Annotated in this window: 112 protein-coding genes, 3 tRNA genes and 1 riboswitch (2 of these 116 only partly in view); of the genes, 53 read left to right on the top strand and 62 right to left on the bottom strand. The window is 65.2% G+C overall.

Annotation, left to right across the window (positions count from 1 at the left end; translation table 11 throughout):
• The 4 genes in view from G391_RS15945 to kdsA are tightly spaced (at most 8 nt apart) and all read right to left on the bottom strand, a layout consistent with a single transcriptional unit that may run on beyond the window.
• A protein-coding gene (locus G391_RS15945) for an LpxL/LpxP family acyltransferase (RefSeq protein ID WP_342663496.1) crosses the window boundary here: on the bottom strand, positions 1-141 show its start. Its footprint begins 1914 nt before the window's first position; 141 of the gene's 2055 nt are visible here — the first part of the coding sequence; its start codon is at positions 139-141; its stop codon lies off the left edge, out of view.
• A gap of 1 nt (position 142) precedes the next feature.
• Entirely contained in the window at positions 143-871 is a 729-nt protein-coding gene (locus G391_RS14270; protein WP_051257229.1) for a glycosyltransferase family 2 protein, read from the bottom strand.
• Complete coding sequence (locus tag G391_RS0108090) at positions 868-1638, bottom strand: glycosyltransferase family 2 protein (RefSeq protein WP_029087075.1); 771 nt, start codon at positions 1636-1638, stop codon at positions 868-870. Before G391_RS0108090 ends, G391_RS14270 begins: the two co-directional genes overlap by 4 nt.
• An 8-nt stretch (positions 1639-1646) precedes the next feature.
• Complete coding sequence (gene kdsA / locus G391_RS0108085; RefSeq protein WP_156893904.1) at positions 1647-2501, bottom strand: 3-deoxy-8-phosphooctulonate synthase; 855 nt, start codon at positions 2499-2501, stop codon at positions 1647-1649.
• 82 nt (positions 2502-2583) lie between these two features.
• Here kdsA and G391_RS0108080 point away from each other — a divergent pair, with 82 nt between their 5' ends.
• Complete coding sequence (locus G391_RS0108080) at positions 2584-4017, top strand: cryptochrome/photolyase family protein (protein WP_029087073.1); 1434 nt, start codon at positions 2584-2586, stop codon at positions 4015-4017.
• Position 4018: 1 nt separating this feature from the next.
• Here G391_RS0108080 and G391_RS0108075 read toward each other — a convergent pair whose 3' ends face one another.
• Entirely contained in the window at positions 4019-4651 is a 633-nt protein-coding gene (locus tag G391_RS0108075; protein WP_029087072.1) for a hypothetical protein, read from the bottom strand.
• A 65-nt stretch (positions 4652-4716) separates the two neighbouring features.
• Here G391_RS0108075 and G391_RS0108070 point away from each other — a divergent pair, with 65 nt between their 5' ends.
• Together G391_RS0108070 and G391_RS0108065 are read left to right on the top strand one after the other, a co-directional pair.
• On the top strand, positions 4717-5295 hold the full coding sequence (locus G391_RS0108070; RefSeq protein WP_029087071.1) for a DNA-3-methyladenine glycosylase I: 579 nt from the start codon (positions 4717-4719) through the stop codon (positions 5293-5295).
• Positions 5296-5485: 190 nt separating this feature from the next.
• Entirely contained in the window at positions 5486-6100 is a 615-nt protein-coding gene (locus G391_RS0108065; protein ID WP_029087070.1) for a ribonuclease HII, read from the top strand.
• A 199-nt stretch (positions 6101-6299) separates the two neighbouring features.
• Here the strand turns inward: G391_RS0108065 and G391_RS0108060 are convergent, their stop codons facing one another.
• The 3 genes from G391_RS0108060 to G391_RS0108050 are packed head-to-tail and all read right to left on the bottom strand — an operon-like array spanning position 6300 to position 8997.
• Positions 6300-7253: a DMT family transporter gene (locus G391_RS0108060; protein WP_029087069.1), complete on the bottom strand. Its 954-nt coding sequence runs from the start codon at positions 7251-7253 to the stop codon at positions 6300-6302.
• Positions 7253-8455 (bottom strand): exo-beta-N-acetylmuramidase NamZ family protein, encoded by a 1203-nt coding sequence (locus G391_RS0108055; protein ID WP_029087068.1) that lies wholly within the window; start codon positions 8453-8455, stop codon positions 7253-7255. Before G391_RS0108055 ends, G391_RS0108060 begins: the two co-directional genes overlap by 1 nt.
• Complete coding sequence (locus G391_RS0108050) at positions 8452-8997, bottom strand: DOMON-like domain-containing protein (RefSeq protein ID WP_029087067.1); 546 nt, start codon at positions 8995-8997, stop codon at positions 8452-8454. The genes G391_RS0108055 and G391_RS0108050 overlap by 4 nt, the downstream gene beginning before the upstream one ends.
• Positions 8998-9189: 192 nt before the next feature.
• On the opposite strand from G391_RS0108050, the gene tyrS reads away from it, so the two are divergent.
• The 4 genes from tyrS to G391_RS0108030 all read left to right on the top strand — a co-directional run bounded on the left by tyrS (position 9190) and on the right by G391_RS0108030 (position 12894).
• The gene (gene tyrS / locus G391_RS0108045; RefSeq protein WP_029087066.1) at positions 9190-10458 is read left to right on the top strand and encodes a tyrosine--tRNA ligase; all 1269 of its coding nucleotides are present in this window, start codon (positions 9190-9192) and stop codon (positions 10456-10458) included.
• Complete coding sequence (locus G391_RS0108040) at positions 10458-10922, top strand: peroxiredoxin (RefSeq protein WP_029087065.1); 465 nt, start codon at positions 10458-10460, stop codon at positions 10920-10922. The genes tyrS and G391_RS0108040 overlap by 1 nt, the downstream gene beginning before the upstream one ends.
• Before the next feature lie 249 nt (positions 10923-11171).
• Positions 11172-12329, top strand: a complete 1158-nt coding sequence (locus tag G391_RS0108035) for a peptidoglycan DD-metalloendopeptidase family protein (RefSeq protein ID WP_029087064.1) — start codon at positions 11172-11174, stop codon at positions 12327-12329.
• Positions 12307-12894 (top strand): bactofilin family protein, encoded by a 588-nt coding sequence (locus G391_RS0108030; RefSeq protein WP_029087063.1) that lies wholly within the window; start codon positions 12307-12309, stop codon positions 12892-12894. Before G391_RS0108035 ends, G391_RS0108030 begins: the two co-directional genes overlap by 23 nt.
• 53 nt (positions 12895-12947) lie before the next feature.
• On the opposite strand, the gene prfB is transcribed toward G391_RS0108030, so the two are convergent.
• From prfB to G391_RS0108015, 3 genes are all read right to left on the bottom strand, one after another.
• A protein-coding gene (prfB, locus tag G391_RS0108025) for a peptide chain release factor 2 (RefSeq protein ID WP_156893887.1) occupies positions 12948-14073 on the bottom strand; the annotation gives its coding sequence in 2 pieces (ribosomal slippage) (positions 12948-14003 and positions 14005-14073; 1125 coding nt in all).
• A gap of 96 nt (positions 14074-14169) precedes the next feature.
• Positions 14170-16587, bottom strand: a complete 2418-nt coding sequence (locus G391_RS0108020) for a penicillin-binding protein 1A (protein ID WP_035304163.1) — start codon at positions 16585-16587, stop codon at positions 14170-14172.
• A gap of 104 nt (positions 16588-16691) precedes the next feature.
• Entirely contained in the window at positions 16692-17888 is a 1197-nt protein-coding gene (locus G391_RS0108015) for an N-acetylmuramoyl-L-alanine amidase family protein (RefSeq protein WP_035304161.1), read from the bottom strand.
• A 420-nt stretch (positions 17889-18308) separates the two neighbouring features.
• Here G391_RS0108015 and G391_RS0108010 point away from each other — a divergent pair, with 420 nt between their 5' ends.
• The 4 genes from G391_RS0108010 (at position 18309) to G391_RS0107995 (ending at position 25206) form a co-directional block, all read left to right on the top strand.
• Positions 18309-20756, top strand: a complete 2448-nt coding sequence (locus G391_RS0108010) for an Rne/Rng family ribonuclease (protein WP_029087059.1) — start codon at positions 18309-18311, stop codon at positions 20754-20756.
• Between the two features lie 39 nt (positions 20757-20795).
• On the top strand, positions 20796-22166 hold the full coding sequence (locus G391_RS0108005) for a M48 family metalloprotease (protein ID WP_029087058.1): 1371 nt from the start codon (positions 20796-20798) through the stop codon (positions 22164-22166).
• A gap of 10 nt (positions 22167-22176) precedes the next feature.
• Entirely contained in the window at positions 22177-22953 is a 777-nt protein-coding gene (locus tag G391_RS0108000; RefSeq protein ID WP_029087057.1) for a DsbA family protein, read from the top strand.
• 105 nt (positions 22954-23058) lie between these two features.
• Positions 23059-25206: a TonB-dependent receptor gene (locus G391_RS0107995; RefSeq protein WP_051257228.1), complete on the top strand. Its 2148-nt coding sequence runs from the start codon at positions 23059-23061 to the stop codon at positions 25204-25206.
• A gap of 60 nt (positions 25207-25266) precedes the next feature.
• Here the strand turns inward: G391_RS0107995 and G391_RS0107990 are convergent, their stop codons facing one another.
• Genes G391_RS0107990 through G391_RS0107980 form a run of 3 tightly spaced genes read right to left on the bottom strand, consistent with a single transcriptional unit; the run spans position 25267 to position 27668 of the window.
• Entirely contained in the window at positions 25267-26049 is a 783-nt protein-coding gene (locus G391_RS0107990; protein ID WP_029087055.1) for a thiazole synthase, read from the bottom strand.
• Positions 26050-26079: 30 nt separating this feature from the next.
• A complete protein-coding gene (locus G391_RS0107985) occupies positions 26080-26391 on the bottom strand; it encodes a GNAT family N-acetyltransferase (RefSeq protein ID WP_029087054.1) in 312 nt (103 codons plus the stop codon).
• A gap of 20 nt (positions 26392-26411) precedes the next feature.
• Positions 26412-27668, bottom strand: coding sequence for a class I SAM-dependent RNA methyltransferase (locus tag G391_RS0107980; RefSeq protein WP_029087053.1), 1257 nt, complete (start codon positions 27666-27668; stop codon positions 26412-26414).
• A 211-nt stretch (positions 27669-27879) separates the two neighbouring features.
• Here G391_RS0107980 and G391_RS15175 point away from each other — a divergent pair, with 211 nt between their 5' ends.
• Positions 27880-28512: a glycine zipper 2TM domain-containing protein gene (locus tag G391_RS15175; RefSeq protein ID WP_029087052.1), complete on the top strand. Its 633-nt coding sequence runs from the start codon at positions 27880-27882 to the stop codon at positions 28510-28512.
• A 71-nt stretch (positions 28513-28583) separates the two neighbouring features.
• On the opposite strand, the gene G391_RS0107970 is transcribed toward G391_RS15175, so the two are convergent.
• From G391_RS0107970 to G391_RS0107945, 6 genes are all read right to left on the bottom strand, one after another.
• On the bottom strand, positions 28584-28862 hold the full coding sequence (locus G391_RS0107970) for a hypothetical protein (RefSeq protein ID WP_156893886.1): 279 nt from the start codon (positions 28860-28862) through the stop codon (positions 28584-28586).
• Positions 28863-28886: 24 nt separating this feature from the next.
• Positions 28887-29621: a TlyA family RNA methyltransferase gene (locus tag G391_RS0107965; protein WP_029087050.1), complete on the bottom strand. Its 735-nt coding sequence runs from the start codon at positions 29619-29621 to the stop codon at positions 28887-28889.
• Positions 29618-32362, bottom strand: coding sequence for a valine--tRNA ligase (locus G391_RS0107960; RefSeq protein WP_029087049.1), 2745 nt, complete (start codon positions 32360-32362; stop codon positions 29618-29620). The genes G391_RS0107965 and G391_RS0107960 overlap by 4 nt, the downstream gene beginning before the upstream one ends.
• 95 nt (positions 32363-32457) lie before the next feature.
• Positions 32458-32994, bottom strand: coding sequence for a DUF2497 domain-containing protein (locus tag G391_RS0107955; RefSeq protein WP_029087048.1), 537 nt, complete (start codon positions 32992-32994; stop codon positions 32458-32460).
• A 113-nt stretch (positions 32995-33107) separates the two neighbouring features.
• Entirely contained in the window at positions 33108-34577 is a 1470-nt protein-coding gene (locus tag G391_RS0107950) for a TolC family outer membrane protein (protein WP_035304003.1), read from the bottom strand.
• Positions 34578-34713: 136 nt separating this feature from the next.
• Positions 34714-35346, bottom strand: a complete 633-nt coding sequence (locus G391_RS0107945) for a protein-L-isoaspartate O-methyltransferase family protein (protein ID WP_029087046.1) — start codon at positions 35344-35346, stop codon at positions 34714-34716.
• A gap of 140 nt (positions 35347-35486) precedes the next feature.
• Between G391_RS0107945 and G391_RS0107940 the strand changes: the two genes are divergently transcribed.
• Positions 35487-35560, top strand: a tRNA-Cys gene (locus G391_RS0107940).
• Positions 35561-35594: 34 nt separating this feature from the next.
• Here G391_RS0107940 and G391_RS15940 read toward each other — a convergent pair.
• On the bottom strand, positions 35595-35882 hold the full coding sequence (locus G391_RS15940; protein ID WP_342663497.1) for an excalibur calcium-binding domain-containing protein: 288 nt from the start codon (positions 35880-35882) through the stop codon (positions 35595-35597).
• Between the two features lie 278 nt (positions 35883-36160).
• Between G391_RS15940 and G391_RS15595 the strand changes: the two genes are divergently transcribed.
• Genes G391_RS15595 through G391_RS0107925 form a run of 3 tightly spaced genes read left to right on the top strand, consistent with a single transcriptional unit; the run spans position 36161 to position 38195 of the window.
• The gene (locus G391_RS15595) at positions 36161-37237 is read left to right on the top strand and encodes a TadE/TadG family type IV pilus assembly protein (protein WP_156893885.1); all 1077 of its coding nucleotides are present in this window, start codon (positions 36161-36163) and stop codon (positions 37235-37237) included.
• Complete coding sequence (locus tag G391_RS0107930) at positions 37234-37671, top strand: TadE/TadG family type IV pilus assembly protein (RefSeq protein WP_029087044.1); 438 nt, start codon at positions 37234-37236, stop codon at positions 37669-37671. Before G391_RS15595 ends, G391_RS0107930 begins: the two co-directional genes overlap by 4 nt.
• Positions 37668-38195: a TadE/TadG family type IV pilus assembly protein gene (locus G391_RS0107925; RefSeq protein WP_029087043.1), complete on the top strand. Its 528-nt coding sequence runs from the start codon at positions 37668-37670 to the stop codon at positions 38193-38195. Before G391_RS0107930 ends, G391_RS0107925 begins: the two co-directional genes overlap by 4 nt.
• A gap of 28 nt (positions 38196-38223) precedes the next feature.
• Here G391_RS0107925 and G391_RS0107920 read toward each other — a convergent pair whose 3' ends face one another.
• The 3 genes from G391_RS0107920 to G391_RS14255 all read right to left on the bottom strand — a co-directional run bounded on the left by G391_RS0107920 (position 38224) and on the right by G391_RS14255 (position 41800).
• Positions 38224-39231, bottom strand: a complete 1008-nt coding sequence (locus tag G391_RS0107920; RefSeq protein WP_029087042.1) for a fumarylacetoacetate hydrolase family protein — start codon at positions 39229-39231, stop codon at positions 38224-38226.
• Positions 39228-40550 carry a homogentisate 1,2-dioxygenase gene (gene hmgA, locus G391_RS0107915; protein ID WP_029087041.1) on the bottom strand — a complete coding sequence of 441 codons (1323 nt, stop codon included), beginning with the start codon at positions 40548-40550 and terminating at the stop codon, positions 39228-39230. Before hmgA ends, G391_RS0107920 begins: the two co-directional genes overlap by 4 nt.
• 110 nt (positions 40551-40660) lie before the next feature.
• Positions 40661-41800, bottom strand: a complete 1140-nt coding sequence (locus G391_RS14255) for an acyltransferase family protein (RefSeq protein ID WP_051257225.1) — start codon at positions 41798-41800, stop codon at positions 40661-40663.
• 103 nt (positions 41801-41903) lie between these two features.
• On the opposite strand from G391_RS14255, the gene G391_RS0107905 reads away from it, so the two are divergent.
• Complete coding sequence (locus G391_RS0107905; RefSeq protein ID WP_029087040.1) at positions 41904-42701, top strand: WecB/TagA/CpsF family glycosyltransferase; 798 nt, start codon at positions 41904-41906, stop codon at positions 42699-42701.
• Entirely contained in the window at positions 42698-43777 is a 1080-nt protein-coding gene (locus tag G391_RS0107900) for an endo-1,4-beta-xylanase (RefSeq protein WP_029087039.1), read from the top strand. The genes G391_RS0107905 and G391_RS0107900 overlap by 4 nt, the downstream gene beginning before the upstream one ends.
• Here G391_RS0107900 and argC read toward each other — a convergent pair.
• From argC to rplM, 4 genes are all read right to left on the bottom strand, one after another.
• Complete coding sequence (argC, locus tag G391_RS0107895; protein ID WP_029087038.1) at positions 43774-44709, bottom strand: N-acetyl-gamma-glutamyl-phosphate reductase; 936 nt, start codon at positions 44707-44709, stop codon at positions 43774-43776. The genes G391_RS0107900 and argC overlap by 4 nt on opposite strands.
• A gap of 128 nt (positions 44710-44837) precedes the next feature.
• Positions 44838-45044 (bottom strand): hypothetical protein, encoded by a 207-nt coding sequence (locus G391_RS0107890; RefSeq protein WP_029087037.1) that lies wholly within the window; start codon positions 45042-45044, stop codon positions 44838-44840.
• Positions 45045-45326: 282 nt separating this feature from the next.
• Positions 45327-45833: a 30S ribosomal protein S9 gene (gene rpsI, locus G391_RS0107885; protein ID WP_084169177.1), complete on the bottom strand. Its 507-nt coding sequence runs from the start codon at positions 45831-45833 to the stop codon at positions 45327-45329.
• A 3-nt stretch (positions 45834-45836) separates the two neighbouring features.
• On the bottom strand, positions 45837-46313 hold the full coding sequence (gene rplM, locus G391_RS0107880) for a 50S ribosomal protein L13 (protein ID WP_029087035.1): 477 nt from the start codon (positions 46311-46313) through the stop codon (positions 45837-45839).
• A 354-nt stretch (positions 46314-46667) separates the two neighbouring features.
• Between rplM and G391_RS0107875 the strand changes: the two genes are divergently transcribed.
• Positions 46668-48041 carry an alkaline phosphatase PhoX gene (locus G391_RS0107875; RefSeq protein WP_029087034.1) on the top strand — a complete coding sequence of 458 codons (1374 nt, stop codon included), beginning with the start codon at positions 46668-46670 and terminating at the stop codon, positions 48039-48041.
• Here the strand turns inward: G391_RS0107875 and G391_RS0107870 are convergent.
• Positions 48016-49089 carry a COX15/CtaA family protein gene (locus tag G391_RS0107870; RefSeq protein WP_029087033.1) on the bottom strand — a complete coding sequence of 358 codons (1074 nt, stop codon included), beginning with the start codon at positions 49087-49089 and terminating at the stop codon, positions 48016-48018. The two genes, G391_RS0107875 and G391_RS0107870, sit on opposite strands and share 26 nt — an antisense overlap.
• 128 nt (positions 49090-49217) lie before the next feature.
• Between G391_RS0107870 and G391_RS0107865 the strand changes: the two genes are divergently transcribed.
• A complete protein-coding gene (locus tag G391_RS0107865; protein WP_029087032.1) occupies positions 49218-49478 on the top strand; it encodes a GlsB/YeaQ/YmgE family stress response membrane protein in 261 nt (86 codons plus the stop codon).
• A 70-nt stretch (positions 49479-49548) separates the two neighbouring features.
• Entirely contained in the window at positions 49549-49743 is a 195-nt protein-coding gene (locus tag G391_RS0107860; RefSeq protein WP_029087031.1) for a DUF2842 domain-containing protein, read from the top strand.
• A 24-nt stretch (positions 49744-49767) separates the two neighbouring features.
• On the opposite strand, the gene G391_RS0107855 is transcribed toward G391_RS0107860, so the two are convergent.
• The 7 genes from G391_RS0107855 to G391_RS0107825 all read right to left on the bottom strand — a co-directional run bounded on the left by G391_RS0107855 (position 49768) and on the right by G391_RS0107825 (position 53892).
• Positions 49768-49844 (bottom strand) — tRNA-Pro (locus G391_RS0107855).
• A gap of 49 nt (positions 49845-49893) precedes the next feature.
• Positions 49894-50304 (bottom strand): MerR family transcriptional regulator, encoded by a 411-nt coding sequence (locus tag G391_RS0107850; protein ID WP_029087030.1) that lies wholly within the window; start codon positions 50302-50304, stop codon positions 49894-49896.
• On the bottom strand, positions 50301-50600 hold the full coding sequence (locus G391_RS0107845; RefSeq protein ID WP_029087029.1) for an integration host factor subunit alpha: 300 nt from the start codon (positions 50598-50600) through the stop codon (positions 50301-50303). Before G391_RS0107845 ends, G391_RS0107850 begins: the two co-directional genes overlap by 4 nt.
• An 83-nt stretch (positions 50601-50683) precedes the next feature.
• Entirely contained in the window at positions 50684-51661 is a 978-nt protein-coding gene (locus tag G391_RS0107840; RefSeq protein ID WP_029087028.1) for a beta-ketoacyl-ACP synthase III, read from the bottom strand.
• Positions 51658-52728 (bottom strand): phosphate acyltransferase PlsX, encoded by a 1071-nt coding sequence (plsX, locus tag G391_RS0107835; protein ID WP_281168406.1) that lies wholly within the window; start codon positions 52726-52728, stop codon positions 51658-51660. The genes G391_RS0107840 and plsX overlap by 4 nt, the downstream gene beginning before the upstream one ends.
• Positions 52729-52849: 121 nt before the next feature.
• Positions 52850-53362 carry a YceD family protein gene (locus tag G391_RS0107830; RefSeq protein ID WP_029087026.1) on the bottom strand — a complete coding sequence of 171 codons (513 nt, stop codon included), beginning with the start codon at positions 53360-53362 and terminating at the stop codon, positions 52850-52852.
• On the bottom strand, positions 53359-53892 hold the full coding sequence (locus tag G391_RS0107825) for a ubiquinol-cytochrome C chaperone family protein (protein WP_029087025.1): 534 nt from the start codon (positions 53890-53892) through the stop codon (positions 53359-53361). The genes G391_RS0107830 and G391_RS0107825 overlap by 4 nt, the downstream gene beginning before the upstream one ends.
• 85 nt (positions 53893-53977) lie before the next feature.
• On the opposite strand from G391_RS0107825, the gene G391_RS0107820 reads away from it, so the two are divergent.
• Positions 53978-54463 carry an outer membrane protein assembly factor BamE gene (locus G391_RS0107820; RefSeq protein WP_029087024.1) on the top strand — a complete coding sequence of 162 codons (486 nt, stop codon included), beginning with the start codon at positions 53978-53980 and terminating at the stop codon, positions 54461-54463.
• 10 nt (positions 54464-54473) lie between these two features.
• On the opposite strand, the gene rnhA is transcribed toward G391_RS0107820, so the two are convergent.
• Together rnhA and ispH are read right to left on the bottom strand one after the other, a co-directional pair.
• On the bottom strand, positions 54474-54905 hold the full coding sequence (gene rnhA / locus G391_RS0107815; protein WP_156893883.1) for a ribonuclease HI: 432 nt from the start codon (positions 54903-54905) through the stop codon (positions 54474-54476).
• 2 nt (positions 54906-54907) lie between these two features.
• The gene (ispH, locus tag G391_RS0107810; RefSeq protein ID WP_035304151.1) at positions 54908-55870 is read right to left on the bottom strand and encodes a 4-hydroxy-3-methylbut-2-enyl diphosphate reductase; all 963 of its coding nucleotides are present in this window, start codon (positions 55868-55870) and stop codon (positions 54908-54910) included.
• A gap of 135 nt (positions 55871-56005) precedes the next feature.
• Here ispH and G391_RS0107805 point away from each other — a divergent pair, with 135 nt between their 5' ends.
• The 3 genes from G391_RS0107805 to G391_RS0107795 are packed head-to-tail and all read left to right on the top strand — an operon-like array spanning position 56006 to position 59228.
• On the top strand, positions 56006-56659 hold the full coding sequence (locus G391_RS0107805) for a hypothetical protein (protein ID WP_029087021.1): 654 nt from the start codon (positions 56006-56008) through the stop codon (positions 56657-56659).
• Positions 56656-58449, top strand: coding sequence for an arginine--tRNA ligase (argS, locus tag G391_RS0107800; protein WP_029087020.1), 1794 nt, complete (start codon positions 56656-56658; stop codon positions 58447-58449). The genes G391_RS0107805 and argS overlap by 4 nt, the downstream gene beginning before the upstream one ends.
• A gap of 59 nt (positions 58450-58508) precedes the next feature.
• Positions 58509-59228, top strand: a complete 720-nt coding sequence (locus G391_RS0107795; protein ID WP_029087019.1) for a hypothetical protein — start codon at positions 58509-58511, stop codon at positions 59226-59228.
• Positions 59229-59601: 373 nt separating this feature from the next.
• On the opposite strand, the gene G391_RS15700 is transcribed toward G391_RS0107795, so the two are convergent.
• A complete protein-coding gene (locus tag G391_RS15700; RefSeq protein ID WP_169719100.1) occupies positions 59602-59754 on the bottom strand; it encodes a hypothetical protein in 153 nt (50 codons plus the stop codon).
• Positions 59755-59826: 72 nt separating this feature from the next.
• Here G391_RS15700 and G391_RS0107785 point away from each other — a divergent pair, with 72 nt between their 5' ends.
• The gene (locus G391_RS0107785) at positions 59827-60849 is read left to right on the top strand and encodes an adenosine deaminase (protein WP_029087018.1); all 1023 of its coding nucleotides are present in this window, start codon (positions 59827-59829) and stop codon (positions 60847-60849) included.
• Here the strand turns inward: G391_RS0107785 and G391_RS0107780 are convergent.
• Positions 60831-61799 carry a class 1 fructose-bisphosphatase gene (locus tag G391_RS0107780; protein WP_029087017.1) on the bottom strand — a complete coding sequence of 323 codons (969 nt, stop codon included), beginning with the start codon at positions 61797-61799 and terminating at the stop codon, positions 60831-60833. The two genes, G391_RS0107785 and G391_RS0107780, sit on opposite strands and share 19 nt — an antisense overlap.
• An 86-nt stretch (positions 61800-61885) precedes the next feature.
• A riboswitch (glycine riboswitch) is annotated at positions 61886-61984 on the top strand.
• Positions 61985-62117: 133 nt separating this feature from the next.
• On the opposite strand from G391_RS0107780, the gene gcvT reads away from it, so the two are divergent.
• Genes gcvT through gcvPB form a run of 5 tightly spaced genes read left to right on the top strand, consistent with a single transcriptional unit; the run spans position 62118 to position 67009 of the window.
• Complete coding sequence (gene gcvT, locus G391_RS0107775; protein ID WP_029087016.1) at positions 62118-63233, top strand: glycine cleavage system aminomethyltransferase GcvT; 1116 nt, start codon at positions 62118-62120, stop codon at positions 63231-63233.
• Positions 63234-63243: 10 nt separating this feature from the next.
• Complete coding sequence (gene gcvH / locus G391_RS0107770; RefSeq protein ID WP_029087015.1) at positions 63244-63609, top strand: glycine cleavage system protein GcvH; 366 nt, start codon at positions 63244-63246, stop codon at positions 63607-63609.
• A gap of 4 nt (positions 63610-63613) precedes the next feature.
• The gene (locus G391_RS0107765) at positions 63614-64063 is read left to right on the top strand and encodes an OsmC family protein (RefSeq protein WP_029087014.1); all 450 of its coding nucleotides are present in this window, start codon (positions 63614-63616) and stop codon (positions 64061-64063) included.
• 7 nt (positions 64064-64070) lie between these two features.
• Entirely contained in the window at positions 64071-65414 is a 1344-nt protein-coding gene (gene gcvPA / locus G391_RS0107760; protein ID WP_029087013.1) for an aminomethyl-transferring glycine dehydrogenase subunit GcvPA, read from the top strand.
• An 11-nt stretch (positions 65415-65425) separates the two neighbouring features.
• On the top strand, positions 65426-67009 hold the full coding sequence (gcvPB, locus tag G391_RS0107755) for an aminomethyl-transferring glycine dehydrogenase subunit GcvPB (protein WP_029087012.1): 1584 nt from the start codon (positions 65426-65428) through the stop codon (positions 67007-67009).
• A gap of 23 nt (positions 67010-67032) precedes the next feature.
• Here the strand turns inward: gcvPB and G391_RS0107750 are convergent, their stop codons facing one another.
• On the bottom strand, positions 67033-67479 hold the full coding sequence (locus G391_RS0107750) for a hypothetical protein (protein WP_029087011.1): 447 nt from the start codon (positions 67477-67479) through the stop codon (positions 67033-67035).
• A gap of 436 nt (positions 67480-67915) precedes the next feature.
• Between G391_RS0107750 and G391_RS14250 the strand changes: the two genes are divergently transcribed.
• Positions 67916-68995 (top strand): cell wall hydrolase, encoded by a 1080-nt coding sequence (locus tag G391_RS14250; RefSeq protein WP_245572062.1) that lies wholly within the window; start codon positions 67916-67918, stop codon positions 68993-68995.
• A 130-nt stretch (positions 68996-69125) separates the two neighbouring features.
• Entirely contained in the window at positions 69126-70241 is a 1116-nt protein-coding gene (locus G391_RS14245; RefSeq protein WP_051257222.1) for an acyltransferase family protein, read from the top strand.
• On the opposite strand, the gene nadC is transcribed toward G391_RS14245, so the two are convergent.
• From nadC to nadA, 4 genes are read right to left on the bottom strand one after another with little or no spacing between them, the layout of a single operon-like run.
• On the bottom strand, positions 70238-71083 hold the full coding sequence (gene nadC, locus G391_RS0107735; protein WP_029087010.1) for a carboxylating nicotinate-nucleotide diphosphorylase: 846 nt from the start codon (positions 71081-71083) through the stop codon (positions 70238-70240). The genes G391_RS14245 and nadC overlap by 4 nt on opposite strands.
• Positions 71080-72615 (bottom strand): L-aspartate oxidase, encoded by a 1536-nt coding sequence (locus G391_RS14240; protein ID WP_035303998.1) that lies wholly within the window; start codon positions 72613-72615, stop codon positions 71080-71082. Before G391_RS14240 ends, nadC begins: the two co-directional genes overlap by 4 nt.
• Positions 72612-73454 carry a metalloprotease gene (locus tag G391_RS0107725; protein ID WP_035303996.1) on the bottom strand — a complete coding sequence of 281 codons (843 nt, stop codon included), beginning with the start codon at positions 73452-73454 and terminating at the stop codon, positions 72612-72614. The genes G391_RS14240 and G391_RS0107725 overlap by 4 nt, the downstream gene beginning before the upstream one ends.
• A gap of 42 nt (positions 73455-73496) precedes the next feature.
• Positions 73497-74579: a quinolinate synthase NadA gene (gene nadA / locus G391_RS0107720; protein ID WP_029087008.1), complete on the bottom strand. Its 1083-nt coding sequence runs from the start codon at positions 74577-74579 to the stop codon at positions 73497-73499.
• A 235-nt stretch (positions 74580-74814) separates the two neighbouring features.
• Between nadA and G391_RS14235 the strand changes: the two genes are divergently transcribed.
• Genes G391_RS14235 through G391_RS0107705 form a run of 3 tightly spaced genes read left to right on the top strand, consistent with a single transcriptional unit; the run spans position 74815 to position 78205 of the window.
• On the top strand, positions 74815-76074 hold the full coding sequence (locus tag G391_RS14235; protein ID WP_084169175.1) for a cell wall hydrolase: 1260 nt from the start codon (positions 74815-74817) through the stop codon (positions 76072-76074).
• Positions 76075-76127: 53 nt separating this feature from the next.
• A complete protein-coding gene (locus tag G391_RS0107710) occupies positions 76128-77753 on the top strand; it encodes a sensor histidine kinase (protein WP_245572061.1) in 1626 nt (541 codons plus the stop codon).
• 35 nt (positions 77754-77788) lie between these two features.
• Entirely contained in the window at positions 77789-78205 is a 417-nt protein-coding gene (locus G391_RS0107705; protein WP_245572060.1) for a response regulator, read from the top strand.
• Between the two features lies 1 nt (position 78206).
• Here the strand turns inward: G391_RS0107705 and G391_RS0107700 are convergent, their stop codons facing one another.
• Both G391_RS0107700 and G391_RS0107695 read right to left on the bottom strand, forming a co-directional pair.
• A complete protein-coding gene (locus tag G391_RS0107700; RefSeq protein WP_035303993.1) occupies positions 78207-78716 on the bottom strand; it encodes a methylated-DNA--[protein]-cysteine S-methyltransferase in 510 nt (169 codons plus the stop codon).
• Positions 78716-79666 (bottom strand): alpha/beta fold hydrolase, encoded by a 951-nt coding sequence (locus tag G391_RS0107695; protein ID WP_245572059.1) that lies wholly within the window; start codon positions 79664-79666, stop codon positions 78716-78718. The genes G391_RS0107700 and G391_RS0107695 overlap by 1 nt, the downstream gene beginning before the upstream one ends.
• A 46-nt stretch (positions 79667-79712) precedes the next feature.
• Here G391_RS0107695 and G391_RS0107690 point away from each other — a divergent pair, with 46 nt between their 5' ends.
• The gene (locus tag G391_RS0107690; protein ID WP_029087003.1) at positions 79713-80144 is read left to right on the top strand and encodes a DUF488 domain-containing protein; all 432 of its coding nucleotides are present in this window, start codon (positions 79713-79715) and stop codon (positions 80142-80144) included.
• Here the strand turns inward: G391_RS0107690 and G391_RS15750 are convergent.
• The 5 genes from G391_RS15750 to G391_RS0107665 all read right to left on the bottom strand — a co-directional run bounded on the left by G391_RS15750 (position 80141) and on the right by G391_RS0107665 (position 84923).
• A complete protein-coding gene (locus G391_RS15750) occupies positions 80141-80506 on the bottom strand; it encodes a DUF6768 family protein (RefSeq protein WP_029087002.1) in 366 nt (121 codons plus the stop codon). The two genes, G391_RS0107690 and G391_RS15750, sit on opposite strands and share 4 nt — an antisense overlap.
• Complete coding sequence (locus tag G391_RS0107680; RefSeq protein WP_245572058.1) at positions 80503-81042, bottom strand: RNA polymerase sigma factor; 540 nt, start codon at positions 81040-81042, stop codon at positions 80503-80505. Before G391_RS0107680 ends, G391_RS15750 begins: the two co-directional genes overlap by 4 nt.
• Positions 81043-81126: 84 nt before the next feature.
• Positions 81127-81498 (bottom strand): hypothetical protein, encoded by a 372-nt coding sequence (locus G391_RS0107675; RefSeq protein ID WP_029087000.1) that lies wholly within the window; start codon positions 81496-81498, stop codon positions 81127-81129.
• A gap of 27 nt (positions 81499-81525) precedes the next feature.
• Positions 81526-83700 (bottom strand): 3-hydroxyacyl-CoA dehydrogenase NAD-binding domain-containing protein, encoded by a 2175-nt coding sequence (locus G391_RS0107670; RefSeq protein WP_029086999.1) that lies wholly within the window; start codon positions 83698-83700, stop codon positions 81526-81528.
• Between the two features lie 17 nt (positions 83701-83717).
• Positions 83718-84923 (bottom strand): acetyl-CoA C-acetyltransferase, encoded by a 1206-nt coding sequence (locus tag G391_RS0107665; protein WP_029086998.1) that lies wholly within the window; start codon positions 84921-84923, stop codon positions 83718-83720.
• 177 nt (positions 84924-85100) lie between these two features.
• Between G391_RS0107665 and G391_RS0107660 the strand changes: the two genes are divergently transcribed.
• Complete coding sequence (locus G391_RS0107660; RefSeq protein ID WP_029086997.1) at positions 85101-85748, top strand: hypothetical protein; 648 nt, start codon at positions 85101-85103, stop codon at positions 85746-85748.
• A 235-nt stretch (positions 85749-85983) separates the two neighbouring features.
• Here the strand turns inward: G391_RS0107660 and G391_RS0107655 are convergent, their stop codons facing one another.
• Positions 85984-86520, bottom strand: a complete 537-nt coding sequence (locus G391_RS0107655) for a DUF305 domain-containing protein (RefSeq protein WP_425393391.1) — start codon at positions 86518-86520, stop codon at positions 85984-85986.
• 295 nt (positions 86521-86815) lie between these two features.
• Here G391_RS0107655 and G391_RS0107650 point away from each other — a divergent pair, with 295 nt between their 5' ends.
• The 3 genes from G391_RS0107650 to G391_RS0107640 are packed head-to-tail and all read left to right on the top strand — an operon-like array spanning position 86816 to position 90727.
• Positions 86816-87130, top strand: coding sequence for a ribonuclease E inhibitor RraB (locus G391_RS0107650; protein ID WP_029086995.1), 315 nt, complete (start codon positions 86816-86818; stop codon positions 87128-87130).
• 1 nt (position 87131) lies between these two features.
• Entirely contained in the window at positions 87132-90431 is a 3300-nt protein-coding gene (gene carB, locus G391_RS0107645) for a carbamoyl-phosphate synthase large subunit (RefSeq protein ID WP_029086994.1), read from the top strand.
• A complete protein-coding gene (locus G391_RS0107640; protein WP_211226484.1) occupies positions 90431-90727 on the top strand; it encodes a DUF1294 domain-containing protein in 297 nt (98 codons plus the stop codon). The genes carB and G391_RS0107640 overlap by 1 nt, the downstream gene beginning before the upstream one ends.
• Here the strand turns inward: G391_RS0107640 and mnmH are convergent.
• On the bottom strand, positions 90701-91714 hold the full coding sequence (gene mnmH / locus G391_RS14230) for a tRNA 2-selenouridine(34) synthase MnmH (protein WP_035303991.1): 1014 nt from the start codon (positions 91712-91714) through the stop codon (positions 90701-90703). The genes G391_RS0107640 and mnmH overlap by 27 nt on opposite strands.
• Positions 91711-92760, bottom strand: coding sequence for a selenide, water dikinase SelD (gene selD / locus G391_RS0107630; RefSeq protein ID WP_035303989.1), 1050 nt, complete (start codon positions 92758-92760; stop codon positions 91711-91713). The genes mnmH and selD overlap by 4 nt, the downstream gene beginning before the upstream one ends.
• Positions 92761-92860: 100 nt before the next feature.
• Here selD and G391_RS15170 point away from each other — a divergent pair, with 100 nt between their 5' ends.
• From G391_RS15170 to G391_RS0107590, 8 genes are all read left to right on the top strand, one after another.
• A complete protein-coding gene (locus G391_RS15170) occupies positions 92861-94180 on the top strand; it encodes an amidohydrolase (protein ID WP_051257219.1) in 1320 nt (439 codons plus the stop codon).
• Between the two features lie 103 nt (positions 94181-94283).
• Positions 94284-96164 (top strand): DEAD/DEAH box helicase, encoded by a 1881-nt coding sequence (locus G391_RS0107620; RefSeq protein WP_029086992.1) that lies wholly within the window; start codon positions 94284-94286, stop codon positions 96162-96164.
• 49 nt (positions 96165-96213) lie between these two features.
• Positions 96214-96876, top strand: coding sequence for a glutathione S-transferase (locus tag G391_RS0107615; protein WP_029086991.1), 663 nt, complete (start codon positions 96214-96216; stop codon positions 96874-96876).
• A 64-nt stretch (positions 96877-96940) separates the two neighbouring features.
• Complete coding sequence (locus G391_RS0107610) at positions 96941-97174, top strand: hypothetical protein (RefSeq protein WP_156893882.1); 234 nt, start codon at positions 96941-96943, stop codon at positions 97172-97174.
• Positions 97175-97276: 102 nt separating this feature from the next.
• Positions 97277-97750, top strand: a complete 474-nt coding sequence (gene greA / locus G391_RS0107605; protein ID WP_029086989.1) for a transcription elongation factor GreA — start codon at positions 97277-97279, stop codon at positions 97748-97750.
• The gene (locus tag G391_RS0107600; protein ID WP_029086988.1) at positions 97741-98715 is read left to right on the top strand and encodes a mitochondrial fission ELM1 family protein; all 975 of its coding nucleotides are present in this window, start codon (positions 97741-97743) and stop codon (positions 98713-98715) included. The genes greA and G391_RS0107600 overlap by 10 nt, the downstream gene beginning before the upstream one ends.
• A gap of 41 nt (positions 98716-98756) precedes the next feature.
• On the top strand, positions 98757-99953 hold the full coding sequence (locus G391_RS0107595) for a phosphoglycerate kinase (protein WP_035303987.1): 1197 nt from the start codon (positions 98757-98759) through the stop codon (positions 99951-99953).
• Between the two features lie 80 nt (positions 99954-100033).
• Positions 100034-101053, top strand: a complete 1020-nt coding sequence (locus G391_RS0107590; protein ID WP_029086986.1) for a class I fructose-bisphosphate aldolase — start codon at positions 100034-100036, stop codon at positions 101051-101053.
• A gap of 64 nt (positions 101054-101117) precedes the next feature.
• Here G391_RS0107590 and G391_RS0107585 read toward each other — a convergent pair.
• Positions 101118-101194: transfer RNA gene (locus G391_RS0107585), tRNA-Met, on the bottom strand.
• Between the two features lie 89 nt (positions 101195-101283).
• On the opposite strand from G391_RS0107585, the gene G391_RS0107580 reads away from it, so the two are divergent.
• The 4 genes from G391_RS0107580 (at position 101284) to G391_RS14225 (ending at position 107432) form a co-directional block, all read left to right on the top strand.
• Positions 101284-102315, top strand: a complete 1032-nt coding sequence (locus G391_RS0107580) for a glycosyltransferase (protein ID WP_029086985.1) — start codon at positions 101284-101286, stop codon at positions 102313-102315.
• Positions 102316-104151, top strand: coding sequence for an asparagine synthetase B family protein (locus G391_RS0107575; protein WP_029086984.1), 1836 nt, complete (start codon positions 102316-102318; stop codon positions 104149-104151).
• A 210-nt stretch (positions 104152-104361) separates the two neighbouring features.
• A complete protein-coding gene (locus tag G391_RS0107570) occupies positions 104362-105609 on the top strand; it encodes a PQQ-dependent sugar dehydrogenase (protein WP_029086983.1) in 1248 nt (415 codons plus the stop codon).
• 74 nt (positions 105610-105683) lie between these two features.
• Positions 105684-107432: an ATP-binding protein gene (locus G391_RS14225; protein ID WP_051257218.1), complete on the top strand. Its 1749-nt coding sequence runs from the start codon at positions 105684-105686 to the stop codon at positions 107430-107432.
• Between the two features lie 11 nt (positions 107433-107443).
• On the opposite strand, the gene G391_RS0107560 is transcribed toward G391_RS14225, so the two are convergent.
• The 6 genes from G391_RS0107560 to G391_RS0107535 form a co-directional block, all read right to left on the bottom strand.
• Positions 107444-107920 carry a PaaI family thioesterase gene (locus tag G391_RS0107560; protein ID WP_029086982.1) on the bottom strand — a complete coding sequence of 159 codons (477 nt, stop codon included), beginning with the start codon at positions 107918-107920 and terminating at the stop codon, positions 107444-107446.
• Positions 107921-108010: 90 nt separating this feature from the next.
• Positions 108011-109408 carry a dihydrolipoyl dehydrogenase gene (gene lpdA / locus G391_RS0107555; protein ID WP_029086981.1) on the bottom strand — a complete coding sequence of 466 codons (1398 nt, stop codon included), beginning with the start codon at positions 109406-109408 and terminating at the stop codon, positions 108011-108013.
• Entirely contained in the window at positions 109405-109899 is a 495-nt protein-coding gene (locus G391_RS0107550; RefSeq protein ID WP_156893881.1) for a hypothetical protein, read from the bottom strand. The genes lpdA and G391_RS0107550 overlap by 4 nt, the downstream gene beginning before the upstream one ends.
• Positions 109896-111638 carry a 2-oxo acid dehydrogenase subunit E2 gene (locus G391_RS0107545; RefSeq protein WP_084169174.1) on the bottom strand — a complete coding sequence of 581 codons (1743 nt, stop codon included), beginning with the start codon at positions 111636-111638 and terminating at the stop codon, positions 109896-109898. The genes G391_RS0107550 and G391_RS0107545 overlap by 4 nt, the downstream gene beginning before the upstream one ends.
• A 4-nt stretch (positions 111639-111642) precedes the next feature.
• Positions 111643-112665 (bottom strand): alpha-ketoacid dehydrogenase subunit beta, encoded by a 1023-nt coding sequence (locus G391_RS0107540; RefSeq protein ID WP_169719099.1) that lies wholly within the window; start codon positions 112663-112665, stop codon positions 111643-111645.
• A 2-nt stretch (positions 112666-112667) separates the two neighbouring features.
• Positions 112668-113297, bottom strand: partial view of a 3-methyl-2-oxobutanoate dehydrogenase (2-methylpropanoyl-transferring) subunit alpha gene (locus G391_RS0107535; protein ID WP_051257217.1) — the 3' portion only. 603 nt of this gene lie beyond the right edge of the window; only the last 630 of its 1233 coding nucleotides appear in the window; the start codon falls outside the window, past its right edge — the gene reads right to left on this strand; its stop codon occupies positions 112668-112670.

Raw genomic sequence — 113297 nt, 5'->3', positions numbered from 1 at the left:
GATGGTCCGAAACAGCCAGCCTCCGAAGGCCGAGGCCCAGTCCACCGGCAAGGCGCGCAACAACAGCACCACCAGATCGTAACCGATCGCCTCTATGCGCCAGCTGATCTTCTCGCCCAGGGTCGGGTTGTCACGCGACACTCTAGTCCGCCCCCAGACGCCGCTTCAGACGCGTCACACGCTTGTCGATGGACCGCTGCAGCTTGGGCCAGAACCCCTTGGCGCGGGCCTTTCGGAACGGGTCTTCGACATGGGCGTCGCCGCCGATATGTTCGGCCGAGCCGGGCGTCAGGAAGGCGACCGTGAAACCATCCTTCTTGAGCCGATAGGACAGAACCTCTTCCGAGCCGTGCTCCGCGAAGGGCCCGTAGGTCTGCCAGCTCTCCAGCCGGACCAGGCTGGGATTGAAGGAATAGCCGAACCATTCGGGGTGGGCGTCAGGCGGCATCACGACAACGCCGTCCGACAGCGGGGTCAGACGGGTCTGATATTTCGGGTGCAGTTCAGCCGGCTTGCGGACGCAGGCGACGCTGACCGTCGGATTGTTCTCCAGCACCTGGCGGCATGGGTCGAGAAACGGATCGGGCTCAAAACGCCAGTCGTCCTCGCAATGAAAAACATAGGGCGTTCGCACCGCCGCATAGGCACGGTCGATCGCACGCATCTGCCCGATGTTCGGCTGATTGAAGATCAGCTCATAGTCCGGGAACCGCTTGCTAATCCGCGCTGCCATCGCCGCATCGCCGGAATCCTCGATGATGATCCGGTGGGCAAAGCCGGTCGGCTCCGCCGCCTCGAGGCTTTCGAGCGTCTTCTCCAGCAGATCGAACCGCCCGCACGAGGTCAGGACCAGGGTAACGTCACCACTCATGTCCGCGCCGCCTCACCCTGGGCCTTGAGGATCCTTAGCAGGCGTCGGACCCGCATCTCGGCGGCGATATGGCTGGACTGCAGGCCGAACATCCCTCCGGTGAAATTCCGTCTCAGGATGTAGTACCGGAAAAAGACCAGCGGATACTCGAACGGCAGCCGAAGATAGATCGCCAGCGGCGATTTGCGCAGCTCCTTGGCCTGCAGCTGGGTATAGCGGTCCAGCTTCTGACGGACGTGTTCAATCGAGCGGTTCGAATAGTGCAGGGCAATGTGTTCGAGCTGGCCGACCGGCTCATGTTTGGTGTCGACGGTGTCGTGGACCAGGCTCTCGCGGAACCTCACCTTGCGACGATCATACAGGCGCACATAGTTGTGGCTCTCGGCCCAGAGCCGGGGCCGCGTGGCCCCCGGAAACACCGTCGGCATTCGAATTCGGTAGGCCGGCAAGGGCGGCTGAGCGATCGACAACAGGGTCTTGATCTCATTGGCCAGAGCGGGTGTCACCACCTCATCGGCGTCCAGGTTCAGGATCCAGTCGAAGCGCGCGCAATCCTCGGCAAACCGCTTCTGCGGACCATAGCCGTCCCAGGCCCGTTGAAAGACCTGAGCCCCCAGTGACTGGGCCAGATTGACCGTCCCGTCTGTCGAGCCGGAATCAACCACGACAATCTCGTCGGCGATGTCGCGCACGGCCTCTATGCACCGCTCCAGACGGTCCGCCTCATTGAAGGCGATGATGCAACAGGAGAGCCGGACGCGCGCCATGGCCGGGATCAGGCCGCCTGACGTCGCTTGGTCAGGGCGTCATATTCGAGCAGTTCGGCCGCCAGGGCCTCGAACTGATCCAGGGGCACCATGTTCGGCCCATCGGACGGGGCATGGTCAGGGTCGGGATGCGTCTCGATGAACACGGCATCGACGCCCACGGCGACGGCGGCCCGCGCCAGGATGGGCACAAACTCCCGCTGTCCACCGGAAGACGTTCCCTGCCCGCCGGGCTGCTGCACGGAATGGGTGGCATCGAACACCACCGGGCATCCGATCTCCTTCAGCACCGGCAAGGCTCGCATGTCGGACACCAGGGTGTTGTAACCGAACGAGACGCCGCGCTCACAGGCCATGACATTGGGGTTCCCTGCCCCGGTCACCTTGGCGATGACGTTCTTCATGTCCCAGGGGGCGAGAAACTGCCCCTTCTTGATATTGACCACGCGGCCGGTCTGGGCCGCCGCAATCAACAGATCCGTCTGGCGGCTCAGGAAGGCCGGGATCTGGATCACGTCGACGGCCTCGGCCACAGGCGCACAGTGCTCGACCTCGTGCACGTCGGTCAGGGTCGGCATTCCCGTCACCTCGCGGATTTCCGCAAAGATCGGCAAGGCATCCTTCAAGCCAATCCCGCGCGCAGCATTGGCCGAGGTGCGGTTCGCCTTGTCATAGCTGGTCTTGTAGATCAGCCCGACCCCGAGCCGGTCTGCGATCTCACGCAGGGCACCGGCCGTCTCCAGCGCGTGCTGGCGGCTTTCCATCTGGCAGGGGCCGGCGATGAAGGCCAGTTTCTCGCCACCGCCGATGACGACGGGTCGCGGAGCCTGGATATGGATCTGTGCGTTAGGGGCGGTCACGATGGCGTTCCTGAGCGTTCGGGTTTCAGTGGCCAAGAAGTGGCGGCGGCGCAAGCCAATCGCAAGGCAAAGAGGACTTTCTGACGTGGATCAACCGGTCATCCTGTGGTTTCGGCGGGATTTGCGCCTGGGCGACAACCCGGCGCTGGCGGCGGCGGTCGAGACAGGACGCCCGGTCGTCCCCGTCTATATCCATGATGAGGCACTCGATGGGCGCTCCCTCGGCGGTGCCTCGGCCTGGTGGCTCGACAAGAGTTTGCGCGCGCTTCAGGCCGATCTGGCGACGCGGGGATCACCGCTGGTCGTGCGCGCAGGCGATGCGGCCAGGACGCTGGATCAGCTAATCGCCGACACCGGGGCCGACGCCGTCTTTCTGAACCGGATGTTCGAGCCGGCCGCCTGGGCGCGGGACGCAGACATCGCCGAAACCGCCAAAGGCCGAGGCGTCGAGGTGCGCGGCTTCAACGCCACGCGGCTGGCGGCGCCCGGTTCGGTCCGCACCAAGGGGGGCGAGCCGTTCAAGGTCTTCACCCCCTTCGCACGCGCCCTGTGGGACGCCGCTCGCTCGAGGCCCGGTCGTCGCGCGCCGGAGACTTTGACGGCACCGACTTCGCCCATCGCGGGAATCAACATTGATTCACTCGCCCTGCACCCGAAAAACCCTGACTGGTCCACCGGCTTCGACGACTGGACGCCCGGTGAGGCCGGGGCGCTGGCAGCGCTGGTCCATCTGATCGACGGGTCGCTCAGTCACTACGCTACCGACCGCGACCGGCCCGACCGGGAGGGCACCAGCCGCCTGTCGCCGCATTTCCATTTCGGCGAGATCGACCCCTGGCGGGTCGTCACCACCGTCCGCACCGCCGCCGACCACGGCGACGTTCCGCACGGCCAGGCCGAGAAGTTTGCCGCCGAGGTGGCCTGGCGCGAGTTCTCGATCCAGCTGATGGAGAGCTTCCCCGACTTGGCCACGCGCAATTTCCGCGAGGGGTTCGACCGTCTGCAGTGGCGCGACGACCCGGCGGGCCTGGAGGCCTGGACGCGCGGCCAGACCGGCTATCCCATCGTCGACGCCGGGATGCGCCAGCTATGGGTCACGGGCTGGATGCACAATCGCGTGCGGATGATCGTCGCCTCGTTTCTGATCAAGGATCTGCTGATCGACTGGCGCGAAGGCGAGCGCTGGTTCTGGGACACCCTGGTCGATGCCGACGCCGCCGTGAACGCCCAGAACTGGCAGTGGGTCGCCGGCTCCGGTGCCGACGCCTCGCCCTTCTTCCGCATTTTCAATCCGACCGGCCAGGGCGAGACGTTCGACCCGAACGGCGACTACGTCAGCCGCTGGGTCCCGGAGCTAGCCCGGCTGCCCACCGACTGGATCCACAAGCCCTGGGCCGCCCCGCCTGGCGTGCTGGCCATGGCGGGGGTCAAGCTGGGCGACACCTATCCGAACCCCATTGTCGACCACGCCCGCGCTCGCGACCGCGCCCTGGGGGCGCTGAAGGCGACGAAGGGCTAGGTCAATCGCAGGTCATGGTTCCCGTGGTCGGGACCGTTCGAAACGATCCCATATTGATCACAGCGACCGGATGCGGCCAGTGTTCCAGAACCATGAGGCGCGGGATGAGTTCGCAGGTCGTCGTATACTGCAAGCCCCGCTGGCCCGGCACTTGCATCTGGGCGCGATAGTCGATCTGCCGGTCGTAGCCGTTCTCGACCAGCAGAACCGTGTCAACCGAGCCCGGGACCTGCATCAGCGACACGCGCAGCCGATCTAACGGACGACCATCCGGCACAGGATCAATCGTCCCCGGTGCCACGTCCTGGCCCGATGCCGCGATCGCTGCGTTCATTTCCTCGACGGCACGGGACAGTTTGGGCGGCGTGATGATCTCATTGGCCGGGCTGTGCGACTCGACGGTCAAGGCCCCGGCTTCAGAAACCTCCAGGACAACGGACTCGCCGAGGAAAAGCTGCAGACCGTCCTGCGTCACAAAGGGCAGATTGTCATTGATGTTGGCCGTCACCACCCGGTCGTCGAGCTGGATCGCGACCTGCCCGACATCCCGGCAGTTGCGTGCATCCGCGCACAGGTTCACGCTCGGTTGCGTCTGGGCTGTCATCAGGCTTGCAGCCAACAATAGCGAAATCATCGAACTCTCCGCTCTTGGTCGAGCGTCACTTCACCTCCGATGCCGCGATCTGGCAAGCTCCACCCATGACCGAATCGCGCTGTGGCTGGTGCGGGACCGACCCGCTCTACGTCGCCTATCACGACACCGACTGGGGTGTGCCCGAGTATGACGCCCGCGCCCTGTGGGAGAAGCTGGTGCTCGACGGTTTCCAGGCGGGCCTGGCCTGGATCACCATCCTGAGAAAGCGCGAGGCCTTTCGCGCCGCCTTCGACGGCTTCGATCCACGCAAGGTCGCCCTCTATGGCGAGGCCGACCGCGCCCGGCTGATGGGCGACGCCGGCATCGTCCGCTCCAACGCCAAGATCGACGCCGCCATTCGCGGGGCCCAGATCTGGTGCGAAATGGCCGACAACGGCGAGGACTTCTCCGCCTGGCTGTGGAGCTTCGTCGACGGCGCGCCGATCCAGAACCAGTGGGCCTCCCTGGCCGAGGTCCCGACCCAGACGCCCCAGTCCGTCGCCATGTCCAAGGCCCTCAAGGCCCGCGGCTTCAACTTCTGCGGCCCCGTGATCGTCTATGCCTTCATGCAGGCCGTCGGCATGGTCAACGACCACGTCACGCCGTGCCACCGGCACGAAGCGGTGAAGGCGCTGAGGCGATGATGGGTCGAGCTGCGACAGCCTTCTTCCCTTGCGAGAGAAGGTGGCAGTCCGAAGGACTGACGGATGAGGGGTCGCGCAAACCTGTCCGATTCCGTGGACGCTGCGGACAAGCTCAAACGGAACCAGTCGTCCACCCCTCATCCGACCTCGCTGCGCTCGGCCACCTTCTCCCTCAAGGGGAGAAGGACGCATGACCAAGCCCTCCCTCAGCTTCGAATCCCGCCACCCCGCGCCCGTCTGCGGCGTCGACGAGGCCGGGCGCGGACCGTGGGCAGGTCCCGTTTCCGCCGCCGCCGTCATCCTCGATCCGGCCGACGTCCCCGAGGGCCTGGACGATTCCAAAAAGCTCACCGAGGCCCGCCGCATCGCGCTGGAGGCCGAGATCAAGGCCCGCGCCGTCGCCTGGTCGGTCGCCTTCGCCTCTGTGGAGGAGATCGATCGGCTGAACATCCTCAAGGCCACCGGCCTGGCCATGCGCCGCGCGGTCGAGGGGCTGGCCACGCCCGCCGCCTTCGCCCTGGTCGACGGCAACTACCGGTTTGACCTGCCCTGCCCGACGGAGCCGCTGGTCAAGGGCGACAGCAAATCCGCCTCTATCGCCGCCGCCTCCATCCTCGCCAAACAGGCCCGCGACCGGCTGATGATCGAGGCCGATGCAGAGTTCCCCGGCTACGGCTTCGCCGGCCACAAGGGCTATCACGCTCCCATCCACGTCGCGGCGCTCAACCGCCTCGGCCCCTGCCCGATCCATCGGCGCAGCTTCGCCCCGATCCGGGCGCTGATTGAACAGCGCGCACTGATCTGAAAGGTCGTTTATCCCCGCACCCTCGAACGGACCTATCCTGTGACGGTCAGGAGGTCAGGCGATGATGCCGGAGGCTTTTGGTGTATGGGGTTGGAGCGGACTGCTCTTCTCGATCTGACGACCAGGACCGGCGCGAAATAGTGCACTTATTGCACTTAGTGCACTGTGTTTTCAGAGTGCAAATTCCCGCATTCTTCGCTCAGCGGTCGCCCTCGGCCACAAGCACTGCCGCGGGCCTGTGCGCCCGGACGCACCAGATGACCGAGACCACCATCATGACGATGGCCAGACCCTCGATCCCGCTCGGCCAGCGGCCCTCATAGACAAACCCATAGACCAGGGCGAACAGGGTCTCGAAGACGATCATCTGGCCCAGCATCGTCAGCGGCATCAACTGGCTGGCCCGGTTCCACAGGGCGTTGCCGAGGATCGAGGCCCCCAGCGCCACAGCCGCGCTGACCATCAGAAATCGCCGCCAGACCTCGCCGTCCCAGGCCTGCCCGGGCGCCAGCAGGGCCACCGGGACCAGCAGGATCGCCAGCGCACCGGTCACCACCCCGGTCAAGAGCGACCCGTCCTGGGCGCTGACCCGGTCGTTGCGGGCCAGCCAGCGGGCGTTGCCGATCGCATAGACCGACCAGGCGACCAGGGCACCGAGCGCGCAGGCCAGACCGATGATCGCCTCCCAGACCCCGACCGCGTGGGCGTCCGGCCTTTGCAAGGCGTCCCAGCCGATCAATCCGACCGCCCCGGCGGCCAGCAGCAGGGGCAGGATCAGCGTGCCGACCGGGACCGCTTGCGGGTCGCGCAGACCCCACAGGATCACCGCCACCGGCACCATTCCGACGATCAGGGCCGAGGCCGCGACGCCCGCCAGATGCACCCCGACCACCAGCAGGCAGAAATAGACGATGTTCCCCGCCAGGCTCAGCCAGACCAGCCCGCGCCATGCCGCCGCATCCAGAGCCGCCGTCGCCGCTTTCCACCTTGGCAGGACCAGCATGAGGGCCAGCAGGCCATAGGCCAGATACCGCCCCGCCGCCATGGCCATCGGCGAGGCTTCTGGAACCAGCTTGGGCGCCAGAAACACCAGCCCCCACAAGGCCCCCGACCCGACCCCACAGGCGACGCCGAGCAGCCGTGCCCGGGGCATCAGTAGATCAGATGGGGCCGCCGGGTCTCGACCCAGGCCGCCTCGTCCGGCCTGGCCACCGCGTCCAGATCACCCGCATCAGCCCCCGCATCATCCACCCATTCACGCAGGATCGGCGAGCCGTTGATCACATCGATCGGCAGCTTGCCGAAGGCGTACTCATACGGGAAGTCCCGCCACAGATCGTAGTCGGGATAGAGGCTGCGGATCGCCTTGAAACCCAGCGCCTGGACCCGCCAGGGCTGGAAGGCGAAATGGTCATAGGCCGGCCCCTCGGTGTGGATCTGGACGCTCGAACACAGCTGGCCCGCGTGCTTGTGGAAGGTCGGCAGGATCCAGCAATCCCGCAGCACACAGCTGTCCAGCCACTGCGGGGCCAGCCGCTGCATCTCGGTGATCACCGCCCGCGCATCGATGTCCGGCGCTCCGAACAGCTCCAGCGGCCGGGTCGAGCCGCGCCCTTCCGACAGCGTCGTGCCCTCCAGCATCACCGTTCCGGCGTAGTCGCGCGCCATGAACAGGTTCGGCGCATTGGGGCTGGGGTTGATCCAGACCCGCTCATTCAGCGGCCAGCCGAAACCCGGTCCGGCGTCAGGGTCATAGCCCTCGATCTCGATGACGCGATAGGCCACATCCAGCTTGAAGTGGTCGATGAACCAGCGGCCCATCTCGCCCAGGGTCATGCCGTGGCGCATCGGCATGGGCCCGGCCCCGACGAAGCTCTCCCAGCCGGGCCTGAGGATCGTGCCCTCGACCGGTCGCCCGGCCGGATTGGGCCGATCCAGCACCCAGACCTCCTTGCCGTGCTCGGCGGCGGCCTCCAGCACATAGAGCAGCGTCGTCACGAAGGTGTAGATGCGACAGCCCAGGTCCTGCAGGTCGATCAGGATGACGTCGAACGTCCCCATCGACTGGCCGGTCGGACGGCGCACCTCGCCATAGAGGCTGAAGATCGGAATGCCGTGGATCGGATCCGTCTCGTCCTCCGTCTCCATCATATTGTCCTGGAGATCGCCCTTCATCCCATGCTGCGGCCCGAAGGCGGCGGTCAGGTTTATGTCCGGGCAGGCCACCAGCGCATCCATCGAATGGGTCAGGTCCGCCGTGACCGAGGCCGGGTGCCCCAGCAGCGCGACCCGCTTGCCCTTGAGCGCCGCGCGCAGCTCGGGTTCGGCAAGCAGGCGATCGATGCCGAACTTCATTGGCTTTCCATGGGGGGCAGCTCCAGAACGAACGAGTCGGGATGGTGAAAGTCCGGCTTATCCGAAGGATGCGCTAAGGCCCAATAGGAGATCGCGCCATCGGCGGTTTCGATGACGGTGGACAGGGCGATCCGCCACGGCTGGTCGATGGGCAACCCCAGCCGATCCAGATCGAGCGTGACCGTGCGCGCGATCCAGGTCGCGTCATGCGCCCGCTCACTGTCGCGAACCTCGACCCCGTCCAGCGGCGTCATCCCCTCGCGGTAGCCGTCAAAGCCATAGACCGCCCAGAAGCCCGAGGGCGACAGGTTGATCTCGACATAGCCGCCGTCGGGCCGCGCCACGAAGGCCTCGAAACAGGTCGTCCGCCACAGCTCATCGGCCCGCGCCCGCTTGACGAAGCCGGGGACTTTCACCGCCGCAACGTCGCCGCCGACCTCGTAGTCCAGCTTCAGGCTCGACGGCCGGGGCCGCGACGCCATGACGGAAATCGTCAGATCCGGGGCGGTCGATCCTGGAAAGGGCGCAAGCGTGACAGTCATGGCCCCGTGGTGGCCTTCCGCTTGACGCCGGTCAACTGGGCGGCATAGGGATTCCTCATGTTCGCTCCCCGGTCCCAGACCCGCCTCTATTATCGCTCGCTGATCTAGCGAGCGGCCCGCGAACCCCTGCGCCGCATTTGCCGGCGCATTCCCCACCTGACGGACGCCGGCTTCCCTGCTAACGGAGCCGACATGACCTCCCCAAAGACCGACCCAGATTTCAAGTCCGATTTCCTGAAAACCCTTCAGGCCCGCGGTTACATCCATCAGATCACCCATCCTGCTGAGCTGGATGAGGCGGCGTCGGCCGGCATTGTCTCGGCCTATATCGGCTTCGACGCGACGGCCCCGTCGTTACATGTCGGCAGCCTGATCCAGATCATGATGCTGCGCCGCCTCCAGCAGGCCGGTCATCGCCCCGTCGTCATCATGGGCGGCGGTACCACCAAGGTCGGCGACCCGACCGGCAAAGACGCCTCGCGCCCGCACCTCAGCGACGAAACGATCCAAGCCAACATTGCCTCGATCAAGACGGTGTTCGAGAAATTCCTGACCTTCGGCGACGGGCCGACCGACGCGCTTCTGATCGACAACGACGAGTGGCTGTCGACCTACGGCTACGTTCAGTTCCTGCGCGACTACGGCACGCACTTCACGGTCAACCGGATGCTGGCGTTCGATTCCGTGCGTATCCGGCTGGAACGCGAGGAGCCGATGTCGTTCCTGGAATTCAACTACATGCTGATGCAGTCGGTCGACTTCCTCGAGCTGAACCGCCGCCACAATGTGACCCTGCAAATGGGCGGCTCGGACCAGTGGGGCAATATCACCTCCGGGGTCGATCTGGTGCGGCGGGTCGATCAGAAGTCGGCCTTCGGCCTGACCACGCCGCTGTTGACCACGGCCTCGGGCGGCAAGATGGGCAAGACGGCGCAAGGGGCCATCTGGCTGAATGCCGAACAGCTCAGCCCCTATGACTACTGGCAGTTCTGGCGCAATGCCGACGACGCCGACGTGGGCCGGTTCCTGCGCCTGTTCACCGACCTGCCGCTGGACGAGATCGCGGCGTTGGAAGCCCTCGAAGGTGCCGGAATCAACGACGCCAAGAAGGCCCTGGCCGACGCGGCCACAACGATGCTGCATGGGGCTGAGGCGGCGACAACGGCGCGGGCCGCCGCCGAAAGCGCCTTCGAAAAGGGGCAGCTTTCGGCTGACCTGCCGACCGTCGAACTGCCGCGTGACGAGGTCATCGGCGCCATGATCGCCGCCGTCACCACCAAGGCTGGGCTGACCCAATCCAACGGGGAGGCCCGGCGACTGGCCCAGGGCGGAGGTTTGCGCCTGAACGACGCACCGATCACCGACGGAGCTCAACTCCTGACTGAGGCCGACCTGACGGGCGACGGCGTGCTCAAGCTCGGGGCAGGCAAGAAAAAGATCGTGCTGGTGAGGCCCGTCTGATGACCGAATTGACCGAGGGCCTGAAGGCCCCTGCCCTTCACCTCCCGACCGACGATGGCGGCCAGTTCGATCTGGCCCGCGCCGGCGGCCCCGTCGTGGTCTTCTTCTACCCCAAGGCCGACACCCCCGGCTGTACGGTCGAGAGCCAGGATTTCTCCGCGCTCAAGCCTGACTTTGACAAGCTGGGTGTCCAGGTGATCGGCGTTTCGCGCGACCCGGTGAAGAAGTTAGCCCGGTTTCGAGCCAAACACGGCCTGACCGTCCTGCTCGGCTCTGATGAGGCCGGAACGGTGACAGAGGCCTGGGGCGTCTGGGTCCAGAAGCAGCTTTATGGCCGCACCTACATGGGCATTGAGCGGGCAACAGCCCTCGTCGGGCCAGATGGCCGGCTGGCCAGGGTGTGGCGAAAGGTCTCGGTCAAGGGCCATGCGACCGAGGTTTTGGTGGCCGCCACACGCCTGTAGAAAATCCAAATGAATGAACCTTTGATCTTGTATCGGAAGATCTGTTTCTCTTCGAATACACACTGAAATATCGGTTTCATGGATTCGATCTAGATTCGTTGCTCATTCCCCTATCGCGCGAGAAATCGGCCGTGAGCTAACCATTTCGCGTTGTCATCCGTTCATCGTGGTTAACGGAAGGTGAACACCCTTGCGCATTTGCGGCTACTTGCTGCATATGATTTCGACGGGTTGTGGGGTGGTAGAGTAATGGTCAAGCGTACCAAGGGCAGAATTCACCGGTTCTTTGAACGCCGGTTTCCTGAGCGGCACGTCTTCGTCCGCACCCCTGACGGTGAAATCACCGGTCGCGTCCTGACTCCTCGAAAACAGATCCTGATGACCTGCGGCGCGGTCGTTCTGGGGGCCTGGTGCCTTATGACCACTGCGGGGACCGTGTGGGGAGCTGTCACCACCTTCACCGCTGAACGCGACGTGCATCGTGCCCGCGCCTCGGCTGAGCGCATGAACGCTGACCTCCAGGCTCGTCTCGACAGCGCCGTGGCCCGAATGACGGCGACGTCCGGCTCGATCGATGATCTGGCGCATACGGTCGAGCGTCGCCACGCCGCCCTTACCCAGGTCATGACCCTGTTCCGGGGTGTTGACGGCGCTGAAGAGGCCCTGCGCCCCGCCGTGTCCCAGGATCCCGACCAAGCCCCGGTTGCCCGTCTCGTTTCGGTACAGATGGATCAGGAGCGTCTCATCTCGAGAGCCCAGACCTTCGCCGATAGCCGGGCCGAGCGTCTGCGCCTCGCCTTCCGTCTGGCCGGCCTGAACCCTGCCGCCTATGCTGGATCACCGGACTCGCTGGGTGGCCCCTTGGTCGAGGCCAACGACCCCGAGGCTTTGGCGACAATTCTCGATGTAGATGAAGCCTTTGCGGCCCGCATCCAGGCGGCGGCTGACGATCTCTCGGAGATGAGAACCCTTGCTGATACCGCCGAGCACCTGCCGTTTGGGCGGCCTGCAACGGGCGTGCGTCAGACCTCCAGCTTCGGTGTTCGGTTCGATCCGTTCAGTGGTCGCCCGGCCGTTCATCGTGGTCAGGATTTTGCAGGACCCTACATGACGCCGATCCGGGCAACCGCGCCCGGGGTGGTGTCCTTCGCAGGTGTCCGCAATGGCTACGGCAACACAGTCGAGATCGACCATGGCGGCGGGTTCAAAACCCGCTATGCGCACCTGCAAGGCTTCAACGTCGCCGTCGGCCAACGGGTCGGTATCGGTCAGCGCATCGGCGCGATGGGTTCGACCGGCCGCTCAACCGGCGTACATCTTCACTATGAGGTGTGGGTCGATGGCCGTCCCCAAAACCCCGCCCGTTTCATGAGAGCCGGAGACTATGTTCAACAAGCCGAAGAATAATCCGCCGCAGCCCAAGTCGCGTTCCGACGTTCCGGTCCCGCCGCTGCCTGATTTGCCGTCTCCGGGACAACAGAACGGTGCCGCGACCGCCCAGGTCGCCGCCGCGCCGGCTGTCGCGCCGGTCGCGCCGCCGACCCCGGCCCGTGGGGCGTCGGTTCTGGCTCGCGACTTGGTTTTTGAAGGCAACATCTCCGGCGAGGGCGAACTGACCATCGACGGTCAGGTCAAGGGTGATGTCCGCGTCAATCGTCTGATCGTCGGTGATACCGGCTCGGTCGAAGGCACCGTCCAGGCCGACAACGTCGACGTCAAAGGGCGTGTCGTCGGGGCCGTCAACGGCAAGGCCGTCAAGCTGATGTCGACCGCCTATGTTGATGGGGACATCAACCACGAACAACTGGCCATCGAAGTCGGTGCCTATTTCCAGGGACGCTGCCTCCAGAACCGTCCGGGTCAGGCCGCGGCTCCTGCCCGCCCGGCTGCCGCTCCGGCGGCGGCACCGGCAGCGGCCCCCGCCGCACCGGCAGTCCAGGGCGAGGTCGTCAACCTCAAGCCGACGGTCTAGATCCCTTTTTGGCTAACGACCGGGGCGGAGCCTGCAAAGGCTCCGCCCTTGTTCTATTCCTCGACCGTTTCCCCGCGCGTCGCACCGACACGCTGGGCCAAGGCCGCGCCCATGAAGGCATCCAGGTCGCCGTCGAGAACCCCTTGCGTATCCGACGTCTCGACCTCGGTACGCAGATCCTTGACCATCTGATAGGGCTGCAGGACGTAGGATCGGATCTGGTGGCCCCACCCGATGTCCGTCTTGGCGTCGGCCAGGGCCTGGGCGGCGGCCTCGCGCCTTTGCAGCTCCAGCTCGTACAGGCGCGCCCGCAGCATCTTCCAGGCCTGTTCGCGGTTCTGGTGTTGGGATCGCCCGGCCTGACAGGCCACCACCGTATTGGTCGGAATGTGCGTCAGCCGCACGGCCGAGTCCGTCTTGTTGACGTGCTGCCCGCCCGATCCTGACGCCCGATAGGTGTCGGTTCGTACATCCGCGGGGTTGATGTCGATTTCGATCGTGCCATCCACCACCGGCGACACACCGACCGAGGCGAACGACGTATGGCGCTTGGCTGCCGCGTCATAGGGACTGATCCGAACCAGCCGATGCACACCCGATTCCGACTTGAGCCAGCCATAGGCATTGGGGCCGGTCACCAGGATGGTCGCGGACTTGATACCAGCCTGGTCGCCGTCTTCCTCGGCCTCGATCTCGACCTCATAGCCATGCGCCTTGGCCCAGCGCGTGTACATGCGCAGAAGCATCCCGGCCCAGTCGCAGGACTCGGTTCCGCCCGCCCCGGCATTGACCTCGAGATAGGCATCGTTGCCGTCGGCCTCACCGGACAGCAGGGCTTCCAGCTCGGCCCGGGCGGCGCGCTCCTTGATCGACCGAAGCTGGGCCCGCGCGTCTTCAAGGGCCGCCTCATCGCCCTCTTCATCCGCCATCTCGGACAGCATCACCGCCTCTTCCAGACCGGTCTGCATCTGCTTCACGCCGTTGATCTGGCCTTCCAGGCGGGCGCGTTCGCGACTGACAGCCTGGGCCTCGTCGGGGTTGTCCCACAGCGTCGGGTCCTCGACCCGAGCGTTCAGCTCATCGAGTTTTCGAAGGGCCGGCTCCCAGTCAAAGTCGCCTCCTGAGCAGAGCAAGGCTCTGCTCGATGTCGGCCGACATGGCCTCGACATCCAGTCGCATGGTCAATCTCTCAGTGACACGTCATTCATGGCGATCCGCATCGCCGAAGGCCCGTCAGATAGGCCATCACAGCTAAAACGCAAAGGCCGGGTGCCGTCAGTACAACCCGCTCAGGTCTTCGGGCGGCGGGGTTCTGGGCGGCGGGGCCGCATCCGGCGGCGGCGTCGGCAGTTCATCGGGCGGCACGCGCGGTCCGGGACTGTAGGGAACACCGTCGACCGGGGCATAGGTCGGACGCTCGCCAGTCGCGGCAGGGCGGACCACCTCTTCCTCTTCGAGCTGCCGGCGCAGGGCTTCCGAGCCCGGACGGAAGGCTTCCTCGATCCCGTTCACGTTGCGCCAGATGGCATTTTGCGGACGGGCGAACTGAAGCACGGGGCGGCCGCGCATGGCTTCCTGCATGAAGTCGACAAAGATAGGCACCGCGGTCACACCGCCGGCTTCCCCCGAGCCCAGCGATCGGTTGTCGTCAAAGCCGATGAAGACCCCGACGATCAGGTCCGGCGTGTAGCCGACGAACCAGGCAGAGCGATAATTGTTGGTCGTCCCGGTCTTGCCGGCAACCGGTCGGCCCAGCACACGGGCCGAAGTGGCGGTCCCCCGCTGGACGACGCCTTCCAGCATCGAGGTGATCTGATAGGCCGTGATCGGATCCATGACCTGCTCGCCGCGTGCAGCCACGCGCGGGCTCTCTCGCCCATCAAAGTTGCGCTCGCAGGTCGGACAGGACCGGGTCGGGTCGATGTTGTTTTCGGCGCTCCAGATCGTCTGACCGTTGCGGTTCTGAACCAGCTCGATCAGGTGCGGGCGCACGCGCCGCCCCCCGTTGGCAAAGGCCGCATAGGCCCCCGTCAGACGTAAGGCCGTCGTTTCTCCGGCCCCCAGGGCCATGGACAGAACCGGCTCCATCTCGTCGACGACGCCGTAGCGGATGGCGTCGTCGCGCACCCGCTCCATGCCGATCCTTTGGGCCAAACGCACCGTCATCGCATTTCGCGACAGCTCCAGACCTCGACGCAAGGTGGTCGGACCATAGTAGCGACGGCTGTAGTTCTGCGGACTCCACGTCTGGCCGCCCGCTCCGACCAGGGTGATCGGACCGTCGACGATGATCGACGTCGGCGTAAAGTCTGTTTCAAGTGCCGTGGCATAGACGAACGGTTTGAAGGCTGATCCCGGCTGACGCATCGCCTGCGTGGCCCGGTTGAAGCTCGACAACGAATAGGAATAGCCGCCGACCATGGCCACGACCCGGCCCGACCAGGGCTCGATCGCCACCAGCGCGCCGTTCACCTCAGGTATCTGACGCAGGCCATAGGCTCCGCCGTCCAGCGGCTCGACGAAAATCAGATCCCCGCGCGACAGCCCCGCCCCAGCATTGGCCCAGGCTGCGTCTGAAGCCAGGAGCCCGGCCTCCGAGCCGTCTGACGCCAGCAGAATACGAACCGTGTTGCCCGAGACGGACTCGACAACCGCCGCCTGCCAGGCGCGGCGTTCCGACGGCGGGCTTTCAGCCGATGCACGCGCCTGCCAGCCCTCGCTGATCTCGGTTTGCCCCCAGGCCCCCCGCCAGCCATGGCGCCGGTCATAGGTTTCCAGCCCCCGCATGAGCGAATCGCGCGCCATTGACTGGAGCCGTGGGTCCAGGGTCGTCCGCATGTAGTAGCCACCGCGATTGACGTCCTGCCCCCACGTCCGCAGGGCAATCCGGCGGGCCTCTTCGACGAAATAGTCGGCGTCCTGGTACTCCGCCCGCACGGGTGCATCGCGAACCACCAGCGGCGCCGCTGCCGCCTCCTGGCGCTGAGCCTCGGTGAGCCAGCCCTGCTCGGTCATCTGACCCAGGATCCAGTTCCGACGGCCGATAGCCGCCTGGGTTTGTTCTCGCGGGTGATAGTTGTTCGGCCCCTTGGGCAGCGCCGCCAGGAAGGCCGCTTCCGCCGGAGTCAGTTCGTCCAGCGATTTGCCGAAATAGTTGTAGGCCGCCGCCGCCACGCCATAGGACCGGTAGCCCAGGAAGATCTCGTTCAGGTACAGTTCGAGGATCTGTTCCTTGGTCAGCACCGACTCCAGGCGCTGCGCCAGAATAGCCTCACGAACCTTCCGTCCGATCGTCGTGTCGCTGGTCAGCAGGACATTCTTGGCGACCTGCTGGGTGATGGTCGAGCCACCTTCCAGTCGGCGCCCCTGCGCCAGATTGATCACATTGTTGGCCATAGCCCGACCAAAGCCCGCGACATCAATCCCGCCGTGCTGGAAGAAGTGCTTGTCCTCCGCGGCCAGGAAGGCCTGAATCACGACGGGCGGAATTTCGCGATAGGGCACGAAGATGCGGCGCTCTTCCGAGAATTCACCGATCAGGGTTCCATCCCAGGCATAGACGCGCGTGGCCGTCGGTGGCCGATAGTCCGCCAGTTCGCCCGCATCGGGCAGATCATGGAACAGATAGGCCGTGTATAGCGCAACGACCATGCCGGCGAGCGCCACAAAGCCGAGAATCCCGATCCCGACCATGACAAACCAACGCTCGGCTGTCTGCACGACAAACTCCCTGGCCCGGCCGCTGCGCGGGCCGCTCAGGTGGATTTAGCCGGAGCCGCCGCCGGGGGGAAGGTGCCTTAGGGCAAAGCCGCGCCAATCGCGGTCGGACCGGGCTGGAAATAGGCGTCAATCGCCCGCACCACGGCCCCCATCAGTCGACGCCTGCCGTCCTGGTTTCCCATGAACTCAGCGTCTTCGCTGTTGGTGATGAACCCCATCTCCAGCAGCACCGCCGGAACATCCGGTGCCAGCAGGACCGCCAGATTCTCGTCGCGATGACTGCGCTGCAACAGCGGCGCTTCGGTGCCGAGCTGGTTGAGCAGGGATCCGGCGAACACCGACGACCGATTCATCGTCGCCCGCTGGGTCAGGTCCAGAAGGACGCGGCGCACAGCAGGATCACCCGCCGGCAGGTCGATGCCGCCGTAGGGCCCTCCGCCCAAGGCCTGACGGGCGGCCCGGTCGGCCCCTCGGTCAGACAAGGTATAGACACTGGCCCCCCGCGTTGCAGGGTTTTGGCTCGAATCAGCATGCAGAGAGATGAACAGGTCGGCTCCGGCATCGCGAGCAATCGCGACACGGCGCGCATGTGGGACCAGCACATCCGTCGAGCGCGTCATCACCACGCGGTAACGACCCGTTGCTTCCAGCTGGCGGCGCAGCTCCAGCGCCGCCGCCAGAGTAAGCTCGCGCTCGTGATGGTTGGCCCCCAGGGCCCCTGGGTCCGTTCCGCCGTGGCCGGCATCAATGACAATGATCTGCCGCGACGGCGGCTGCGGGCGTTGGCGCTCTGTGACCGGAGGCGGGGCGGCGCGCGCCTCATCACGCGGGGCCGCGCCCGGGGCTGCCAGATCAATGACGTAGCGATACACCCGCACTCCATCGCCCGGTGGCAAGAGGAAGCGACGGCTGACCTCGGCCGAGCGTGTCAGATTGAGCCGGAGACGCGCCCCGTTGCTGCGCGCTGACATTTCATAGCTACGGACCAGGCCGGCCCCCGGGCCGGACAGGCCCTCTCCCGCATTGACGCCGGGCAGAAGCACCGACAGTTCCGGCGGGGCCTCGCCCTGTTCGATTCTGGCGCTGGCGGAACGGGTCAGCTCGACGACCACCCGGGTCCGCTGGGCGTCCCCGCCAAAGCGAATCTGCACGACGTCATCCTGGCGCGGGCCATCGGCGAGGCCTTGTCCGGCGGCGAAGGCCGCGACGACAAATGCCACAAGCGCGGTCAGGCCTATGGCCAGCCGTCGCGAACTTCCGAAAACCTTACTCACAGACGCGCCCACGTCGGCTTCTCCAAACGCTTGGCGTCAATCATGCCAGAGCGACGCTGGAAAAGGGTTAAGGCCGTGGACAAATTCGTCTCACGCGACACCTTTCTTTTCGGGGCCGCCTCTTGCTAAAAGGGGCAAGCCGACCCAGCTACCTAACCCAAGGGAAGCGACTACAAGGGTTTGCCCCCCGGCGTGTCGCACAGATGGTCTTTTGGCCCTGACGATACGTCCCCCACCGCGCCTTGCAGCGCGACCGACTGAGACACGACCCCATGGGCCGCACCGCCGCCAACAGGCTGATTTCAGGGATCGCTTTCAGCGACCTGATCGCGTGTGCGCCATCCCCCCTGCCATTCAGGCGAGCCGCCCGCGTCCGTGATGGACGCCTGGCTTCGGCGCGCCCCGGAGACAACCACCACCATGTCCAAAATTATGCTGATCGATGCGGCGCACGCGGAAGAAACCCGCGTCGCCGTCGTCAACGACCGCCGGGTTGAGGATTTCGATTTCGAAAGCCGCGATCGCAAACAGCTTCGCGGCAACATCTATCTGGCCAAGGTCACGCGGGTAGAACCCAGCCTTCAGGCCGCCTTCGTCGAGTACGGCGGGAACCGTCACGGCTTCCTGGCCTTCAACGAAATCCACCCGGACTACTATCAGATCCCGGTCGCCGACCGCGAGGCCATCATGGCTGAGGCGGAAACCGAGGAAGAGAAGGCCGAAGCCGAGGCGGAGGCTGACAACGACGAAGGCCTGTCCGCCGACGAGGCCAAGCTGCGCCGTCGCCTGATGCGGCGCTACAAGATTCAGGAAGTGATCCGGCGGCGCCAGATCCTGCTGGTTCAGGTCGTCAAGGAAGAGCGCGGTGCCAAGGGCGCGGCCCTGACCACGCGCATGTCACTGGCCGGCCGCTACTGTGTGCTGATGCCCAACACCGGCAAGGGCGGCGGCATCTCGCGCAAGATCACCAGCGCCACGGACCGCAAACGTCTGAAGGCCGTCGCCCAGTCCCTGGATGTGCCGCACGGCATGGGTCTGATCATCCGCACGGCAGGGGCCAAGCGGACCAAGACCGAGATCAAGCGCGACTACGAGTATCTGCTGCGCCTCTGGGAAGACATTCGCGAAACGACGCTCAATTCCCACGCGCCAAGCCTGATCTATCAGGAAGAGGATCTGGTGCGTCGGGCCGTGCGCGACATGTTCGACAAGGACTTCGAGAGCCTGCAGGTCGAAGGCGAGGACGCCTGGCGCGAGGCGCGCGACTTCATGCGGGTTCTGTCACCGTCCCTGGCCAAGAAGGTTCAGCTTTACGAAGGCACCACACCGCTTTTCGTCAAGCACAAGGTCGAGGATGTCCTGGCCCAGCTCCAGACTCCGACGGTGCCGCTCAAGTCCGGCGGCTATCTGGTCATCAACCAGACCGAGGCCCTGGTCGCCATCGACGTGAACTCGGGCAAGGCCACCAAGGAACGCAACATCGAGGCAACCGCGCTCAAGACCAATCTGGAGGCCGCCGAAGAAGCGGCGCGTCAGATGCGGCTGCGCGATCTGGCCGGCCTGATCGTCATCGACTTCATCGACATGGATGAGTCGAAGAACAACCGGGCGGTCGAAAAGGCCCTGGCCTCGGCACTCGAAAGCGATCGCGCCCGGCTACAGATGGGCAAGATTTCCCAGTTCGGACTGATGGAGATCAGCCGCCAGCGCCGCCGTATGGGCCTGCTGGAAGGCGTGACCCACGTTTGCGAACACTGTGGTGGGTCGGGGCGCGTCCGCTCCACCGAATCGAGCGCGCTGCTGGCCATGCGGGCGGCCGAAGCCGAAGCCGGCAAGGGCGAAGGGGCCATTGTCCTGCGCGCGCCCGCCGCCGTGGCCCTCTATATCCTTAATCACAAGCGCGACACCCTGGCGCGCCTGCACGCAGTGGCCGGCCTCTTCGTGACCGTCCAGATCGATGATCACCTCGCCAATGGTGAGACGGCCATCCAGCGCCTCGACATCGAAGTGCCGCCGCCGCCGGTCGTTGCTGCTGTCACGCGTGAGCGCGTCTCCTACCGCCCCGAAGACGAGGCCGACGAATCCTTCCCCGACGATGAGCCGGAAGACGAGGACCTGGACGAAGACCAGGAAGATGCCGACGACGATCAGTCGCTGGCGGCACTCGAAGACGCCGAAGACCGCGAAGGCGGTCGCGGCGGACGCCGCCGTCGCCGCCGGCGCGGTGGCCGTCGCAACGAAGGTGACCCGGTCGCTGACAGCGAGGTCGTCACGGAAGGCCCCGCTGACGACGAAGACGAGGACGGCGGATCACGTCGTCGCCGTCGAGGTCGCCGTGGCGGTCGTCGCGGTCGTGACGGCGACGGCGGCCGTGACGGAACCTATGTTTGGGTGCGGGGTCGCACGCCGTCTCTCGAAGATCCCTATGTCTGGTTCGACCCCCTTGATCGAGCCCCTCGGGGGCGCCCCGAACCGGTGGTTTCGGCAGCCGATGATGCTACGATTCAGGCACCTGAAACGCCTGACAGTGAGCCGGTGGCGACCGCGCCCAGCGAAGGCCGTCGCCGTCGGGTCCGCCGCCGATCGCCGCGCAACGCCGAAACGCCTGCCTTCGTCGCCGAGGTGACCGAAGGTGAGGCCGTCGCCGAAGTGGAAACCGCCGAGGCATCGATCGAGGAGATCGTGGTGGCCGAAGCCGCGCCCGAACCCGTCCCCGTCCCTGTCGAAGAGCCAGTCACGGTCGTCGAGGTCGCCGAGGCGGTCCAGATTGAACCGAAACCGGTGGCCTCAGAATTGCCATTGCCTGAGGGCGAGATCACCGCCCCGCCTGAAAAACCCAAGCGGGGGTGGTGGCGGCTGGGTCGCTGACACCGTCGCGGCGCGAGCACGAGCCAAGGAGGAGACAATATGTCCCAACCCCGACGCGGATGGCTCGCGGCAATCACAGCGGCAACGCTCTGGGCGGCGACTCCTATCGTCGCCCAGGCCCAGTCCCTGATCCGAGACACAGAAATCGAGATGATTATCCGGGAGGGGGCCGACCCGATCCTGGAAGCCTCCGGACTTGATCCAGACGACGTCACCATCCTGCTGGTCAATGACCCGACCCTGAACGCGTTTGCCACACAGGGCCAGCGCATGGGGTTTCATACAGGCCTGATTCTGGAGGCGGATACGCCCAATCAGTTCCTGGGCGTCCTGGCTCACGAGGCGGGCCATTTGTCGGCCGGCCATACGATCCGCGGGGACATCGAGCGCGCGGGCATGCAACCGTTCCTGCTGACGATGGGCCTCGGAGTCCTGGCGGCCCTGGCCGGTGCCCCCGATGCGGGGGCCGCTCTGATTGGCAGCTCAAACTATTTTGGCACCCTGAGCGCCCTGACCTACTCGCGCAGCCAGGAAGCCGCCGCTGACCAGGCGGCCGCCACCGCCCTGGAAGCTGCCGGCGTTTCGGGGCAAGGCCTGGTCGAGTTCTTTGAGGAGTTCCGCTATCAGGAACTGTTCTCTGACGAACGGCGCTTTCCCTTTTTCCGTAGCCACCCCCTGTCCAGCGACCGGATCGCCGGCCTGCGCCGTCGCGTTCAAGGGCAGGCCCACTACGATGTGGTCGACACCGAAGAAGCCCTGTTCCAGCACCGTGTGATGCAGGCCAAGCTCTATGCGTTTCTGAACGCGCCGGCCTATACGCTGCTGCGCTACCCGGCGACCGATACGTCGTATGAGGCCCGCTATGCGCGTGCGATCGCGGCCTATCGTGCCTCGAATATCGATGATGCCCTGAACCAGATCGACGCCCTGCTTGAAGAGCATCCCGACAACCCCTTCCTGTGGGAGCTCAAGGGTCAGGTCCTTTTCGAGGGCGGCCGTCCCGCCGAAGCAGAGCCGGCGCATCGTCGTTCGGTGGAACTGCTTCCCGACGCCGGCCTCCTGCGCGTCAACCTGGCCCAGGCGATTATCGCTCAGGAGAACCCCGCTCGACTGGATGAAGCCATCTCAGAGCTGCATCGGTCCCTGACCTATGAGCGCGACAATCCCTTCGCCTACCTCCTGATGGCCCAGGCCTACGGCACGGCCGGCAATGATGGTGAGGCTCGCCTGGCCCAGGCCGAATACCATTTCTCGATCCGCGAGATGGAAGAGGCCCAGCGTACGGCTGTGTTTGCAAGGGCTCGGCTAACACCGGGAACCGCCTCCTATCGCCGAGCTGTCGACATTATTCTGGCCACCGGGGCCAGCCTTGAGGATATCGAGGAACTCGACCGGTCCCAGCAGAACTGAGAGAGACTGAATGACGGACACACCGCCGCCGGAACCCAAATCCGAAACCAGCCTGCTCGACCGTTTCAATCCGGGCTGGGCGGCTTTGGTGGTGTCTCTCTTGGCCTTGATCCTGGCGGCGAGTCCGTTCGTGCCGGGCGGGATGACGCAGCCCGTTCGATCGGCCCTGCTCAACAATCCTGAGATCCTCCGTGAGGCGTCCACCCGGCTCCAGCAACAGGAAAGCGCCGCCCTGCAACAGGCCGCTCGCGCGGCCATCTCACAGCACCTCACGACTCTCAATCAGGACCCGCGCGATCCGGCCATCGGACCGCACAACGCCCGGGTCACCGTGGTTCAGTTCTTCGACTACCGTTGCCCCTACTGCAAACAGGTCGCCGAGCCGTTCATGCAGCTGGTCGAAGCCAATCCCGACGTTCGCTTCGTCTTCAAGGAGTGGCCGATCCTCGATCGTGACGAGCCGTTGTCCGAATATGCGGCGCGGGCCGCCCTGGCCGCCTGGCACCAGGGTCGCTACCCCGCCGTCCACCAGGCCCTGATGTCGGCCCAGACCATCGACCAAGTCAGTGTGGATGCCATCTTGGCCGCCAACGGTGTGGACATGACGCGCGCCCGTGCCGACATCGCCAATGCTGAGACGGGTCAGCACCTGACCGACATCATGACCCTGGCCCGCAACATCGGCCTGTCGGGAACACCGACGTTCATCGTCAACGGTGAGTTGGTGAATGCCCGTTCCACGGATGACCTCCAGGCGGCCATCGACGCGGCCCAGAGTGGCGCATAGCCCACAACCAGGTCCAATTTTGCGACTGGATCGCAATTTGATTGCGAAGCATTCGCGTCTGATCTAGGGGAACGCCCGAAACCTCTGCCGTCTCGGGAATCCCCTATGTCTAGTCTCAACCGCGTCTCGTTCCTTGCCCTCGCCCTGGCAGCCACCGCCTTGCCTTCGGCTGTTCTGGCCCAACCCTACGATGCGGGGGCGGACAACCAGGGCCAGCCCGGCACAGAGATTGCCCCGGTTGAGGTCCGCGGCCAGCGCGCGCCCGTCTACAACGCCAACGCCACCACCTCGGCAACGCACACCGACACGGCGTTGATCGATACGCCCCAGGCTATCTCGGTCGTGACTCGTGACCAGATCGACGACCTGGCTCTGCAAAGCATGGCCGATGTGGTTCGCTATGTTCCGGGCGTCGGCTACGCTCAGGGCGAGGGCAACCGTGATGCGTTGGTTTTCCGCGGCAACACCTCGACGGCCGACTATTTCACCGACGGCCTGCGTGACGACACCCAGTACTATCGCGACCTCTACAATATCGACCGTGTTGAGATCCTGCGTGGCCCCAACGCCATGGCCTTCGGTCGTGGCGGTCTGGGAGGCCTGCTTAACCGTGTGACCCGTCAGGCGGGCTGGGGTCACGAAAACGAACTTCACCTCGAGGCCGGCTCGGACGACCACTTCCGAGGCACGATCGACTACAGCCTGGAACTCAGCCCGTCAGCAGCACTTCGGATCGTCGGCCTGTATCAGGACTCCGGCAGCTATCGCGACGGCGTGACCTATGAGCGGTTCGGCATCAATCCGACGGCGACCTTCCGCACCAGCACCGGCACATTGATCGAGCTGGGCTACGAACACTTCGAGGACCGCCGCATCGCCGACCGCGGCGTACCGGCCAACCCGGGCGGGACACGCGCCAATCCAGCCGCGCCACTGGAAGGCTATCAGAGCGTCTTCTTCGGCGACCCGGCCCTCAGCCCGACCGACACCGATGTCGATGCCTTCAGCGCCCACGTCATGCACGAGTTTGGCAATGGCCTGACGCTGCGCAACCGCACGCGGGTCGCGGATTATGACAAGTTCTACCAGAACGTTTTCCCGGGCGCGGTAAACGGCGCAGGCACGCTGGTTTCCATCTCGGCATACAACAATGCCACCCAGCGCACGAACCTGCTGAGCCAGACTGACCTGATCTATGAAACCCGCCTGGGCGGCGTAGAGCATACCCTGCTGGCCGGCTTCGAGTTCGGTCATCAGGACACCGAGAACCTCCGGCAGACTGGCTATTTCGGCGGGGTCGCCACGCAGATCACTGCGCCGGTCACCAATCCGACGATCAATCTGCCGATCACCTTCACGCCCAGCGCCACGGATGCCAGCAATGACGGCCAGGCGCAGGTCATGGCCTTGTACGTCCAGGACCAGATCGAGCTGACCGAACAGCTTCAGCTCCTGATTGGGCTGCGCTACGACACCTTTGAGGTCGACTTCCTGAACCGCCGAACGGGCGCACGCCTCAGCACCACGGACGACCTGTGGTCGCCGCGCCTGGGCCTGGTCTTCAAGCCCCAGGACAATCTGGCCTTCTATGCCAGCTATTCGCGCAGCTTCCTTCCGCGCTCAGGCGAGCAGCTCACCTCCCTGACGGCCGCCAACTCGGCTTTCGAACCCGAGCAGTTCGACAACTATGAAGTCGGGACCAAGTGGGACGTGTCTCCGATCCTCAGCCTGACGGCTGCCCTCTTCCAGCTCGACCGAACCAATGTGGTCGTGCCCGATCCGGCCAATCCGGGCCAGTCGATCCTCGTCGACGGCCAGCGGAGCCGCGGGCTGGAGCTGGGTGCCACCGGCCGGATCAATGCTCAATGGACGATCATCGGGGCCTACACCTGGCTGGAGGCTGAAATCACGGCCAACCAATCAGCGACGGTGCTGGCAGGCAACCGTCTGGCCAACACCGCCGAGCACAGCTTCTCGGTCTGGACGCGGTACGACCTCACGCCGAGATTCGGCGCGGGTGCCGGCGTGATCTACGAGGGCGAGCGGTTCGCCAACGCCGACAACACCCAGGTGATGCCCGCCTACACCCGCATCGACGGCGCGCTCTACTACGGGCTGAATGACAGCATCGACCTTCAGCTGAATGTCGAGAACCTGTTCGACGAAGACTATTTTGCCTCGGCCCACACCAACAACAATATTACGCCGGGCGCGCCTCGGTCGTTCCGAGTGGGTTTGACCGCCCGATTCTAGTTGATCCCTCGGGAGGCCCGCGCATCCTTGTGCGGGCCTGCGCCTTGGTGGCCGTAGAACCTAGATCAGCCCCGACAGAGGGCTGGACGCGCTGGCGTAGCGCCGCTGAGGCATACGCCCCGCCAGATACGCTTCACGACCCGCGATCACCGCGTGTTTCATGGCCGAGGCCATGAGGATGGGGTCCCTCGCCTGCGCGATGGCGGTATTCATCAGCACCGCATCACAGCCCAGTTCCATGGCGATGGTCGCATCCGACGCCGTGCCGACCCCGGCATCGACCAGCACGGGCACCTTGGCCTGTTCGACGATCAGCCGGATATTGACCCTGTTCTGAATCCCCAGGCCCGACCCGATCGGAGCGGCGGCCGGCATGATGGCGGCGGCCCCGGCCTCTTCTAGATGTCGCGCCATGACCACGTCGTCGGTGCAATAGACCATGACGTCAAAGCCGTCCTTGACCAACATCTCCAGCGCCCGCACCGTTTCCGGCATATCGGGATACAGGTGCGGCGTGTCCGACAGTACCTCCAGCTTGACCAAATTCCAGCCGCCCGCCTCGCGCGCCAGCCGCAGGGTCCGCACCGCGTCCTCGCCGGTGAAACAGCCGGCGGTATTGGGCAGGAAGGTGAACCGGTCCGGCTTCACATAGTCGACCAGCATCGGCTGGGACGGGTCCGAAAGATTCACCCGGCGCAGGGCCACGGTGACGATTTCGGCACCCGCCGCCTCGGCGGCGGCTGCATTCTGGGCATAGTCTGCGTACTTGCCCGTGCCGACGATCAAACGTGAGATGAAGGTCCGTCCGGCAACGGTCCAGGTGTCCGGGGAGGTTTGGGTCATGCGAAGGAACTAGACCTTCCCGGTAGCGGCTTAAAGCCCCAGCGCCTCACGAAAGTCGGCAGGTATCAGATCCTGGGCCTCCTTGTGCCGTTTCATCCACAGCGCGACGTAGGAACAGGTCGGGATGATCTTCAGGCCCGCCTTGCGGGCGGCGGCCACGGCCGCGGTCACAAGGGCCGAGGCCACTCCCTGCCCTTCCCACTCCGGCGGCACCTCGGTGTGGTCCATGATCCAGGCTCCCTCGACCGGCTGATAGTCGGCAAAAGCCATCAGGCCGTCTTCGACGATCTCAAACCGATGGTCGGGAATGTTGTGAACGACGGGTGTGGTCTTGTCTGGCATGTCGATCCTGGGTGAACCCACTAACGTTCAAAGACACCAATCAACTCTATATGCGCCGACCACAGGAACTGGTCCACAGGCGTAACGTGTTCCAGCCGCCAGCCCGCGTCGACCAGGGCCCGCGCATCGCGGGCGAAGGTCGTCGGATTGCACGAGATACCGACCACCCGCACGGCATCCGAAACGGCGATCTCGCGGGCCTGTTCGAACCCGCCCGCCCGCGGGGGGTCAAAGACGATGACGTCACAGCCCCTGAGTTCCATGGCTGAAACGGGCTCGCGGAACAGGTCGCGGGTCACGGCCTGGATCGGCTTGAGGCCTGGTGTCCGCGCCGCCGCCTTTAGGGCTTCAATCGATTCACCGGCGGAATCTGCGGCCAGCACCGGCACCTGCTCGGCCATCGGCAGGGCGAAAGATCCCAGGCCACAGAAAAGATCGGCGGCGCGACTGGCCCCTTGAACCGCGGCGACACAGGCAGCCTGCATCGCGGCTTCCGCCCCAGGCGCGGCTTGCAGGAAAGCACCCGGCGGCGGCTCAACCTGCGCTGAGCCGATCCGCACCACCGGTCGTCGCGCCTGATAGAGCGGCTCTCCCCCCAGCGTCAGCCGGGCCAGGTCCAGCGCGCCGGCGGCTTCCGCTGCCTGCATCTGACGGTCGGCACTCAAACCCCCGGATTTCCGCTCAACGCCCGACACCTCAATATCGAGCCCGGTTTCCGTCGCCGTGACCCGCAGGGTCGGGGCGGACTTGGGATGATCCAGGAATGCTGCTGCCAGCGTCCGAAGTCCGGGCAGCGCCGCGACAATGCGGGGGTCGGCAATCAGACAGGTCTGGATATCGGTTACCGTCCATGACCGCCGCCCCTTGAATCCCAGGCGCGGTCCATTCGGGCCAGGGCGGGCGTGCAGGGCCACGCGCCGCCGCGACCCAGGCGGGGTCGCGATGACCGAGCGGATCTCTGTCTCGATCCCCTCGCGAGCCAGAGCCTGACGCACCTGATCGGATTTCCAGGCCAGCTGCCCGTCCATACTCCAATGCTGGAGCGCGCAGCCTCCGCACACCCCATAGTGTGGGCACGGGGGATCAACCCGGTCTGGGCTGGCCGTCAGAACCTCAAGCAGCTCTCCACGATCACCCTCGACCCGAGCTCGAACCCGTTCTGCGGCCAGGGTCAGCGGCACAAATGCCCGATGGCCAGCCTCGTCGACCGCCAGGCCATCGCCGCGCGCGCCGACCTCACGAACGAGAAGTTCGTGCGTCTGGGGATTCGAGCTCACTTTTTTTCGGCGCATGGGTGCTTTTGCCAAAGCCGTTCACCCGGCGAAAGAGCCCGATCCCTTGTTGGGCTTGGAAATGCCCGTTCAGGCTGATGAACGAACATGAACAACCCTATCAAAACCCGTTCAGCTTGGCCTCTCTAAAAGGGTCATCAACGGAGCGGCGCAGGACTTCTTCCTGCTGCCACCCCCAGACGAAGGGAGCTGAATGATGCGTACCCCCAAGACGATTTCTGCTGTCGCGGCCCTGGCTGCGGTGAGCGCCCTGGCCATCCCGGCCGCCGCCCAGGCTCAGTCCTACTACGGCTATCAGGACGGCTATTATAACAACCAGCAACAGCCCTACTACGACCAGTGCGAACGCGATCAGCGCCAAGGCTCGACCGCCGGTGCCCTGATTGGGGCGGTCCTAGGTGCTGCCGCCGGTTCTTCCATCGCCTCTGACGGCGCACGGACCGAAGGCGGCGTGCTGGGTGGTGCCATCGGCGCGGCGATCGGTGCCGGCGTCGGTCGCCAGAACGCCGCGTGCGACAGCGACTACTACAGCAACCAGTACGGGCGTCAGTACGACAGCCAATACGGCTACCAGTACGGCAGCTACGGCAACCAGTCGGGCTACGGCTATCAAGGCTACGACCGCGGCTACTACGACCAACGTGGGTACGGTCAGCAGGGCTATGGCCAGTACGGCTACGGCCAGCAGAGCTACACGATCCATCCCAGCCAGGTTTATGGCCGCGAAGACCGCAACGGTTGCCGCTCAGCCAATGTTTCCGATGGCCGCTACGAGCGACGCGTCCGCGTCTGCCCGGACGGCTACGGCCAGTATCGCATCGTCGATTAAGTCTTCAGCCCCCCTGTCGATCGACGATGTGTAGGAAGCCCCCGGCGGAGAAATCCGCCGGGGGCTTCTGCCTATTTGGAACCGAGGTTTTGCCGAACCAGCCGAACACCGGCGCGGATCGCGACGAAGCCCATCCAGGGGCCGACGAAACACCAAAACAGGCTCATCCAGGCCCGGCTGAGCCAGATACCTTCGCTAAGGTCTTGGGCGAGGGTCGGAACCGCCCCAGCGGCAATCCAGACGACGAGGGACCAGACGGCCAGCCCCAGGACGACAAGCACGCTCCCATTCAGGAGATTGGCAGCCCTGACGTCACTGGATGGAGGTGGTGCGTTCGGCTCGTCAGACATGGGTGAGCTCCGGTTTCGCCGATCCTATCCCCGGTGAGACGCCCAAACCAGCCATTCGCGATTGCCGTCTCCGCCCGCGATCGGGCTTTCAGCCGTTTCGCGAACGCGCCAGCCCTCCCCTTCCAGCCAGGCTGAAACCCTCTCCAGCGCGGCCTGACGCGCCGCCGGATCGGTGACAAGGCCGCCCTTGCCGATGGCGGCGCGGCTGTCCTGTTCGAACTGGGGTTTCACCAGGGCGATGAGGTCGGCACCCTCTCCCGCCAGGCCGAGTGCGGGACCGAGGGCCTTGGTCAGGCTAATGAAGCTGAGATCCGTGACGATCAGGCTGGGCGATTCAGGGACCAGTGCGGCGTTGAGACTGCGCGCATCCGTGGCCTCGAGGTTCACCACGCGCGCGTCGGCCTCAATCCTGGCGTGGAGCTGGCCGCGACCGACATCGACCGCATAGACCCTTGCCGCCCCCCGGCTGAGCGCGACCTCGGTGAAGCCGCCTGTGGAGGCCCCGACGTCCAGGACCGTGCGGCCTTCAACCTCGACCGGCCACAGATCCAGGGCCGCCACCAGCTTGAGGGCACCCCGACCGACCCACGAGAACGGCTCGCTCGCCTCTATGTGGGCGTTGTCGGCGACCTTCTGGCTGGCGGACCGGGCCGGTTGGCCATCGACGATGACCAGGCCCGCTGCAATGGCCGCCTGGGCTCGTGCTCGGCTGTCGAACAGGCCGAGGTCGACCAACAGCCGGTCGAGGCGAGATTTCACCCCGCCGCCTTCAGGCGCTCGAGAGCGGCCTCCAGCTTGGCGCGCGCCGCTTCGCCGTCGGTCAGACGCTGGCGGTTTTCCTCGACCACCTCAGGCTTGGCGCGGGCGACGAAGTCGGGATTGCCGAGCTTCTTTCGGGTGACCTCCAGGTCCTTGTCGATGCCGGCGATCTCCTTGGTCAGGCGCGCGGCCTCGGCGGGGATGTCGATGAACTCCGCCACCGCCATGGCCCAGGTCGCCTCGCCGACGACGAAAGGCGCCGAGCCTTTCGGCGCTTCGTCGGCGGCTGCGACCGCGCCGACGCGGCCCAGGGTCTGGATCGCCGCCCGATGGGTTTCGAGCCGCGCCAGGGTCTGGGCACCCGCGTCGACAACAGCGATGTCAGGCTTGGCCGAAGCCGGCAGATTGGCTTCCGCCTTCAGCGACCGGATGCCGGACACGACCTCGACCAGCCAGCCGATCTCCTGATCCGCCGTCGCGTCGATCCAGGCGTCGGGGGCCTCGGGCCAAGCGGCGGAAATCAACATTGATTGGCGCGCCGGGCCTCCGAACTTCGCCAACTCAGCCCACAGCTCCTCGGTGATGTACGGCATGATGGGATGCAGCAGAAGGCAACACTGATCAAGCAACCAGGCTCCCATGGCCCGCGTCTCATCGCGGGCCGCCAGATCATCGCCGTTCAGTACCGGCTTGGCCAGCTCCAGCCACCAGTCACAGAAGACATTCCAGACAAAGCGGTACAGGGCCTGGGACGCCTCATCAAAATGGGCGGCGTCCAGCGCGGTCGAGACGTCGCGCGTCACCTTGGCCAGCTCGCCACGGATCCAGCGATTGATCGTCAGCTCGACCCGGGCCGGATCAAAGCCCTCGACGCGGCGGCACTCATTGACCTGACAGAAGCGCGCAGCGTTCCACAGTTTCGTTCCAAAATTCCGATAACCTTCAATGCGCTGTTTGGATAACTTGATGTCGCGTGTGCCCGACAGCATGGCCATGGTCAGACGCAGGGCATCGGCCCCGAGTTCATCCACGATCTCAAGAGGATCGATGACGTTCCCCTTGGATTTGGACATCTTCTGTCCCTTCTCATCGCGCACGAGGCCGTTGATGACCACGCGATCAAAGGGGACCTGGCCGGTGAAATGGGTGCCCATCATCATCATCCGGGCGACCCAGAAGAAGATGATGTCGAAGCCGGTGACCAGGTCATTGGTCGGATAGAACCGGTTCAGATCGTCCGTCTCTTCGGGCCACCCCATCGTCGAGAAGGGCCACAGCGCCGACGAGAACCAGGTGTCCAGGACGTCTTCGTCCTGGGTCAGCTCAACCTCATGGTCATAGTCTGACAGCGCCTGCTCGCGGGCATCCTCTTCGGATTCGGCGACGTAGATCTCTCCATCAGGTCCGTACCAGGCCGGGATGCGGTGACCCCACCAGAGCTGTCGCGAGACACACCACGGCTCGATATTCCGAAGCCACTCGAAATAGGTCTTCTCATAGCTCCTGGGCTCAAAGACGGTGTCGCCGTCCTCCACCGCCTTGATGGCCGGCTGGGCCAGGGTCCAGGCATCGACCCACCACTGATCCGTCAGCCACGGCTCGATGACCACGCCCGAGCGATCGCCGTGCGGGACCACATGGCGGGTCTTCTCGATCTCCTTGAGCCAGCCCTCCTCTTCAGCGCGGGCGACGATGGCCTTGCGTGCCGCGAAACGGTCCATGCCTTCGTACTCGGCGGGCACATCAGGTGTGTCGACGGCGGTGATGCGGCCGAAGGCATCCATGACGTTCAACGCCGCCAGGCCGGCGCGCTTGCCGACGCCGAAGTCGTTGAAGTCGTGCGCCGGGGTGATCTTCACCGCGCCGGAGCCCTTGGTCGGATCAGCATAGTCGTCCGCCACGATGACGATGCGGCGACCAGTGATCGGATGGTCGATGAACTTTCCGACCAGGCCCTTGTAGCGATCATCGTCGGGGTGCACCGCCACGCCCGTATCGCCCAGCATCGTCTCGGGCCGCGTCGTCGCCACGACGATATAGTCGCGCGTTTCGTATTCCATCGGCTTGCCGTCGTCGTCGAAAGCGATCGGGTGCTCATAGGTCACGCCGTCGGCCAGCGGATAGGCGAAGTGCCAGTAGGCCCCATCGACCTCCTTCTGCTCGACCTCAAGGTCGGAGATGGCGGTCTGGAAGTGCGGGTCCCAGTTCACCAGTCGCTTATCGCGATAGATCAGGCCCTGCTTGTACAGATCGACGAAAACCTTGCGCACAGCGGCGTTGAGCCCGTCGTCCAGGGTGAACCGCTCTCGCGACCAGTCGCAGGATGCGCCCAGTCGGCGCAACTGGCGCACGATGGTACCACCGCTCTCGGCCTTCCATTTCCACACGGTTTCGAGGAAGGCGTCGCGGCCCATATCGCGACGGCTGATGTTGCCTTTAGCGGCCAGTTGACGCTCAACCACCATCTGGGTGGCGATGCCGGCGTGGTCCGTGCCCGGCAGCCACAGCACCGCCTCGCCCTTCATCCGGTGATAGCGGGCCAGGATGTCCTGCAGCGTGTTGTTCAGCGCATGGCCGATGTGCAGCGACCCCGTCACGTTCGGCGGCGGGATGACGATGGAATAGGTCCGGGCGTTCGGATCAGCCGCAAGCACGGCGTCCGGTGAAAAAGCTCCAGACTGTTCCCAGGCCTCGTAAAGGCGGGGTTCGACGGCGCGGGGATCAAAGGTTTTTTCGAGCATGGCGTTCAGGCTGATAGGGGTCGTTTCGGAAAAGGAAAAGGGCGACCCCTGAAAAGGAGCCGCCCTTGTTCACGCCGCGAGGTGTGTCGCGGCGGTTAGCGGAATACGTTGTTCAGCTTCTCGCGCAGCATGTCACGAAGCATGCCGTCGAGATTTTCATCGAGCCAGGTGCGGACCTGGGGCTCGACGATCGAGCGCACCAGTTCTTCGACCGTCGTGCCGCCGGCCATGGAGGCCACGACGGTGTCCGTAACGGTCGGCGCGGGAGCCGGCTCAGGCTCTGGCGCAGGCTCGGGCATGACGGGGAAGGGATCAGGCGCGACACTGGCTTCAATGTCACCGATCGTCTCGACCTCGGCGACCGGCTCTTCATAGCGGTCCGTGAGATCGAGGGGCACTTCCTCGGCCACAACAGGCTCTGGTTCAGGTGCCGGCGGCGCGGGTTCGGGCTCAGGCTCGGGCATCACCTCGGCGACGGGCTCAGGTGCCGGCGGCGCAGGTTCGGGTTCCGGCTCGGGGGCCGGGGCCACCTCTGCCGCAGGCGCACCTTCAGCCGGTTCGTCCTCTGAGATGATGCGGCGGATGGAGGCGAGAATCTCCTCCATCGTCGGTTCCTGCGTCTGGTCAGACATGGGCCCTTGATCCTGGGTCGAGTGTTCAGCACGGCCAAGCGCGACCGTTCCCATCACGCATGACGCCAAACGATTACGAAATCAACGACGACTTCGCCATTGGCGCGAATCGATCAGGGTGCCGTGCGGATGATCTCGGACGAAAGCTGATCATCGATGGGCGCATTGGGCTCATCCGGGGCCGGCGTCACCGGGAAGGTGGCCAGTCGGTCGAGCCCCTCAACCAGCCCTTCCCACGGCACGCCACCTGCGCGACGCACGCGGTTGAAGTTGGCATCGGGATTGTAGGCAGGGACCTCGCTGACGAGATCCGGCCCCTCCAGGCCCCCGATCGCCGACAGCAGCAAGGCCTGGGCGATGTAGCGATTTCTCTGGGCCGAGACATAGGCGATCTCGGCGTTGCGCAGTTCCAGCTCCTGGTTCAGCACGTCCAGGGTCGTGCGCAAGCCGACCTGGGCCTCCTGACGGACGCCCTCTGCGGCAATGCGCGCCGCACGAACCTGTTGCTCTGAAGCGGTCAGCGTCGAGGTCGTCGACAGGACCTGGGCATAAGACGACGCCACGTCCTGCAAGACAGCCCGCCGTGCACCCTCGACGCCTAGCTGGGCGGTGTTGGACTGTTCCAGGGCCTGGCGAACCCGCGACCGATGAATACCCGCAGCATAGAGCGGGACCGACACATTCACGCCGGCCCGCAAGGTCTGCTGATCATCCAGGCCGAAGGGCTCAGCCGTGCCTGCTGTGCCGTAGCTGGCCGACAGGCCGGCCGACGGCAGATACTCTGACCGGGCCGCAGCGACGGCGGAATCCGCCGCCGCCAGATTCCACATCGCTGCCCGAAGTTCGGGATTGTCATTCAGAGCCGCATCCAGGGCCACATCGAAGTCACTGGGCGTCGTCGGCAGGGCCGGCAACGGCTCCAGTGTTCCGGGGGCTTGACCCACAACCGCCGTATAGCCCGAACGGCTGATTTCCAGCTGAGCCCGGGCGCTGGCCAGATCCGCTTCAGACGCCGCCAGGCGGGCCTGGGACTGGGCGACGTCCGTCCGCGTGATCTCACCGACCTCAAAGCGGGCCTCGGCCTCTTCCAGCTGGCGCTGCAACACACCCAGATTGGTTTCGCGAATGCGCAGAACCTCGGTGTCACGGATCACGTCGGCATAGGCCTGGATCACCGCCAGCATGATCTGCTGTTCGACGTTACGAAGGTTTTCGCGGCCCCGCTCAACACCGGCCATGGCCGTGTCGATGCCGTGGGCAATGCGCCCCCCCGTATAGAGCGGCTGGGATAGCGAAATTGTCGCTGACGTTGAGTTGCTCTCGTCCGATCCAAAGGTGGGATGTGGCCACTGACGCACATAACCAACACCGGCTGACGCATCGACCTGGGGCCGCAGTCCACCGCGGGCCTGGACATAGGATTCGTCCGTTGCCCGCTGCTGCGACCGCTGGGCCAGCAGGGTCGGGTTGGTCTGATAGGCCAGGATGATGGCATCGCGCAGATCCTCGGCTGAGGTCGGCTGGGCGACAGAGATCAGCGCAGTCGTGGCGACGGCAACGCTGAGGAGACGACGAAGTGACATCAAGACAATCCCTCTGGCGGCAGGGGCCGCCTGATCCTTTGCTTTATTCTATCCGGCCTAGATCGCAGAACCGGGCTGCGAGGCCAGTTAAGGTTTTTTCACGCCCCAGTCGCCGATTTCCGTCTCGGGCGACCGCTTACAGGGCGAATGTAGGTCTTTTCTCGAAACCTGCCAGCATTGGCGGGGTTGCATCAAACAGATCGCGGCTCGACACAACGCCCGAGGCCGCCCGAACAAACAGGCGTGCGTGGCCGACGGGACCATCACGCTCAACAAGCGCCAGCCGTCCACCCGGCTTCAACGCCTTGAGCCAGGCAGCGGGCGCGTCCCCGACCGCTCCTTCGCAAATCACCACGTCCCAGTCTGAGCCAACCGGTTCGGACAAATCCCCGACGACCTGGGTGACGCCGGCCTCAACGAGGGCTGGTTCGACCACGGCGGCCACTGCCCCGTCGGCCTCCTGGGCCTGAACCTCAAGGCCCATGCGCGCCAGCAACGCCGCCGCATAGGGAGCCGCCAAAGCCAGGGCTCGCTCACCGGGCCGCGGCCGGAGGGCTTGCAGCAGCTTGGCCACTTCGCGGGCCTGCATCAGGCTGCGACCATTCTTGATCGGCACCGTCGCATCCGCATAGGCCGAGAACGCCCGATCCGGCTCGCAGAATTCCTCGCGCCGTGTTTCCAGCATCGCCTTGTGAATGGCGATGTCGGTCACGTCAGAGGTGCGGACCTGGCTATCGACCATGGCCTTGCGGGCCGAAATGAGGTCCATGCGGAGAACTCCAGAGGAAGGCGGTAATCGCGGGGCTTATAGGTTGCGCCGCCTTTTCGGGCAATCAGTCTGAACGGACGTTGCGGCCATCCAAACGATCTGATAGCGAACGCCCTCCCCCGCATGGGGGTTCCCGGCACGGCCTGGTGGCGGAGTGGTTACGCAGCGGACTGCAAATCCGTGTACCCCGGTTCGAGTCCGGGCCAGGCCTCCAAACTACCTGTCGACGCCCTTGGATCGACGCGGCCTCACCGCGCTTCACAGGCTATGCCGTCGTCGTCGCGATCCAGGTGGGAGCCATAGCCCGGCTCGCCTCTCCTGATGTTGGTTCGGCCTGCGGCGCGCGCCGCGGCACAGCTGGGAAAAGCCCGCGTGGGTGGGGTTTGACCTCTTTCGGCATCAGGGAGCGCCCGCTGGCGGGGTTCGACTGGCGGGCGTGCGGCTCGGTTGCCGTGACAATGACGTTGACCGGTCGCGCGTTCCCTGTGGCAGCCCTGACTATCGGTTCCGCCGGGATGGGTCGCCGCTAGGACCATCGACATCAGAAGGGCAATCATTCGGCCCTCCTATCGGTGGGATCGGGGCTCGGACCGCGACGTTGCACAGACAGGGTCACGGCTGCGGCTCGCTCGAGCCCATAGTCATTAACCGACATTCGCGCCGTGGAATGGACAAACGAGGCAACATCCTCTGCAACGGGCGCTCGGTCACCTCTGCCACACAGGGAAATCATCAGTCGAGGTCCCTCCCCGTTAACGCCTGCTTATCCCTGCCATTTAACCCGGCCTTAGACCTGTTGCCGTAAAACGGGTACATGGACAGACTTCTACAAGCAACGATGGCCATGGCTGCGCGGGCGGGCAAGTCCTGCCGCAGCTTCCTCGCCGACCAACGCGGCAACATCAGCCTGATTGCCGGCTTGAGCCTGCCGGTGCTCGTGCTGGCTGTGGGCGGCGGCATCGACCTCAGCCGCGCCTTTGGCCTGCGCCAAGAACTGGCCAATGTTTCGGAGCTATCCTGCTCCCAATCATCACGCGAGATCACCTACCTGCGTAGTCAGCCCGCAAATGCTAGGCGCAGCAACAGCTATTTCCTGAGCACCGCAAATACGGTGTCAGCCCGTCGGCTTTCCGCCAGCGGCACATCGGGTGAGATACGGAACTCTATCTCCGGCAGCACTCTGACCGTCACCGGGACAGGATCCAGCGACAATGTCTTCGCCGCCGTCATGGGCGCGAATACGACGCCTGTATCCGTGACCCGCTCCTGTCAGATTGCGGATCCGGGTGCGGGTAGCCCGGGCACGCTCCTGTTCATGGAGTCGTTCGAGACTGGGCATTCCGTTGCCTCTAACAACTGGGGGGTTCTCCAGAATTGGAACGGATGGATGACCTTTAATGCTGGCATTGAGATCAATGGCCTGCCCGAGCTCTCGGCCGGGACGATCCGGTTTGGCAACTTCTTCGCTGAGCTCGACTCGCATTGCTTCGTTTCAGGCTGCCAATCCAACTCAACCATGTCTCGCATCCTGCGCCTGACGAGGGGCGACTACGAAATTCGCTATTGGTATATCTCGCGCGTTCGTAACCCGAACCCCGCCTTTGCCGGGGCGATCGGTTGTGGTGCCGGGGCGGCACTTGAGCCTTATCGGGCTTGGCAAAACGAGACTAACCGTATCGACGTCTACGCCGAGCGGGAAGGCGATTACACATTTGCGGCAAGCAATATCGTCGACTCCTGCGTCTATGCCGACCAATGGGTCGAGCGCCGCATTCCGTTCCGGGCGAGCCGGGACGCCAACTATCGCTTCAGTTGGCGTGCCTCCGGGCAACAGGACACGGTCGGCGGCCTGATCGACTACATCCGAATCTGTCGGGGAACCTGCCCGTGATCCTTCGGCGCGGTTTCTGGAAGGCGAGACAAGGTTCCGTCGCGATCGAGTTCGCTCTGATCGCGACGGTCTTTATCTTCATGTTGCTGGGCGTGCTGCAGTTCGCCCTGTTCTTCCTGTCCCGCGTCATTATCCACGACACCCTGTCTGACCTTGCGACGGGAGATGGCCTTGCCTTGGTCCAGGCCGCCAATCGGACTGGGACGCGCAACTATATCTGTGACCGACTCATCTTCTCGCCGAGCTGCCGATCGAATCTAAGGCTTGAACTGCGCAGCCTCGGAAGTGCTTCTGCGAGCGGAATGTCCACGACCTTCGCAACGGGAGGGTCCGAAACGCTGATGGTTTTGAGAGCTGAAGCTCCCATCGTCGTCTTCATCCCCTTTATCTCGTCGCTGAATGTCCGCGGGAAGGCTCTGTTTTTACAGCCATGATGCTCTGGGTAGATCATGGTCGCAAACTCGCGCGCAGGTTCGCCGCCGACACCTCCGGCGCGGCCGCGATAGAGTTTACCTTTATCGCCATTGTGCTGTTTGTCCTGCTGGCCGGTATTGTCGACCTCGTCGATGAACAGACTCGACAGCGAGAAGTTGACAGGATCGCCGTCGAGGTCGCCGAAGCGATGGGCGATTGTCCCGATTCCGATTGCGTCAGATTGGGTATCCAGGACCTCATCAGGTCCAATGGCGTCGTTATCAATCAAGTGTCCGGGGCGGCTCTAGGCGTGGCAGAAATCACGCGGGTAAACAATGCCATCGTCATGCTCCAGGGCACGATGACCTACCTGCCCACCGATGTAAAAAATGAAGCCTTGGCGACTTTGGCCAACACCGACATCGGCGTTGCCGTCCTGATCACCTACAATTTCAACCCGCCCATCGGATTGTTTCCGAACAGTGACAGGCAGATTCGCGCCTACGCCGTAGCCCTGCGTGCCAAAGGTGTCGTGACAATCTGACGCTCGCTGCAGAAGCGGGCCGGTGGGCTCAGGCCTTCTCGACCGTCTGCTCGATGGTGCCGAAGATCGAGTGGTGCTTGTCATCAAGCATCTCGATACGGACCGTATCACCGTACTTGAGGAAGCCGGTGGTCGGCTTGCCGTCCTGAATCGTCTCGACCATCCGCACCTCGGCAATGCAGGAATAGCCCAGGCCCCCTTCGCTGACCGGCTTGCCAGGGCCGCCGTCCTTGTCCTTGTTGGACACGGTGCCTGAACCGATGATCGAGCCGGCGATGAGGTCGCGGGTCTTGGCAAGGTGGGAAATGAGCGTCCCGAAATCGAAAGTCATGTCGACGCCGGCATCAGCCTTGCCGAAGTCCTGGCCGTTGATCTGAACCGACAGCTCGCCGTGCAGCTTGCCGTCATTCCAGCGGTCACCCAAAGCATCGGGCGTGACGAACACCGGCGACAGGGCGCTGGCGGGCTTAGACTGGACGAAGCCGAAGCCCTTGGCCAGCTCGGCGGGAATCAGATTCCTGAGCGACACGTCGTTGACGAGGCCGACCAGACGGATCTGTTTCAGGGCCTCATCGCGGCTGACCCCTTGCGGCACGTCGCCGGTGACCACGACGATCTCTGCCTCCAGATCACAGCCCCACGCCTCATCGGCCAGAGGGATGGGGTCGCGCGGAGCCAACATTCCATCTGAGCCGCCCTGGTACATCAGAGGATCGGTCCAGAAGGTTTCCGGCATCTCGGCCCCACGGGCCTTACGGACCAGCTCAACGTGGTTCACATAGGCCGAACCATCGGCCCATTGGTACGCGCGCGGCAGGGGCGCATCGGCTTCCCGCTCATGGAACCGCCCGGTCGGCACCGCCTCGTGTTCCAGGCTTTCGGCCAGCGCCCGCAACTCGGGCTCACACCGCTCCCAGTCATCCAGGGCCGCCTGCAAGGTTGGCGCAATCAAGCCGGCGTCGGTGTACCAGGCCAGATCGTTGGAAACGACGACGAGGCGACCGTCACGGCCGGACTTGAGCGAAGCAAGTTTCACTTTGGGGTTCCCTTTTTGAAGCCGGTCCAGACATCGTCATAGTCGAGCTGCATGGCCGGTGTCTCGACGGCCCATCGGGTCGGACGAAAGACGAAACGGCTCTCGAACATGAAGGCCAGCGTATGATCGATCTTGTGCGGCTTCAGCTCGACCGAGGTAGCCGTGTCGTAGGTGGCCTGATCCGGCCCGTGACCGCTCATACAGTTATGCAGACTGGCGCCACCCGGCGCGAAGCCGTCGCCTTCCTTGGCATCATAGACGCCGTGGATCAGGCCCATGAATTCACTCATCACATTCCGGTGGAACCACGGCGGACGGAAGGTGTCCTCGGCCACCATCCACCGCGGCGGGAAGATGGCAAAGTCGCAGTTGGCCGTGCCCGGTGAATCCGTCGGACTGGTCAGGACGGTGAAGATGGACGGGTCGGGGTGGTCGAAGCTGATCGAGCCCACCGTGGCAAAGCGTGCGATGTCGTATTTGAACGGGCACAGGTTGCCGTGCCAAGCCACCACATCGAACGGCGAGTGGCTGAAGGTCGTGGACCAGAACCCGCCCTGGAATTTCTGAATGACCTCGCACGGCTCGTCACTGTCGATATAGGCCGCGACCGGGGCCAGGAAGTCACGCTCTGACGCCAGGCTGTTGGAGCCGATCGGCCCCCGCTCCGGCAGGCGAAACTGGGCCCCATAGTTTTCACAGACATAGCCGCGGGCGCGACCATCGGGCAGGGCGACTTGGAAACGGACTCCGCGCGGCAACAACAGCAACTCGCCCGGCGCGACCTGCAGCCGGCCCAACTCGGTCCACACGTCCAGCCGCCCCTCCTGGGGCAGGATCAGCATCTCACCGTCGGCATTGTAAAAGGCCCGGCTGATCATATCCTTGGTCGCAACGTAGACCAGGGCCACAAGACCCGACTGGGCACCGGGATCGCCGGCCCCGGCATAGGCGGTCATGCCATCGACGAAATCTGTCGGTTCGGTCGGCCAGTCCAGCGGTGACCAGCGCATGCGGTTGGGGCTGGGCGCGACCTCATCAAACGGGCCGGAACGCCAGCGGGCAGCACCTGCATAGGGTTGGTAGGCCGGGTGCTGGGCGGTCGGACGCAGACGGTACAACCACGAACGGCGGTTCTCGGCCCGCGGCGCCGTAAAGGCCGATCCCGACAGTTGTTCCGCATAGAGGCCGAAGGCCGGCTTCTGCGGGCTGTTGCGGCCAACCGGCAGGGCTCCCGCCACCGCCTCTGTTTCGAACGACGAGCCGAAACCCGACAGATAGTGCAGCTCTGCTCCCGCCGCCGAAGGCGTCTGGACCGACATCAGCTTGGCTCCTGTGGTGCGCGACGAAGATCTCTCCGGCGTACCGGCTCCGTCATCGCCCCCGGTCCTATTCTCCGAGGGCGTCGATTGCAACGGAGCTTGGCAATAGATCAGGCGTGAGCTGCTTGATCAGGCCTCGACGAGATCCTCTGTCCGCGCGATGGCAACAGATAGGGCTTCAACGCCTGGGCCGGCAGGAAGAACAGCCGATAGCTGATCCCCGCCATCACCCACGCCAGGACCATGACGAACGGCACAGCGATCAATTGCCGGCTCATGGAAGCCTGTTCGAGCGGCCCGGACACGCCGATCCCCAGGCCGACGAAGGTGATCGCCGCCATGTGCCACAGATAGGCTCCGTAGGACCGACGGCCCATCCAGCGAAAGACCGGCCACTCCAGAATCTGAACCATCCAACCCAGCCGCCCCACATTGATGAGGGGCAGGACCAGCATCGTCAGCGCCAGCCCCTGAACCGAATACCGCAGCGTCTCGCGAAAGACCGGGTCACGCAGGACCAGGGTTCCGGCCAACAGGGCTCCGCCAATCAGGAAGACCGCCCAGGCATGTCGTTCCACCCGCGCCATGACCGCCGGTGCCGACCTCTGGATCACGGCGGCCAGACAGCCCCAAGCGATGGAATCCAGCCGGGTTTCGGTGGCCTCATAGGTGTAGTCAGGGCCCAGGCCCAGCACCGTCACCGCGATGACTCTCCAGACCAGACAGGCGACAATGACCACGCCGAACAACCCGGCCATCCGGCGCGTGGCGAACCCCGCCAGAACCAAGGCGGCGGGCATGATCAGATAGAAGTGCTCCTCCACCGCCAGCGACCACAAATGCCCGGTCACCGCACAGTTGGCACAATCGCCGCCGATATTGAAAATATTGAAATAATTGGTCCAGTAGGTCAGGTTCGCCAGGGCCTGAAGCGGCGGCAGAGGCTGGTTCAACAGCGGCCCCATCACCAGTCCGGCCACCGCCACGAAAGCCACCAGCTCGGGCATCAGGCGCAGGAAGCGCCGTCCGTAGAAGCGGGGCATATCCACCTGCCCGTACGTCCCCCGCTCCTGCCAGAGCAACAGCGTGATCAGATAGCCCGAGATGAAGAAGAAGGTCGTCACGCCCAGACCCGCCGGCAGCAGCCAGCTGAACCCGATATGAGCCAGGATCACCACATTGACCGACAAGGCCCTCAGACCATCAAGGCCAGGCACATAGTTGGCGATCGTCGGCGAGGGGGTGCTCATACCGGCGATATTGGCTCAGAAGGCTTAAATCTCTGTTGGAGGCCGATTCACGGTCCCTAAAGCGAGTTCGGGCATGGTGTCGGTGAACATCGGAGCCCTACGCGTGATCCAGCCCCCCGTCATCGAAGGCGTGTGCATCAATCTGGCGACCCAGAACGACGCCATCGAAGCCGCTATCACGCGAGCCGCCCGGGGGGACGGATTTTCCCTGTTCACCCTGAACCTGGACCATCTGGTCAAGCTGCGCGCCAGTGCCGCGTTTCGCCGCGCCTATGGCTCGGCCGGCCTGATTTCGGCCGACGGGGCCCCCATCGTCTGGCTGGCCCGGCGTCAGGGGGCGGCCGTGGAGCGGACAACCGGGGCCGATCTGGTCGAGCCGCTGTCGGCCCAGGCGGCGGCCCGCGGCCTGTCCGTCTATGTCGTCGGCCCGGGACCGATCGCTCAAGAAGCCGGTCTGGCGCGCCTTAAGGCGACCTATCCCGACCTGATCATTGCCGGGGCCGAAACCCCCATGGTGCCGGGCGACGACAACGGCCTGGCACCGACCTTCGATGTCGATGCCCTGGCTGAGCGGATTAATGCCTCGGGCGCGCGACTATGCCTTCTGTGCCTGGGCGCACCCAAGCAGGAGTTGCTGGCCGAGGCCCTGAACCGACGCTGCCCCACGGTTGGCTTCCTCGGCGTTGGCGCGGCGCTGGACTTTATCGCCGGCGAGGTATCGCGCGCACCGCGCTGGATGCAGGTGACCGGCTTCGAATGGACCTGGCGCCTGATCAGCCAGCCCCGGCGTCTAGGCCTGCGCTATGCGCGCTGCGCCCTGCTGTTTGGCGAACTGGCGATCAAGTCGATGATCCGCCAGGACCGAGATCCGCCCGCCCCCATGCCCGAGCCGGCTCGATGAGACTGTCTCGTCGCGCGCTGCTGGCTTCGACCCTGGCCCTGGCGGCCTGCGACCGGCCCATCGGCGCGACCGCCGCCGCCCAGACACCCCCGAAAGGGTCCGCGCCGGCGTTGCGCGATCTGGCCCCCTACCCGTTCGGAACCCAGCTCATCTCGACCGAGCTGGACACGCCGATCATCGCCGAGCTGGCCGCGCGCCACTTTGATCAGGTCAACACCGGCTTCGAGCTGAAAATGGAGTACATCGTCCAGCCGGATGGGCGGCTGCGCTTTGAGGGCGGCGATCGACTGGCCGCCTTCTGCCGGGCGAACGGTCAGGCCATCCACGCCCATACGCTGGTCTGGTACGCCGACACCCCGGACTGGTTTGCCCGCCTGGACGGCTCACGGCGGGCCATGGAGGCTGCCTATGACGGCTATGTCCGTGAGGTTGCCGGTCGCTATGCCGGGCGGGTGCGGGCCTGGGACGTGGTCAACGAGCCGGTGACCGATGAGGGCTCGGACCTGCGCGACTCCCTATGGAGCCGCAATCTCGGCCAGGACGGCCACTTCATCCGCGCCTTCGAACTGGCACACGAGGCCGACCCGAACGCCATCCTGTTCACCAACGACTACAACCTCGAAAGCAACCCGACCAAGCGGCGGACCTTCCTCAATCTGGTTGAGCGGATGATGAACCGGGGCGTGCCCATCGGCGGTATCGGTACCCAATGCCACGTCTCGGTCGACCTGCCCGCTGGGGCCCTGACCACGGCCCTGCGCGACATCGCCAGCCTGGGCCTGCCGGTGCATGTGTCAGAGTTCGACTGTTCACTGGTGCCCGATGGCATTTTCCGCGGCTCGCAGCGCGAGCGTGAGGCGGACCAGATCCGGCTCTATGAAGAGGCGCTGGAAAGCTACGCCGCCCTGCCCGCCCGCCAGCAGTACGGCTTCACCGTCTGGGGCGTGCGCGATGCCGAATCCTGGCTGCGCCGGACCGATTACGGCGGCGATCCAAGTGACCGTCCTCTGCTGTTCGACGATCTGGGCCAGCCCAAGCCGGTGTTCTGGGCCGTGGCGGAGGCGCTACGGGGCTAGAGCCCCGCCCCCTCGTCGAGGCCGAGCATGAGGTTCAGGTTCTGCACCGCCGCGCCGGACGCGCCCTTGCCCAGGTTGTCGAGCTGGGCCACCAGTCGCGCTTGATCCCCTGCAGGGTCGCCGAAGACGAACAGGCGCATCTGATTGGTGCCATTCAGGGCTTCCGGTTCCAGCCCGGTCATGGCCTGGCTCTCGGCCAGCGGGGCAACGGCGACGAACCGCTCTCCAGCATAGGCCTGATCCAGCGCGGCGTGGACGTCGGCGACGGACGGCTTGCCCGGCAGGGCACCGAGTTGCAGCGGCACCTCGACCAGCATCCCTTGGGCATAGCGGCCGACAGCGGGCGCGAACAGTGGCCGGTGGGTCAGGCCAGCATAGGTCTGCATCTCGGGGATGTGCTTGTGCTTCAGCGTCAGGCCATAGGCGCGGAACGGGTCCCCGCCCTCGCCTTCGAACTCGGCGATCATTGCCTTGCCGCCGCCGGAATAGCCCGACACCGCATTGACCGTGACCGGCCAGTCCGCCGGAAGGATCCCGCCCTCGACCAGCGGCCTGACCAGACCGATGAAGCCGGTCGGATAGCAGCCGGGGTTGGACACCCGCGTCGAGGCCGCGATGGCCGCGCGCTGGTCCTTCGACATTTCGGCAAAGCCATAGGTCCAGGCGGGATCGACGCGGTAGGAGGTGGAGGCGTCGATGACGCGGGTGGTTTCGTTGTCGATCATCACGACCGCTTCCTTGGCCGCTTTGTCGGGCAGGCACAGGATCACAAGGTCTGCGGCGTTCAGCAGTTCGGCACGGGCCGCTGCATCCTTACGGCGCTCGGGGTCGATGGAGACGAGGTTGAGGTCCGTTCGGCCGACAAGACGCTCGCGGATCTGCAGGCCGGTCGTGCCGGCTTCGCCATCGATGAAGAGGGTGGGGAGGGTCATGGGCCTCACCTAAGCCTTGGCGGCTCGAACATAAAGTCTCCTCCCTGGCGGCGAAGCCGTTGGGGGGGGGACCGCGAAGCGGCGGAGGGGAAATAAGCGCCACCGCATCTCAACCGCTTCGCAGAGCATCATCCAATGAGCGCCCTGACCTCACTGACCAGCCACGCCAAGGCGGAAAGGCAAGCCCCCATGCGCAGGCGATAGATCAGGGCGATGGCCGGCATGACGAACACGGCCTTGCCTTTGCCCCTCATGGTGAAGCGCGTGCGTTTGAACTCTACTTTGAGCGTCGCCCGCTTGGGTTTGCGATCATTGGAGCCGGGCACCGGGCACATCTCCGCATTAGCGAAATCGATGTGCAGTCCCTTCGGGAATAGGACCGGAGTTCGGCGGGCGGTCAAGCACAATGAATTGACATTATGTCAAACCGAGTTGGACGGGCGAGTTGGACGTTCCAGCCCTCGTTGTTCTACAGGCGATGATCGGAGGCCAAGAGGCAACTGACTACGCGTCAGATGCGCGATGACCTTTACTGTGGATAAACCCAAGACAGCAAGAAAAAGGCGCTCCGGGTTTCCCCGAAGCGCCCTTTGTAATCCCACTCGCGGGATGGCGAGTTAGCGCTTCGAGAACTGGAAGCTGCGGCGGGCCTTGGCGCGGCCGTACTTCTTGCGCTCGACGACGCGGCTGTCGCGGGTCAGGAAGCCGTGCGGCTTCAGGACCGGGCGCAGCTCGGGCTCGTAGTAGGTCAGAGCCTTGGCGATGCCGTGACGGATGGCGCCGGCCTGGCCCGACAGGCCCGAGCCCTGGACGGTGACGTCCACGTCGAACTGGGTCAGACGGTCGGCGATTTCCAGCGGCTGGGCGATCATCATGCGCAGCACCGGACGGGCCAGGTAGATCTCCTGGTCGCGGCCGTTGATGGTGATCTTGCCGGAGCCCGGCTTGATCCAGACGCGGGCGATGGCGTTCTTGCGCTTGCCGGTGGCGTAGGCGCGGCCTTGCGCGTCGACGATGCGCTCGCGGACGGGGGCGGCGGCCTGGGTACCCATGCCGGCCAGGGCGTCAAAGCCCTTGCCTTCGGTGGCTTCCGGGGCGGTTTCGGTGATCGGAGTGTCGGTCATGACTTACTGGCTCCGGGTATTCTTGGCGTTCAGGCTCGCGAAGTCGATGACTTCCGGCTTCTGAGCTTCGTGGGTGTGTTCGGCGCCTGCGAAGATACGCAGGTGGGTCATCTGGGCGCGGGCCAGCGGGCTTTCCTTGGGCAGCATACGCTCGACGGCCTTCTGCAGGACGCGCTCGGGGTACTTGCCTTCCAGCACCTTGCCGGCGACGCGCTCCTTGACGCCGCCCGGGTGGCCGGTGTGACGGTAGTAGATCTTGTCGGTCAGCTTCTTGCCGGTGAACTTCACCTTCTCGGCATTGATGACGACGACATAGTCGCCGCAGTCGACGTGCGGGGTGTAGTCCGGGCGGTGCTTGCCGCGCAGACGCATGGCGATGAAGGAAGCGAGACGACCGACAACGACGCCCTCGGCGTCGATGAGGATCCACTTCTTCTCGACATCGGCGGGCTTCAGCGAAGCCGTCGTGGTCTTGAGCATGGTCGGGTCCAAAAAAATCGAAAAGCGGCCGGGAGGGCCCCGACCGCAACGGCGCGCTTATTAGCGGACACCATCCCACGCGTCAATGCATGTCTGATTCTCGAATGCCATTCATCCTATTGTTTTAATGATATTTTCTAGATACGGTAACATGATACCGTATAAATTTGGAGCATCCTCTCGTCGTTTCTCCCCGCCGCCCGTGGCGATGGCAACATCGGTTGCCCCGATAGACCGGGCGGTCCTGTCAGTTTGTCTGTCCGTGTCAGTCGCTTTGAACGGACGGAGCACAACTTCATTCAAATGTCGCAACCAGGCATTAGGAGCGCACTCAACTCTGGTAGGATTGCATAGATGAGTTTTTCCCGGCGTCACGTTCTTGTCGGCAGCACGGCCCTGGTTGCCTTTACCGGCCTCTCCCGCCGCGCTCAGGCTCAGGACGCGCAGGCCACCGAGAGCTACGCCAACCAGGTCACCGGCTACGGGCCGCTGGTGCTTGACCCCGAGGGTATCCTCGACCTGCCGGCGGGCTTTACCTATCGCGTCATCCGCCAGTCGGGCGAGACGATGGACGACGGCCTGCTGATGCCCGGCAAGCCGGACGGCATGGGATGTTTCGCCGGCGAAGGGTCGCAGGTGATCCTGGTCTGCAATCACGAGGTCAAGCCGCGCCACCGCGACCTTGGACCCACCGGCATCGGCCATCGGCTGCGCGATCAGCTTCCGGCCGACAAGGTCTATGACACCTATCTCGATGGGCATCCCATGGGCGGCGGCACGACCACAGTGGTCTATGACCTCGCGGAACAGCGCGTGGTGCGCCAGCACCTCAGCCTGACAGGTACGGCCACCAACTGCGCCGGTGGCGTCACCCCCTGGCGGTCGTGGCTCTCTTGCGAAGAGATCGAGCTGACCGCCGGCGCTCAATCGAACAGGGACCACGGCTGGGTGTTCGAGGTTCCAGCAGATGCGCAAGGGCTCGTGGATCCGGTTCCCCTCAAGGCCATGGGCCGCTTTGAGCATGAGGCCGCCTGCGTCGATCCGGCGACCAGCATTGTCTATCTGACCGAGGACAAGGACGATTCCCTCCTCTACCGCTTCATCCCGACGACGCCGGGCCAATTGATCGACGGGGGCCGACTTCAGGGACTGGTGGTTGACGGGGCCCCCGGGGCCGACACCCGTAACTGGAACGGCGCGATCCTCTGGCGGATGGGCGACTGGCTCGATGCACGCTGGGTCGATCTTGAAGACGTCGAGAGCCCACATGAAGATCTTCGCATCCGGGGCCACGCCGCTGGGGCCGCCCTGTTCGCGCGGGGCGAGGGCCTGACCTGGGGCAACGGCGATCTGTTCTTTGCCTGTACATCCGGCGGTGCCAATCGATCCGGCCAGATCATGCGGCTGGTTCCCAGTCGGGACGGAGCAGCCGACCGCCTCCAGCTCTTCCTCGAGAGCGCCGACGAGCAGGTCTATGACTACGGGGATAACCTGACCGTTGCCCCCTGGGGTGATCTGCTGGTCTGCGAAGACCGCTATACGGAAGAGCGGACCCACCTGCGCGGCGTCACGCCTGAAGGTCAGGTCTATACGATCGCCCGCAACGCCCATGCCGAGAATGCCGAGTTCGCCGGCGTCTGCGTGTCACCGGACGGCTCGACCGTCTTCGTCAATGTCATGGATCCCGGCTACACCCTGGCGATCACAGGGCCGTGGCACTCACGATAGAGCTGGAGAACAGCCGCGGATGGCTGCGGCGCACACACCAAAGCAGCCAGGTCGCCAATCCCAGAACAAACACACCGCCCGCCTGATGCAGGCCGGCCAGCCAGGGATTGAGCGCCGTCATCAGGGTGGCGATCCCAAGCAGAGCCTGGATCACCACGGCCCCAAACAGGTTCATGGCGACCCGTGGCACGCCGTCCGCCAGCCGGGTTCGCAGACTCTGAATTACAAAGACGGCGACTGCCAGGAAGACCGTGTAGCCGCCCATTCGGTGCATGAACTGAACCAGGCCCTGATCATGCAGAAAGGCCGCTGCGCCCCGGCTCCAGTCGACGGGCGGGAACAGAGCACCTTCCATCAACGGCCAGTCTGTGAAAACGCGACCGGCGTCATTGCCCGCGACCAGCCCTCCCAACAGACACTGGACGAACACCAGCCCCAGCAACGCCGCCGCCGCCCGGCTCCAGCCCGTGGGCGCGTGCGACCTATTCTCGCCGCTTGCCGCCTCCAGCGCCGTCCAGACCAGGCCGACAAAGATGATCAAGGCCAGTCCAAGATGGATGGTCAGGCGCTCGGGGGCCACCTCGACACGCCCCGCCAGGCCCGACACGACCATCCACCAGCCAACCGCGCCCTGGAGCGCCCCGAGGCCCAGCAGCACCCAGCACCGCCAGACCAATCGCTGGGGGATCCGCCGCATGGCCAACAGGACAAAGAAAGGAAGGGCAAATGCCACCCCGATCAGCCGGCCCAGCAACCTGTGCGCCCATTCCCACCAGAAGATGCCCTTGAAAGCCTCCAGGCTCATGCCCGCATTCAGTTGGGCGTACTGGGTCGTTTGCCGATAGGCCTCGAACTGGCGATTCCACTCGGCATCGGACAGCGGCGGCAAGGCCCCCGTAACCGGGGCCCACTCGGTGATCGACAGGCCGGATTCGGTCAATCGGGTGATGCCGCCGACGACAACCATGGCCAAAACGAGCAAGGCCACAAAGCCGAGCCAAATAGCCGTGGCTGACGAACGGTCTTGGAGACTTTGAAAACGGAGCATACTGTTGAGCTCGGGAGGCGCGGTTTAATCGAGTCGTTGGGCTCTAGCCCAAGGAACCCATGCTGCGCCACCCGCATTGTGATCCTTGAACCCGGCGGGAGGGCCGGTGGTCTGGAAAGGGACTTCTTATGGGAATCTTCGAAACGAACGGCTGGCTCGTCGCCATCATTGTGGGTATCGCTGCGGGGTGGATTGCCGAACAGGTGACGGGGCGCCGCCATGGCATCCTGACCAACCTGATCGTCGGTCTGCTCGGTGCCATCCTCGGCTGGTGGCTGTCTGAAAACGTCCTGGGTATCCCGATCACGGGTTGGCTCGGCTCGTTGGTCGCCGCAACCGGCGGCGCGGTGGTCCTGTTGTTCATCTTCGGCCTCATTCGCCGTCGATAGGATCAGACAAATCCGATAGGAGAGCGCCGCGGGCCCAGGTCCGCGGCGTTTTTCATCTGGGAGATCGGGCTTGGGACCGCGTACGCGAAAAGCCATTGCCACCGTGGGCGTCCTGGCCTTTCTGGCCTTCTATGTCTGGCTGGTGGTGACTTTAGCCGGCTTCATTCCCGAGGTCTGGTGGGCCCAGGTCCCCTATTTTGCCGTGGCCGGCCTCGCCTGGGGTGTGCCCATTCTGCCGCTCATCAAATGGGCGGAAAAAGGCTAAGTTATCTGAACCGGGTCAAGGGAATGGTCGGAGCGACAGGATTCGAACCTGCGACCCCTTGACCCCCAGTCAAGTGCGCTACCAGGCTGCGCCACGCTCCGAGAGGCGCCCGTATAGACAAGGCCCGGCTGAGCCGCAAACGGAAATCGCTTAACTGCCCAAAGCGGCATCCAGCCGACGCTTGGCGGCCTCCACCGCCGCCAGGGCAGCGCGCAGCTGGGCCTTGTCCGGCACCGCCGGCGCGGCCGAGCGCGAATGCGTCTCGACCACTGATGCCGGCACCAGCGCCCCCCCCTCCACCGCACCGGTGATCCGGGCCATCCCTTGTTCGCGGTAGAGTTTTTGGACACCCCGAATGGTGACGCCCTCATCGTGCAGCAGCGTCTTGACGCCCCGCAGCACGGCCATATCGGCGGGACGGTACAGGCGACGCCCGCCCGCCCGCTTCATCGGCTTGATGAAGGTGAACTTGGTTTCCCAGAACCGCAGGACGTGCTGCGGCACGCCCAGTTCGTCGGACGCCTCCGATATGGTGCGGAAAGCGTCAGGGCTCTTGGTCACGTATTCGCGCCGTCAACCTTGGCCTTCATCAGCTGGGAGGCCCTGAAGCTGATGACCCGTCGCGGCACGATGGCGGCCGGCTCTCCGGTCTTGGGATTGCGGCCCATGCGCGCGCGCTTCTCACGCACCTGAAAGACACCGAAGCCTGACAGTTTCACGGTTTCGCCGCGCTCAAGCGTCTCGACGATCATATCGAGCACGCGCTCAACAAGCCCGGAGCATTCTTGTCGCGACAGACCGATCTCTTCGTGAAGCGCCTCGGACAAATCCGCCCGCGTCACCGTCTTGCCAGCCATGTCAGAGGCCCTCCCTCTCAGGCGCTTGAATGCAACAAATCTGTTACGCGAACGAGCCCCCTAACGAAAGACCCGACTTCCCACTAAAGGCGAATGGCGCACGCACCCCACGTCAGCCCGCCCCCCATGGCCTCCAACAAAATCAGGTCGCCTCGCTTGATGCGACCATCCTCTATTGCCACGCTTAATGCCAGCGGAATTGACGCTGCGGAAGTGTTTGCGTGCCAGGCCACCGTCGAGATCACCTTGTTTTCGTCCAGGCCCAGGCGGTCCCCTACCCCCTTGATAATGCGTTGATTGGCTTGATGCGGAACGAACCAGTCCACATCACTGACGGCGACGCCGGCAGCCGCACAGGCAGCTTCGACGGCCTCGGCAATATTGATAACGGCATGGCGGAACACTTGATTGCCCGCCATGCGTAGATGGCCGACCTCGCCCGTGGTCGACGGGCCACCGTCAACATAGAGTAGATCGCCCTTGGTCCCGTCGCTGCGCAGGGCAAATCCGAGCAGGCCACGGTCTGCCGTGGCCCCTTCGCCTTCGATAGGTTCGAGCACGACGGCCCCGGCGCCGTCACCGAACAGCACGCAGGTTCCCCGATCCGACCAGTCCATCAGCCGCGTCATTTCTTCCGCCCCGATAACCAGGGCGCATTTTGCCAGGCCGCGCGCGACAAACCCGTCCGCAACACTCAGCGCATAGACGAAGCCCGAACACACCGCCTGGACGTCAAAGGCAACCCCGACTCCGGCTCCCAACTTGCGCTGGACGATGGCGGCCGTTGCCGGAAAGGTCAGATCGGGCGTCGTGGTGGCCACCACGATCAGATCAACGTCTGAAGCCTCGCGTCCCGCCGCTGCCAGAGCCCGGCGGGCGGCTTCGGTGGCCAGATCGCTGGTCGGTTGATCAGGACGGGCCCGACGGCGCTCCTTGATCCCGGTGCGCTCCTGAATCCATTCATCAGAGGTGTCGACGATCGCCGACAGGTCGGCGTTGGTCACCACCTCATCCGGGAGGTAGGCCCCGACCCCGGTGACCGCGCTGCGCGTCACGCTCATTGGGCGGCCTCTTCAATATCCGACACGGCCTCGTCCACATCCAATCGAGCCATGTTCTCGGCGACCTTGGCCATATAGTCGCTTTCGGCCAGGTCGATGGCGACGCGAAGGGCCGAGTTGAAGCCGCGCGCATCCGCACCGCCGTGGCTCTTGATCACCAGACCGTTCAGGCCCAGCAACGGTCCCCCGTTGATCGAATTGGGATCAATCCGGCTCCGCATGGCCTTGAGAGCCCCATAGGCCAGCATCGCCCCGACCCGAGAGAGGGGCGACGACAGCAGGGCATCCTTCATCAAGGTCGAGATGAAACGCGCCACGCCCTCAGCCGTCTTGAGGGCGATGTTGCCGGTAAAGCCATCCGTGACCACGACGTCGACCACGCCGCGCGACAGGTCATCGCCCTCGACGAAGCCCTTGTAGTTCAGGTCAAACCGCCCCGACCGCAGCAGCAGCGCAGCTTCGCGAACCTCGTCGTGGCCCTTCATTTCCTCGGAGCCGACATTGAGAATGCCGATGGTCGGCTTGTCGATGTGATGGACCGCGCGGTGGAAGGCCTCACCCATGATGGCGAACTCAACCAGCTGCTTGGCATCCGAAGACACATTGGCCCCCACGTCCAGCACCGCCGTGTGCCCGCCCTTGATCGTCGGCCAGCTGGCCACGATAGCGGGACGATCCAGGCCCGGGGCCGACATCCGCAAGATGAGCTTGGAGAGCGCCATCAAGGCTCCGGTATTTCCCGCCGAGACGATCGCATCCGCTTCGCCGGATTTTACCGATTGAATGGCATTCCAGAGGCTGGAGCCCTTGCCCCGCCGCACCGCCACAGCGGGCTTCTCGTCCATGGCGATGACCAGATCGGTGTGGCGAACCTCACTCGCGGCGCGCGCCAGCGGGGCCTTGGCCAACTGAGCCTCGATCGCCGCCTCATCGCCATGCAGGACAAAGCGTGCTCGACGCGCGCCGTGGCGCTTCAGAAAGGCCTCGACACCGGCAATGGTGACGACTGGCCCGTGATCTCCGCCCATGGCGTCGACCGAAATGACGGTTACTGAAGATGAAGACACGTTGATCAGATCGCCTCCGCCGCGCGCCGCGCGTGTCCGCGCGCGGTCTGGAAATTGAGCGCGGACGATAGCGTCCGGCCCGCCCGATGCAAGCCGGGGCACCGCAAAACCTGCCGCTGCGTCATTCGCGCGGCTTCAGATCTTTCAGGACATCGAACGGTGACGGCTCTGGCGGCCCCTCCGGGGCCTCAAACACCGCGCCGGGCTTGCGTGGCCAAGGGTCGATCGACAAGGCCAAGTGCTCAACGACATAGGCGGCCAGATCGATTCCTCCGTCCTCGATTATGTCCGGACCGTCAGAGATCTCCAGATCGAACTCCACGTCGTCCTCCTGGGGCTCGAATTCGCTGGCCTCGACAAGATCCACCGAAAATTCGGCATTCGCCTGGCTCGGCAAGGGTTCCAGCGTGATTCCGCAGGTCTGGACAAGGTCGGCCGTCACCTTGCCGCTCAGCCGCCAGCCGGCCCCGGCCGGGCGGACCTCGATGTCCGCCTCCAGTCGGCTGAGGTCGGCCAGATCAAGCGCCTTGGCCACCCGAGCCCGGGCCTCTGCATCGGCCTCCAGATGTCGGGTCAGGCCCTGCCCGATCCGGTCCAACCGAATACGTTCGCTCCAGACGGGATCTGCGCTCACGACAGCACCTCCGGCCAAATGACACGACCGCGCAGGATGTCCTCGGCCCGCATGCCTTGCAGGGCCTGGCCCATTCGCAGGGTGTAGTCGACCAGTCCTGACGCCTGTTCGGTCTGGCTCTCCTCGGCAAAGACCGCACGGGCCAGCAAGCCGCTCAAAGCCTCACGATCCTGAGCCTCGACGGCCTTCTGATAGCCGAGGATGCGCCCATAGACCGCCTCGCCCAGCTTGCGCATCTTTTTGGCCACGGACAGATCGCCGACCCCAAGCTCCCGCAAGGCGTCGTCCAACGCGCCGACAAAGGTGTCGAAGACCGCCTGACCGATCTCTGCGCCTGCCTCGCCCTCCCCCTTGAGACGGGCCAGAAGCAGGCTGAGGTGCAGCACATAGAGTTCAAAGCGCGCATCAATCCGGTCGGCAACACCCAGGTCGCGATACAGGGCCGGACGGCGGGCCTGATCGACCAGGCCGGCGTAAAGGGTTTCGCCGGCGATACGCGCCTGGCGAGGTCGGAAAAGGCGTTGTAGCACGCTTGGATCGCCCCATTTCGGTCTTGGCGTTGAACTAATCCTCCGTGCGCGCTAGGTCAAAGGCCGTTCACTTTCGGAAGTTCTCATGTCCGTCGCATTCCGTGTCGTCTTCCTGGCCTCCGCCGCCCTGGCAGCCGCCGCCTGCTCGCCGCAGGTTTCGCGCCATGGCTTCCAGCCTGTTGATGTGCAGCCTGCCGATATCGTGGTGGGTACCGATACGCGCGACACGGTGCGGGCGCGCCTGGGGTCACCATCCGTGGTTTCGACCTTCGAGCCCGACGCCGTGTGGTTCTACATTTCGCAGACCACCGCCAAATATACGTTCAACCTGCCCGAGGTGACCCAGCGGTCGGTGACGCAGATCACCTTCGACGAATCGACCGGACGCGTCATCGGCGTCGAAAACCTGGATCTGGAAGACGGTCGGCAGGTGGCGTTCAACCGCCGCGAAACGCCGACCCGTGGCCGCGAACTGACCGTGATCGAACAGCTTCTCGGGACGGTGGGTCGCCAGGCCCTGCCCGGCAGCGAAGAAGATCTCCCGCCGAACCAGCGCCGCCGTCAGGAATAGGCGGGGCGAACTAAAGTTCCTCTATTCCGCGATTGGCCAGGGCATCGGCGCGTTCATTGAGCGCGTGCCCGGCATGACCCTTGACCCAATGCCAGCTCACGCGGTGGCGGGTGCGGGCCTCATCGAGTCGACGCCAGAGATCCTCATTCTTGACGGGCTTCTTGTCTGCGGTCTTCCACCCGCGTGATTTCCAGCCGCCGATCCATTCGGTGATGCCCTGCATGACATATTTGCTGTCTGTGTAGAGGTCGACATCGCTGGGCTTTTTCAGGGCCTCCAGGGCCATGATGGCCGCGGTCATCTCCATGCGGTTGTTGGTCGTTTCCGGCTCTGCCCCCCACAGTTCCTTTTCGTGGACACCGGACTGGAGGATCGCGCCCCAGCCGCCGCGACCGGGATTGCCCTTGCAGGCACCATCGGTGTGGATGATGACGTGAGGCACGCTCAGCTCTCGGACAGAACGCGCGGGAGTTTAAAGGTGACGGTTTCGCGCGCGCCTGAATCTTCGACCACATCGGTATCGAACCGCTCGGCGATGGCAGCAACCAGGGCCTCAATAAGCGGTTCCGGTGCAGAGGCCCCCGCCGTAATCCCGACCGTCTGGACCCCGTCAAACCAGCCCCAGTCAACCACCGAGGCATCGTCAACCAGTTGCGCCATGCGGGCACCGGCCCGACGCGCGACCTCGACCAGACGCACGGAGTTGGACGAATTGGGCGACCCGATCACCAGAACCAGGTCGCATTGCTCGGCCACCCGCTTGACCGCTTCCTGGCGGTTGGTGGTCGCATAGCAGATGTCTTCCTTGTGGGGGTCCGGCAGTCCCGGAAAACGCCGCTTGAGCACCCCGATAATCTCTGCGGTATCGTCCAGCGACAACGTCGTCTGGGTTACATATGCCAGGTTTGACGCCTCGCGAGGCTCGAAGCGTTCGGCGTCTTCCGGGGTTTCAATCAGGGTGACGGCCCCCTCCGGCAGCTGGCCCATGGTGCCTTCGACCTCTGGATGGCCGGCGTGGCCGATCAGGACGATCTGTCGGCCCGCTGAAAAATTGCGCTCGGCCTCCACATGGACCTTGGACACCAGCGGACAAGTCGCATCGAGGTAGAACAGGGCACGGCGTTCGGCTTCGGCCGGAACCGATTTGGGAACGCCATGGGCCGAAAACACGACGGGCCGGTCCGTCGGGCATTCATCCAGCTCCTCGACGAAGACGGCACCCAGGTTTCGCAACCGGTCGACCACATGTCGATTGTGGACGATCTCGTGTCTCACATAGACCGGAGCCCCATATTTCTCGAGCGCGCGCTCGACAATCTGGATGGCTCGATCAACGCCCGCACAGAAGCCGCGCGGCGTGGCCAGGCGAACCTGAAGGGGGCGGCGAGAAATCGAAGCATCGGTCACCGCGCCTAGGTAGCGGCCCTGTGAGGCGAACACCAGCTTTCGGCGCGTTGCGATGCCTCGGTTTAGCCGCTATCACGCGCAAGCGTCGCGGCTTCGCTGTCCGGCGGTCCGTTTCGCCTGTTTGTAAGGTCCCTCATGCGTCGTTTGCTCCTGCCTCTGATCGCTTCGGCCATCGCCGTATCCGCCCTGGCCACGCCCGCCATGGCGCAAACCCGTGGTGACGAGCAGGATCGTGAACGCGACCGCGCTGCCCGCCAGCAGCGCGAAGACGAGTTCAACAACACGCCGGCCCCGCTGCGTGAGCGGCCTAACGCCGGCCCCTGCCCCTTCGTGCGTATTCTCTACGACGCCGCTCGCTATGTTGAGTTCGAGGGTGGCCAGCAGACCGTCTCGGCAGTCGGCTACACCGGCGAGATCGAGGGCATCGAATCCGAGTGCGTGTATCGCGAAGCCGACCCGATCCGCATCGACATGGACATTCTGTTCCAGCTTGGGCGTGGCCCCCAGGCCGAGAGTGGCCAGCGGACCTATCGCTATTGGGTCGCCGTCACGGAGCGGAACTCGGCGATTCTGGCCAAACAGTATTTCGACCTTCCGGTCGACTTCGGCAGCAGCGACCGAACCTACGTCACCGAACAGATTCGCGGCCTGACCATTCCGCGCCGGGACATCACTGTGTCAGGAACCAATTTCGAGGTTCTGGTCGGCTTTGACGTGACCCCCGAGATGGCCGAATTCAATCGCAACGGCTCTCGCTTCCGCGCCAACGCGGGCGCGCCCAGCGAATGACGGACCTCAGGAGCCGGCTCAGCGAAGCGGTCCGCGCCGCCTTCGCCGCCGAAGGCTTGCCTGAAGATCTGGCGCGGGTTGTTCCCTCGGATCGTCCCGATCTGGCCGACTTCCAGTCGAACGGGGCTCTGGCGGCTGCGAAACAGGCCAAGGCCAATCCGCGCGAGCTGGCCGGGCGACTGGCGACCCACCTGCAGGGACGGCCCGAGATCGCGTCGGTGGACATCGCCGGACCGGGCTTCATCAACATCCGGGTGACCGACGCGGTTCTGGCCGACCGCGCCCAGGAGGTCGCCGCCGGTCCGATGGTCGGTGCGTCGCTGGTCGATGCGCCGCGCCGGGTCGTGATCGACTACGGCGGGCCGAACGTGGCCAAGCCGATGCACGTCGGACACCTGCGCTCATCCATTATCGGTGAGAGCCTGAAGCGTCTTTTCAGGTTCCGCGGCGACACCGTCTGGGGCGACGCCCACTTCGGTGACTGGGGCTTCCAGATGGGGCTTTTGATCGCGGCACTGGAAGACGAAGGCCGGGCCACTGAATTCCAGGGCACCGGTCCGTTCCCGACCGACAGCCCTGTTAGCCTCGAAGACCTGGAACGGCTCTATCCGGCCGCAGCGGCGCGGGCCAAGGAAGACACGGCCTTTCGTGATCGCGCCCGAAAGACCACCGCCGAGCTTCAAGCGGGCAACCCCGGCTATCGCGCCCTGTGGAAGCATATGCACGACGTCTCCATGGCAGCCTTGCAGCGCGACTTCGGCGCGTTGGGCGTGACCTTTGACCTGTGGAAGGGCGAGGCCGATGCCGACCCCCTGATCCCCGGCATGGTCAAGACGCTTGAGACGAAAGGCCTGCTGGTCGACGATCAGGGCGCTCGGGTCGTCCACGTCGCGCGCGAGGGCGAAACGAAGTCGAAGAAACTGCCGGACGGAACCGTTGTGACCGTGCCCAGCCCGGACCCGCTGCTGGTCATTTCGTCCGAAGGGTCGGCCATGTATGGCACGACCGATCTGGCGACCATCGTCGACCGCCGCAACGAGCAGGATTTCGACCTGGTCCTCTATGTCGTGGACCAGCGTCAGGCGGACCATTTCGAGCAGGTGTTCCGCGCCGCGGTCCTGGCCGGCTACGCCGAACCGGGGCAGCTGGAGCATCTGGGCTTCGGCACCATGAATGGGCCGGACGGCAAGCCGTTCAAGACGCGCGCGGGCGGCGTGCTCAAGCTGGCTGACCTGATCGAAATGACCCGCGAAAAGGCGCGCGCACGCCTGCACGAGGCGGGTCTGGGTGAGGATCTGTCATCCGAGGAATTCGAAGACATCGCCGCCAAGGTGGCGGTGGCGGCGTTGAAGTTCGCCGACTTGTCGAACTGGCGCGGCACCAGCTACATTTTTGATCTGGATCGGTTCACCAGCTTTGAGGGCAAGACCGGGCCGTACCTGCTGTATCAGGCGGTGCGGATCAAATCGCTGTTGCGGCGGGCCGCCGGCGAGAACGTCACCACCGGCGCGATCGCCATTGTCGAACCGGCCGAACGTGAGCTGGCTCTGGTGCTGGACGCTTTCCAGCAGGCGGCCGAGGAAGCCTACGATCGGCGAGGGCCGAACGCCCTTGCCGAGCACGCCTATCGCTTAGCCCAGGCCTTCTCGAAGTTCTACGCCGCCTGTCCGATCCTGGCACCAAGCCACGAAACCACGCGCGGATCGCGCCTGGCCCTGGCCGAGGCGGTGCTGAAGCAGTTGGAGGTCGCGCTGGACCTGTTGGGTATCGACACGCCGGAGCGGATGTAGTCCGACTTGTCGCGACCTTGGGCTGTATGGTAGGGTCGGAGGGTGTCGGAGTTCTTGGGATGAAGTTCTTGTTTGCGTCGATCTCCGGCGCTGTGACACTTCTGATCGCTGGCCCGACCGTCGCCCAACAACAGCGGATTTGCGAAGGCGCGGTTCGCGGCCCGGCGGGCGAACACATCTTTCAGATTCTTTTGGAAAACGCAGAGCCAGTCTACGCCATGGCAATGTGGCGACCGCCAAATCAAACGGCGCTCGCCGGCAGCCCGCTGCCCATGGTGGTGCTCTACTACAGGGTCCACGACATCCAGACCGGAGCGCACGGCCCCCTCTTCTACGCCCATGTTATTCACGCCGCGCGGATTTCCGAGTCGCGTGCGACCTCGGCCGAAGTTCGGATTCGACAATATGGACAAACCGAGTGGTTGGAACGGCAAGACTGGACGTCGTTCGCTGAAGCGCGCCGGAACGACGGCTACAGCATTGCGGGCTCCGTTAGTTTCAACTCCCCCGCAGCCTTGGAGCTGTTCTCGACCGCACCCCAAGTAGAATCCCGCGCCATCACCAATGACAATGTTCGTATTTCATCCGGCATCTGGAACCTGACCGGTCGCATTGCGCTCGATGCGCTGCTTGAGCGCGCTCATGCCGAAGCAGTCCGACGGATGAGCAATCCGATTGAATGCATAAGACCCAATGACGCGACACACCAGGTCATCATAGGCGCGTGGAGGCTAGCCCGTGAGCACCAGGAAGCAAGCCCGCCAAGCACGCCTCAGTAACGCGCAACCATTCGTCTGCCGCAGCCACTTGTCCAGCAAGACACGGCAACGCTGCCCGGGCCACCGATAGATAGCCCGATAGATAAAAATAGATAAAACGAGTGACTGCGCCTAGGTCCAATCGACATTCAGATCGATTATCCTTTTAAATACAAACACACTCGTCATGGGTCCGGCTTGTCCCGGCCGTCGATCACAACCAGCCCTGCAAGACGATTGCGGTTGTTCCAACATCGAAACAACTAGACACTCAACGAGGTGATGTGTTCCCGGCACAAGGCCGGGAATGACGGGCCATTGAATGTCGATTGAACCTAAGCCCTCTAAGGCTGGCGGGTATTAGACGACTGGCAACCCCAGCGGCCCTCAGTGGCTATTTCTTCTCGCCGAAGGCCTCTTCGACTTCTTCCTTGGTGATGCGCTTGGACGGATCACCCGGCTGGCCGAGGTTCTGTTCCTCGGTGCCGTCGCCCATAACGCCGGGCGTCGTGTTGATGATGACTTTCTTGTCTTTTTCGTCGGTCATGCCGATGCTCCTTGCTGGCGTTGATCGAACGTGCGCGCCCAAACAATGTTCCGCAACCCTCCACAGGAATAGATGACCCAGCTCAACGCCACCGATGCCTACATCGCCGGCCTGCCAAAGGCCGAACTGCACCTACATATCGAAGGCTCGCTTGAGCCCGAGCAAATGTTCGAATTTGCCCAGCGAAACAAGATGATCACCCCATTCGACAGTGTCGAGGCCGTGAGAGCCGCCTATGATTTCTCGAACCTGCAGGACTTTCTGGACATCTACTACGCCGGGGCCAACGTCCTGCAGACGGAACAGGACTTTCACGACATGGCGCTGGCCTATTTCCGGCGGGCGGCAGCGGACAATGTGCGCCATGCCGAGATCTTCTTTGATCCCCAGACCCACACGGATCGGGGCTTGCCGTTTTCGGTCGCCGCCGATGGGCTGCTGGCCGGGATGAAGTCCGCCGAGGCCGAGTTGGGCGTCACCTCCAAGCTGATCCTGTGCTTCCTGCGTCACCTCGATGAAGACGCCGCCTTTGACACCCTCAAGGCATCGGAGCCCTGGCTGGACCGGATTGTTGGGGTCGGTCTGGATTCCTCCGAGGTCGGCCACCCACCGTCAAAGTTCGAGCGTGTGTTCGCACGGGCCGGCGACATGGGCCTGAAGCGGGTCGCGCACGCGGGCGAGGAAGGGCCACCCGCCTATGTCCACGAGGCCCTGGACCTGCTGCACATCGACCGGATGGATCACGGCAATCGCTCGATGGAAGATGAGGCGCTGATTGAACGGCTGGCCGACAGCCAGATGACCCTGACGGTCTGTCCGCTATCAAACCTGAAACTGTGCGTGGTCCGTGATCTGAAAGACCACCCCGTGCCCGAGATGTTGCGGCGCGGCCTCCACGTCACCCTGAACTCGGACGATCCGGCCTATTTCGGCGGCTATGTGAACCAGAACTACAGTCAGTTGGCCCAGGCCGTCGGCCTGACGCGGGATCAGGTCACGCAGATGGCCCGGAACAGCTTTGAAGGCTCATTCCTGACCGAGGCCGAGAAGGCCGCGCGGATCGCTGAGGTCGAGGCTTACGCCGCCGCGACCTGATCGATCTCATTGGCCGAACCCAGCGCGATGGGGATGCGCTGATGCAGTTGGGTCGGCTCAACATCGAGAATGCGCTGAACGCCGTCGGTCGTGGCCTTGCCGCCGGCCTGCTCGACCAGCAGGGCCATGGGGTTGCCTTCATACATAAGGCGCAACTTGCCCGGCTTGTTGGGCTCACGCTTGTCCCAGGGATAGAGGAAGACCCCGCCGCGCATCAGCACACGGTGGACATCCGCGACCATGGCCGCGACCCAGCGCATATTGAAGTTTTTGGCCCGAGGTCCTTCGACGCCCGCCAGGCAGCCGTCGATATAGCGTTGAACACCCTCGGCCCAGTGACGCCGGTTCGACATGTTGATGGCGAACTCCTTGGTGTCGGCCGGGATCTGGATGGCGTCGTGCGTCAGCCGCCAGGTGCCGTCACCGGCCAGGGTGAAGCCCGCGACCCCCTGCCCCGTCGTCAGCACCATCATCGTCTGGGCCCCATAGAGGACGTAGCCCGATGCCAGCTGATCGCGGCCCGGCTGAAGGAAGGCGGCCTCGGTCGGCGCGGCGTTCGGCGACTTCAGGATGGAAAAGATCGTCCCGACCGGGGCGTTGATGTCGATGTTGGACGAGCCATCCAGCGGGTCGAACAGCACCAGCCAGGCCCCGTCGGCGTTGGTCCCAGGCTGGACCGTGTCCATTTCCTCGGAAGCCACCCCGGCCACGACCGGACAGGCCAGAAGAGCCTCGGTCAGCATGTCGTTGGTGATCAGGTCGAGCTTCTTTTGCTCCTCGTCCTGGACGTTGACGACGCCAGAGGCACCGAGCACGCCGGTCAGGGCGCCGCCGGCGACGACTGTGGAAATCTCCGCGCAGGTCCGGCCCAGCACGGTCAGAACCTCAACGACGCCCTCTGGCGCATTGGAGTTGGCGAGCCAGTCGTCGAAGGTGGCGGGCATGGTCATGGTCGATTTCCTGAACGGCGGTCTTGTTGTTGCGCGCTTCTCTAGGGGGCGGCGCTTGACTCTGCAACGGAGTCAGGGCCTTTGGAGCCGCTCTCGCGGGAGAGATCGGGGTGGTCTATTCCAACCTCGGAGCCGAAGGCGCAACCGCCCCGGAAACGCTCAGGCAAAAGGACCGCGAGGCACGTCAAACGCTGGAAAGAACCCGGCAGGGTTCGCCGACGGAGCAAGGGATCGCGTACCGGTCCCGGAATCTCTCAGGCATCGAGACAGCGGGGGCTCTGGACGGGTGCAGCACGCCCGATGGAGGAGCCGACACCGATGAGCGACGAACCGCTGAAGACCACACCGTTAAACGCCAACCATCGCCGCCGCGGCGCGCGCATGGTCGGTTTCGGCGGCTATGACATGCCGGTCCAATATGAAGGCGTGCTGGCCGAGCACCGCTGGACCCGTGAGCATGCGGGCCTGTTCGACGTGTCCCACATGGGCCAGTGCAAGATCACCGGGGCCGACGCCATCGCCCAGTTCGAGCGGTTCGTGCCGGGCGACTACGCCATCCTCAAGGAGGGTCGTCAGAAGTATTCCCTGCTGCTGAACGAAACCGGCGGCATCATCGATGACCTGATGGCTGGAAAGCCGGACCATGACGGCCTGTTCGTCGTGGTCAACGCCGGCAACAAGGATGAGGATTTCGCCTTCTGGTCCGCCAATCTGTCAGGCGATGCCAAGCTCAAGATTCTTGATGACCGCGCCCTGATCGCCATTCAGGGGCCGGAGGCCGCCGAGGTCATGGCCGCGCATGAGCCACTGCTGGCCGAGATGGGCTTCATGGACAGCGCCCGGCTGATGCTGTTCGGCGTCGATTGCTACGTTTCGCGCTCGGGCTACACCGGCGAAGACGGCTATGAGATTTCGGTCCCGGCGGACCAGGCCGACCGCATCTGGGACGCCATTCTGGAAGACGCGCGCGTCAAGCCGATCGGCCTGGGCGCCCGTGACAGCCTTCGTCTGGAAGCCGGCTTGCCGCTGCACGGACATGACATCGATCCCAACACATCGCCGGTCGAAGGGGCCCTGACGTTCGCCCTGTCGAAATCACGCAAGGAGCGTGGCGATTTCAACGGTGCCGAGCGCGTGTTGAAGGAACTGGCCGACGGCCCGTCGCGCGTCCGCGTCGGCCTGATCGTCAAGGAAGGTGCCCCGGCCCGTGAAGGTGCCGAGATCGCTGATGTCGACGGCAATGTCATCGGCAAGGTGACGTCCGGTGGCCCCTCGCCGACGCTCGGCAGGAATATCGCCATGGGCTATGTGCCTCCGGTCTTTTCGGAGCTGGGAACGGACCTTCAGGTCATCGTGCGCGGCAAGGCGGCTCCCGCCGAGGTCGTCGCCATGCCGTTCGTGGCGCAACGCTACTATCGCAAACCCAAGGCCTGAGGAGGCACCTATGAAGTTCACCAAGGATCACGAATGGGTCCGCCTTGAAGGCGACGTCGTCACCGTCGGCATCACCAGCCACGCCGCCGAGGCGCTGGGTGATGTGGTGTTCGTCGAGGTGCCGGAAGCCGGCCGTCAGGTCGTCGCCGGCGACAGCTTTGCCGTCGTCGAGAGCGTCAAGGCCGCCTCGGACGTCTATGCGCCGGTGACCGGCGAGGTCGTCGAGGGCAACGGCGAACTGAACGGCGCCCCTGAAACCGTCAATGCCGACCCGCAAGGCGCGGGCTGGTTCGCGAAGATCAAGGTGCCGGACACGGCCCAGCTGGACGGCCTGATGGATCAGGCTGCCTACGACGAATACCTCAAGACGCTCTAGGGCCATGACGGACCGCTACGCCGCCACCGTCTCCTGGACCGGCCCTGCCGAAGAGCATCGGTCGGGCCAGTACAGCCGTGTGCACGAGTGGCGGTTTGACGGCCATACGGTGGTGAGGGCTTCTGCCGGGCCGAGCGTGCCCGGCTCTGATCCGTCAGCCGTCGATCCGGAGGAGGCGCTCGTCGCCTCGGCCTCGGCCTGTCACATGCTTTGGTTCCTGGCCATTGCCCGCAAGAAGGGCCTGACCGTCACCGCCTATGAAGACCAGGCCGACGGCGAGATGGGCAAGAACGAAGCCGGCAAGGACTATATGGCCGTCGTCACCCTTCGACCCCATGTCACTTTCGAGGGCGAGGCCGACCCCGCCCTGATCGTCGAGTGCCACAGGCTGGCCCACGAAGAATGCTACATCGCCAACTCCCTGCGCGCTGAAATGCGCGTCGAACCCCGCTGAGAAACTGATGCGCTATCTGCCCCTTTCCCCCGATGACCGGACAGCCATGCTGGCCGCCATCGGTGCCAAGTCGATCGATGATCTGTTCGTGGATGTGCCTCAGGCGGCGCGACGCGACGGTCTGGTCGACCTGCCGCGCGTGGCCGGCGAGCTGGAGGTTGAACGGGCGCTGGGTGCCATGGCCCGCAAGAACACGGTGGCGGGCGATGCGCCCTTTTTCTGTGGGGCCGGGGCCTATCGCCACCATGTGCCGGCGACGGTGGACCACATCATCCAGCGGTCTGAATTCCTGACCAGCTATACGCCCTACCAGCCTGAAATCGCGCAGGGCACGCTGCAATATCTGTACGAATTCCAGACCCAGGTTGCGGCCCTGACCGGCATGGAGGTGGCCAATGCGTCCCTCTATGACGGTTCGACCGCCATGGCCGAGGGCGTGCTGATGGCGACCCGCGCGACCCGCCGCAACAAGGCCGTGATCTCCGGCGGCGTGCATCCCCACTATGTCGCAGCGACCGAGACCGTGGTGCACGCGGTCGGCGTCGAAACCGAGGTCCTGGCGCCGGCCATCGACGGCGAGGCCGAAGTCGTCAGCCGCATCGGGCCGGACACGGCCTGTGTCGTCGTCCAGACCCCGAACGTCTTTGGCACCGCCACCGATGTGACCAAGATCGCCGAGGCGGCCCACGCGGCCGGGGCCCTGCTGATCGTGGTGGTCACCGAGGCCGTCTCCATGGGCCTGCTGAAGTCGCCGGGCGAGATGGGTGCCGACATCGTCGCCGCCGAGGGCCAGTCGATCGGCAACGCCCTGAACTTCGGGGGCCCTTACGTCGGCCTGTTCGCCACGCGCGAAAAGCTGATCCGCCAGATGCCGGGCCGTCTGACCGGCGAAACCATCGATGCCGAGGGCGAGCGCGGCTTCGTCCTGACCCTGTCGACGCGCGAACAGCACATCCGCCGCGACAAGGCGACGTCGAACATCTGTACCAACTCGGGGCTCTGTACCCTGGCCTTCAGCATTCACATGAGCCTACTGGGTGAGGCGGGTCTGCGTCGCCTGGCCCTCTTGAACCATGAGAAGGCGCTGGCGGCGCGCGATGCACTGGCGGCCCTTCCCGGCGTCGAGATCCTGACGCCGCGCTTCTTCAACGAGTTTGCGGTCAAGCTGCCCGGCAATGCCGAAGAGGCCGTTCAACGCCTGGCCGACCATGGCGTGCTGGGCGGCGTCCCTTACAGCCGCCTGAACCCGGACGCCGGCATGGACGATGTGCTCCTGGTCGCGGCCACCGAGACGACGCTGGATCACGACATCCGGTTCCTGACCAAGATGATCGAAAAGACCTGCGGCTAAGGATCAAGACGATGAGCACCATGAACACCGTCGGCCGTCCGACCACGCCGAACGAAGTGACCACCAAGCCCGCCACCCTGACCGGGGGCCGTGGCCTGTTGCAGAACGAGCCGCTGATCTTTGAAGGCGACGGCTGGGGCAAGACCGGCGTGGATCTGCCCGAACCGGCTGGAAACGGATCTGACCTCGGCGATCTGGTCCGCAAGGACCCTATCGGCCTACCCGGCCTGTCTGAGCCGGAAGCGATGCGCCACTATGTGCGGCTGAGCCAGAAGAACCACGCCATCGACCTGGCCATCTATCCGCTGGGTTCGTGCACGATGAAGCACAACCCGCGCCTGAACGAAAAGATGGCGCGACTGCCGGGCTTTGCCGACATCCACCCCTTGCAGCCGATGTCGACGGTGCAGGGGGCGCTGGAGCTGATGGACACCCTGGCCCATTGGCTGAAGACCCTGACCGGCATGCCCGCCGTGGCCATGTCGCCCAAGGCCGGGGCCCACGGGGAGCTGTGCGGCCTGATGGCCATTCGCGCCGCCCACCGGGCCGCAGGGCAGGGCCTGACCTCGGACAAGCCGCGCAACAAGGTGCTGGTGCCGACCAGTGCCCATGGTACCAATCCGGCCACCGCCGCCTTTGTCGGCTATCAGGTGGTTGAGGTGAAGCAGACCGACGATGGCCGCGTCGACGTGGCCGATCTGGCGTCCAAGCTGGGCGATGACGTCGCCGCCATCATGGTCACCAACCCCAACACCTGCGGCCTGTTCGAGCGCGACATTCTGGAAATCAGCCGCCTGACCCACGAGGCCGGAGCCTATTTCTACTGTGACGGGGCCAACTTCAACGCCATCGTCGGGCGGGTGCGCCCGGGCGACCTGGGCGTCGACGCCATGCACATCAATCTGCACAAGACCTTTTCAACGCCGCACGGCGGCGGTGGACCCGGCGCGGGTCCGGTGGTGCTGTCAGCGGCCCTGGCCCCGTTCGCGCCGGTGCCCTGGGTCGTGCATGACGATAATGGCTTTGAGCTGATCGAACGCCCCGAAGGTGAGGCCAAGGAAGCCTTTGGCCGTCTGTGCGCCTTCCAGGGCCAGATGGGGATGTATGTCCGCGCGCTCAGCTACATGATGAGCCACGGCTCGGACGGCTTGCGTCAGGTCGCCGAAGATGCGGTGCTGAACGCCAACTACCTCAAGGCTCGTTTGCAAGACCTGATGTCTCCGGCCTTCCCCGATGGTCCGTGTATGCACGAGGCCCTGTTCGACGACGAATGGCTGAAAGGCACCGACATCACCACGCTCGACTTCGCCAAGGCGATGATCGACGAGGGCTTCCACCCGATGACCATGTATTTCCCGCTGGTCGTCCACGGTGCCATGCTGATCGAGCCGACCGAGACAGAGTCCAAGGCCGAACTGGATCGCTTCATTGAGGCCATGCGCGCGCTGGCGGCCGCAGCCAAGGCCGGTGACGTCGACCGCTTCAAGGGCGCGCCGTTCCATGCGCCGATGCGCCGGCTGGATGAAACCCGCGCAGCGCGCTCACCGGTCCTGCGTTGGAAACCCGCCGAGGGCTCCAACATCGCGGCGGAATAGGCGTGGCTGGAGCCCAGCTGAGTCTAGGAACCGCCAGCCGTGCGATAGATCCGATCAACCGACCCACAGGTTGACCGCAGAATTTGGTCGGGCGTCAGGCTCCCCCCTGACGCTTGTGCAAGGCTGGATTCCCCGACGCGGCGGGCCTGCGTAACGCGTGGTTCAAGCAGGGCCACAGCGCCGGCCCGGTCCAGCTGGCGATCAGCCCGAAGGCGAGCCAGCGCCGAATTGAAGTAGCGAACCCCCTCGGCCAGATCGCGATCATAGTCGCCTTCACTCGTGGCGACGTTCGCCAAGGCACCGTAGAACCCGGCACATTCACCGAGGAGAAGCCAGTAGGGCTGGCCATCGGACCGCTCAAGCAGGTCGGGCCCGTCGCGATGGTGCTGATAGGTAAGATCTCCAGCCCACGCCGGACCGGACAAAGCTGTTAAAATCGCGGCCAGGGCCAATACACGATCGTGTCTCATGCCATCCTCCACCAACGGCAGTGATTGTGCCTCGCCACCCGCCTCGCGGCAATCGCCCAGCGGTCACAAACGGGTGCCCTGATTCGCGTCAGAGGCCTGCGTCACGGCGTCACGCATCGCCCTGGGCGCGAATCTGTTGCAACGCACCCAATCGAGTTCCTAATGCCCCACTTTAGGGCAGGCCTTTTGTAGATGGGCACCGAGAAGGAAAACGGCCTCACCGCCAAACCTGCCCACAGAGCGTTTTTGCTGCGATGCAGCAAAATCTTGCAAATCGACCACATTGAGGTCATATTCCGGTGGCTAATGCGCGTCTCCGGCGCGCGGCGGGTTCGTCCCATCGCGCGCCTTCTGCATCCTGAGTCTGGCCTGAAAGGCGACCAGGGTGAACTCGTCGGGGAGCCAGGGCGCTCTCGTCGCAGAGGATACCAGAACGGTGACTTTTTTCGCGCATCTGCGTGCGCCTGAGCGTGCGCGCGGCCTAATCCAGACTCTCAAGACCGGAATGTCTCGCCAGCGCGCCTCGGCTGCTGCGGCGATTTTCGGAGGGATCGTGGGCGCGGCTGTGGGCATGGCCTATCTGGGCGGCGCAGTCGCGCAATCTGCCACTGTTCGTGGACAGGCCTACCGCATGGCGGGAGCCTATGACTCCGGCTTCACCGATGAAGCTCTTGCCGCTGCCGTGGGCGGCCTCAATCCCAGCGCGCTCGATATTGCGCGCCGCCACGATCCCTACACCGTTGCCGGCGATGCCCAGCGCGACCGCCGTTCGGCCCAGCTGACGGCCCTGCTCGAGCAGCGCGGCCAGGCCGCCTTGACCCGTGCCACCCGTGAAAGCGTGGCCGATGCCGGCCTACGCGGCGGGACCACGGTTGATCCAGCCCGCCCGTTCCGCCTCAATGGTGCCCTTGAAGCCTCTCGCGACCTCGATTGTCTGACCACCGCCGTCTATTACGAGGCGCGTGGTGAAGGTCAGTCCGGTATGCAGGCCGTCGCTCAGGTCGTTCTGAATCGGGCGCGCCATGGGGCCTTCCCGCAGACGGTCTGTGGCGTGGTCTATCAGGGTGCCGGACGCCGCACAGGCTGCCAGTTCAGCTTCGTGTGTAACGGTTCCATGCATGGCCGCCGCGAAGGCGGGGCCTGGGAGCGGGCCCGCCGTGTCGCCGCCAATGCGCTGAGCGGCCACGTCTATGCGCCGGTCGGCAACGCGACCCATTTCCATACCACGGCCGTCAATCCACGCTGGAGCGGACAGCTTGTGCGTGTCACCCAGGTCGGCAGCCACATCTTCTATCGTTTCGGCGGTCGTCGGGGCGGCGCTTCGCAGTTCGCCCAATCGGTCCAGCCCTCGACCGGCGCGCCGCAGACGGGCCGAGCTCCCGAGGCCGGGGCTCCTGACATTTCTGACGTCGCCGTCAATGTGGTGGACGCACCGGCCCAGGGCGATACCGCTGTGGCCGCTGAAGATCGGTCGGCTGCGGCTTCGGCTGAAGCTCGGGGTCCAGCAGACGCCTAGGCCGCTACCTTACGCTTCCATTTCCAAGCGTTGAACGCCCGCGAAAGCGGGCGTTTTGCTGTGCATGGCAGGCCCGGCTCAACGGTTGCACAGCGAACGCCAAGTGTATCGTTTTGGAGTACCGCGTACCATGTCCCCCAGCTCTCTCGCCCAGCCGACCGGCAAGGGTGAAGGCGCTGGCGCGTTGGATCTTCTTCGTTTTCTGGCCGCCGCCTTCATCGTTTTGTACCATTTCGGTTCAAATGCTCCAGTTGACCTGACCGCCGCGTATCCGATGCTGGACCGGGGTTGGCTCGCGACGGACTTCTTCATTATTGTTTCGGGCTATGTGCTGGGTCGGGCTTACGGCGACTCCCTCGACGGCCTGACGACCCATCCGCTCAGCTTCCTGACGCGACGCCTGATGAGGATCTGGCCGCCACATCTCATTGTTCTGGGAGGGCTGGCCATTCTTCTGGCCGTGGCGGGTCTTCTCGGTATCCCCTCGGATTCACCCGAGCGTTTCCAGACCTCCGACCTGATCTATCAAGCCCTTCTGATCCACGCCTGGGGCGTGACCGATCAACCAAGCTGGAATGAGCCGAGCTGGACGCTGTCGGCGCTGATCGTCTGCTACGCCCTGTTCCCATTGATCTGGCTTTTGACCAGGCGCGTCATGGGGCGCGGCTGGGCACTCATTCTAGGCTTTGGCATCGTCATCCTGGCCGCGTGGCTTAGCCAACGCATTCTGGGCACCTCACTCTACAATCTGGCCTTCCATCACGGCGTGGTCAGGGCCTTGCCATTCTTCATTCTCGGCACGCTGCTGGCTCGTTTTGCGCAGGGACGGTCGGTCAGCAGGCCGGTAGCCTTGGCCAGCTGCCTGGCGGCTTTAGGTGCGGTTGTCGCCATCCAGGCCACCCCCATGTCTGAGTTCAGCGCCCTGGCGTCCATCGTGGCTCTGGCAACGCTCGTCGTCGGCGCGGACAATCTCGGTCTGAGGCGAACACGTGCGATCAGGACGCTTGGAAATGTGTCCTTCGCCCTTTTCCTCACCCACGCGGTTGTCGGCACTGTCTGGTTCAGTGGGCTGGACGCCCTGCAGATTCGCGTCGGCTGGTGGGCCTGGATCGGAGCGTTGGTTGTCGTCCTGACGGCCGCCGGCCTGTTCTATCTGCTCATCGACAAGCCGATACAGACCTGGCTGAGAGGGCTGATGAAGCGGGCCCCCGCCAAACCCTCAAGCCCGGTGGCCCAGCCTTCCTAAAGAATGTCCAGGCCCACATCGAGCGCCGTGACCGAATGGGTCAGGGCCCCAACCGAGATCACGTTCACGCCCGTCTCGGCGATCGCGCGCACGGTCTGAAGATTGACACCGCCCGAGGCCTCCAACGTCACGCGACCCGCCACGCGGACCACAGCCGCGCGCATGTCTCCCAAGCTGAAGTTGTCGAGCATGATGACATCCGGCCCCTCGGCCACGGCGGGTTCGAGTTGATCCAGGCGATCAATCTCGACCTCCACCTTCATCAGATGGCCGACGGAGGCGCGGGCGCGGCGCACCGCCTCGCCGACCCCGCCGGCCAGGGCGACGTGGTTGTCCTTGATCAGGATCGCGTCATCCAAACCGAAGCGGTGATTGCCCCCTCCCCCACAAACCACCGCATGCTTTTCAAGCGCGCGCAGGCCCGGCGTCGTCTTGCGCGTATCGGCGATACGCGCGCCGGTGCCGGCGACGGCGCTGACGTAGTCGCGGGTCAGGGTTGCAATGCCACAGAGCCGCCCAAGCAGGTTCAGCGAGGTCCGCTCGGCAGCCAGCAAGGCATGGGCGTCGGCCTCAACCTCAACCAGGACCGTCCCTGCCTCAAAGGCATCTCCGTCACCCAGGCGTAGATCGACCTTCGCCCTGGCATCCAGCGCATGGACGGCCAGACGAACGCAATCCACCCCGGCCAGGACCCCCGGCTTGCGGGCGGCAAATACGGCGGTCATCCGCGTGCCGGCGGGGATACACGCCTGGGCCGTGACATCGCCTGCCCGGCCCAAGTCTTCAGCCAGGGCGGCCTCGATGATCGGCTTGATCATCAGATCAGGCAGGACGCGGATCATGGCGTTGTCTCTCTGGGTTTGGCCGATGACGGCTCGTGGTCCATGGCACGCCGCAACACGGTGTGGTGCGCGACCGGCAAGGCCTGGGGGTAGTCCGACCGGAAGTGGCCGCCACGGCTTTCGCGGCGGTCCAGCGCCGCCTGGACGGTCAAACGCGCCGTGATCAGTGGCAAGGCACCGGGCACGGCGCGCTCCAGGACGGAAATCTGTTCAAGGGCCCGAGACAGTCCCACGCCGTCCCGGGTGACCCCAACCTCGCGGCTCATCGTCTGGCGCAGCGTGCCGAGCGCCTCGGCCGGCAGATCCTGTGCGGTCGTCGGCCCTACAGCCGGGCGATCGGCAATGTCCACCGCGCCGGCGGCGGCACGCCCCGCCAGACGACCGAAGGCCGCGGCTTCCAGCAGCGAGTTGGAAGCCAGGCGGTTGGCACCATGGACACCGGTTGAGGCGCATTCTCCGACGGCAAACAGGCCCTCCAGCGTCGTGCGGCCTTCCTCATCGGCAACGATGCCCCCCATGGCGTAGTGTGCCGCAGCCGCCACCGGGATCGGCTGAAGCCGGGGATCAATGCCCGCACGCATACAGGCCGCAAACACCGCCGGGAAATGTGCCGGGAAGGTCATACCGATCGCCCGGCGCGCATCCAGAAAGACCCCTCGGCCGGATTCCATGGCGGCGTGGACCGCACGAGCGATCTGGTCGCGTGACTTCAGGTCAGCATCCGCCTCCGGTCCGAGCAGGAAGGCACCCTCTGCATCGACCAGTCGCGCGCCCTCGCCACGAAGGGCTTCCGTCGCCAAGGGCATCGGGTCCAGGCCGATATTGATCGCCGTCGGGTGAAACTGAACGAACTCGGGATCCCGAATATCTGCACCTGCCAGCCAGGCAGCGGCCAGCCCTTCCCCCAGGAGGCTCGCCGGCGTCGTCGTGTGCGCAAACAGACCGCCGTATCCCCCGGTGGCCAGGACAACGGCAGGGGCCAGAAGCCGGATCAGTCGCCCCTGCCGCTCGATCAGCGCCCCTCGTACGCGCCCGGCATTGTCCTGGATCAGGGCACGCAGACGTCCATCTTCCCAGGTGGTGATGTGCCCGGCTCCTCGCACCGCCACGACCAGGGCCGACAGGATGGCCCGGCCCGCCCCGTCGCCGCCGACACGCGCCACACGGGGACGCGAATGCGCGGCTTCCAGACCGACGGCGAACTCGCCCTGCTCGGTGCGGTCGAAGGGCGCGCCCAGTCCCGCCAGCCACTCGACTGTCTCGCGACCCTTGCGGGTCAGGGCCTGGGTGACCTCGGGCTCAACCAGACCTCCACCGGCAGCGGCGGTATCCCGCGCGTGCAGGTCGGCACCGTCGCCTGGCTGCAGCGCCGCAGCGACACCCCCTTGAGCCCAGGCCGAGGAACAGGCCTCCAGCAGGGGGGCCGGCGTCACCACCAGCACCTTGCGCGGGGCCGCCTCCAGCGCCGCCGACAGACCGGCCAGCCCGCCGCCGATGACGAGAACACCGTCGTGAACGAGGGTTTGGGTCAACGCGTCAGGCCCAGCCAGCTGCCGATGGCCGACAGTCCTTGCCAGGGATCCCCCGCAATCATCGTTGGCGCGACCAGGCCGACGCCCACGCAGGCTGCGGCTGTTGTTAGATACAGGCCGATACTCTTGGCCGTCTCCACATTCGTCAGCGGGCGTCCGGCGTGCGGCCGTGCGCCCTGCCGCAGGTGTCCGAACAGCGCCAGTGCCATGAAGACGCCGAAGATGTAGCTGCCGCGTGTCAGCGCCCAGACGATGACGATCGCGCCGATGGCCAGCATGGCACCCTGTTCGACCCAGGGATGGATACGCGCCAGCACCGGTCCAAGCGCCTTGGCCCCATCCAACGGCGGCGCCGGGGCCAGGTTGATCAGGTTGATCATCGAAATGACAAAGGCCCCCAGCAACCACATGGGGTCGCCGAGGACAAAGCCGAGCGCGAAAAAGGGGATCGTCGCCAAAAGCCCGAACAACGGCCCGGCTAGGGACACCTTAACCCCGTCCCAGACGCTGCGCGGCGCGCGCTGACCCGCCGCAACCCCGCCCAGGAACGGGATGATGTAAATCTTCGCCGGTCCCATACCGAGCCGGTTCATCGCCAGGACATGGCCGTATTCATGCACGATCAGGCCGAAGATCAACGCCAGGGCGACGATCCAGCTGCCGGAGATCCACCAGATAAAGCCAGCAAACAGCAGCGTGCCGCCGATAGCGATGGCCGGGTGCTGCCCCCGGACGGGCGGTGGCTCTATGCCGGAGGAGGGATCAGGCACCGTTGGCGCGGCGCGGTGCGGACCTTCGGGACGGTCCCACGGACCGGGACGGCGGGTATCGTTGCTCATGGCTGTCAGTTGGACCTCAGGATCAGGCTTCGCAAGCGCCGTCTAGATCAACTCGACCTGAACCGTATGGCCACGCGCCCGAACCAGATCATAGCGCGCCGGCACCTCTGGCGGCGGCAGGTCGACCATGCGCTGGACCGCCAGTCGTGCCCGCTCGGCGATGTCTTCATCGACCGTGACCTCGAACTGCATATTCAGCAGACAGTCGCGGATGTTTTTCAGCGTGATCCGCTTCATGTGCGGGCACAGATTGCACGGGCCGACGAACTGGGTGTCCGGCAGGTCGCCCTTGATGTTGGACGCCATCGAACATTCGGTGATCATCACCACCCGTGCCGGACGATGCTTCATCACATAGTCGGTCATGGCCGCGGTCGAACCTGCGAAATCAGCGGCCTCGAGGATCTCCTCGGGGCATTCCGGGTGGGCCAGGACCTCTGCATCCGGCCAGGCGGCGCGCATGTCGGCGATGTCGGCGGTGGTGAAACGCTTGTGCACCTCACAATGGCCGGCCCAGGCGATGATCTTCACATCGGTCTGTTGGGCGACGTTGCGGGCCAAGTACTCGTCCGGGATCAGGATGACACGGTCGACGCCCCACTCTCTGGCCGCCCATTCGACGATCTGCACCGCATTGGCCGAGGTGCAGCAGATGTCTGTCTCTGCCTTCACATCGGCGGTCGTATTTACATAGGTGATGACCGGAAGGCCCGGATACCGTTGCTTGATCAGGCGCACGTCCGCGCCGGTGATCGAACTGGCCAACGAACAGCCGGCGCGCAGGTCGGGGATCAGCACGGTCTTGTCCGGGCTTAGGATCTTGGAGGTTTCGGCCATGAAGTGAACGCCCGCCTGGACGATCACCTTGGCGTCGGAACGCGCCGCCTCCTTGGCCAAGCCGAGGCTATCACCGACATAGTCGCCGACGCCGTGGAAGATTTCGGGCGTCATGTAGTTGTGCGCCAGGATGACCGCGCCGCGTTCGCGCTTCAGCCGGTTGATTTCGGCAATCAGTGGCGCATAGGCCCGCCATTCCAGGGGCGACACCTGATCCTTGACCTTGTCCCAGACGCGCGCCGTCTCGCGCTCGATCTCCGGGGTCAGGAGCATTGTACCGTCAGCCATCCACGCCTCCTATGCTCATATTGAGCATATGATGGGCCCGAAAGAAGGCCGGCGGGCCCGACCGATGCTTTTGCTACGATTGAGCATAAGCAGATACAAGATAGTTCCTGACCGGTGGTTTGCAAGAGAATTCGGTTCGGGACGGCAGGCTGATCCAAACGCCGCGCGTACCCGGTCGGGGTCAGGAACGAACGACGCCACCTTTCCGCCGAACAAATTCGGCTAAGGTGCTGCCATGTTAGAGCGACTACGATCGCGAGCCCGCCAGTTCCTCGCCCCGGCCCGTCCGGGGCTTGAGCGCGTGGCCCGTCGCCTGGATGGCTGGCTGGCCACGTCCGCCCCGGCCTTTGGGCGACTGAGGGGCGCGCCGCTGGGCTTTGGGCTGGTCGCCTTGCTGGGTCTGGTGCTGGCCACCAGTATCGCGAGCGGTGCCGGTGTCGAGCGCGGCAACATTTCCGGCATCGCTGAGCGTGTCGGGCCGGACATCTCTGATGCGGCTCTGAACCGATATGCAGCGAATCTGGACCCTTCAGGCCTGGCGCTGGCCCGGCGCCATGACCCCGCCCTGACGCCGGCGAGCTGGGGCCTGACCCCCGGCTGGGAAAACCTGTCCCTGACCGGACGCCCCCCCATGGATGCCCTGAGCCGGACCGGAATCGAGATTCAGCGCGTCAATGCCGCCGCTCCCATCGTCTTTGGGGCTATCCGGCCGATCTCGGGTTTTGCCTTCCGTCCGGCGTCCGAGACGGATCGTCGGCGCGCCATCCGCTGTCTGACCCAGGCCATCTACTATGAGGCGGCGCTGGAACCCCGCCGAGGCCAGGAAGCCGTCGCCCAGGTCGTGCTGAACCGCGTGCGGGATCCGAATTTCCCAGCCTCCGTCTGCGGCGTCGTCTTCCAGGGGGCTGAACGGGTGACGGGGTGCCAGTTCTCCTTCACCTGTGACGGATCTCTGGCCAGGGCACCCGTGGCCTGGGCCTGGAATCAGGCCGACAGCGTGGCGCGCGCGGCCCTGGCGGGCCATGTCGCCGAAGCGGTTGGAACCGCGACCCACTACCACGCCGACTATGTCCGGCCGTGGTGGGCCCCCTCCCTGACCAAGGTGAACCAGCTGGGCGCACATATCTTCTATCGATGGATAGGGGCCAGCGGTGACACGGCTAACTTCCGGCAGGCCTATTCCGGGCGCGAACCGGCCATCGACGAGGCGCGGTTTGCCCGCCCCCGTCTCAGCCAAATCATCGCCAATGCCGCTGATCTCGAAGCGGCCGGCATCGTCGAGGAGGGCCGCTCCGTCGTCATCGACGGCCAGGTTCGCCAGGTCGGGGTTCTTAGCCTCGGCGGGCGACGGCAGGCCACTGCGGCTGATATCGCCGCGATCAATGCGCGGATGGCGGAATATGAAGCCGCCCAGCCGACGCCGACCGTCCCACAGCTCGAGGTCGAGGAGATCAACCGCCCCGAGCCCCCAGCTGGAGCGTCGACTGAGCAATAGATTCCGCCTGCAACCGAATCGTATCTCCAGGCATTAAGCCCACGGAGTTTTGCGTGCCGGACACTCGCTTGAACGATATCCACATGCTGTCGACGCCCTGGACCGAGGCGGAGCGGCTTGATGCCTTGTACAGCTATCAGGTTCTGGACACGCTTCCCGAGCGATCCTTCGACGGCCTGGTCGAGGTAGCCGCGCGCGCCTGCGACACCAAGGTCGCTTTGGTCAGTCTGCTGGATTCACACCGTCAGTGGTTCAAGGCCGCTCAGGGGTTGGACGTTCGTGAAACGCCGCGCGACATCTCCTTCTGCACCCACGCGGTCGAGGACGACGCTGATCTGGTCGTGCCGGACGCTACCTTGGACCCGCGCTTTGCAGACAATCCGCTTGTTACCGGCCCGCCCCACATCCGTTTCTATGCGGGGACGCTCCTCAGGACCGCCGAAGGGCTACCGCTAGGAACCCTGTGTGTGATCGACGACCAGCCGCGCCCCGGCGGCCTTACCGAAGAACAGACCCGTACCCTTTCGATCCTGGCCGAGCAGGTGATGGTCGGACTGGAACTGCGCAGGGCTCTGTCTTCGCGCTCCAGTCTGGTGGCCGGGGCCGCAGAGTCTGAAGGCGAGCACAATGTCCGCGACCTGGAGCTGGCCCGGATTGCCGGTGCGCTGGCCGAGAGCGAAGCGCGATTCCGCGCCATCTCCGATTCCATGCCTCAGATGGTCTGGTCGACCCTGCCGGACGGATTCCACGACTACTACAACGCGCGCTGGTACGAATTTACCGGCGTTCCAGAGGGATCGACCGACGGCGAGGCGTGGAACGGCATGTTCCACCCCGAGGATCAGGACCGCGCCTGGGAGCGATGGCGGCACTCGCTCAGCACCGGCGAGCCTTACGAAATCGAATATCGGTTGAGGCATCGCTCTGGCGTCTATCGCTGGACGCTGGGACGCGCCTTGCCCATCCGCGACGCCGATGGCCGGATCATCCGCTGGTTTGGAACCTGTACCGATATCGAAGACCTCAAGCGTCACGAGGCGGAGCGCGAGGTCGTCAGCCAGGAGCTGAGCCACCGGATCAAGAACATCTTCGCTGTCGTCTCGGCGCTGATCACGCTGTCATCCCGAAAGCACCCCGAGGCCGGGGAGTTCGCGGCCGCGCTCAAGACTCGGATTCAGGCCCTGGCGCGCGCCCACGCCTTCGTCCGACCGCACACGGCGGCGGCTGACCCGTCGAGCGATCACACCACGCTACACGCGTTCCTTCGTGAGATGCTGGCGGCTTACGTCAGCGTGGACAGTGGTTCACTGGTGGTCGAAGGCGACGACGCTGTTTTCGACGATCAGGCGGCGACCCCGATTGCCTTGCTGTTCCATGAGCTTGCGACCAATGCCGCCAAATACGGTGCCTTATCTTCGCCTGACGGCCGCATCACCATTCGCCTGTCCTCAGATGACGATCGGTTTCGTCTGGACTGGATTGAGCGCGGCGGTCCTGAGATTGTGCGTGTCCCGGAAAGCTCAGGCTTCGGATTTACCCTGGCCCGGGTGGCCATCGAAGGGCAGCTGGGGGGGCACCTCGAACAGACGTGGGCGCGCGAAGGCCTGTCGATGAGTGTCGAACTTCCAGTGGCGGCCTTGCAACGCCGGCGGCACGCCGTTTGCATCCGGGAACCCTAAGCCTCTCTGGGTATTATCGCCAACACACCTCTTTGTTGCCTGAACAGACCGTGCCCGCTCGTATCCTCATTGTCGAAGACGAAACCCTGGTCGCCATGGAACTCGGCCTTATCCTTGAGGACCTGGGCCATCAGGTAGCGGGCATCGTCTCGGACAGCCGATCTGCCCTGGAAAAGGCTGGGGCTGAGACTGTCGACCTGGCGATCGTGGATGTGCATCTGGCCGACGGCCCGACCGGGCCCGAGATCGGGCGTCGGCTGGCCGCCCAGGGAGTCAGCGTCCTGTTTATGACCGGAAATCCATCGATGATCGGTCCGGTCCCCTCCACCATCGTCGGGGTGATGTCCAAGCCGACGGACGAACGGCTGATCGGAAACGCCGTCGCCTATGCCTTGGCCTGTCGGGAGGGCCGGGACGTTTCGCCCCCAGCGCAACTGCGACTGCTCAACTAGGTCAGATCAGAAGCGCACCTTCGTGGGCAAGCAACCACGATTTCCGCTCTACCCCGCCGCCGAAACCGACCATGGCACCGTCATGGCCGACGACCCGGTGGCACGGCAGGATTAGTGGGATCGGATTGCGGTTCAGGGCCACGCCCGCTGCCTGCGCCGCGCCGGGCTCACCGGCGCGTTTCGCCATTTCGCCGTAGGTGATCGTCGTCCCAACGGGCACTTGGGCCAATTCCCGCCAGACCCGCGTTTGGAAATCCTCGCCCGGTACGCGCCAGGCCACGGTTTGGAGTGCATTGCGACGACCCGAGAAATAGGAATCCAGTGCCTCCACAACGGCCTCAACCGGATCACCGGCGACCAACTCAGCCTGAGGCCAGGCCCGCTGGACCGTACGCTCAAGCCCGGGTCCAACACCGTCGAACGCGCAGGCCACGACGACCCCATCGGCATCCGTCGCCAACCCCAGCGGGCCGATCGGACTGTCGGCATAGGACCACATGGACACCCGCATCAGCCGACCGCCCTCAGAAAGTTGATCAGGGTCGCATTGACGGCATCGGCCCGCTCCTGCTGGATCCAGTGACCGGCACCGTAGATCAGTACCTGCCCGCGCAGGTCGGTCAGCCAGTCCCCCTGAGCCGCTTCGTGCCGTCCCGCATAGTGCCGCACCGGGTCCTTCTCCCCGACAATGAACAGGCTGGGCTGATCAATCGTCTTGCCTTGCAGGAAGGCGGTGTCACGCCAGTTGCGGTCGATGTTGCGATACCAGTCGAACGGGCGTTTGAAGCCCCCGGCGGTGAAGGCGTCGACATAGGGCTGGAAATGGTCCGCGCTCATCCACGGCGGACGCCTGGCCGCGTCTGAAATCGTCTGCAAGATTGGCACGCCCGGCGGCAGGAAGCCGGTCGACCGGTCCTTGCCCGACGTCGCCCCGTCGTAGGCCCAGAAGCACTTGCGTAGCGCCGCCTCGGGATCGAGGTCAAAGTCCGAGTGGGCCACAATCGACTGGAAGGTGACGATATAGAGATCACCCAGCTTGAGCCGCTCGCTGATCGCCTTCATCGCCGCAATCGGCGGACCGCCCGCATTTCGCGGCTGGAACGGCACCGACAGGCCCACCACCGCCCGAAACATATCGGGCCGCGTCAGGGCGCAATGCCAAGCCACCGGAGCACCGAAGTCATGCCCCACGACGACACAGGTTTCCTCACCCAGCGCCCTCACCAGATCGACCATGTCGCCGACCAGGCTGAGGACGCCGTAATCCTCCGTGCGCTGGGGCGAGACGGTCTGGCCATAGCCGCGCATATCCGGGGCCACCGCCCGATAGCCCGCCGCCGCCAGGGCCTGTATCTGCGCCGCCCAACTGATCGCCAACTCGGGAAAGCCGTGGATCAACAGGACGAGCGGCCCCTCCCCTGCTTCAAGCACCGACTGCTTCAGGCCGTCGGTCTGGATCATGCGGCGTTGCATTGTCGTTCGGTTCCCGCATGCCCATCTGTGCGCCATGAAGCTCTACACGATCGGATATGAGGGTGCGATCCAACCTGACGTCATCGCCCGGCTGAAAGCTGCGGGCGTTCAGGTGCTGGCCGATGTCCGCGCTGTCGCCGCCTCGCGCCGGGCAGGCTTTTCCAAGACCCTGCTGGCCAACAGCCTGCTCGAGGCCGGGATCGACTATGTTCACCTGCGCGGCGTCGGCACACCGAAGGCCGGGCGCGACGCGGCCCGGGCGGGCCGCACCGACGAGATGCGCGCCATCTATCGTGCCTCCATGGCCGAGCCGGCGTTTGAGGTCGACTACGCGCGCCTGCGTGAGCTGGCAGCGACGCAACCGACCTCCCTGCTCTGTTTCTGCGGCGAGGCCGACCACTGCCACCGCCGCCTTCTGACCGAGTGTCTGGCTGCGGAGGACGGGTTTGAGGTGGTGGACCTCTAGCGTCGCCCGGCGTCTTCCAGCATCGCCAGTCTCGCCAGCTCCTGCCGCAGGACAGTGATCTGCATCACCGGCCAGAGGGCCAGCTTGATGATCAGAGCCATCAGCAACATGACGGCCGAAGGCAGGCCCCAGCGTAGCGCATCCAGCGTTGTCTCCGCGTCAAAGAACCGCCAGGCCGCATAGGCTCCGGCGATGAACAGCGCCGTCTGGGCGATCATCATGGTCCAGTTGACCCAGGCGTTTCGCGCGCGGAACAAACCAAAGGCCTGGCTGAAGAAGGCCGGCTCCTCGCCGATCTGCTCCAGCAGCCGGCGCTCCTCGGCGCGCAGGGCGGCGTCTATCCGGGCATCGGTGTCAGTCATGGAATCTCTCCTTCCAGGGCGGCTTTCAACTTCAGCCGCGCGTGCATGAGGCGGGTCTTGATCGTGCCGACCGGCGCATCCAGCGCCACGGCTGTCTCGGCCACGGACAAGCCTTCGAAATGATGCAGGGCGATGGCCGCGCGTTGGTCAGGCGGCAGGGCGCGAATGGCCCGCTGCAAGGCGTCGCTGGCACCGTCGTCGGCCTCTGCCGGAGTGCCGGCGATCAAGCTCTCCCGCTCCAGATCATTCGCCAGCCGGCGGTCCGCCTGTCGCCGCCGAATGTGGTCGGCGGCCTGGCGTGACGTGATCCGATAGGCCCAGGCCGGAAAGGCCTGGGGGTCACGCAAGGTGCCAAGGCCGCGCGCAATCTCCAGCCAGGCCCCCTGGGCCGCGTCGCGCGCCGCCTCGCGGTCGCCCAGCAAACGCCAGGCGTGGGCCATGAGGCGCGGGTTCCAGCCCCGGACCAGGGCTGCAAACGCCGCCTCCGATCCGGCCTGTGCCGACGCCGTCAGTCGAAATGTTTCGGACCGATCCACGGAGATCACGTCCCTTTCCGCTTGGGTTCGGCAGGAAGGTGCCGCCGAACCGGCGAAAGGTTCAATCGCCGCCCGAGTTTTTCATCAACCCAGAAGCCCCGACAGGCCCGCAACTGTGATCAGGGCGAACAGCCACGACGATGGGAACCGCCAGGGCTGGATGCCGCCCTTCATTGCCACCCAGACGCTGATCGCCGACAGCGGAACGGCCAGGCCGGTCAACAGCATGGCGACCTCCACAGCTTCGGGACTCAGCGCCGCCCAGGCGAAGCCGCCGGTGAATAGCAGCAGCAACGCCGTCACCATGTGCCAGCACATGTAGTTCAACCACCGGCTGGCCCGGTCAAACGTCTCCGCCGCCAGGATCGGCCGCGCCGCATATTTGCCACCCACAAAGGTGTGGGTGGAGAAGGTGATCAGGCTGAGTACGGCAGCCAGGGCGAAACCGGAGTTCATCCTTCCTTCTCCGCCGGAGCGACGGGGCTATGCCGCCGCCTTCTGAGCCGCGAACTTCCCGTAGAAAGTCTCGCCCTTGGCGGCCATGTCGCGCAGGAACTGCGGGACGGCGAAGCGGTCGCCGTAACGGGCGGCATAGATGTCCGCCTGTTCGACGAAGGCCTTCAGGCCGGTTTGGTCGATCATCGTGATCGGGCCGCCGGTCCAGGGCGCGAAGCCCCAGGCCAGGATGGCCCCGACGTCGGCCTCACGCGGGTCATCGATGACACCCTCGTCCCAGCACCGAGCCACCTCGACCGCCTGGCGATAGAGCAACCGGCGCTTCTGATCGGCGACCTCGTCCATCGACAGCTCGTCGACCTTGACCGGAGCCAGCTCGGCCAGGCCTGACCAGATGACCTTGGGCTTGCTGTCGTAGTCGTAGAAGCCCTTGCCGTTCTTGCGGCCATAGCGGCCCAGGTCCTCGACCATTTTGCGAACGATGTCCGAACCCGGCAGCGGCCGATAGGCGTCGCCCAGGTCTTCGGCCGTCTGCTTGGCGATCTTGACGCTGAGATCCAGCGCCACATCGTCGTGCATCTCCAGCGGGCCGCGCGGCATGCCGGTGGCGCGACCGATGTTGTCGATCAGGACCGGGCTGATGCCCTCTTCGAGCATGGCCATGCCCTCGGCGACATAGGTGCCGAAGCAGCGCGAGGTGTAGAAGCCGCGACCGTCCTCGACGACGATCGGGGTCTTCTTGATCTTCATCACATAGTCCAGCGCCTTGGCCAGGGCGGCCGGGCCGGTCTTCTCGCCCATGATGATCTCGACCAGCATCATCTTGTCGACCGGCGAGAAGAAGTGGATGCCGATGAAGTCCTCCGGCCGCGACGAGGCTTCGGCCAGGCCCGAGATCGGCAGGGTCGAGGTGTTGGAGCCGAACACCGCGCCGGGCTCCAGCTGGGCCTCGGCCATCTGGGTGACGGTCGCCTTCAGCTCGCGGTTCTCGAACACCGCCTCGATGACCAGATCCGAGCCCTTGATCAGGCTGTAGTCAGACGTCGGGGTGATCAGGGCCAGAACGGCGTCGGCCTTGTCCTGGGTCATCTGGCCGCGCGAGACGCGCTTCTTGATGATGTCCTCGGCGTAGCCCTTGCCCTTGTCGGCGCTCTCCTGATCGCGGTCGATCAGGATGGTTTCGATGCCGGCCATGGCCTGCACATAGGCGATGCCGGCGCCCATCATGCCGGCCCCCAGAACCGCGACCTTCTTCGGATCGGACGGCGGCACGTCGGCCGGGCGGGCGGCACCCTTGTCCAGCTCCTGCTTGGACAGGAACAGCGACCGGATCATCGCCTGGGCTTCCGGTGTCATCAGCGTCTTGATGAAATAGCGCGTCTCGATGCGCAGGGCCGCATCCATCGGCACCTGCAGACCTTCATAGACGGCCTTCATCAGGTTCAGAGCTGCCGGATAGTTGGCATAGGTCTGCTTGCGGATCATCGCATTGCCGACCAGGAAGTTCTGGATGCCCGCCGGATGGTAGGGGCCACCGCCGGGGATTTTGAAGCCCTTGACGTCCCACGGCTGGCTGGCCTTGCCGCCGCCCTTGATCCAGGCCTTGGCGGCCTCGACCTCGGTTCCGGCCGGGACGACTTCATGGACGACGCCCGCATTTTTCGCGTCGTTCGGACGCCAGGACGAGCCGGCCGTCATCGCCGTCATCGCCGCCTGCACGCCGATCAGGCGCGTCAGGCGCTGGGTGCCGCCGCCGCCGGGGAACAAGCCCACCTTGATCTCGGGTAGGCCCAACTGAATCTTCGAGCTGTCGCCGGCCACGCGGTAATGACAGGCCAGCGTCAGCTCCAGGCCCCCGCCCAGAGCCAGGCCGTTGATGGCCGCCACCACCGGCTTGCCGCAGGTTTCCAGCGCGCGCAGCGCCCCGTTCAGCCGCCAGCCGGCGTCGAACGCCGCCTGCAGGTCCGCGCCGCCCAGCATGCCGGCTGCCATGTCACCCAGGTCCGCGCCAGCACAGAAGCCCGAGGCCTTGCCCGAGGTCAGGACTACGCCCTTGATGGCGTCGTCCGACTTCACCTGCTCGACCCACTCGGGGATCTCGGCCATGACCTTGCCGGTCAGGGTGTTCATCGAGCGTCCCGGGACGTCGAAGGTGATGGTGGCGATGCCGTCGGCGTCGACGTCGATCTTGAAGTTTTCCATGGTCCGTTTCTCCCGGATCAGACGCGTTCGATGACGGTGGCGGTGCCCATGCCGCCGCCGATGCACAGGGTGATGAGGGCGGTTTCCTTGTCCGAACGCTCCAGCTCGTCCAGGACAACGCCGGTGATCATCGCGCCGGTGGCACCCAGCGGGTGGCCCATGGCGATGGCACCGCCGCAGACGTTGATCTTGTCGTGCGGGATATCCAGTGCCTGCATGTAGCGCAGCACGACGGCGGCGAAGGCCTCGTTCAGCTCGTACAGGTCGATGTCGTCCTTGGACATGCCCAGCTTGTTCAGCAGCTTGTGGGTGACGAATTCGGGGCCGGTCAGCATGATCGACGGCTCCGAGCCGATCGAAGCGGCACCCCGGATCTTGGCGCGAGGCTTCAGGCCGAGCGCCTTGCCGGCTTCAAGCGAGCCGATCAGCACGCCGGCCGAGCCATCGACGATGCCCGAGCTGTTGCCGGGCGTATGGACGTGATTGACCCTGGCCACCTCGGGATAGCGCTGGTTGATCACGGCGTCGAAAGCCATGTCGCCCATCATCTGGAACGAGGGGTTTAGACCGCCCAGGGTCTGCATGTCGGTCTTGGGACGGATCGTTTCATCATGGTCCAACTGAACCAGGCCGAGTTGGTTCTTGACCGGCACGACCGAGTTCTTGAACCGGCCCTCTTCCCAGGATTTGGCCGCGCGCTTGTGGCTCTCAACCGAATAGGCGTCGACGTCGTCGCGGCTGAAGCCCCACTTGGTGGCGATCATGTCCGCCGAAACGCCCTGGGGCACGAAATAGGTCTTGAAGGCGCTGGTCGGATCGACCGGCCAGGCTCCGCCGTCCGACCCCATCGGCACCCGGCTCATGGCCTCGACGCCGCCGCCGACGGCGAAATCGGCCTCGCCCGATTTCACCTTGGCCGCCGCCATGTTCACGGCTTCGAGGCCCGAGGCGCAGAAGCGGTTGATCTGGACGCCTGCGGTGTCCTGCGACCAGCCGGCATTCAGCACCGCGGTACGGGCAATGTCGGCACCCTGTTCGCCCACCGGCGAGACACAGCCCAGGATCACGTCATCAATCTTGGAGGTGTCCAGGCCGTTGCGGTCGCGCAGGGCTTCCAGCACCTGGGTCGCCAGGCTGAGCGCGGTGATCTCGTGCAGACTGCCGTCCGCCTTGCCCTTGCCGCGCGGTGTGCGCACGGCGTCGAAGATATAGGCGTCGGTCATGGGCGGATCCTTTCGAGGTCGACAGGCATCAGGGGTGCGCGCGGCTTATACCGTGCGGAATCGAAACGCGCACGCAAAAAAGCCTACGTTTACGTCAACGTCAAGTTATGAGTGATCGACGTTGCCGTGTCCGGATCCCCGACCTAGCGTCGTTCGTCGGGATATCGGAGGTCGACCATGTCCAAACACAGCCATATCGTCCTGATCTCGAGCCTGGTGCTGGCGCTGGCAGGCTGCGACGCCAGAACCGACGCAGGTGGTGCCGGCGGCGCGGGTGGAGAAGGTGAAGCGCGTGGCGCAGGGGGTGCAGCGACGGCGGCTCAGCCCGAGGCGTGCGTCACCGGCCTGTTGCCGACGGCCCGGTTCGCCGGCGGCTGGAACGTGCGCGATGGCGAGGCCTGGTTCGGCGGCCATTCCACCCGCACCGGGACCAACGACATCACCCTGCGCGCTAGCGGAAATGACCTCACCATGACCATCACGGGATTTCCGACCGTCCGGATGCAACGTGTTCCGCGTGTGGCAAACTATTCCGCTGAACGAGATACGTTCAGGTGGCAGCACGACCGCGTCGACCCCGATATTGACCCCGAACACGATCCTGAGGCTGCCGTTTCCAGCGACGAGGCTGTCCTCGTCTTCGGCTGCGAAAACATGAACGAAATGGCCCGATTCCAGGGGCAAGCGCGTATTGATGCCGACGGCATGTCCGGCATGGCGACCTTCCGTCTCGTGATGACTGGAACGGACGACGGCATCCTGCATTGGGAAATGCCGGCCCCCATGGCCAGTTCGGGCTTGTTCAATATTGAGCGCGTTACCTAGGTGTTCAGTTCCGACATCGGGCTCGGTCTGGGGCAGCGTGGCAGCGCACCATGCCACATAGCGACTCGCGTTTGAGCACAGGCCGGACACGACACGGCTCTAAACCTCGCTGTCCCGCACGCGACCCCCGACGAGCAGCGACCCTTGCGCGCCCAGGACGTCCAGAGCCCGAGTCAGCCTGAAGCCCCTCGCCCCCACCGGCGCGCCGTGTCGTGGGTCGCCTGAGCTTGGCGGGTCATTCGGCTTCAGCCAGCCGGTCGCCGATCCGGTTCATCTGGGCGATCTCTTCACGCTGGGCTGTAATGATGGCCTGGCACAGCGACTGAAGCTCGGGATCATCCAGATCCGCTTCACGGCACATCAGGATCGCGCCGGAGTGGTGCGGGATCATCGAGGCGACAAACTGGCGATCGCCGATTCCCGTCTGGGCGCGGGTGGCCAGGAAGGACCCAAGGGTCAGGACAGCGAACAGGGCGCACAGGCCCAAGTTCAACTTCCGATTCGGAAACATCCCCGGCATGGTCAGCAGCATCAGGATTCCCATGGGGGCCCACATGGTCACCGCCATGTAGAACATATTGAGATTGTTCTTAAAATCGACCAATCCATCGATCATGCTGAACATCACCAGATACATGATGATCAGCGCCGGAACCATGTTCAGCCAGAACATCCGGTAGGGTCGGCCATTGGACATGGTGCCCTCGGTGCCGGCGTCGTGCGTCATCCCGGCGTGGGGATCCTCGGCGTTCATCGAGTCATCGTGGGTCATCGGCAGCCTCCTCTGTCGGCGGCCGCTCTGCGCGCTGCGGCGGGCCGCAGTCGCACTAAGCCACCGATGTTCGGGGACGGGTCAAGCTGAAACTGTATCTGGTCGACCGGCGACCGGGCCTCCAATTCCCTTGCATCGCGAGCCGCTTCCTATCGGCGACCGATGGATTCTTCGCTTTGCCGGTTGCGGCGAGGGGCTACCCTCTCTAAACGGGCCGCTTAGCCGATAACTGAACGAATCCCCGCACGGGCCGACCGCCCCGCGAGGCTTCGCGCGCGCAAGGAAACCCGCCGCCGTGTCCACCGACGCCAGCCATGATGAACGCGACGCCATGGTGCGTGCGGCCCTGGCCGAGCATGGCGACAGCGGTCTGACGCCGCGCCACACCCTGTTCTACTTCTACGGCGACGATCATGGCCTGGGCGACCTCAATGAGGTGGCGCGCCGAGCCGGCTTTTTCACGCGCGGCGATGAGGAATCGCTGGTGCTGGAGATGACCATGGCGGTGGATGAAGCCTCCTTCACCTCGGTCTCTTCGATGATGCAATCCTGGGCCGCGGCCTTCCAGGTCGACTACGACGGCTGGGAGTGCGCGGTGGTGACGAACTGACATGCCCAAACGTACAGACATCCAATCCATCCTGATCATCGGTGCCGGGCCCATCGTCATCGGTCAGGCGTGCGAGTTCGACTATTCGGGGGTTCAGGCCTGCAAGGCGCTGAAGGCCGAAGGCTATCGGGTCATTCTGGTCAACTCCAACCCGGCCACGATCATGACCGACCCGGAGGTGGCCGACGCCACCTATATCGAACCGATCACGCCGGAGATCGTCGAGAAGATCATCGCCAAGGAGCGGCCCGACGCCTTGCTGCCGACCATGGGTGGGCAGACGGCGCTGAACACGGCGCTGGCGCTGGAACAGTCCGGGGCGCTGGCGCGGCATGGCGTGGAGATGATCGGGGCGAAAGCCGACGTCATCGACAAGGCCGAGGATCGCCAGAAATTCCGCGACGCCATGGACAAGCTGGGGCTGGAAAGCCCCCGTTCGCGCGCCATCCACGCGGTCGAGGAGGCCGATGAGGCCTTGGCCTTCGTCGGCCTGCCGGCGATCATCCGCCCGAGCTTCACCCTGGCCGGGACCGGCGGCGGCATCGCCTACAACGTCGAGGAGTTCCGCGAGATCGTCGAGCGCGGCCTGGACCTGTCGCCGACCACCGAGGTGCTGATCGAGGAAAGCGTCCTGGGCTGGAAGGAATATGAGATGGAGGTGGTCCGCGACCGGGCGGACAACTGCATCATCATCTGCTCGATCGAGAACATCGACCCGATGGGGGTGCACACCGGCGATTCCATCACCGTGGCCCCCGCCCTGACGCTGACCGACAAGGAATATCAGCGGATGCGCACCGGCTCGATCAATGTGCTGCGCGAGATCGGGGTCGAGACCGGCGGGTCGAACGTGCAGTGGGCGATCAATCCGGCGGACGGTCGCATGGTCGTCATCGAGATGAACCCGCGTGTGTCGCGCTCCTCGGCGCTGGCGTCCAAGGCGACGGGCTTTCCCATCGCCAAGGTCGCCGCCCGGCTGGCGGTCGGCTACACGCTCGATGAGCTGCAGAACGACATCACCCAGGTCACCCCGGCCAGCTTTGAGCCGTCGATTGACTATGTGGTCACCAAGATCCCACGCTTTGCGTTCGAGAAATATCCGGGTGCCGAGGCCAGCCTGACGACCTCGATGAAGTCGGTCGGCGAGGTCATGGCGATCGGTCGGACCTTCCAGGAATCCATGCAGAAGGCGCTGCGCGGCCTGGAAACCGGCCTGACCGGCTTTGACGAGATCGAGATCGACGGCGTCACCGACGTGGACGACGACGCCTCGGCCAAGGCGGCGGTGATCCGGGCGCTGGGCCAGCCGACGCCGGACCGCGTCCGCGTCATCGCCCAGGCCTTCCGTCACGGCCTGACCGTCGACGATGTGGCGGCGGCCTGTTCGTATGAGCCGTGGTTCCTGCGCCAGATCGCAGACCTCGTGCGCGAGGAAGGCCATCTGCGCGTGCGCGGCCTGCCGGGCGAGGCCGACGCCTTCCGCCGGCTGAAGGCCAAGGGTTTTTCAGACGCCCGTATCGCCCGACTGACCGGCTCGACCGAGGCGGAGGTGCGCAAGGCGCGCCGCGCCCTGAATGTGCGGCCGGTGTTCAAGCGGATCGACACCTGTGCAGCCGAGTTCGCCAGCGCCACCGCCTATATGTATTCGACCTACGAGACGGGTGCGCTCGGTCAGGTTCCCGACTGCGAGTCCCAGCCCTCGGATCGCAAGAAGGCCGTCATCCTCGGCGGCGGTCCGAACCGGATCGGCCAGGGCATTGAGTTCGACTACTGCTGCTGTCACGCCGCCTTTGCGTTCGATGACATCGGCGTCGAGTCGATCATGGTCAACTGTAATCCCGAGACTGTCTCGACCGACTATGACACTTCGGATCGCCTCTATTTCGAGCCGCTGACGGCTGAGGATGTGCTCGAACTTATTGATGTCGAGCGGTCCAAGGGCGAGCTTTTGGGCGTGGTGGTCCAGTTCGGTGGCCAGACGCCACTGAAGCTGGCCCATGCCCTTCAGGAAGACGGCGTGCCGATCCTGGGCACCAGCGTGGACTCCATCGACCTGGCCGAGGACCGGGAGCGGTTCCAGCAGATGCTGCACCAGATCGGCCTGATGCAGCCGCCCAACGGCCTGGCCCGCAGCGCCGAAGAGGCCGCGCAGAAGGCTGAAGAGGTCGGCTATCCGGTCGTCCTGCGTCCCTCCTATGTGCTGGGCGGCCGCGGCATGATGATCGTCCACGACCGCGAGCAGCTGGACCGGTATGTCCATGAGGCCATGCAGGTGTCGGGCGACGATCCGGTCCTAATCGACCACTATCTGAACCGCGCCACCGAGGTCGATGTCGACGCTCTCTGCGACGACGAGACGGTGTTCGTCGCCGGCGTGCTGGAACACATCGAAGAGGCCGGGGTGCATTCGGGCGACAGCGCCTGTTCGATGCCGCCCTACTCCCTGTCAGCCGCCACCGTGGCCGAGTTGAAGCGGCAGACGACCGAGATGGCCCGGGCGCTGAAGGTGCGCGGCCTGATGAACGTGCAGTTCGCGATTGAAGAGCCGCACAGCGCCAACCCCCGCATCTTCGTGCTGGAGGTCAATCCGCGCGCCAGCCGCACGGTGCCCTTCGTGGCCAAGACCATCGGACAGCCGGTTGCGGCCATCGCCGCCAAGGTCATGGCGGGCGAGACGTTGGCCGGCTTTGGTCTGGAGGACCGGCCCTACGACCACATCGCCGTCAAGGAGGCGGTGTTCCCGTTCGCCCGCTTTGCCGGCGTCGACACCATCCTGGGGCCGGAAATGCGCTCGACCGGCGAGGTCATGGGTCTGGACTGGAAGCGCGACGGCGAGGCCGACATGGCCCCCGCCTTCGCCCGCGCCTTCGCCAAGAGCCAGCTGGGCGGCGGCACGGTCCTGCCGACCGCCGGATGCGCCTTCATCTCGGTCAAGGACGACGACAAGCCGTTCATCCTGGACGCGGCAAAGGTGCTGCTGGCGCAAGGCTTCAGCCTGATCGCCACGGGCGGCACCCACGCCTATCTGGTCGAGCAGGGGCTGGAGGTCGGCTTCGTCAAGAAGGTGCTCGAGGGTCGCCCCCACATCGTCGACGCGATGAAGAACGGCGAGGTGCAGATCCTCATCAACACCACCGAGGGCAAGCAGTCGCTGGCCGACAGCTTCTCCATCCGGCGCACCGCCCTGATGATGAAGATCCCCTACTTCACCACCACCCCGGCGGCCCTCGCCGCCGCCCAGGCCATCGCCGCGATCAAGGCGGGGGAACTGGACGTACGGGCGATCCAGGAATACGGGTAGTGGCGGGCCTGCCGGTCCTCCTTCTGGTCTTGGCCGGCAACCTCCTCGCCTTCGTCGTCTACGGCTACGACAAGCATCAGGCGCGGGCGCAGGGCGACCGTATTCCTGAGCGTGTGCTGCTCTGGTTGGCCGTCTTGGGCGGGGTCGGGGCCTGGATCGCCTGTGAGCTGTTCCGCCACAAGACGCGCAAGCAGCCGTTCCGGAGCCTGATGCTGGGAGCACTGGCGATCCACGTCGCGGTGGCGCTGTGGCTGCTGGCAGGTGGTGAGCTAGGCGCTTTGCAAGATCTGTTTTAGCGCGTCGACAGCGTACGATGGCAAGTGCGCGATTGGCCGTCGACCTTGCCGCCCGTAAGCAGGGTCGTAGTGGGCCTCGATCAATGATTGAACGAAGGCTGCGGTTTGGCCCTGACGGACCATCTCCAGCCAGTCGGCACGCTGGCTCTTTGAGATGTGGCGCGGCAGGCGCGCCAGCACCTCAGCAACTAGATCGGAATTTCTAGAGAAACCATCATAATCTTGCAGGATTCTAGAAATCCGATCCTCCATCGGCGCGGTCAGTTCGACGACGGGCGCAGCCTGCATGACGGCCCAAATCTGCTTGGGCAGGGTGACGGTTCCGACGCGGCTGGACTCGGCTTCAACCGCGACCGGACGGGCCGGGTCAAGGGCGGCGAGGGCGGCGATGAGGCGGCTGTCGAACAACTTTTGGCTGGGCTGGCCGCCGGGCATAGCCCCGAACAGGCTGCCGCGATGATTGGCGAGCGCCTCAAGGTCAAGCACCTGTTCGCCGGCCTCGGCCAGGCGGCCGAGCATCTCGGTCTTGCCCACGCCCGTCGGACCGTCGATCAGCACGAAACGGTGGTCCAGCGGCTCGTCGTAGAGCCGCCGCACCACCCCCCGGCGCCAGGTCTGGTAGCCGCCGTCCAGCACCGTCACCGGCCAGCCGACCTGATCCATGATCGTGACCATAGCGTGCGACCGCTGGCCCCCGCGCCAGCAATAGACCAGCGGCTTCAAGCCGGCAGGCGCATCGGCCAGCGCCCCCTCCAGATGCCGGGCGATGTTGCGGGCGACCAGGGCCGCGCCATTGCGGCGGGCGCGGAACTTGGAGCCCTGGACGTATTCCGTGCCGACCTCGGCCCGCTCGGCGTCGTCCAGCACCGGGAGATTGATGGCTCCGGGCAGATGATCCTCGGCGAACTCACCGGGACTGCGGACATCAATGATGGCGTCGAACGCCGCCAGGGCGGCGACGTCAATGTCGGCCAGCGTGCGGATCATGCCGCGACGACCCGCACGCCGGGTTCACCTTCGACGACACGCCCGACAACCGCCGCCTGATCGAAGCCGGCACGGGACAACGTCCAGTTCAGCCCGGCCAAGCCCGCCTCGGCCACCGACACGAGCAGACCGCCGGAGGTCTGAGGATCGGTCAGTAGATCACGCAAAGCCCCCTCGCCCAGCCCTTCGACACTGTCCCCATAGCTGGCCCAGTTTCGCGCCGAGGCCCCGGTGCGAACCCCGTCTGCCAGCAAGGCATCCACACCGGCTAGACGCGGCGGCGTTTTGAACAGCTCGATTCTGACACCAGACCCGCGCGCCATCTCCAGCGCATGGCCGGCAAGACCAAAGCCGGTCACATCGGTCATGGCATGGACGTGGTCTGTGTCCGCCAGCGAGGGCCCGATCCAGTTCGACCGTGTGGTCGTGTCGATCAGTTCGCGATAGCCGGCCTCATCCAGACGCCTCTGCTTGTAGGCAGCGCTGAGCACACCAACGCCCAGCGGCTTGGTCAGGACCAGCACATCGCCGGGCCGGGCCCCGCGATTGGTCATCACCCGGGTCGGGTTCACCAGCCCCATGACCACCAGGCCATAGATCGGCTCGACGCTGTCGATGGAATGGCCCCCGGCGATCGGGATATCCGCCCGCGCACAGACGCTGGCCCCGCCTTCCAGAATGCGCCCAATGGTCTGGGCCGACAGGACATTCACCGGCATGCCGACGATGGCCAGCCCCAGGATAGGTCTGCCGCCCATCGCGTAAACGTCGGACAAGGCATTGGTCGCGGCGATCCGACCGAAATCAAACGGATCGTCGACGACCGGCATGAAGAAGTCCGTCGTCGCCACCAGCGCCTGGGTGTCGTTCAGCCGCCAGACCGCGGCATCGTCGCTGCTCTCAGTCCCGACCAGAAGGTCCACGAACGGGCGCGCCGGCGTCACCTGCGCCAGCATCTCGCTCAGGACCGCCGGCGCAATCTTGCAGCCGCACCCGCCCCCGTGGGCGAGGCTGGTCAGGCGGGGTTCGTCCGAGGGGATGTCCATGACCGATAGCTGGCGCGAACTGCGCCGAAACTCAATGGCCGGATGCTTGCCAGCCCAAAGTCCCCATGATCATGTTCCCGTTCTTTTGGGGGAGACGACAATGAAGCCATTTCTGATTGGGACCGTAGCCTGGGCCGTGCTGGCCGGCAGCGCGATGGCACAGGGCCAGGATGCCGAGCTCAGGTCGTCGATCCAGGCGGACTATGACAGTCACCTGGGGGCCCTGTTCGATCACTTCCACCGCAATCCCGAGCTGTCGGGCATGGAGGTTCTGACCGCTGCACGGATGGCCACCGAACTGCGCGCGCTGGGGTATGAGGTGACCGAAGGCGTCGGCGGAACCGGCGTGGTTGCGATCCTAAGGAACGGTGACGGCCCGACCGTGCTGATGCGCGCCGACATGGACGGCCTGCCCGTGGAAGAGCGTTCGGGCCTGAGCAATGCCTCAACCGCCCGCCAGCTTGATCGGGACGGCCAGGAACGGCCGGTCATGCACGCCTGTGGCCACGATGTGCACATCACCGCCCTGGTCGGGACAGCCCGCCAAATGATCGAGCTCCGGGATCAATGGTCCGGTACGCTGCTGCTGGTCGTCCAGCCGGCGGAAGAACGCATCTTTGGCGCGCGAGAAATGCTGGAGGACGGTCTCTATGAGCGCTTCCCCCGCCCCGAATACGCCCTGGCCTTCCACGTCGCCGCCGGTCAGGCAGCCGGGACGATTTCGGTGCCGCTGGACGTCGTGTCGTCTTCGTCGGACAGCGTCGACATCCAGGTGCGCGGCATCGGCACGCATGGGGCCTATCCGCACATGGGTGTGGACCCAGTGCTGGTCGCCGCCCAGATCGTCGTCTCTCTGCAATCCATCGTCAGCCGGGAAATCAGCCCCCTGGAGGGTGCCGTCATCACGGTGGGGTCGATCCATGGCGGCACCAAGCACAATATCATCGGCGAACGGGTCGATTTGCAGCTGACCGTTCGGTCCGACAGCCCCGAGGTGCGCGAACGTCTGCTGGACGGCATCGACCGCGTATCAGCCAACACCGCGCGTGCTCTGGGTGTGCCCGAAGATCGCCTGCCCATCGTCACCCGCTCGGCCACCGAAACCACACCAGCCACGATCAATGATCCCGAGACGGCCCAGCGCGTTCGCGACGCCATCGCCGCAGGCATGGGGGCCGATCGGCTGCGTGACGAAGCCCGCACGGGCATGGGGGCCGAGGATTTCGCCTATTTCGTCGCCCCCGGAAACGGCGTGCGCGGTGTCTATTTCGATGTCGGCGGTACGCTGCCGTCTGAGGTGGACACGGCGGCGGGCCACCACTCGCCAGAGTTCCGCATCGAGGCCGAGCCGTCTGTTACGGCCGGCGTTGAGGCCATGGTCCTGGCGGGGATGGCTTTGATGGCACCAGGAGCGGAGTAGAGCCCCGCCTTATCCCCGCCTTTATCAGGGCCTAGAGGCCCTTCCCCCAAGCGCCCGGCCCGGGATCATCCCGGTCGGGCGCTTTGTCGTTTTCAGGTTCATCATGCCCTTCCCCGTCGTCCATCCTGCGCTGGCGCGCGCCCTGTCAGAGCGCGGCTATGCCGAGCCGACGCCGGTTCAGGCGGCGGTGCTGGAAGCCGGTCTGAACGACCAGGATTTGCTCGTCTCGGCCCAGACCGGCTCGGGCAAGACCGTCGCCTTCGGTCTGGCGGCAGCCCCGACGCTGCTGAACGACGCCGAGACGTTTGGTCCGGCAGCCGCCCCCCTGGCACTCGTGATTGCCCCGACCCGTGAGCTGGCGCTTCAGGTGTCCGTCGAGCTGCGCTGGCTGTACGCCCCGGCCGAGGCGCGGATCGCCACCTGCGTCGGCGGCATGGATGCCCGGCGCGAGCAGCGCGCCCTGGCCCACGGCACCCACATTGTTGTCGGCACGCCCGGCCGCCTGAAGGACCACATCGAGCGGGGAAATCTGGACCTGTCGGCCATTCGTATCGTCGTGCTGGACGAGGCCGACGAGATGCTCGACATGGGCTTCCGCGAGGATCTGGAGTTCATCCTCGACGCCGCCCCGGCAGATCGTCGTACCCTGTTGTTCTCGGCGACCATCGCTCGCGACATCGCCACCCTGGCTCGCAAGTACCAGCGCGACGCCGTTCGGATCGACACGACGAACCGCAACACCCCGCACGGCGATATCGAATATCGCGCCATGCGCATTGCCCCCAATGAGGTCGAACATGCCGTGGTCAATGTGCTGCGGTTTTTCGAGGCCCCGGGTGCTCTGGTCTTCTGCTCGACACGCGATGCCGTGCGCCACCTGCAATCGTCGCTGCTTGAGAGGGGGTTCAACTCGGTCGCCCTGTCTGGCGAGATGGGCCAGCGTGAGCGCAACGATGCGCTTCAGTCCCTGCGCGATGGCCGGTCGCGGGTCTGTGTCGCCACCGATGTCGCAGCGCGAGGCCTGGACCTGCCCGATCTGGGTCTGGTCATCCACGCCGAACTGCCGATGAACAAGGCGGGCCTCCTCCACCGGTCGGGCCGGACCGGCCGTGCCGGCAAGAAGGGGGTTTCGGTCCTGCTGGTCCCGCATACACGGCGTCGCAAGGCTGACATGCTGATCGGCAATGCCGGGATCGACGTCACCTGGTCCGGGGCACCGACGGCTGATGAGATTCGCGCCAAGGACGAGACGCGCCTGCTGTCCGCCGACATCTTCGCCGTCGAGGCCACGGAGGAGGATCTGGCCCTGGCGCGCCGTCTGCTGGCCGAGCGAGAGCCCGAGGCCATCGCCGCCGCCCTGATCCGGTTGCAACGCAAGGATCTGCCGGCTCCCGAGGAACTGCTCGATCCGGGTGAACGTCCGGCCCGAAAAGCCGGTGGCGACGACGCCTCGGCCCAGCCCTGGCCGGGAGAACGCCTGACCGAGGACGAGACGACCTGGTTCCGCATGGATGTCGGTCGGTCGCGCAACGCCGACCCCAAGTGGCTGATCCCGCTGATCTGTCGTCTGGGACACATCACCAAGAAGGAGATCGGCTCGATCCGCATCTACCCGGACGAGACGCGCTTCCAGATCGCCCTTACGCATGCCGACCGCTTCCGCGAAGCTGTTGCGGCGTCCGGTGAGAAGGACGTGACCATCACTCCGTCCGAGGCCCCGACCCCCGGCGGCTACAAGAAGGGACCCAAGCCTCGTCACGAGGACGACAACGGCGCACGAACCTTCAACCGCAAGCCCCACGCCAAGCGCGCCAACGGCGAACCGCGGCCGGCCCCCAAGCCGTTCAAGCGACCGGAAAATCGCGATACAGGTGAGGGTGCCCGACCGCCTTTCAAGAAAAAGACCGGCTTCAAGCCCAAGGCCGGCGGACCGGGCAAGAAGCCCTTCGCCAAGAAGCCGTTCAAAGCCAAGGCACGCGGCTAGCCAAACCGTTCGGGGTGGCTAGTGTGGGCTCTCACGGGAGGCCCTCGCCATGATTATCGTCCATCACCTCAACGACAGCCGCTCCCAGCGGGTTCTGTGGCTGTTGGAGGAACTGGGCCTAGACTACGAGATCCGCGCTTATCGGCGCGATCCGCATACCATGTTGGCACCAACGGAACTGAAATCCGTGCATCCGTTGGGCAAGTCGCCGGTGATCGAGGACAACGGCATCAAGGTCGCCGAGACAGGTGCCATCTTCGACTATCTGCTGAACACCTATGGTGATGGACGTTTGCGCCCGGCACCGGGGACCGAAGACGCGCGACGCTTTACCTACTGGATGTACTACGCCGAAGGGTCCGCCATGACGCCGCTCCTGCTGCGGCTGATCTTTGCCCAGATCCCAGCGAGGGTTCCCTTCCTGGCCCGCCCCGTCGCCAACAGCATCACCAAGGCCATGAACAAGCGGATGATCCAGCCCCAGCTCGATGGCCATATTGGCTTCTGGGAAGCCGAACTGGGTCGCCATGAATGGTTCGCGGGGCCTGAATTTACAGCGGCCGACATCATGATGAGCTTCCCGCTCGAGGCCGCCTCCGCCCGCGCCGGGGCAGCCCGTAAACCGAAGATCGCCGCTTTTCTTCAACGCATCCATGGACGCGAGGCTTATCGGCGGGCCATCACGCGCGGTGGTCCTTACAGTTACGCCTGATCGGTCGAACCGAGAATTTTGAACACTGGCGAAACGCAGGCGCGCTTTATACGTTACGGGTGTCATGAACGATCAAGCGTCCCCCAATCCTGCCCGCGGTTCTCGCATGAAGGGCCAGACCCTGCGTCTGGTTTCATCCTTCCTCGTCGGGCTTCTGGTCATGCTGGTGACCGGGCTATTGGGAATCGCCTTGACCAAGGCAGTGCTCGCCTCGATCGGCAGCGCCATTCTGTTCTGGGTCTTCTGGCTGGTGGTCCTGCGATTCTGGCTGCGCAAGACGCGGCACCCGGCCTCTTGAAAAAGGCTGGATTGAGCCTTATCCTTTTCGCCCACTGAGCGCCGACCGCCACGCCCGCGGTCGGCTTTTCATTTCCCAGGGCGACAAGAAAACTACCCACAAATGGAAAAAGTGCCGATGACGGCCGGGGGATACCAATCCCTCGACGAGGAGTTGAAGCGTCTCAAGTCGGTGGAACGTCCCAACGTGATCGCCGCCATCTCCGAAGCGCGCTCGCATGGCGACCTGTCGGAGAACGCCGAGTACCACGCCGCCAAAGAGCGGCAGGGCTGGATCGAGGGCCGTATCGCTGAGATCGAGGACAAGATCTCGCGCGCCCAGGTGATTGACGTGTCCAAACTGTCCGGGGCCCAGGTCAAGTTCGGAGCGACCGTCACCGTGGTCGATGAGGACACCGAGGAAGAGGGCCGCTACCAGCTGGTCGGTGAGCACGAGGCCGACGTCAAGGAAGGTCGCGTCTCCATCACCTCGCCCATCGCGCGGGCCATGATCGGCAAGGAGCAGGGTGACGTCGTGGAGGTCAACACACCCGGCGGTGTGAAGGCCTACGAGATCCTCAAGGTCGAGTGGCGGTAAACCTACCCCTGTCGATCTGGACCGTCACCGACGGTCGCGTCGGTATTGAAAACCAGGCGCTGGGCCTCGCCGAGGCAATCCAGCGCCTGACACCGGCCGAGATCACGACCAAACGCCTGCGCTTTCAGCGCCTGTTCGACCGCTGGCCCAATGCCTTGCGGTTTTGGCCACGTGCCATGCTGGCTGACGCCTCAGACCGGATTGAAGCGCCTTTCCCTGACGTCGCCATCGCCAACGGCCGCGCCAGTCTGCCCTTCTCGACGCGACTGAAGCACTGGAGCGGCGGACGGACCTATGTTGTCCAGCTTCAGGACCCGAGAACCGATCTGGCGGCCTTTGATCTGGTCATCCCACCGCTGCACGACGGCGTCATCGGACCGAACGTCTTTTCCATTCTGGGCTCACCCAACCGCATTACGCCCGAACGGTTAGAGCAAGAAGCCGCCCCCTTCCGTACCCAACTGGCGGAGCTGGCGCGCCCGCGCATCGCGGTCCTGATCGGTGGGCGCTCCAAGGCCTATGACATGAGCGCGGCAACGGCCGAGCGGCTAGCAGACCAGATCGCCCAGGCGGTTGAAACCTCCGGCGGGTCGCTGCTCCTGACGTTTTCGCGACGGACACCGGGCGCGGCACGTGCAGCCCTTATGGCGCGGCTCGACGGCGTACCGGGTCTGATCTGGGATGGGGAAGGCCCCAATCCCTACTTCGCCTTCCTGGAGACGGCTGACCACATTCTGGTGACGGGGGATTCCGTCAATATGGCTGCCGAAGCGGCCGCCACGGGCAAGCCGGTTCAGATTCTTGCCCTGGACGGTGACGGCGGCAAGTTCGATGCTCTCCATGCCGCGCTTCAATCACGCGGGGCCACCCGTCCCTTCTCCGGCGCCCTGGAAAGCTGGACCTATGCGCCGCTCACCGAGACGGACCGAGCGGCTCGGGAGGTGCTGGCGCGGATGCGTGCCTAGCTCCCTTCTCCCCAGGCATTAGTCCCTTTATAGACGCGGCCATGAGCAATTTTCGCACCCTCGATGCCGCCGGTGATCTGACCGGCAAGACCGCCCTTGTTCGCGTGGACTTCAATGTCCCAATGGAAGACGGTCGGGTGACCGACGATACCCGGCTGCGGGTCGCCCTGCCGACGATCAACAAGCTGCGCGACGCGGGAGCCAAGGTGGCCCTGCTGGCCCACTTTGGTCGGCCCAAGGGCGAGCGCGTCGACAGCATGAGCCTGGAGCCGGTCGTGGCCCCGCTTGCGGCCTTGCTCGGTGCCCCGGTGCGGTTCGCCACCGACTGCGTCGGCGACGAGGCCAGGGCGGCGATCGACGATCTGGACGCCGGCGGCGTGGTGCTGCTCGAGAATGTCCGCTTCCACAAGGGCGAGGAACAGAACGACCCGGCCTTTGCCGCCGAGCTGGCCGCGCTGGGCGATCTGTATGTGAACGACGCCTTCTCCGCCGCCCACCGGGCGCACGGCTCGACCGAGGGCGTGGCACGCCTGCTGCCCGCCTATGCCGGCGAATCCATGCGCCGTGAGCTGGAGGCGCTGGACGCCGCGCTCGGCAGCCCCAAGAAACCGGTGCTCGGCATCGTCGGCGGCTCCAAGGTCTCGACCAAGCTCGATCTTTTGCAGAACCTCGTCAGCAAGCTGGACAAGCTGGCCATCGGTGGCGGCATGGCCAACACCTTCCTGGCCGCCATGGGTCAGGACGTCGCCGCCTCGCTCTGTGAACATGATCTGGGCGATACGGCGCGCGAGATCATCAAGGCCGCCGAAAAGGCCGGCTGTGAACTGCTCCTGCCGGTCGACGTCGTCGTCGCCACCGAGGTCAGCCCGAACGCCGAGGCGCGCGTGCGCGAACTTGGCCAGCTTCAGCCCGAAGAGAAGATCCTCGACGCCGGACCTGCCACGGTGGCACGGCTGGAAAAGGCCATGGCCGAAAGCCGCACCCTGATCTGGAACGGGCCGCTGGGCGTCTTCGAGGTGCCCCCGTTCGACGCTGCCACGGTGCGCGCCGCCCGCACCGCTGCAGCCCTGGCCCAGTCAGGCGTCCTCACCGCAGTCGCCGGCGGAGGCGACACGGTCGCGGCGCTGAATCATGCGGGCGTGGTCGACGATATGACCTTCGTGTCCACCGCCGGTGGGGCCTTCCTCGAATGGATGGAAGGCAAGGTCCTGCCGGGCGTGGAAGCACTGCGGAGCTAGGGCGATCACGACCCCGTGACTTTTGTGGCAGATTTGCCTATACGCGCCGCCACAAAGCAAAAATCCAAAGGACTCAGGATATGGATCTCGCGGCTCTGAACGCGGTGGCTACGGCCATGGTCGCGCCCGGCAAGGGCATTTTGGCGGCAGACGAATCGACCGGCACCATCAAGAAGCGGTTCGACGCGATCGGCGTTGAAAGCACCGAAGCCAACCGCCGCGACTATCGCGAGCTGCTGTTCCGCTCCGACGCAGCAATGAAGAACCACATCTCGGGCGTCATCCTGTTCGAAGAAACCCTGTATCAGGACGGTGCCGACGGCACGCCGCTGGTCGAGCTCATCAAGGCCAATGGCTCGATCCCGGGCATCAAGGTCGACAAGGGTGCCAAGCCGATGGACGGCTTCCCCGGCGAGACTCTGACCGAGGGCCTGGATGGCCTGGGTGAGCGCCTCCAGAAGGACTATGCGCGCGGGGCTCGCTTCGCCAAGTGGCGCGCGGTCATCGACATTGCCGACGGGATCCCCACCTGGGGCGCGGTCAAGGCCAACGCCCACGCCCTGGCCCGCTACGCCGCCATCTGCCAGGCCAACCAGATCGTTCCCATCGTCGAGCCGGAAGTGCTGATGGACGGTGCCCACTCCATCGACCGTTGTGACGAAGTCACCCGCTGGGTCCTCCAGACCGTCTTCAACGAACTGGCTGAACAGCGCGTCGAACTGGAAGGCATCGTGCTCAAGCCCAATATGGTCATCTCCGGCAAGAAGGCGTCCAACCGCGCCGGCGTCGAAGAAGTGGCTGAAAAGACCATCGCGGCGCTGAAAGCCACCGTGCCGTCGGCCGTGCCGGGCATCGCCTATCTCTCGGGCGGCCAATCCGACGAAGAGGCCACCGCCCACCTGGACGCCATGAACAAGATCGGCGGCTTCCCCTGGAACATGACCTTCTCCTACGGCCGCGCCCTGCAAGCCGCGCCGCAGAAGGCCTGGTCCGGCAAATCCGAAAACGTCGCGGCGGCCTCGCAGGCCTTCCACCACCGCGCCCGCATGAACGGCCTGGCCTCGACCGGCGAATGGTCCAAGAGCCTGGAAGCGGCGTAAGCATCTCGCGCCAGAACGCGAAAAGGGCGGCTCGCGAGAGCCGCCCTTTTTCATGTCTGCACGATGGTGGCTGGGGGCGGGCTCGAACCGCCGACCTGTGGGTTATGAATCCACCGCTCTAACCAGCTGAGCTACCCAGCCATCGCGCGAGACGGCGCGTATATAGGCCCCGGCGCGCCGGTTCAAGACAGGTGCGAAAACTCTCGCAAACGTCTAGCCTGTGCGAACCGATGACGCCCGCCCTGCATCTTTTGGGATCCGCCGCCGACGGAGGCGCCGAGACCTATTTCGTCGATCTGGTCACGGCCCTGCATGGTGCCGGTCAGCCGACGGCGGCTGCCGTGCGCAAACACCCTGGGCGCGAGGCCCGACTGGCGGCGGAGGGCGTCCCATATGAGGTGTTTGATTTCGGCGGCCCATTCGATCTGGCCACCCGCCCGGCTATCCGTCGCTATGCCGCAACGCAGGGCGCGCAGGTGCTGGTCGCCTGGATGAACCGGGCCGCCCGGCATTGCCCCAAGGGGCCTTGGGCGCGGGTCGGGCGACTGGGCGGCTATTACGATCTGAAGAACTATCGCGGTTTCGACGCCCTGGTCGGCAACACCGCCGACATCCGCGACTGGATCGTCGCCCAGGGCTGGCCGGCGGATCGTGCCCATCATATTCCCAACTTCGCCGAACCGGACGACAGCCCGGCCCAGAGCCGTGCCCTACTCGACACCCCGCGCGAGGCCCCTCTCCTGCTCGCCATGGGTCGGCTGCATTCGGCCAAGGCGCACGATGTGACGCTCAAGGCCCTGGTGAAGATTCCCGACGCCGTCCTGTGGATCGCCGGGACCGGTCCGCTCGAGGGTGATTTGCGCGAACTGGCCCACGATTTGGGGGTCGCCGATCGCGTCCGCTGGCTCGGCTGGAGGAATGACGCCGGGGCGCTCTATCGCGCCGCCGACATCGTCGTCTTCCCCTCGCGGGTCGAGCCGCTGGGGAATGTCGTCATTCAGGCCTGGGCCTACGGCAAGCCCGTCATCGCCGCCGAGGCCGCCGGGCCCAAGGTGCTGATCCGCGATGGCCAAGACGGCCTGCTGGTCCCGATCGACGACGTGCAAGCCCTCGTCCTGGCCATCCATCGCCTGATCCACGACACACCTTTGCGCGAGGGCATCGCCGCCGCCGGTCGTAACCACGCGTCAGAGGTTTCCAAGGCAGTCGTTCTGCCGCAATGGGAGGCCCTGTTCGATCAACTGGCCGGGGAGCGGACCTGAATGTGCGGCATTGCCGGGATCCTCGGCGCGGACCAGGCCCCCGAGGCCGCCGTCCGCCAGATGATCGACACGCTCCAGCACCGCGGCCCGGACGGCATCCGCATCGAAAGCGGTCCCGGCTGGTGCCTCGCACACGCCCGCCTGTCGATCATCGACCTGGAGGGCGGCTGGCAACCGCTGCACGCCGGCGGCTCGACCGTCATCGGCAATGGCGAGATCTACAACTACGTCGAACTGATCGAAGAGTTCGGCTTGCAGGACAAGCTGACCACCGGCTCGGATTTCGAGCCCCTCCTGCACCTCTACAATTTGGAGGGCGAAAAGGCCTTCACCCGCCTGCGCGGCATGTACGCCTTCTGTCTCATCGGCGCGGACGGACGGACCTGGCTGGTGAGGGATCCGTTCGGGATCAAGCCGCTCTATCTGAGCCGCAAGGGCGACGACGTGGCCTTCGCCTCAGAACCCCGCGGCCTGACTCCGCGCATCGTTCCGACCCCGGCCGCCGCCGGCGAGGTCCTGTCCCTCGGCTACCGTGTCAGTCCGCTTGAGGAGCCCGTCATCGACATGGTGCCGGGCGAGGTCCGCCAGGTCACCCGGGATCCTCCCCCGCTCGCGGGGGAGGGGGACCCCGAAGGGGTGGAGGGGGCGGGACCGGGTGCGGTGCGAGCCGCCGCCCCCTCCACCGGCCTCGGGATCGCATTGCGATCCGAGTTTTACCGGCGATCCGGCTCGCCATCGGCGAGCCGGGGCGGTCCCCCTCCCCCATCTGCGATGGGGGAGGGTCAACTCCTCGCCCGCCTCGACGCCGTTCTCGAAGACTCCGTCCGCGTCCATCAGCGCTCCGACGTCCCCTACGGCCTGTTCCTGTCCGGCGGCATCGATAGTTCCGCCATCGCCACCCTCATGGCCCGACTGAACGAGCGACCCGTCACCGCCTTCACCTGCGGCTTCGACGCCCCCGGTGCCCGCGACGAGCGCGCCCATGCCGAGGCTGTCGCGGTGGCCCTGAACCTCGACTGGCGCGAGACGACCTTCGGCGAAGAGGACTTCTGGCGCATCCTGCCCGAGGTCGCCTGGGCGCTCGACGACCCCACCACCGACTACGCCACCCTGCCGACCTGGAAACTGGCCGAGGCCGCCAAGGGAACGCTCACCGTCGTCCTGTCCGGCGAAGGCGGCGACGAACTGTTCGGCGGCTATGGCCGCTATCGCCGCGCCCTGCGGCCCCGCTGGCTTGGCGGCCGCCCGGCCGAACCCCAGTTCGACGCCCACTTTCTCAACGACGGCGGCAAGGCCGCGCTCGAAAGCTGGCGTCTCGCCGCCGGCCAGGCCGTCCAGCCCTGGATGACGCCGCTCCAGCGCGCCCAGGCCGCCGACATCGCCACCTGGCTACCCAACGACCTGTTGCTCAAGCTGGACCGCACCCTGATGGCCCACGGGTTGGAGGGCCGCACGCCGTTTCTGGACCGTGAGGTCGCCGCCTTCGCCTTCAACCTGCCGGACCGGTTCAAGGTGCGCGGGCGCTACGGCAAATACCTCCCGAGGAAGTGGCTCGAACGCCACCTGCCCGCCGCCGACCCGTGGGCGAAGAAGAAGGGCTTCACGGTCCCCGTCGCCGCCTGGATCGCGCCGCGCGCCCGCGACCTGGCCCCTGCCCTGGCCGCCCATGAGGGTCTGGCCCAGGTCTGCAACATGGATGCCGTCCGCGCCGTCTTCGAGCGCGACGACCAGCCGTCCGGCCGCTGGCCGCTGCTCTTCTACGCCGTCTGGTGGAACATCCACGTCGCCGGCATGGAGCGGAAAGAGGCCCTGGCGGCGCTGTTGCCCTCCCCTTGAATTGTCATCCCGGAACGCGCGAAGCGACTGTCCTGGACGACCGGCCCGACACGCGCCCGCCGCGGCCGTTGTCGCGGCCCTCGGCTGCGCCCCGGCCGGGATGACAAAAAGGTTGGGCATGAACTGGACGCCGTCCCGATCGTTCTGCAAACACACCTTAAGCTGACCCACAGGCCCTCGCCACAAACCCGAGGGTGACGGAGTAACCCCATGCGCCCCACCCTTGCCCTCGTCGCCGCCTCGTCGCTGATGGTCGCCGCCACCGCCTGCAACGGTCAGGAAGCGTCCAACGCAGAGGCGGAGAATCGCGCCGCGCGCGGCGCGCCGGTCGAGAGCCGCCCCGCCAACAACCCGGACCAACGCCCCGCCTTCGAGGGCCAGACCCGAGCGCCCGGCGTCACGACCCAGGCGGCCTATACGGTCAGCCCCATGGCCGAAGGGCTGGACCACCCGTGGGCCTTGCAACAGCTCCCCAGCGGCCATTGGCTGGTCACCGAACGCTCCGGTGCCCTTCGCCTGTTCAGCGCGGATGGCGCGGACCTGGGTGCCGTCTCGGGCGTGCCTGCCGTCCATGCGGAACGCCAGGGCGGCCTGCTGGACGTCGCCCTCAGCCCCGACTTCGCCACCGACCGGTTGGTCTACTTCAGCTATGCCGAGGACCGCGCCGACGGCAACGGAACCACCGTCGCCCGCGCCCGGCTCTCCGGCGACGAGCGGTCGCTCAGCGGCACTCAAGTCATCTTCCGCGCCTGGCCTTCCTATTCCAACTCTATGCACTACGGATCGCGGCTGGCGTTCGATCGCGAGGGCCGGCTGTACATCACGCTCGGCGAACGCTCAGACCTGGAAACCCGCCCGCAGGCCCAGGATCTTGGCAGCCATCTGGGTAAAATCATCCGCATCAACGCCGACGGCTCTATCCCGGCCGACAATCCTTATGTCGGGCGAGAGGGCGCGCGGCCCGAGATCTGGTCGCTGGGTCACCGCAACGTCCAGGGTGCCGCGCTCAATCCTTGGACGGGGGAACTCTGGGCCATGGAACACGGTGCGCGCGGCGGCGATGAGGTCAATATCGTGCGGGGCGGCCTGAATTACGGCTGGCCGACCATTGCCTACGGCATGGAATATCGCGGCGGCGCGATCGGCGAGGGCCTGACCGCCCGCGAGGGCCTGGAACAGCCCGTCTACTACTGGGATCCCGTCATCGCGGCGGGCGGAGCGGCCTTCTATGACGGCGAGGCCTTCCCCGAATGGGAAGGAAACCTCCTCGTCTCGGGCCTCGGCGGCAAGCACCTGGCGCGCCTGGTCATCGAGGATAACCGCGTGGTCGGCGAGGAACGCCTCCTCACCGATCAGAACCAGCGCATCCGCGACGTCCAGGTCGCCGCCGACGGTTCCGTCTGGGTCGTCACCGACGAAGACAACGGCCGCCTGATCCGCATCGCGCCCGCCGGTTAGAAGGCATCAGGACGCCGCCCCTGAAAGTTTACAGATCGTGAACCTCGTGACCTCAAAGATGGCCCGGGGATTCCATGCGGTCATCAGAAATTCAATCCATCACCGAGACCATGGCGCGTCGCGCGCCGCAGTGGCGCAGCCGTGTCATCATCGCCGGCGTGGTCGCGGCGGTGTCGTTCCCACTGACCTCACCGATCTTCGCCGCCGTCTGGTTCGCCGCCTATACCGGGCTACAACTGATCGAACGTGGCTTGCATCCTGAAGGCGCCTGGGCGGGTCGCCTGTCTCAGCACCGCTACATCGCGGCCTGCCTTGCGATCGCCTTCCTCAACAACATAACCTTCAGTGCCTATGGCGTGGCCGAGATCCTGTCAGGCACGACGCTGGGTCTGTTCTGCGGGGCCATGGTCATCGGCGGCGTCGTCATCAATGCGGTGATGATGAGCCCAGGATCGCGCACAATGGTGCTGGTCGCCCTGGCCCCCCAGGGCCTGTATCTGGCTATCCTGCCATTCGCAGCGTTCCGGGCCGGTCTGTCAGGTTTCGAAGTCGGCCAGCTCACCTTCGCCGCCGCCATGCTGGTGGTCGCCGGGCTGTCGATCAGCTCACAGATCTCCCGCCTCTTCAGCCAGATGCAGGCCGCCCGCGCCCAGGCCGATCAGGCCAATGAAGCCAAGAGCCTCTTCCTCGCCACCATGAGCCATGAGATCAGAACACCCTTGAATGGCGTGCTCGGCATGGCCCAGGCCATGGCCGCAGACGAGCTTCCCGAACGTCAGCGCGAGCGCCTGGCGGTGATCAGCCAGTCCGGTCAGTCGCTGCTGCACATCCTCAGCGACGTCCTGGATCTGGCCAAGGTCGAGGCGGGCCATCTCGAACTTGAGATCCTCGATTTCGACCTGGAAACAGTGATCCGTCAGGCCCAGGGCGGGTTCAGCGCCCTGGCCGAGGACAAAGGCCTGCGCCTGACCACGCGGATCTCACCCGCGGCTGCGGGAGGCTGGCGCGGCGATCCGACCCGCGTGCGCCAGATCCTGTCGAACCTGATTTCGAATGCCGTGAAGTTCACCGATTCCGGCGAGATCACGGTCAGCGCCTGCCTCGATGGCGAGCATCTCGTTCTCACCGTGACCGATACGGGACCCGGCGTGACCGAGGACCAGCTGCCGCGCCTGTTCAAGCGGTTCACCCAGGCCGACGAAACCACGACACGCCGATATGGCGGGACGGGACTGGGTCTATCGATCTGTTCTGAGCTGGCCGGACTGATGGGAGGCGACATCCAGGCACGGCTGCGCATGCCGCACGGCCTTGCATTTGATGTCCGACTGCCACTGGAGCGCGCCGGTCCGTCATTCGGCATGACCGAGGCCACGGTATCGGTCCCCCACATGGCCGGAGACTGGCTTCGCATTCTCGCGGCTGAGGACCATCCGGTGAACCGCCAGGTCTTGAGCCTGTTGCTCGGCCAGGTCGGCATCCAGCCGACCTTCGTTGAGAATGGTGCCGAAGCCGTCGAGGCCTGGCGAATGGGCGACTGGGACCTGATCCTGATGGATATTCAGATGCCGGTCATGGACGGCCCGACAGCCGCGGCCGTTATCCGGACGGAAGAACTGGCGATGGGTCGGCTCCGAACGCCGATCATCGCCCTGACCGCCAACGTCATGACGCATCAGACCGACACCTATCGCGCCGCCGGAATGGATCGCGCTGTCGGCAAGCCAATTGAGTTCCAGACGTTGATTTCGGCAATCGAGGCCTGCGTGGCGCAGACCCGCGAAGCCGTGGACGCGCCCGCCCCCACCGCGCGGTCGGCCTGACGTCGTAATCCCTACCGCCCCGCCAGCACCATCAACGTCGAACCGCCGTGGGCCAGCACCCGTCCCTGGCTGTCGGTCAGGGTCGCCTGGGCGGTGATCAGGGTCCGGCCCCGGTTGATCACCCGCCCCTCGGCGCGGACCTGTCCGCCGTCCGGCAGGATCGGACGTGTGAAGTTGCCGTGGGTCTCAACCGTCGTATAGCCGACATCCGCCGGCAGGGTGGTGTGGGCCGCACAGCCCGCCGCGCTGTCGATCAACGCCAGGGCCCAGCCGCCGTGGGTGGTGCCCTGCGGATTGCGTAGGCTTTCGTCCGGCTCGCCGATGAAAACGCAGCGCCCCTCCTCCGCCTCGGCGAGCCAGAAGCGCATCGGCCCGCTGATCTCGGCCGCGGGAAATTCGCCGTGCACCAGCGCCTGCATGATCTCCAGCCCGGTCTTGCCGGCCATCTGTTCAGGCGTGGCGACGCCGCGGGGGTAGGCGAGACTCATCACAGGCTCCTGCTCGAAGCGCCTATGTGATCGGTGACAACTTGAGGGTCAACCAGCTGCCCCCTCTCCCAAAGGGAGAGGGGGCAATCTCTAGATATGGATCGCATGCCCCAGGGCCCGCAGGGTCGCCTCGTGGAAGGCCTCGCCAAGGGTCGGGTGGACGTGGATCACGCCCGCCACGTCCTCCAGCACCGCGCCCATCTCCAGCATCTGGGCGAAGCTGTTGGACAGCTCAGACACATGCTGGCCGACGGCCTGGATGCCGAGGATCCGGTGGTCGTCCTTGTTCGCAATCACGCGCACGAAGCCGCCGTCGTCGCCGGCCTCGATCGCCAGGGCCCGACCGATGGCCATCAGCGGGAAGCTGGCGGTGATGACATCATCGCGGCCCTCCACGTCAGACGGACCCAGGCCCGCCGAGACGATCTCCGGCTCGGTGAAACAGACCGCCGCGATGGTGACGGGATCGAACACCGCGTCGTGGCCGGCGATGATTTCCGCCACCACCTCGCCCTGCGCCGAACCCTTGTGCGCCAGCATCGGCTCGCCGGTCAGGTCGCCGATGGCCCAGACATTCTTCATCGAGGTGGCGCATCGGTTGTCGATCTTCACGAACGGACCGGCCATGGCGACGCCCATGTTCTCCAGACCCCAGCCCTGGGTGCGCGGGCGGCGTCCGACCGTGACCAGCACCTTGTCGGCGTCCAGCTTGATCGCCTCGCCGTCATGGGTGGTGACGTTGAGCTTGCCCTTCTCGAACGCGCCCGCCTTGGCCCCCAGCAGCAGCTTGACGCCATGCTTCTCAAGCCACTTGGTGACCGGGGCCGTCAGGTCCTTGTCGTAGAGCGGCAGGATGCGCTCGGCCATTTCGACCACGGTCACCTCAGCTCCCAGCTTCCTGAAGGCGATGCCCAGCTCCAGCCCGATATAGCCGCCGCCGACGACCACCAGCTTGTTCGGAACCTTGTCCAGCGACAGGGCCTCGGTCGAGGAAATCACGTCCCCGCCGAACGGCAGGAACGGCAGCTCGACCGGCTCCGACCCGGTCGCCAGAATGACGTGTTCGGCCGAGATGGTGATCTCGCCCTCGTCGGTCGAAACCGTGCAGGTCTTGGCGTCCGAGAAGGTCGCCCAGCCCTTGATCACCTTCACCTTGGCCCGCTTCAGCAGGCCCGAGACCCCCTGGTTCAGCTTCTTGACGATCCCGTTCTTCCACGCGACCGTCTGGGCGAGGTCAATCGCCGGCTTGTTCGCCGTGATCCCCAGCGTCCCCCCATCCGCCGCCTTGGCCACCGTCTCGAACTTGTTGGCCGCATGGATGATCGCCTTGGACGGAATGCACCCGACATTCAGGCACGTCCCGCCCAGCCCGTCGCCGGCATCGACCAGCACGGCCTCCAGCCCCAGCTGGCCGCAACGGATGCCGGCGACATAGCCGCCGGTTCCGGCCCCAATGATGAGGACTTTGGTTTTGATTTGCTCAGTCATTGGTAGGTCTCAAGTCGAGAGATAACGTCCGGGGGAAACTGATAGGACTCAAGGCGCGCAACCACCTCTGGCTGCGCCAGGCTCAAGATGTAGACGCCGGCCGGATCGTCGATCAGCAGAACGACTTCGTCCGGCTCAATGCTCATCCACGGACCGCACCAGCTGTAGGTCGATCCATCCAGCGCCCGTGAACTTGTTGCCCCCACATACTCATAGAGCGCTGGTGGCGCGCCGTGGATCACCTCAAGCCGTTCAATCCGGGCCGTTGACTGCGCGACTTCCAGGCGCGCGTTAACAAGCGGAGCGGGATTGGGCGTGACACTCGTCACCCGTCCCACCCAGATGGCGCGGTCGGGCTGCATCTCCATCACGTGCCAGGGCGGCGGTGGAGGCCGTGCGCAGGCATCTGCAACGCTGGGATTCAGTGCGAGCGCAGCCAGAACAACACCTGCGGCGAGCTTGGCTCGAAGCGTGAAGCTGATCGCCCTCATCCCATCCACAACGTCGCCGGATGCTCCAGCAAGCCCTTGATCCGCTGGATGAACACCGCTGCGTCATGGCCATCGACGATCCGGTGATCGAAGCTGGAGGACAGGTTCATCATCTTGCGAACGACCATCTGGCCGTCCTTCACCACGACCCGCTCCTGGATCTTGTTGGGGCCGATGATGGCGACTTCGGGGTGGTTGATGATCGGGGTGTGGGTGATGCCGCCCAGCGTCCCCAGCGAGGTGATGGTGATGGTCGAACCGGACAGCTCGTCGCGCTTGGCCGAGCCGTCCTTGGCCGCGCCTGAGACCCGCGCGATCTCCAGCGCCGTGTCATAGGGATCCAGCGCCTCGGCGTGGCGCACGACCGGCACCATCAGGCCGTTCGGCGTCTGGGCGGCGATGCCCAGATTGACGGCGTTGTAGGTCGTCAGAACCCCGCCCTCGTCGTCATAGTGCGAGTTCAGCACCGGCTGGTCCTTCAGGGCCACCACGATCGCGCGGGCGATGAACGGCAGCACGTTCAGCTTGGGCTTGCCGCTTCCCTTGTTCTGGGCGTTCAGATGCGCGCGCAGCTCTTCCAGGGCGGTGACATCGATCTCTTCGACATAGGTGATGTGCGGGATGCGGCGCACGCTCTCGGCCATCTTTTCCGCGATCTTGCGGCGCAGGCCGATGATCCTGGTCTCGATGACGCCGTCCGCCTTCGCATAGGTCGAGCCGCCGCCCGAGCCGCCGCCCGACCCCCGTCCGCCGCGCGCGACATAGGTGTCCAGATCCTCATGGCCGATCCGGCCCGCCGGACCGGAACCCGCTACGAACTGAAGCTCGACGCCCATCTCGCGCGCGCGCTTCCTGACCGCCGGCGAGGCCAGCGGCTTCTCGCCGGTCTTGCGCGTGGTGAAGCCCTCGGCAACGGGGCGCCCGGTCGCGCCCCCTCCACCGGCTGTGCCGGTCCCCCTCCCTCGCGGCGGTTCGCTTGCAGAGGAGGATTTGTCGGTCGGCACCGCTTCGGATCCTCCCCCGCCTGCGGGGGAGGGGGACCGCGAAGCGGTGGAGGGGGCGGCGGCGGGCACGGCGCCGGGTTTGACATTCCCCGCGCCCTCGACCTGGAACATCACCAGCGGCGCCCCGACCACGACGGTCTTGCCGGGCTCGCCCAGCAGGGCGGTGATCTTGCCGGCCACCGGGCTGGTCAGCTCAACCGTCGCCTTGTCGGTCATGACGTCGACCAGCAGCTGGTCTTCCTCGATCTGATCCCCGACCGCGACGTGCCACGCGACCAGTTCGGCCTCCGCCGTCCCTTCGCCTACGTCCGGCAGTTTGAAGGCGTAGTTGCCGGGGGCCTGTGCGGCGGCGGGAGTCCCCTCCACCGCTACGCGGTCCCCCTCCCCACTGACGCGGGGAGGAGACTTACCTGTCTCTCCCCCAGCCGGCTGGGGGAGTGGCTGCGAAGCAGCCGAGGGGGAGGATTCATCAGAATCTGAGGCGTTCCCCGCCCCCTCGACCTCGAACTCGACCAGCGGCGCGCGCACCACCAGCATGCCGCCGACCTCGCCGTGCAGGGCCGTAACCTTCCCGGCCACCGGACTGGTCAGCTCCACCGTCGCCTTGTCGGTCATGACGTCGGCGACGATCTGGTCCTCGGCGACCAAGTCGCCCAGCTTGACGTGCCAGGCGACCAGTTCGGCCTCAGCGGTGCCTTCACCCACGTCGGGCAGTTTGAAAACGTAGCGTCCCATCAGATCAGCCCTCCATGGTCCGCTTGATCGCCTCGGCCACCCGCTCGGGGCCGGGGAAATATTCCCACTCGAAGGCGTGCGGATAGGGCGTGTCCCAGCCGGCCACGCGCGCCACCGGCGCCTCCAGATGATAGAAGCACCGCTCCTGCACCAGCGAAGACAGCTCGGCTCCGTAGCCGCTGGTCTTGGGCGCCTCGTGCACGACGACGCAGCGGCCGGTCTTCTTGACGCTTTCCTCGATCGCCTCGATGTCCAGCGGCACCAGCGAGCGCAGGTCGATGACCTCGGCGTCGACGCCGGCATGCTCGGCCGCCGCCAGCGACACCCAGACCATCGTGCCATAGGCCAGGATGGTTACGTCCGAGCCCTCGCGCATGATCCGCGCCTTGCCCAGCGGCACGGTGTATTTGCCGGTGGGCACCTGGGCCAGCTCCTGAGCCTTCCAGGGGCTGACAGGCCGTTCGTGCCAGCCGTCGAACGGGCCGTTGTAGAGGCGCTTGGGCTCAAAGAAGACGACCGGATCGTCGTCCTCGATGGCCGCGATCAACAGACCCTTGGCGTCGTAAGGATTGGACGGGATCACCGTCTTCAGGCCCGAAATATGGGTAAACAGGCTCTCCGGGCTCTGGCTGTGCGTCTGGCCGCCGAAGATGCCGCCGCCATAGGGACTGCGCACCGTGATCGGACAGGTGAACTCTCCGCCCGAGCGATAGCGGATCTTGGCGGCTTCGGAGACGAGCTGGTCATAGGCCGGATAGATGTAGTCGGCGAACTGCATCTCGATCACGGGGCGCAGCCCATAGACCGCCATGCCGATGCCGGCGGCAGCTATGCCGTTTTCCGAGATCGGGGCGTCGAAGCTGCGGGTCAGGCCGTGCTTCTTTTGCAGGTGGTCGGTGACGCGGAAGACGCCGCCGAAATAGCCCGCGTCCTCACCGAACGAGAGCACGTTCCGGTCTTCGGCCATCTTGATGTCCAGCGCCGAGTTCAGCGCCTGGATCATGTTCATGGAGGTGGTGTCGGCCATGGTCAGACTCCCACCTCGCGCCGCTGTTCGACCAGTCGCCAGTCTTCGGATGCGAAGACCTCCTCAAACATGGTCTTCACGCTGGGCCGCGACTGACCCAAGGTGCCGATGGCTTCGGATTCCTTGGCGGCGGCTTTGACTTGCGCTTCCGCGTCGGCCTCAGCGGCCTTCTGGTCGTCCTCGGACCAGGTTTTCTGCCCGATCAGATGCTGTTTCAGCCGCTCAACCGGATCGCCCAGCGGCCAGTGCGCGCCCTCGTCGCCGGGGCGATAGCGGCTGGGGTCGTCCGAGGTCGAATGCGGCGCGTGGCGGTAGGTCAGGAACTCGATCACCGTCGCCCCCTGATTGGTGCGCGCCCGCTCCGCCGCCCACTGGGTCGCCGCCCAGACGGCCAGGAAGTCATTCCCATCAACCCGCAAGCACGGCAGGCCATAGCCGATGGCCTTGGAGGCAAAGGTCGTTTCGATGCCGCCGGCGATGCCCTGGAAGGACGAGATGGCCCACTGATTGTTGACGATGTTCAGGATCACCGGAGCCCGATAGACCGCCGCGAACGTCAGGGCCGAGTGGAAGTCGCCCTCCGCCGTGGCCCCGTCGCCGATCCAGGCAGACGCGATCTTGTCATCGCCCTT

The sequence above is a fragment of the Brevundimonas aveniformis DSM 17977 genome, assembly GCF_000428765.1.
GTDB lineage: Bacteria > Pseudomonadota > Alphaproteobacteria > Caulobacterales > Caulobacteraceae > Brevundimonas > Brevundimonas aveniformis.
This window is presented reverse-complemented; position numbering and strand designations above follow the sequence as displayed.

Coding starts and splice junctions, on each gene's coding strand:
- G391_RS0107970 (WP_156893886.1), bottom strand. CDS start 28,862: ATGTCTGACGAGCCGAACGCACCACCTCCATCCAGTGACGTCAGGGCT.
- G391_RS0108075 (WP_029087072.1), bottom strand. CDS start 4,651: ATGATTTCGCTATTGTTGGCTGCAAGCCTGATGACAGCCCAGACGCAA.
- G391_RS0107700 (WP_035303993.1), bottom strand. CDS start 78,716: ATGCGGGTGTCCATGTGGTCCTATGCCGACAGTCCGATCGGCCCGCTG.
- G391_RS15700 (WP_169719100.1), bottom strand. CDS start 59,754: ATGACCGACGAAAAAGACAAGAAAGTCATCATCAACACGACGCCCGGC.
- G391_RS15170 (WP_051257219.1), top strand. CDS start 92,861: ATGAAGCCATTTCTGATTGGGACCGTAGCCTGGGCCGTGCTGGCCGGC.
- G391_RS0107960 (WP_029087049.1), bottom strand. CDS start 32,362: ATGCTCGAAAAAACCTTTGATCCCCGCGCCGTCGAACCCCGCCTTTAC.
- mnmH (WP_035303991.1), bottom strand. CDS start 91,714: ATGATCCGCACGCTGGCCGACATTGACGTCGCCGCCCTGGCGGCGTTC.
- G391_RS0107955 (WP_029087048.1), bottom strand. CDS start 32,994: ATGTCTGACCAGACGCAGGAACCGACGATGGAGGAGATTCTCGCCTCC.
- G391_RS0107890 (WP_029087037.1), bottom strand. CDS start 45,044: ATGTGCCCGGTGCCCGGCTCCAATGATCGCAAACCCAAGCGGGCGACG.
- G391_RS15595 (WP_156893885.1), top strand. CDS start 36,161: ATGGACAGACTTCTACAAGCAACGATGGCCATGGCTGCGCGGGCGGGC.
- G391_RS0107670 (WP_029086999.1), bottom strand. CDS start 83,700: ATGGAAAACTTCAAGATCGACGTCGACGCCGACGGCATCGCCACCATC.
- G391_RS0107610 (WP_156893882.1), top strand. CDS start 96,941: ATGAACGATCAAGCGTCCCCCAATCCTGCCCGCGGTTCTCGCATGAAG.
- G391_RS0107845 (WP_029087029.1), bottom strand. CDS start 50,600: ATGGCTGGCAAGACGGTGACGCGGGCGGATTTGTCCGAGGCGCTTCAC.
- G391_RS0108020 (WP_035304163.1), bottom strand. CDS start 16,587: ATGGTCGGGATCGGGATTCTCGGCTTTGTGGCGCTCGCCGGCATGGTC.
- G391_RS0107655 (WP_425393391.1), bottom strand. CDS start 86,520: ATGACCCACGATGACTCGATGAACGCCGAGGATCCCCACGCCGGGATG.
- G391_RS0107590 (WP_029086986.1), top strand. CDS start 100,034: ATGGATCTCGCGGCTCTGAACGCGGTGGCTACGGCCATGGTCGCGCCC.
- tyrS (WP_029087066.1), top strand. CDS start 9,190: ATGACCTCCCCAAAGACCGACCCAGATTTCAAGTCCGATTTCCTGAAA.
- G391_RS0107925 (WP_029087043.1), top strand. CDS start 37,668: ATGATGCTCTGGGTAGATCATGGTCGCAAACTCGCGCGCAGGTTCGCC.
- G391_RS0107900 (WP_029087039.1), top strand. CDS start 42,698: ATGAGACTGTCTCGTCGCGCGCTGCTGGCTTCGACCCTGGCCCTGGCG.
- G391_RS0107750 (WP_029087011.1), bottom strand. CDS start 67,479: ATGAGACACGATCGTGTATTGGCCCTGGCCGCGATTTTAACAGCTTTG.
- selD (WP_035303989.1), bottom strand. CDS start 92,760: ATGGACATCCCCTCGGACGAACCCCGCCTGACCAGCCTCGCCCACGGG.
- G391_RS0107875 (WP_029087034.1), top strand. CDS start 46,668: ATGAGTTTTTCCCGGCGTCACGTTCTTGTCGGCAGCACGGCCCTGGTT.
- G391_RS0107870 (WP_029087033.1), bottom strand. CDS start 49,089: ATGCTCCGTTTTCAAAGTCTCCAAGACCGTTCGTCAGCCACGGCTATT.
- G391_RS0107575 (WP_029086984.1), top strand. CDS start 102,316: ATGTGCGGCATTGCCGGGATCCTCGGCGCGGACCAGGCCCCCGAGGCC.
- G391_RS0108060 (WP_029087069.1), bottom strand. CDS start 7,253: ATGCCCCGGGCACGGCTGCTCGGCGTCGCCTGTGGGGTCGGGTCGGGG.
- gcvPA (WP_029087013.1), top strand. CDS start 64,071: ATGCGCTATCTGCCCCTTTCCCCCGATGACCGGACAGCCATGCTGGCC.
- G391_RS0107595 (WP_035303987.1), top strand. CDS start 98,757: ATGAGCAATTTTCGCACCCTCGATGCCGCCGGTGATCTGACCGGCAAG.
- G391_RS15175 (WP_029087052.1), top strand. CDS start 27,880: ATGCGTACCCCCAAGACGATTTCTGCTGTCGCGGCCCTGGCTGCGGTG.
- G391_RS14270 (WP_051257229.1), bottom strand. CDS start 871: ATGAGTGGTGACGTTACCCTGGTCCTGACCTCGTGCGGGCGGTTCGAT.
- G391_RS0107995 (WP_051257228.1), top strand. CDS start 23,059: ATGTCTAGTCTCAACCGCGTCTCGTTCCTTGCCCTCGCCCTGGCAGCC.
- G391_RS0107765 (WP_029087014.1), top strand. CDS start 63,614: ATGACGGACCGCTACGCCGCCACCGTCTCCTGGACCGGCCCTGCCGAA.
- G391_RS0107550 (WP_156893881.1), bottom strand. CDS start 109,899: ATGAGGGCGATCAGCTTCACGCTTCGAGCCAAGCTCGCCGCAGGTGTT.
- G391_RS0107560 (WP_029086982.1), bottom strand. CDS start 107,920: ATGAGTCTCGCCTACCCCCGCGGCGTCGCCACGCCTGAACAGATGGCC.
- G391_RS0107690 (WP_029087003.1), top strand. CDS start 79,713: ATGAAGCTCTACACGATCGGATATGAGGGTGCGATCCAACCTGACGTC.
- G391_RS0107570 (WP_029086983.1), top strand. CDS start 104,362: ATGCGCCCCACCCTTGCCCTCGTCGCCGCCTCGTCGCTGATGGTCGCC.
- hmgA (WP_029087041.1), bottom strand. CDS start 40,550: ATGTCGGTCCAGACGCCTTCGGCGGCGGGAGCAGAGCTGCACTATCTG.
- G391_RS0107695 (WP_245572059.1), bottom strand. CDS start 79,666: ATGATCCAGACCGACGGCCTGAAGCAGTCGGTGCTTGAAGCAGGGGAG.
- G391_RS15750 (WP_029087002.1), bottom strand. CDS start 80,506: ATGACTGACACCGATGCCCGGATAGACGCCGCCCTGCGCGCCGAGGAG.
- G391_RS0107985 (WP_029087054.1), bottom strand. CDS start 26,391: ATGCCAGACAAGACCACACCCGTCGTTCACAACATTCCCGACCATCGG.
- G391_RS0107540 (WP_169719099.1), bottom strand. CDS start 112,665: ATGGCCGACACCACCTCCATGAACATGATCCAGGCGCTGAACTCGGCG.
- G391_RS0108005 (WP_029087058.1), top strand. CDS start 20,796: ATGTCCCAACCCCGACGCGGATGGCTCGCGGCAATCACAGCGGCAACG.
- G391_RS0107675 (WP_029087000.1), bottom strand. CDS start 81,498: ATGAACTCCGGTTTCGCCCTGGCTGCCGTACTCAGCCTGATCACCTTC.
- G391_RS0108090 (WP_029087075.1), bottom strand. CDS start 1,638: ATGGCGCGCGTCCGGCTCTCCTGTTGCATCATCGCCTTCAATGAGGCG.
- G391_RS14235 (WP_084169175.1), top strand. CDS start 74,815: ATGTTAGAGCGACTACGATCGCGAGCCCGCCAGTTCCTCGCCCCGGCC.
- G391_RS14255 (WP_051257225.1), bottom strand. CDS start 41,800: ATGAGCACCCCCTCGCCGACGATCGCCAACTATGTGCCTGGCCTTGAT.
- G391_RS0107580 (WP_029086985.1), top strand. CDS start 101,284: ATGACGCCCGCCCTGCATCTTTTGGGATCCGCCGCCGACGGAGGCGCC.
- G391_RS0107545 (WP_084169174.1), bottom strand. CDS start 111,638: ATGGGACGCTACGTTTTCAAACTGCCCGACGTGGGTGAAGGCACCGCT.
- nadA (WP_029087008.1), bottom strand. CDS start 74,579: ATGGCTGACGGTACAATGCTCCTGACCCCGGAGATCGAGCGCGAGACG.
- G391_RS0107785 (WP_029087018.1), top strand. CDS start 59,827: ATGACCCAGCTCAACGCCACCGATGCCTACATCGCCGGCCTGCCAAAG.
- gcvT (WP_029087016.1), top strand. CDS start 62,118: ATGAGCGACGAACCGCTGAAGACCACACCGTTAAACGCCAACCATCGC.
- G391_RS0107795 (WP_029087019.1), top strand. CDS start 58,509: ATGAAGTTCTTGTTTGCGTCGATCTCCGGCGCTGTGACACTTCTGATC.
- G391_RS0108040 (WP_029087065.1), top strand. CDS start 10,458: ATGACCGAATTGACCGAGGGCCTGAAGGCCCCTGCCCTTCACCTCCCG.
- G391_RS0107620 (WP_029086992.1), top strand. CDS start 94,284: ATGCCCTTCCCCGTCGTCCATCCTGCGCTGGCGCGCGCCCTGTCAGAG.
- gcvPB (WP_029087012.1), top strand. CDS start 65,426: ATGAGCACCATGAACACCGTCGGCCGTCCGACCACGCCGAACGAAGTG.
- G391_RS0107950 (WP_035304003.1), bottom strand. CDS start 34,577: ATGTCACTTCGTCGTCTCCTCAGCGTTGCCGTCGCCACGACTGCGCTG.
- G391_RS0107990 (WP_029087055.1), bottom strand. CDS start 26,049: ATGACCCAAACCTCCCCGGACACCTGGACCGTTGCCGGACGGACCTTC.
- carB (WP_029086994.1), top strand. CDS start 87,132: ATGCCCAAACGTACAGACATCCAATCCATCCTGATCATCGGTGCCGGG.
- G391_RS0108050 (WP_029087067.1), bottom strand. CDS start 8,997: ATGACTGTCACGCTTGCGCCCTTTCCAGGATCGACCGCCCCGGATCTG.
- G391_RS0108010 (WP_029087059.1), top strand. CDS start 18,309: ATGTCCAAAATTATGCTGATCGATGCGGCGCACGCGGAAGAAACCCGC.
- G391_RS0107780 (WP_029087017.1), bottom strand. CDS start 61,799: ATGACCATGCCCGCCACCTTCGACGACTGGCTCGCCAACTCCAATGCG.
- argC (WP_029087038.1), bottom strand. CDS start 44,709: ATGACCCTCCCCACCCTCTTCATCGATGGCGAAGCCGGCACGACCGGC.
- G391_RS0107865 (WP_029087032.1), top strand. CDS start 49,218: ATGGGAATCTTCGAAACGAACGGCTGGCTCGTCGCCATCATTGTGGGT.
- G391_RS14225 (WP_051257218.1), top strand. CDS start 105,684: ATGCGGTCATCAGAAATTCAATCCATCACCGAGACCATGGCGCGTCGC.
- G391_RS0107820 (WP_029087024.1), top strand. CDS start 53,978: ATGTCCGTCGCATTCCGTGTCGTCTTCCTGGCCTCCGCCGCCCTGGCA.
- G391_RS0107805 (WP_029087021.1), top strand. CDS start 56,006: ATGCGTCGTTTGCTCCTGCCTCTGATCGCTTCGGCCATCGCCGTATCC.
- nadC (WP_029087010.1), bottom strand. CDS start 71,083: ATGATCCGCGTCCTGCCTGATCTGATGATCAAGCCGATCATCGAGGCC.
- G391_RS0108055 (WP_029087068.1), bottom strand. CDS start 8,455: ATGAAGTTCGGCATCGATCGCCTGCTTGCCGAACCCGAGCTGCGCGCG.
- gcvH (WP_029087015.1), top strand. CDS start 63,244: ATGAAGTTCACCAAGGATCACGAATGGGTCCGCCTTGAAGGCGACGTC.
- G391_RS0107660 (WP_029086997.1), top strand. CDS start 85,101: ATGTCCAAACACAGCCATATCGTCCTGATCTCGAGCCTGGTGCTGGCG.
- G391_RS15940 (WP_342663497.1), bottom strand. CDS start 35,882: ATGGTCCTAGCGGCGACCCATCCCGGCGGAACCGATAGTCAGGGCTGC.
- G391_RS0108030 (WP_029087063.1), top strand. CDS start 12,307: ATGTTCAACAAGCCGAAGAATAATCCGCCGCAGCCCAAGTCGCGTTCC.
- G391_RS0108035 (WP_029087064.1), top strand. CDS start 11,172: ATGGTCAAGCGTACCAAGGGCAGAATTCACCGGTTCTTTGAACGCCGG.
- greA (WP_029086989.1), top strand. CDS start 97,277: ATGGAAAAAGTGCCGATGACGGCCGGGGGATACCAATCCCTCGACGAG.
- G391_RS0108065 (WP_029087070.1), top strand. CDS start 5,486: ATGACCAAGCCCTCCCTCAGCTTCGAATCCCGCCACCCCGCGCCCGTC.
- G391_RS0108070 (WP_029087071.1), top strand. CDS start 4,717: ATGACCGAATCGCGCTGTGGCTGGTGCGGGACCGACCCGCTCTACGTC.
- rplM (WP_029087035.1), bottom strand. CDS start 46,313: ATGCTCAAGACCACGACGGCTTCGCTGAAGCCCGCCGATGTCGAGAAG.
- G391_RS0108000 (WP_029087057.1), top strand. CDS start 22,177: ATGACGGACACACCGCCGCCGGAACCCAAATCCGAAACCAGCCTGCTC.
- G391_RS0107840 (WP_029087028.1), bottom strand. CDS start 51,661: ATGAGCGTGACGCGCAGCGCGGTCACCGGGGTCGGGGCCTACCTCCCG.
- lpdA (WP_029086981.1), bottom strand. CDS start 109,408: ATGACTGAGCAAATCAAAACCAAAGTCCTCATCATTGGGGCCGGAACC.
- G391_RS0107615 (WP_029086991.1), top strand. CDS start 96,214: ATGATTATCGTCCATCACCTCAACGACAGCCGCTCCCAGCGGGTTCTG.
- G391_RS0107945 (WP_029087046.1), bottom strand. CDS start 35,346: ATGGACCTCATTTCGGCCCGCAAGGCCATGGTCGATAGCCAGGTCCGC.
- rpsI (WP_084169177.1), bottom strand. CDS start 45,833: ATGACCGACACTCCGATCACCGAAACCGCCCCGGAAGCCACCGAAGGC.
- G391_RS14245 (WP_051257222.1), top strand. CDS start 69,126: ATGTCCCCCAGCTCTCTCGCCCAGCCGACCGGCAAGGGTGAAGGCGCT.
- G391_RS0107725 (WP_035303996.1), bottom strand. CDS start 73,454: ATGAGCAACGATACCCGCCGTCCCGGTCCGTGGGACCGTCCCGAAGGT.
- argS (WP_029087020.1), top strand. CDS start 56,656: ATGACGGACCTCAGGAGCCGGCTCAGCGAAGCGGTCCGCGCCGCCTTC.
- G391_RS0107665 (WP_029086998.1), bottom strand. CDS start 84,923: ATGACCGACGCCTATATCTTCGACGCCGTGCGCACACCGCGCGGCAAG.